This is a genomic window from Siccirubricoccus deserti (assembly GCF_014283215.1).
GTDB classification, from domain to species: domain Bacteria; phylum Pseudomonadota; class Alphaproteobacteria; order Acetobacterales; family Acetobacteraceae; genus Siccirubricoccus; species Siccirubricoccus deserti.
Genome location: NZ_JACOMF010000006.1, coordinates 107,666 through 207,504, shown reverse-complemented (window position 1 = coordinate 207,504; position 99,839 = coordinate 107,666). Strand labels below are relative to the sequence as shown.

The window sequence follows — 99,839 nt, the reverse complement described above, 5'->3', positions numbered from 1 at the left end:
CGAGTAGTGGCTGCCATAGGCAGGCAGTGCCGTCCGCCCCACCGCAAGCGCCTCACCGGCCACCCGCAGCGCCGACTTCGAAAGCGTCCGCATCGACCACCTCCGGACCGCTCATCCCAAGATAGCCGCCCAAAGTACCCAGCCAAGCCAGGGTTTCAACAGAGCAACCTGAACGCAAAACCAATCCGCTGCAGGGCCGCGCCACCGCCTCAGAATTCGGCCCGGATACCCGCCCGCCGGATGACCTCGGCCCATTTCTTCTGCTCGGCCGCAAGGAACGCATCCCCCTCCGCCGGGCTGGTCAGGGCCGGGACGAAGCCGAGTTCGGCCAGCCGCGGCGCCAACACCGGGTCACGGGCCGCCGCCACCAGGGCGCCGTGCAGCCGCTGGACCGGCAGGTCAGGGGTCGCCTTCGGCCCCGAGAGCGTCACCCAGGTGTAGACATCATAGGCCGCGAGCCGCGGATCGCTCTCGGCCATGGTCGGCAGATCTGGGAATTCCGGGACGCGCCGCTGCACCAGCGCCGCCAGCGGCCGGACGGTGCCGGCGCGGATATGGCTCAGCACTCCCGGCAGGTCGCCGAACACCATCTGCACATTGCCGGCCAGCAGATCGGCCATCGCCGGGCCGGTGCCGCGATAAGCAATGTGGGTCAGCTCGGTGCCCGTCATCAGCGTGTAGAGCGCGCCGCCCATGTGCAGCGGCGTGCCATTGCCCGCGGAGCCGTAGTTCAGCTTGCTGCCATTCGCCGCCGCCCAGGCGTGGAAGCCGGCGATATCGCGCGGCGGCGCATCGGCGCGCACCACCAGGATGTAGGGCACCGTCGCCAGCAGGCTGACCACGCGCAGGCTCGCCGCGGTGTCGAAGGGCACCGGGTCCATGGCCAATGGCGCCATCATGATGCTGATGCTGCCCATCAGCACGGTATGGCCGTCCGGCCGCGCCTGGATCACGCTGCGGGTGCCGATGGTCGAGCCGGCGCCGCTACGGTTCTCGACGACCACCGGCTGACCAAGCAGCTCGGTCATCTTCGGGGCGAGGATGCGCGCGGCGACGTCGGGGCTGCCGCCTGGGGCGAAGGGGACCACCATGGTCACCGGACGTTCCGGCCAGGCCTGGGCGCGGGCGGCCAGCGGGGTGAACAGCGCGGGGGCGGCGAGCAAGGCGCGGCGGTGCAGCACGGGTACTTCCTCATTGCCAGGACGTTGTGCCGAGGATGGCATGGCCAGGCGTCGCGCCAAAGCCGCCGGCCGGTGCAATGATCGCCGCCTGCGCATGATGCTGATGGACGAGCCTTCCGTCGGCATGGCGCCCAATGTTGTCGGCGGCATGGTCGCCGCCATCGTGCCCCGCGCGCGGAAAGCCTCACCATCCCGCTGGTCGGGCAGAAGCTCGGCGTCGCCACGGTGGTGGCCGACTCCGCACATGTGCTGCAAGGTGGCTGCGTCGTCCGTCGTGGCCCCGCCGCGGGTCCGCTGGACGATAATGAGGTGCTGCGTCGCGGCCTGATCTGAGGAATTGCATGATGGATGGAATCGAGCTGCGCCGCGACGCCTCCGGTGTCGTCACCGTAAGCCTGACGCGGCCGGAGAAGCGCAATGCGGTGTCGCTGGCGATGTGGCGGGCGCTCGGGCCGCTGTACCGGGCGCTCGGTGCCGACCCTGCGGTGCGGGCGGTGATCCTGACCGGCGCCGGCCACCATTTCTGCGCCGGCGCCGACATCTCGGAATTCGCCGCGGTGCGCAGCACCCTGGCCGACATCGCGGCCTATGAGGAGGCCGCCGACGGCGCCACCGCGGCGATCCGTGACTGCCCGAAGCCGACCATCGCCGCGGTCAGCGGCTATGGCGTCGGCGGCGGCTGCGGCCTCGCCCTGGCCTGCGACCTCAGGGTCGGCGACGCGACCACGCGCATGGGCATCCCGGCGGCAAGGCGCGGCGTGGTCTATGGCGCGCTCGACACCGGGCTGCTGCTGCGCGCCGTTGGGCTTTCGGCGGCGAAGCTCATCCTCTACTCGGCCCGGCTGCTGCCGGCCGCGGATTGCCTCCGCCTCGGCCTGCTGAACGAGGTGGCACCGGCCGCGGCGCTGCCGGCGGCGGAAGCGCTGGCGGCCGAGATCGCCGCCAATGCGCCGCTCTCCGTCGCCGGCGCCAAGCGCGTACTGGAGGTGATGGCGGCCGGCGATGAAGCGGCGCGCGCCGCCGAGATCCACGCCATCGTGGAGCGCGCGGCAACCAGCGACGACTACCGCGAGGCCAGCCGCTCCTTCGTCGAGAAGCGCGCGCCCGTCTTCCGGGGACACTGATCGATGTACCGGCTCGGTAGGATAGACGCGGGCCTCGGTAGGATGGACGCGGGCGAGGCTGCCGATCTGCGGATTGTCCTGATCGCCGGCGTCGACGGACTCATCGGCCATGTGGTCGCACGCCAGCTCGCCGCCGCCGGCCGCAGCGTGCTGGCGCTGGACCAGGTGCCGGTACAGCATCCGCCCTGCCCTGTCGTTCGGCAGCCGTATGGTCCTGTCATGCGGCGTTCCAGCCGAAGCCTGTCGTTCGCAGGGCGGAGGCACACTCCGGGGCGTTCACGCCCTTCCGCGATCCGCTCCGGCCTGGTCGATCGGCCGCGGGCTTCAGGCCTTCGGCTGTTCCAACCTCAAGCGATCACGCCCTAACCTGCCTCCAGCACCGCCGCGCAAGCCTCAGGCAAACGCGGCGCCGGGCCGGGCGGGCGCGGTGCCGGGCGGCGCGCCTCGGGGCTCAGCCACCAGGCAAGCGAGGCATCGCAGCCATCGCCCGGCGGGGGCGGCGGCAGGCCGCGGCAATCCGGCTGGTCGGGCGGGCAGCGCAGCCGGATGTGCATGTGGCTGTCATGGCCGCGCCAGGGGCGCACCCAGCGCAGCCAGGGGGCGCCAGCGTGGGTACGGCAGAGCTCGCGCTTGATGGCATGGTTGACCAGCACCCGGTCGATACCGGGGCTTTCGGCCGCCAGCCGGATCAACGCCGCATGCTGCGGCCGCCAGCGCGCCCGGTCGACGCCGCTTTCATCCGGCAGCACCAGCGAAGGCACGCTGATATCCTCGCGCGCCGCGGCCGGCACCCCCGGCTTGGGCGACAGTTCCAGCCAGATGTCGGCATCGAGCCCGGTCTGGTGGCTGGCATGGCCCCAGGGCAGCGGCCCACCACGTGGCTGCGCCATGTCGCCGATCCAGAGTACCGGGAAACCCTGCCGCTGCGCCCTGGCTGTGAAGTCGCGCAGAAAGGTGACGAGGGCGGGGTGCCCCCAATGGCGGTTGCGGGAGACCCGCACCGCCTGCCAGCCCGGCCCCTCCGACGGCAGCGCGACCGCGCCGGCAAGGCAGCCGAGCGAGGTGCCGCCGATGATATGCGGCGGCCCGGCGGCCGGGCCGCGCACGGCGGCCCAGTCGCTGGCCTCGCCACGCTGCGCCGCCGCCGGCGCGAGGCCGGCGGCGAGCAGCAGGATGAGGAGCGCGAGGCGCCTCAGAACCGTCGCTCGAAGACGGTGATGGTATCGCCCGGCTGGACCAGCGATTCACGCTGCGCGCGATATTCCACCGGCCGTCCATCCGGTCCGATGCGGGTGATGGACACGTAATCGCGAATGGCGCGATAGTTGAAGCCGCCGGCAACGGCGACCGCGGTGAGGGCCGTCATCCCCGGTTGATAGGGGAATTGCCCGCCGCGTTCCACCATCCCGAGCACGAAGATCGGCCGGTAGGTGACCACCTGCACCGCAACGGAGGGATCGCGGAACAGGTTCTTGTTCCGCATCTCGGTAGCGATGTTCTGCTCCACCTCTCCGGTGGTCAGGCCGGCGGCGCGCACGGTACCGACCAGCGGCAGGGCGATGGTCCCGGCGTCCGAAACCCGGAAATCGCCGGTCAGTCGCGGATCGTTGAACACCGTGACCCGCACCTGGTCCTCCGGGCCAAGGCGGTAGGCCGCGAGCGACGCGTCGGGCAGCGGCGGCAGCCCCGCCCCGGGCGAGGCGCAGGCGGCCAGGGTGCTCATCGTCAGCAGGCAGAACAGGCGACGTCCGGTCATCATCTTGCTTTCCCATTTAGGTGTGTGCGACAGCACCGCCGCACGCGGCACGATAGGCGACACGATCTTCCTGCCAGAGCGCAGGCCGCGCGCACATTCCCGTTTCCTTGCGCGAGTGGTTCATCACGCCGATGTTTGCGTGGTGTCGCGATGTTCGCCGTGGCGTTGATTGACCCGCTTCTTCGCGTGCGCGTATTGCCCATCCCGAGTCAGCGCCGTCGCGAAGGGAAGACTGCACCCGCATGCTCGACAGACCGGTTGAGTCACGTCCACCTTCCGACAAACGTCCCAATCTGCGAACGCCGACACCGGTTGCCGCGCCGATTGAACCGGAGGGCATGACGGTTGCTGCGCTGATCGCCGCGTTGCGGCGACGTCGCTGGGTTCTGATCCTCTGCGCGCTGCTCTTCCCGATCGCGGCCTATGTCGCGGCGAAGCAGTTGACGCCGCGCTACACCGCCTCGACCACGGTGATGTTCGAGCCGACGGATTACGCCGCCCGCGAGCTGCAGAGCATCCTGCGCGACGAGACGACGACCGATGCGGTGCTCGCCAGCCAGGTCGAGGTGATCCGCAGTCTTTCCGTCGCCCGCCGCATCGTGCGGGAATTCAACCTGACGGAGAGCGAGGAATTCAGCTGGTGGGTGAACGAGGCGAAGCGCGTCGAAACGCTGCGCTACCGCTGGCAGGACGCGCTGGCCCGCCGTCTCGGCGCAATCTCGCCGAACCTGGCCGAGCTAGTGGCGCCGGAGCCGCCGGAGCCGATGCCGCCGGAGGAGGAAGCCAACATCTCCGCCGCCGAGGCGGTGCGCAACCGGCTGCTGGTTCAGGTGGTGCGCAACTCGCGCGTGCTGAACATACAATTCACCTCCGAGGATCCGAAGCTTGCCACCGAGGTCGCCAACATGGCGGCGGAGCTCTACATCGCCGATCAGCTGGAGATGAAGTTCAACGCGGTGCGCCGCGCCAATGACTGGCTCGACAGCCGCGTTGCCCAGCTGCGCCGGGAGCTGCAGCTCACCGAGAGCCGGATCGCGGAACTGCGCACCAGTTCGGGCCTGACCCGGGGCGTCAGCGCCGGGCTGGCGACGGAGCAGGTCAGCCGCATCAACACCGACCTGATCGAAAGCCGCAACCTGCTGGCGACCGCGGAAGCGCGGCTGAATGCCGCGCGGGCCGGCGGCGGCGCCGACCTCACCGCGCTCGGCGCGGCCAATCTCACCAGCGGGCGCGCTGCCCGCGACGAGGCGCGGCGCGATCTGGAACGGTTGCAGGCCACCCTCGGCAGCAACCACCCGGATGTCCGCGCCGCGCGGTCCCGGCTGGCGGAGACCGAACGCGCCGTCGGCGGCGAGACCAGCCGCGTGGTCCAGGCGCTGGATGCCGAGGCGCGCGCCGCCCGGGCCCGGGTCCGCAGCCTGGAGGAGGCGCTGCGAAGCCAGGAAGCCCGGGTCAACCAGTCGCAATCCGCCGAGATCCAGGTGGCGGCGCTGGAGCGCGACGCGGAAGCCTCCCGCAGCCTGCTGCGTGCGGTGCTGGAACGCTCGCAGCAGACCGTGTCGCAGACCGCGATCGAGAAGCCGGATGCGCGGGTGCTGAGCCCTGCCACCGTCCCGGGGGAGCCGAGTTTTCCGAAGGTGTCCCTGTTCGTCGTCGCCGCCGCCATCCTTGGCGTGCTGTTCGGTCTGCTGGTGATCTGGTTCCTCGAACAGGCGGACAGCACCATCCGCTCGGGCGAGGAGGTGCGGGCGGCGCTCGGCCTGCCCTGCCTGGCGCTGGTGCCGATGCTGCGACGCGGGCTGCTCGGCCGCCACCGGGTCGAGGATTACGTGGTGCGCAAGCCGCTCAGCCCCTTCTCGGAGAGCATGCGCACGCTCCGCGCCGCGCTCTGGCTGGGGACGGAGCCGCCGCGCGTCGTGGTCATCACCGCGGCCCGGCCCGGCGAGGGCAAGACCACCACCTCCGTCGCCCTGGCGCGCAGCGCCGCAATGAACGGGGAACGGGTGCTGCTGATCGATTGCGACGTGCGGCAGCCCTCGCTGGGCCGGGTGTTCCGCTGCGAGGGCGCGCCCGGCGTCACCGACCTGCTGCTGGGCCAGGCGTTGCTGGAGCGCATCATCCGCCGCGACCACCTTTCCTCGCTCGACTACATCCCGGCGGGGGCGGCGGAGATCCATTCGCTCGGCCTGTTCATGTCGGAAGCGATGGCCGGGCTGCTCGACCGGGTCCGCCGCGACTACGACCTGATCGTGCTGGACGCCCCGCCGGCGCTGGCCATGGCGGATGCCCGCGTGGTGGCGCGGCTGGCCGATGCAACCTTGCTTTGCATCCGCTGGCGCGATACCCCCCGCTCGGTCGTGCGCAACTCCCTCGGCCTGCTCGAGGAAGCGCATGCCCGGGTGGTGGGTGCGGCGCTGACCCAGGTCGATGCCAAGGTGCACGGCCGTTCCGGCTACGCCGATGCCGAGGTCTACCACCCGCGCTACGGAGGCTATTTCAGGGAGTAGCGGGGCGATGGGCTGCTATCTGGTCACCGGCGGCGCCGGTTATGTCGGCAGCCACCTGGTGCGGGCGCTGGCCGACCGCGGCGACACCGTTGTGGTGGTGGACGACCTCCGCCAGGGCCACCGCGGCGCGGTGCCGGAAGGGGTCGAGCTGATCCGCAGCGACCTCGCCGACCGCAAGCGGCTGGGCGAGGTCTTCGCCAGCTGGCGCTTCGATGCGGTGTTCCATTTCGCCGCCCTGTCGCTGGTCGGCGAGAGCATGCGCGACCCGTTGCGCTACTGCATGGAGAACCTCTCGAACAGCCTCGGCCTTGCCGATGCCGCGGTGAAGGCCGGCTGCCTGCGCTTCGTGCTCTCCTCCACCGCGGCGCTGTTCGGCGACCCCGAGCAGGTGCCGATCCCTGAGGATGCCAGGCTCGCGCCGACCAACGCCTATGGCGAGAGCAAGCTGATGGTCGAGAAGGGGCTGCTCTGGGCGGATCGGGTGCATGGGCTGCGCTCCGCCTGCCTGCGCTACTTCAATGCCGCCGGCGCCGACCCGGAAGGGCGAATCGGCGAGGACCACGAGCCGGAGACGCATCTGGTGCCGCTGGCGATCGGCGCGGCGCTCGGCCTGCGGCCGCCGCTGACCGTCTTCGGCACCGACTACCCGACGCCGGATGGCACCTGCATCCGCGACTATGTCCATGTGACCGACCTCGCCGACGCGCATCTGCGGGTGCTGGACCGGCTGGAGCAGGGCAGCGTCCGCTACAACCTCGGCAATGGCACCGGCTATTCGGTGCGGCAGGTGATCGAGGCGGTGGAGCGCATCGGCGGCCGGCCGGTGCCGCACAGCCTCGGGCCGCGCCGCGCTGGCGACCCGGCGGTGCTGGTGGCCTCCTCCGAACGGCTGCAGCGCGAGACGGGGTGGTTGCCGCGCTTCGGCGCGCTGGACGACATCGTCCGAACCGCCTGGGCCTGGCACGCCGCGCATCCGCGGGGTTACGGCGACCGCTGAGCCGCCGCCATCGGCCGCCCCTACGCCGTCAGCCGATCGAGCCGCGGCAACCGGGAGAAGACCAGGCGCTTCAGCAGGATCGGCACGCCGATCCCGAGCGCCAGCGCCACCGCCACATGCAGCGGAAAATGCGCCGCATCCCAGCTTGCGCCGAAGCGCAGCAGCAGCGCCTTGCCGCCGCCGATCGCCAGGGTGTTGAACAGGTAGATCGCCATCGCGTAATGGCCGAGCACCAACGGCCACTGGAGGCGCGCGACCAGCGGCCGGCGCACCAGCCCGTGCAGTGCCGGAATGGCCAGCAGGCCGCAGAGCAGCAGCGCTTGGTGCGGCCTTAGATGCCAGGGCGCATCAACCCATATGGTCATGGACGCCAGCAGCCCGGCGCCGAAAAGCGACCACCATAGCGGCAGCCAGCGGTCGAACAGCGGCAGCAGCCGGTCCTGCCGCTCCGCCACCCAGATGCCGGCGGCGAAGAACAGGAAGAAGCCGGCGACCCGGTCCAGGTACATCACCGGCGGAATCTCGACCAGTTGCAGCGCGAAGCCCAGCAGCACCAACCCGGTGCTGCCCACCCCGCAACGCCGCAGCACCACCGCCAGCACGGTACTGACGAACAGCACCAGCAGGTACCAGACGGTCAGCGCAGGGCTGTGCTCGGTGTGCCAGAACAGCGTAGCCAGCCCGCCGCCGAACCCGCCCTGCGGCACATTGTCCACATGGGCGAAGCGCATCGCCACCAGCTTCGCCACCAGGATCAGCAGCCCGAGCGCGAAGAACGGCAGCAGCAGCCGCTCTGCCCGCCGCGCCAGCAGTCGCGGCCAGCCGGCGATGGGGGTGGCGAGCGCCCCGCTCAGCACCGCCACCGTTCCGCTGAGATAGAGGAAGAAGGGCATGTGGAAGCGGTAGATGGCGTAGCGCAACGGCTCATACCAGCCGACATCGGCGGGCGGCGCCTGCGCCACCACATGGCCCAGCACCACCAGCAGGATGGTGATGCCCTTGGCGCGGTCGAGGTCGAGGCGCCGCGTCCTGGCCGGCTTGGCCACGGGCGCCTGCTGTTCGGCCACGCGGCGTGACGCCTCAGCCGCTGCGAGCAAAAGCCGGATGGCCCGCGTTGCTGCCGCGCCGCCCGCCCTGGCGCCGGCGCTGTTCCGCCAGCGCCCGGCCATCCTCCCGGGCGCGGGCCAGGGCGGCGGCGAAGAAGCTGAATTGCACCACTGCCGTGCTGGCGATCAGCGTGTTGTCGAAGGCGCTGTGCAGCAGCGCCGCCAGCAGCGCCGCGCGCAGAACCAGCTTCTCGGCCGGCGGCGCGTTGCGCGACCCGCCCCAGATCCAGGCGATGATCGAGAGGAAGATGGCGGCGCAGCCGATGATGCCGGCATCGACCGAAAGCCGCAGATACTCGTTGTGCGCCGCGGTGCTGCGCAGCAGCTTGATGGTCGGGTCCTCCGGGTTGACGATCAGCTTGCCGGCGCCGAGGCCGAAGCCGAACAACGGACGCGCCTCGATGGCCTCGATGAAATAAGGCCAGATGATGTCGCGGCCGGAGAAATTATCGGCGGCGCCGATGAAGCGGTCGAGCGCGAAGACCAGCACCGGCCCCAGCACCACCAGCCCCGGCACCATGCCGCCCATCACCAGATCCACCTTGCGCCGCAGCGGGAAGACCTTCCGCCCGGAGAGCAGGAACACCAGCAGCAGGAAAAGGGTCACGGAGATGAAGGGTGCCCGCGCCTGGGTCGCCAGCAGGATGGCGAGGTCGAGCCCGCCGATCACCAGCCAGGTGAGCCGGAAGCCCCGCAGGTATTCCAAGGTCGCGGCAAAGATGGCGGTGACGCAGAAGCCGGCCAGGAAGGGCGGCGTATGCATTCCCTGCAGCCGGCCGATGGCGTCGAACATCGGATAGAGCCCAAGCACATGCACCACGCCACCGACCAGCAGGCTGATGATCGGCACGAAGGTCACGCCGCGCACCACCATGGACCAGACCCGCCGCGGTGCCATGGCGAAGCCGAGCACGAAGGGCGCGGTGGAGCCGATCAGGCTGCGTATCATCTCCCCGGTGGTCACCACCCGGCCGATCGGCAGCACCACGATGCTGATCGCGGCGATGGCGGCGAAGGTCAGGAAGGGCCAATTGATCGAGCGTTCCGGGCCGTAGCGCAGCAGCAGCGCGCCGGCCAGCGCGAAGGGCACCACCTTCACCAGCGCCCCCGCCGCGGCACCGCCGCCGAGGGAGGCGAGCATGCCGGCATCCACCTGCAGATCGATCCCGAGGCCGAAGGTCAGCACCAGCGCAACGACCATTGCCGCCGGGAATTGGTAGAAGGCCATCACCGCCAGTGCGAGCACCGGCAGCGGCAGCAGCAGCAGGAGTGTCATGGGGAAGAACACCGCCCCGAGCAGCAGCGACGCTGCCAGCCCGAGCGCAATGATCCCCTGGATGTGTGGTGCCGGCAGGGCAAGCATGCGCAAGGTTGTCCCATGCCGCCGCCGGTCCGGCCAATCAGCGTTTTGTCAGGAGAGTGCATGCAGCAGCGCGTTCGCGCAGCGAAACACGCGGGCGCAGCGCCGCGTCAGGCGGGCCTCACGCGGTTACGCTTCTTCTTCATCAGCTGGGTAATCCTCTATCATCTCAACCTGCCGTTGCAGGTCGATGCGATCTGGCCGCAACTGCATTGGCCGGAAGCGCTGCTGCGGCACGGCTACCTTGGTGTGGATGGCTTCTTCCTGCTGTCGGGCTTCGCCCTCTGGCTCGGCTACGGCACGCGGCCACCCTGGAGCTCGGCGACGGTCCGCGACTTCCTGCTGCGCCGTGTGGCGAAGATCTGGCCGCTGCATGCGCTGGCGTTGCTGGCGCTGGCGCTGCTGGTCGGGCTGAGCGTGCTCGCCGGCCTGCCGATCCGCGATCCGGAACGGTTCGGGCTCGACGAGTTCGTGCTGCAACTGCTGCTGGTCAATGCGTGGGAGACCTCCCAGCGCTTCGCCTGGAACTACCCCTCCTGGGCGCTATCGGTGGAATGGGCCGGCTACCTTGCCTTTCCGCTGCTGCTCCGGGGCGTTGTGGGCGTGCCGCGCTGGGCCTCCCCGCTGGTGGCGCTGGCGGCATTCGGTGGGCTCTGGCGCTTCGCCTCGGCGGTGCCGGAGGTGGGGCTGAACTGGACCCTGCATCTCGGCCTGGTGCGATTCGGGCTGGAGTTCACCCTGGGGCTGGCGCTCGGCCGCATGGCGACCGAAGGGATGCTGCCGCGGGCGCTGCCACTGCTGGCGGTGGCGGCGCTGCCGGTCGGCGTGCTGTGGTGGGACGACGCGCTCTCGGTGCTGGGGCTGACCGGGCTGATCGTCGCGGTGTGGCAGGCCGGAACCGCGGGCAGCCGGGCGGCGCAGCCGGCACCGGCGCGACCGGACCTGCTGCTGCGGCTCGGCGAGGCCTCCTTCGGCGTCTATCTCTGCTGGGTCTTCGTCGAGGCGGTGCTGGTGCTGGTGCTGCGGCTGGTGGAGCCGGGGCCGACGGGGCGGGTCGGGCTGATGCTGGCTGGCTTCGTGGCGAGCCTTGTCGCCGGCTGGCTCGCCTGGCGCTGGGTGGAGGTGCCGGCGCATCGCTGGATCATCCGCCGGGCCGCGGCGCCGCCGCGAAGGCAGGAGGCGGGCGCGACGGCCAGCTCGTAGCCGGCGGCGTCAGCCGGCGCGGGCTTCGGAACCAGGCCGTTCGAGCATCATCCGGCCGGCCGCGGTCAGGGTAACCCTGGCCGCCGCCATGCCGCCCGCCCCGCCCGGGATGATGCGCACCAGCTCCTCGGCCAGCGCATCCTCCCAGATCGACAGCCGTGGGCAGGAGGTGCGCCAGCCCTCCATCGCCTCGGCATAGGGCCGTGGGGCCTCGCCGATCCAGGCGAGGAATTGGCGCAGCAGCATCCGGTCCGGGGCAAGGGCGGCATCGGCCATGGCGGGATCCTCCGCGGCGAGGCTGTACCCGTCCGGCCCATCAGGTCCAATCCGAAGCGCGGATCGTGGCGATAGGGCAGACAGGCAGCGGGGCCAGCTACCCCAACAGCAGCGGCACCAGCGAGGCCACCAGCAACAGCGCCATCACCCGGTTGAACCAGACCAGCGCCGCCGGCTTCAGCATTCGCGCCACGCCGCGCCCGAGCACCGCCCAGCCGAGCAGGGACAGGAAGGCCACCGGGGCGAAGATCGCCGCCAGCACCAGTGCATCCAGCAGCACGCCGGCGCTGGTTCCGGTGTATGTGGCGACGGCGCCGGTGGCGATGATCCAGGCCTTGGGATTCACCCATTGGAACAGCGCGGCCTGCCATAGCCGCATCGGTCGCGCCGCCGTTGGCCGCTCGGCCATATCGGGCGGCGCGGTGGCCAGCGCCCAGGCCAGCCACAGCATCCAGGCCGCACCGCCCCAGCGCAGCCCGGCCTGAAAGCCCGGGCTGCGGTGCAGCGCCTCCGCCGCCCCCAGCGCCACCAGCACCAGCATGAGCGGAAAGCCGAGCGACACGCCGAGCATGTGCGGCACGCTCCGCCGCAGGCCGAAATTTGCCGCGGAGGCGGCGACCATGGCGTTGTTCGGCCCCGGCGTCGCCGACATGGACACGGCGAAGCCGGCAGCCGCGGCGAGCCAGCCGAGCTCCTGCATCACGCGCCGCCCGGCCGGTGCCGCGGATGGCCGAAGCTCTCCACGGCACCGCCCTGGCTACGCCGCCTCGGCCGGCACCACACTGGTCCAGCCATGCGGATCGTTGCTGCGACCATACTGGATGCCGGTGATGGTGTCGTAGAGCTTCTGGGTCAGCTCGCCGGTCTCGCCGCCGTTGATGACCACGTTCTCCCCCTTGTAGCCGAGGGTGCCGACCGGGGAGACCACGGCGGCGGTGCCGGTGCCCCACATCTCGCGCAACGTGCCGTCCCGCCCGGCCTGCATCACCTCCTCGATGCTGATCGGGCGTTCGCTGACCCGCAGGCCCCAGTCGCGCATGAGTTGCAGGGCGCTGTTGCGGGTGACGCCGTCGAGGATGGTGCCGGCAAGCGGCGGGGTGATCACCTCGTCGCCGATGCGGATCATGATGTTCATGGTCCCCACCTCATCAAGGAATTTGCGCTGCACGCCATCGAGATAGAGCACCTGGGTGTAGCCGGCCGCCTCGGCGTCCCGCTGGCCGGCCAGGCTCGCGGCGTAATTCGCCGCCGTCTTGGCCTCGCCGAGGCCCCCCTTCACCGCGCGGACATGGGTGTCGGAGGCCAGGATCTTCACCGGCTTCACGCCTTCCTTGTAGTAGCTGCCGACCGGCGAGAGGATCAGGAAGTACAGGTAGCTGTGCGCCGGATGCACGCCGAGCATCACATCCGTGGCGATGACGGTCGGGCGCAGGTAGAGGGAGGTTCCCGGCTTGTGCGGCACCCATTCCTGGTCCACCGCCACCAGCGCCTCGAAGCTTTGGCGGATGACGTCCACCGGCAGTTCCGGCATGCACATGATCTTCGCCGAGGTGTTGAAGCGCTCGGCATGGCGCTGGGCGCGGAACAGGCGGATCTGGCCGTCGCTGCCGCGGAATGCCTTCAGCCCGTCGAAGATCGCCTGGCCGTAGTGCAGCACGGTGGTGGCGGGGTCCATGCTGATGGGGCCGTAGGGGACGATGCGCGGCGAGTGCCACCCTTTGCCCTCGTCGTAATTCATCAGGAACATGTGGTCGGTCAGCGCCTTGCCGAAGGACAGCGCGTCATCCGCGGGCTTCGGCTTGGGCGTGGTGGTGCGGGTGATCGGGAAAAGGCCCATGCTCTGCGTTCCTTCTCGTGGTCTTCGGCTGATGTTGCTTGGCTACCGTGAATACGGCCCCACCGGGAACGGGGAGAAGCCGGTTTGCCCGGCCCAGGCCGGCAGGCTTCCGATCCCGGCCGGGGTCCGGCGAATCGCCTCGTGCCAGAGCTGGAACATCCTCGGGGCATCCCCACCTTTGAAAGGAACCAGCGTCATGACATGCTTCTCCGCAATTTCCTTGCTCGTAGCTGGGGTAAGCTAGAATGCTTTGGAAAAATGTGTCAATATGGCTGTCCAAATCGGGCCTGAAGAGGCAGCATGCCAGCCATGCCGGAACAGACTGACCCGAAGCCGGACACCGAGCCGGCCGCCACCACCAGCGCACCCGTCGGAGCCGGACGCAACCTGCTGTTCCTGCGGGAGGAGGAGTTGCGCCTCGCCCAGGACCTGCTGTTCTTCGGCTACCGTGACTTCACCGCCGGGGCCGACCAGCTGCTCGCCGAGCTCGGCATGGGTCGCGCCCATCACCGGGTGCTGCATTTCGTCGGCCGCCGGCCGGGGATCACGGTTGGCGAGCTACTCGGCATTCTCGGCATCACCAAGCAGTCGCTCGGCCGGGTGCTGACGCCGCTGGTCGAGGAGGCCTATGTGCAGCAATCGGCCGGCCGCAACGACCGCCGCCAGCGGCTGCTCTCGCTGACGCCGAAGGGTGAGGCATTGGAACGTCGGCTGTTTGAGCGACAGCGCGAATGGGTGATGCGCGCCTACCGCGAAGCCGGGCCGGTGGCGGTGGACGGCTTCCGCCGGGTGATGCGCGGGCTGATGGGACCGGCAGCGCGGCAGCAGCTCGAACGGCTCGAACAGAAGGACGCGCGGCCTTCCACCGGGCGGCCGCGCGACACACATCTGGCGCCAATCGGCTAGGGCAGAGGCGTCACGCGGGCCGCTTCCTGTCGGTGTGCAACCGCCCTGGACCGGCCGGCTACGGCAGAATCGGCGCCACCCGCGCGCATCTGCCCTATAGTCGTCCACTCGGTGAATGAAGGAGAGATCGGGGCCATGCCCGGCGAGACACTTGTGGACACGGCGCATCTGCTGGTCGTCGACGACGACGCCCGGCTGCGCTCGCTGTTGCAGCGTTTCCTGGCGGAGCAGGGTTTCCGCGTGACCGTCGCCGCCGACGCCGCGGCGGCGCGCGCCGCCCTGACCTCCGTCGCCTTCGACCTCGTGGTGCTCGATGTGATGATGCCCGGCGAAAGCGGACTGGAATTGGTCGAGTCGCTGCGCCGCGAGGGCAATGACGTGCCAGTGCTGATGCTCACCGCTCGTGGCGGCCCGGATGACCGCGTCGCCGGCTTCGAACTGGGCGCCGATGACTACCTCGGCAAGCCCTTCGACCCGCGCGAGCTGGCGCTGCGCATCCGCACGATTCTTCGCCGGGTGACGCCGCCGCCGCCGCAGCTGCTGCCGGCCGCGCCGGTGCAGCTCGGCATGCGCTGGTTCGACGCCGAGCGCAGCGAGCTGCGCGGGCCGGACGGCACGGTGCGGCTGACCGGCGGCGAGGCCTCGCTGCTGGCGGCGCTGGCCCGCCGCGCCGGCGAGGTGTTGAGCCGCGAGGACATCGCCACCGCGCTTGGCACGCCGGAAGCCGGCGAACGCGCGGTGGACGTCCAGGTGACCCGGCTGCGCCGCAAGATCGAGCCCGACCCGCGCGAGCCGCGCTTCCTGCACACCATCCGCCACCGCGGCTATGTCCTGCGGCCCGGGCCTTGAGCTTGCGGACACCAACCCGGCCGGTCCCCGACGCGCCGGCGCGGCTGGGCGGCCGGCTGCCGCTGTTCCGCGATCTGCTGCCGCGCGGGCTGCTCGGCCGCTCTGTACTCATCATCCTGGTTCCGATCCTGCTGCTGCAGGCGGTGGCGCTGCAGCTGTTCTATGGCGGCCACCTCGACGTGATCTCCCGCCGCCTGGCCGGCGGCGTCGCCGGCGATGTGGCGATGCTGGTGGAGTTGCTGCAGCGGGAGACGATCGAGGACCGCAGCTGGATCTTCCGCGAGGCCTCCTGGCGGCTTGACCTCGCCCTAGCCTTCGAGGCGGGCGCCCGGCTGAATGCGGTGGAACGCCGCGCCAGCATGCCGCTGCTGCCGCTGGAGGAGGACCTCAACCGCGCGCTCGAGGAACGCCTGCGGCTGCCCTTCGACACCGACTGGCAATCCGACCCGCGCAGCGTGATCATCCGGGTGCAGACCCCGGATGGCGTGCTGCATGTGGAAGCCCCGCGCAAGCGGTTGTTCACCGCCACCCTCTACCTCTTCGTCATCTGGCTGGTCGGCTCGGCGCTGCTGCTCTCGGCGGTTGCGGTGGTGTTCATGAAGAATCAGGTGCGGGCGATCCGCCGGCTGGCCGGCGCGGCGGAGGCTTTCGGGCTCGGCCGCGACATCGGCACCATCAAGCCGGAGGGCGCGGCGGAGGTGCGGCAGGCGGCTCAGGCCTTCAACCGCATGCAGGACCGCATCCGCCGCTTCGTCGGCCAGCGCACCGACATGCTCGCCGGCATCAGCCACGACCTGCGCACCCCCCTCACCCGGATGCGGCTGGCGCTGGCGATGCTGCCCCGCAGCGCCGACACCGAGGAGGATCTCTCGGCGCTGACCGCCGATGTCGAGGAGATGGAGCGGATGATCGCCGCCTATCTCGCCTTCGCCCGGGGCGAGGGCACCGAGCAGGCGGCGCCGGCCGATCTGGTGGAGCTGGTGCAGGAGGTCGCGGCCAAGGCCCGCCGCTCCGGCGCCACGGTCGAGGTGGTGGCGCCCTCCGGCCTCATGCTGCCGCTGCGCGCCGATGCGCTGCGCCGCTGCCTCGGCAACCTGCTCGACAATGCGCGGCGGCATGGGCGGCTGATCATGGTGGCGGTGGATACGGTCTCGCGCGGCGAACCGGGCGACGAGGCGGCGCCGGCCTGGGCACAGATCACGGTGGATGACGACGGGCCGGGGATTCCGGCGGCGGGGCGCGAGGCCGCCTTCCGCCCCTTCGCCAGCGGCGCCCCCGGCGGCACCGGCCTGGGGCTGGCGATCGCCCGCGACATCGTCCGCGCGCATGGCGGCGAGATCGCGCTGGAGCAAAGCCCGCTGGGCGGCCTCCGGGCGCGGCTGCGGCTACCGGTGTAGCCCGTCGTCTTCAGAGCAGCTTCACGCCTTCAGGCTGCCAGCCTGCCGGCGATCCGCTCTGGCAACCAGAGGCTGGGCGGCGCGGACGGCACCAAGCTTCGGCTGCTCACGGGCACGTCGGTTTCGCCGTCCCGGTCGCCTCTGCATAGTTGGCTGGCGAAACATCGCGCCGGCAGCGCCGGCGCATCGCCTGGGGAGTGAAAGCATGCGGATAGTGATGGCGGTCGGCTTCGCGCTTCTGGTGGGCCTGCCGCTGGCCGGCTGCATCAGCAGCAGCAACCCCTCGCCGCCGCCGCAGACCATCGTGGTGCCGCCGGGGACCGTCCTTACCCCGGCGCGCTGACGGCTGCGCCGCCGCGCCCTGTTGGCCGGCGCGCTCGGCGGCTGCGCGGCGCGGCTCGCTGGCCCCGGCCGCCCGGCGGAGGGCGGACCGCGACTGCACCTGGTGCGGCGCGGCTGGCACACCGACCTCGGGCTGCCGGCCGGGGTGCTGGACCGGCGGCTGGCCGGGCTGTTTCCGGGCGCGGCCTGGATGGTCCTTGGCTTCGGTGACCGCGACTATGTGCTGGCGGAGAGCCCTGGCCTCGGCACCTCCCTGGCGGCGCTCTGGCCCAGCCCGGGGGCGATCCTCGTCACCGGGCTGCGGGTGGCCCCCGATGCGGCTTTCGGCGCGGCGGCCTCGATCCCGCTGCGGCTGCCACCGGGCGGGATGGAAGGGGTAGCCGGCTTCATTACCGCCTCCCTCGCCGCGGCGGAGCCGCTGCGGGCGGGGCCCTATCCCGGCAGCCTGTTCCTGCCCGCGTCCCGCGAGTACAGCGCCTTCTACACCTGCAACACCTGGACGGCGGAGGGACTGGCCGCGGCGGGGCTGCCGGTGGTGCCGGCCGGCATCCTGTTCGCGGCGCAGATCAACGCCCTGGGCGAGGCGCTGCGGGCGGCCGGATATGGCTGATCAGAACAACGCGGCGAAGGGCAGCACCGCCACGGTATCACCGGGCGCCACCGTCAGCACCGCCTCATCCAGCTCGGCGAAGGCGTCGCTTTCGGTGAGCGAGCTCAGCAGCCCGGCGCCGTCGCGTTCGAATTTCCGGGCGACCGGCAGGGGCAGCCCGGCCTCCAGCCGCACCCGCACGTATTCCCGCCGCCCGGCCTTCTTGCGGTAGCCGAACCCGGCCCGGGCGGCGAAGCGCGGCAGCGGCTCCGGCACCGCCCCGCCGAGCCGCAGCACCAGCGGCCGCGCCAGATGCAGGAAGGTGACCACGGCGGCCACCGGATTGCCCGGCAGCCCGACCACCGGCGTGCCATCGACCACCCCCATGGCCGCCGGCCGCCCCGGCTTCACCGCCAGCCGCCAGAACACCAGCCGGCCGCCCTGCTCGATCGCGGTGCGGACATGGTCCTCCTCCCCGGTCGAGACGCCGCCCGAGGTGAGCAGCAGATCGTGCGAAGCCGCCGCCGCCCGCAGCGCCGCGGCGGTCGCCACGGGGTCATCGGGCAGGATGCCGAGGTCGATCGCCTCCACCGGCAGCCCTGCCAGCAGCGCCAGCAGGGTGAAGCGGTTGCTGTCATGGGTCTGGGCCGGGCCGAGCGGCGTGCCTGGCGATGCCAGCTCATCCCCGGTGGAGAAGACGCCGACCCGCACCAGCGGCGCCACCGGCAGGGCGCTGACGCCGAGTGCCGCCGCCAGCCCGATCTCCGGCGCCCGCAGCCGCCGTCCGGCGGGCAGCGCGGCGGCGCCCTGCGGCACGTCCTCGCCGGCCGGCCGGGCATTGGCACCAGGCTTCAGCCCAGGCGGCACCAGTATCGCCTCGGCCTCCAGCCGCGCATCTTCCTGCATCACCACCGTATCGGCGCCGGGCGGCATGGGCGCGCCGGTAAAGATCCGCACCGCCGCGCCAGGACCGAGCGCCGCCGCCGCCTGCCCCGCCGCCACCCGCCCCTCCAGCCGCAGCGCCGTCGCGCCGGTGGCGCCGAGGTCGGCATGGCGGAAGGCATAGCCATCGACCGCGGAGTTGAAGAACGGCGGCAGCGGCAGCGGTGCGATCAGCGGCCGCGCCAGCACCCGGCCCAGCGCCTGGCGCAGCGGCACCGCTTCCTCCCCGACCAGTGGCGGCACGCGGTCGGCGATCAGGGCGGCGGCGGCTTCCACGCTCAGCAAGGGGCCGCCGAAGGCGAAGCAATCGTCGGAAAGCTGGGCCATGGGCCGATCCTACCAGGAACCCGCGTCCACGGCGTAGCGCAAGGCGAGGTCGGCGATCGCCTCGGCGTCGTCCAGCGCCGCCCAGGGCAGGGCGGCGGGCGGGGCTGTATCGCTGGCGATGGCGAGGATGGCCGGGTCCTCCGGGTGCAGCCAGGGCTTGGCGTTGGCGGCGCGATGAACCTCGATCTTCGGATGACGGTCGCGCTTGAAGCCCTCGACAATCACCAGATCCACCGGGGAGAGATGGCTGAGCAGCTCCGGCAGCGCCGGCTCCGGCATGCCGCGCAGCTCGGTCAGGAGGGCCCAGCGCTGGTCGGAGCCGACCAGCACCTGCCGCGCCCCGGCCTGGCGGTGGATCCAGCTGTCCTTGCCCGGGGTGTCGATGTCAAAGCGGTGATGGGCGTGCTTGATGGTGGAGACGCCCACCCCCCGCGCGACCAGACAGGGGATCAGCTTCGCCAGCAAGGTGGTCTTGCCGGCCCCGCTCCAGCCGGCGAGGCCAATCAGCTTCATGGCGCCAGGCCCATAGGTGGAGCGGTCGGAGTCACGCGGCTCGTCCGGACGCTGCGGCGTTCAGACCGCTCCGCGATCCGATCCAGTTTGCGCCAACCGCCTTCGCGCCCGGGGCGATCACCGCCGCGCCTGCCTTCGCCAGCTCCTGGTCCACCCACAGCGCGTGATGTTCCTTCGCCTAGTTGGCATCGACCTGGCCGGCGCCCATGCGCCTTCCATGCCGGCCTTCCCGATGTAGATGTGCGCCAGCATGGCGGCAACCGTCGGTACCGCCAGCAGCCCGTGCACGACAGGAGAAAGCGGCTGTCCGGCATTACCGGTGACGGCAAGGGGAAGACCAGTACATATCCCGCCGCCCGGCACGGTGATCCGGAAGATCGGCTCGCACCCGGTGTTACAGCGCCCCGCCGGCGGGTGGCTGCTGCGCCTGAAGCCACCGCCGGCCTTCAACCGGGCGATGTCGAACTGGTCCGGGATGGGCTGGCGTAGCAGGAGTAGCCGCAACCGATGCCCCGATCCTTGTCATGCGGCACCCCTGCATCGGCGGTGGTGTAGAAGCAGCTCACCAGGCAGGCCGCGGCGCAGGGCGCATCGGTGCCATGCATGCCGGCGATGGAGATGCTGCGCTCGCCCGGCCTGCCGTCGATGATGGTGACGAGGCAACGCCGGTTGGTGCCCCAGGGCATCTCATGCTTAATTTATGATTTATGCGGGCAGCTCGCTGGCGGCCTGTTCGATCTCGATCGCGATGCGCCCCAGGGCGCCGACCGCGCGGTAGAAGCGGGCCGCCGCGGCGACCTCCAGATCGGCGAAGCAGCGGCCGGCCCAAGGGCGCAGATGCCGGGCGAAGAACTCCGCCGCCGCATCCGGCGCCGCGCCGCCGAAGCGGTCCTCGATCAGCCCGGCATAGGCCTCGCAGACGAAAGCGATGTGGTCCTCGGGCTCCGGCACGCCGGCGGCGCGGGCGATGCCGAGGGCGCCCAGTGTGGCGCGCAGCTCGGCCAGCGGCCGCTCATGCAGGAAGCCGGTCAGGTAGTAGGAGGCATAGGGCAGCAGCTCGCCGCGGCCGACGCCAATGAACAGGTCGAAGAACTCGCGCTCCGCCGTCTCCGGCCGTGCCGCCGCGGCGGCTTCCGCCAGCCGGGCGAAGGCGGTGCCCAGCGGCGTCGCATCGCCGTCGAGCCGGGCAAGGCCGGCGAGCAGCGCCGCATCCGGGGCAGCGGACAGCAACCGGCCGAGCAGCGCGAAAAGCTGCGCCCGCTCCCTGTCCACCGCATCCGGTCCCGCCGCTTCCACTCTAGCCACACCCTCTCGCAAAATCGTCGCCTGCATGAAGCGGTGTCCTGAACCAGGCTGCAAGGTGCCGGAACCGACCGAGCCTCCACAAGGATCGGTTCCAGTCGCCGATCAAGCCACGGATGGGGTCAGCTGGGGCGCGCACTGCCATGCGAACGCCGTGGCGAGGGTACCGGCGCGGCAGGCATCTCCGGCACCGGTGGCAGCGGCGGGGCCGGCGGGGCGGCCTGCGCCAGCAACGGCGAGGGTTCGGCCACCGGCGGCGGCGCGTCGGGGACGGCCTCGGCATCCGCCGCCTCTGGCTGCTCGCCGAGCCCGATGGCCTGGGCAAGCAGCCGCTTCACATCGCCGCCCAGCTCCAGGGCAAAGCCCGGCATGCCATCCGGCGCATTGAAATCCCAGGCGTAATCGGCCGGGCCGACATAGTCGCGAATGTCCGGGTCGAGGCTCCACATCCGCCGCAGCGCCGCCTGCCGCAGCGCCGCCGGCACCTCCGCCCGCAGGAAGGCGGTGAAGTCGCTCTCCAAGGTCAGGCTCTCAACCGCGGGCAGGCTGGCCGGGTCGAATTCCGGCACCGCGGGTGGTTCGGGCACGGCTTCCACCGACGCCGGCACGGGCAACGGCTCAGGCGCGGACGGCTCTGCCGCGGCGCGCTTGCGGCGGGACCAGCGGGCGAGAAAGCCTTCCTGCCCGCTCATTCCGCCTCCTTGCCCTGCCGCCCACCCGGCCGCTTGCCCAACGCATCGGGATCGGCCCGGTCGCGGCGGCGCTTGTGGAAGGCGCGCTCGACATGGTGCTCGGCGACGAAGGCTTCCATCACTGCCCGCAAGCCGGGCGGCAGCGGCAGGCTTTCCAGCAAATCGGCGCCGCTCTCGGCGTAGACATGCGCCTCTCCGGTATCGACCGTTACCGCGTGCAGGGCCATGCCCGGCTGCTGCGGAACCGGGCGCAGCACCACCCAGATGCGCGGCGCGGCAGCGGCCAGGTTATCGCGGTAATTCGGCGTGTCGGTGGGGTAGAGTGCCACCTCGGCGGTGCCGGCGAAGAACAGGCTGCGCCCGGCCTCCTCGCGCAGCAGGGTCCAGGGCGGCAGCTCAGGCGCCACCTCCAGCACTTCCACCGCGTACCAGGCCCATTCGGCCCAGCGGGTCATCCCGGGCCGGCGCTCGGCCAGCACCGCAACCGGGATGTGGAGCGTCCCCGGTACCTCCAGCCGGCCGGCGCCCTGACGTGGCGGTTCGGTCATGTGGCCTGCTCCACGGTCTTCAACGGCAGGCCGGTGGCCAGGTTCTGCGGCTTCATGCGCACCCGCTGCGCCGCATCCATCGCCAGCGCCAGGTAGACCGGTCTTCCGGCGGCGCGCGGCAGCACGCGGGAGGCGTCAGCGAATTCCAGCACCCCAAGCCAGAGGATACGCGCCAGCCGCGCCTGCTGCACCCGCTCGCCCTGCCACAGCGCGTTGGCGATGGCAGTTGCCTCGACGTCCAGCCCGACATGCCAGCGCCAGTTCCGGTCCTCGATGACCGGCACCGGGCGGATCGTCACCGGCTCACCGATCACGTGCAGGATGAAGCATTCCAGCGCCCGCGCCAGCCCGTGCTGGCCCGGCCGGCCCTCGGCGATATCCAGGGCGAGGTCATGCGCATCGGACCGCGCCGGATACGCCGGCGCATTCGCCTCCGACAGCACCTCCAGCTCCACCTCCCGCGGCGTCGCGTCGGCCTCGGTCAGCAGCCGGCCGATGGTGCCGAGGTCGCCGCCGGCGGCGCGGGCATCCAGATGCTCCTCATCGGCCAGCAGGGTGGCGCCCTGGTGGATGGCGGCGCGTTGCGGGCGGAAAAACAGCTCGGCGGCGCGCAGGGTGAAGGCGTCGCCGCAGCCTTCCAGCGCGGCGCGGGTGATGAGGTGCGTCAGCATCTGCAGGAACAGCGGCGGGATACCCGCTACGTTCCCGCGAAACAGCGCCAGCCAGGCGGCTTCCAGGGTCGGCCGCGCCTGCACGAGGTCGCGGAAGCCGAGGAAGAGCTGCCAATTCTCCCGCGCATCGGCATCCGCCAGCGCGGCGACCTCGGCCGCCGGCACCGGGCGCAGCGGCGCCGCCAGCAGGCCGGTGTGCAGCGCCAGCTCGGCGTCGCAGGCCTCGGCCGGCGGCACCAGCTCGGGCCGGGCGAGGAAGGCGCGCCACAGATCCGGCGTCGCCACCAGCCGCCCGGCCGCGTCGCGGTCGCAAAGATGGTGGCCGGAGGCGAGCCAGAAATCACCTGGAGAGATCACGGCGGCAGCCTCCGCAGATCGGGGTGCTCGGGCGCCTCGCCCTCCACCTCCACCACCGCGAAGACCGGCAGGGCGCCGAAGTCGCGGTGCGGTGCGGCGCGGCGGTGCAGAGTGCGGAATTGCTCGCGAACGGCGCCCGCCTCCAGGCTGCGGGACAGCGCCAGCACCGTCCCCGGCGGATGGTCGCAGAGCGAGGCGGCGAAGCCGATCTCCTCCTCCGCCGCGGCCAGGGCAGCGGCCTCGTCCGGCGCGCCATGCGCGGCGCGGATATGCGCGGCAAGCGCCGCCACCGCCTGCGCACGCTGCGCCGGCGAAGCCTCCACCACCTCCACCAGGGTGGCAAAGCCGAAGCTACCAAGGCCGAGGAAGCCGCTGCGGAAGGCCTGGCGGCGCTTGCCCGGCATCGTCAACGGGTCCTCGTCCCAGAAGCTGAAGCCGCCCGGCACCGCCCATTCGCCGGGCTCCGCCGCCCGCTCGAACACCACCAGATCCGAGGGGTCGAGCCGCAGGGTGCGGGGCAGCCGGGTCATGCCGGCAGCGCCTGGCGCTCGCGCAGGCCGTCGCGCTCCAGCACCAGATCGCCGGTGCCAGGGTCGATCCCCCGCCGCTGGCCCGGCACCGCATCCGCCAGCCGCGCGAGGCAATGCTCCGCCAGCCGCTTCGGGCCACGCGCCTGCCAATCATCCAGCCCGGCCATAAGGTGGCGGGCCCAGGCGGCGGTCAGCGCCGCGGAGTCGAGGTCGGAGAAGCCTTCCTCGAACAGGCTGGTGCGGCCGGGGTCGCGGCCCGGCTCATGCCCTTCGGGGAAGGCGAGGCGGGCTTCCATCGCCACGACCAGCCAATCCGGCACCGCATCTTCCGGTGTGCCCGGTGGTGCGGCCAGCCGCACCCGGCCGCATTCCCCGGCATTGACCAGCAGCACTCCGGGCCAGCGAAGCTGCACCGCCACCTCTGGCGGGCCGAGGGCGGCCACCGCATCGGCCAGGGCATTGGCCGCGGCGTGGAAGGCGAGGCGGGCGGAGGCCAGCGGCATCTCCGGCTCCAGCACCACCGCCGCCTCGGCCCTGGCATAGGCGCGGACCCAGGCCAGCGTCCCGGCGCCGCGCTCCGGCGCCAGCGCCAGCGCCCGGGCCAGCGCATCGCCGCCTTCCCGCAGCGCGACGGGGGCGAAGACGCTCGGCAGGTCCGGCAGGCCGGTCGTGCTGATGGCGGGCTCTCCCTCGCAAGGACAGGAAGGACGGCATATATGCGCCCCTCGGCACCTGGACCAGAGTGGATCGCCGGATGGCTGGTGGCCTGAAGGCATGAATCTGCTGGAAAAACAACAGGCTGGAGCGATGACGGTCCCATCTGGACCACGATCCGCTTCGGGCGCCGCCGGGACCGCGGCATGAACGAGCGCATTGCCTTCGTCTGCAGTTGTGAGGACAGCATGCCGCTGGACGGCAAGGCGCTGGGGAGCGGCTGCGCCGCTCGCGGCACCGAACTGCGCACCGCCGAGCAGCTCTGCCGCAGCCAGCTCGACCGCTTCCTGGCGGCGCTGGAGACCGGGCGGCCCATCACCGTGGCCTGCACCCAGGAGGCCCCGCTCTTCGCGCAGGAGGCGGAGGCCGCCGGCGCCACCACCCCTCTCGCCTTTGTCAACGTCCGGGAGCATGCCGGCTGGTCGGCCGAAGCGGCCGCGGCCGGGCCAAAGATGGCGGCACTGCTGGCCGCCGCCGCGGTGCCGCTGCCGCAGATCCCGCTGGTGTCGCTGAAGAGCGAGGGCATTACCCTGGTGCTCGGCCGCGACGCGGTGGCGATCGCCGCCGCCGAGCGCCTGTCGGACCGGCTGGACCTGACCGTGCTGCTGACCGGGGCGGAGCCGGTGACGCCGCCGCGCAGCGCCGAATTCCCCATCCTGCGTGGCCGGGCCCGCACCGCCACCGGCTGGCTCGGCAGTTTCGAGGTGGTGGTGGATGGCTATGCCGCCCCCTCGCCTTCCTCCCGCGCCGCCTTCGTCTGGGGGGCGGCGAAGGATGCGGCGCGTAGCCGCTGCGATATCATCCTCGACCTGACGGGTGGGGCGCCGCTATTTCCTGCGGGGGCGCTGCGCCAGGGCTACCTGCGCGCCGACCCCGGCGATGCGGCGGCGGTGGAGCGGCTGATCGGCGAGGCCGGCGGGTTGGTCGGCGAGTTCGACAAGCCGCGTTTCGTGCAGTTCGACGCCGGGCTCTGCGCCCATTCGCGTAACCGCCGCACCGGCTGCACCCGATGCCTCGACCTCTGCCCGACCGGAGCGATCACGCCGGGCAAGGACAGCGTACAGATCTCGGCCGAGATCTGCGCCGGCTGCGGCGCCTGCGCCGCGGTCTGCCCGACCGGCGCCGCCACCTACGCCCTGCCACCGCCGACGACCACCCTGGCCCGGCTGCGCGCCCTGCTGCTGGGCTTCGCCGAGGCCGGCGGGCATGACCCGGTGCTGCTGCTGCACGATGCGGCGCATGGCGAGCCGCTGCTGGATGCGCTGGCGCGGCATGGCGAGGGGCTGCCGGCCCGCGTCCTGCCGCTGCGGCTGAATAAGGTGTCGCAGCTCGACCTGGCGATCCTGGCCGCCGCATTCGCCTGGGGCGCCGCGGCGGTGCGGGTGCTGCTGCCGGCGAAGCGCGGGCATGGGGTGGAGGGGCTGTTCCGCAACCTCGACTACGCCGGGGTGGCGCTGGACGGCCTCGGGCTGGCGACGGCCCTGCCGCGCGCCGCGGCGATCGAGACCGACGACCCCTTCACCTTGGCCGAGGCGCTGGCCCCGGCGATGCCCCTGCGCGCTCCGCGCCCGGCGGCGCAATTCCTCGCCCTCGGCAGCCTGCGGGAGATCCTGCGCCAGTCGCTGGGCGCACTGCATGGCGCCGCCGGGCCGGAGCTCGTGCCGATGCCGGAGAAGGCGCCCTTCGGCCTGGCGCGGGTGGCGGAAGGCTGCACCCTCTGCCTCGCCTGCACCATGGTCTGCCCGACCGGGGCGCTGGGCGCGAACCCGGAAACCCCGCAGCTCCGCTTCCTGGAAGACGCCTGCGTGCAATGCGGCCTCTGCGCCACGACCTGCCCGGAGCAGGTGATCACCCTGGAGCCGCGGCTGAATTTCGCCGCGACGGCGGCGCAGCCGCAGGTGGTGAAGGAGGAGGCGCCGGCGCACTGCACCCGCTGCGCCAAGCCCTTCGGGACGCGCAGCAGCATCGCCCGGGTGAAGACGAAGCTCACCGCATCGGGCCACTGGATGTTCGCCGAACCGGCGCGGCTGGCGGTGCTGGAAATGTGCGAGGATTGCCGCGCCGTGGCGGCAACCGAGGGCGGCGTCGACCCCTATGCGGGGCCGGCGCGGCCGGCAACGCGGACCTCGGAGGATTGGTTGCGGGAGCGAGGCGAGGAGGCATGACCCGGCGGCAGGCCCTCGCCGCCTACCGGCCGATCCGCGCCGGCATCCAGGACGTGCTGCGCCTCGCGGTCAAGGCCTGCACCAAGGCGGACCTCACCCGGGCGCTGCGGCAGCTCCTGCCCGGCGCCGATGCGTTTCCGGATGACGACCAGGCCCTTGAGATGCTGATGGACGTTGCGCTGTTCGAGCCGAACCAGCGCGGCCGGCGCGCCTATGACGGCTTCCTCGCCAAGGGCGCGGCGGCGCTCGATGCGCCCGACCGGGCGCTGGCGGAGGCCATGGCCGGCGCGCGCTTCTCGCTGTTCCGCGTCGCCGGGCGGCACCCCGCCGCCGGCATCTGGGCGGAGGATCTGCTGGCGGGGGATGCGCGCCTCTGGCTGATGGACAAGGGGCTTGAGGCTTCGGCGCCCGAGGACGCGGTATTCGGCATGCGCCTCTTCGATGCTGGTCCCTTCCATGCCGGATTCGGCATCATCGTGCCGGTGGACGAGTTCACCTTGTCCACCGCCCGCGCGGCGGCCGAGCGGGGAAACCCCCTACCCTTCCGCCAGTCGCTCGCGGCGACGCTCTACGGGGATGTGCTGCGCGAGACGCTGCCGCCCGACGAGGAGTTGCTCGACATGCTGGAGGACCTGCTCAGCCGCGCCGAGGCGGCCGGGGCGCGGCCTTCTACGCCCCCCGCGCCTCCGCGAAGCGCACCGCCTGGCCCTGCGGCGCGCCGATCACCTCGTCCTCCCGCATTGCCACGCCGCCGCGGATGACGGTCGCCACCGGCCAGCCGGTGCAGCGATGGCCGGCGAAGGGCGTCCAGCCGCAGGGGGAGACGATCCAGCTCTCCTCGATGGTGCGGGTCTTCTTCATGTCCACCAGGGTAAAATCGGCGTCGTAGCCGGCCGCCAGCCGCCCCTTGCCGACCACGCCATAGACCCGCGCCGGGCCGGCGCACATCAGGTCCACCAGCCGGCTCAATGAGAGCCGCCCGGCGTTCACATGGTCCAGCATCAGCGGCACGATGGTCTGCACGCCGGTGAGGCCGGCGGCGCAATCCGGCCAGGGCCGTTCCTTCGCCGCGCGGCTGTGCGGCGCGTGGTCGCTGCCGATGACATCCACCGTGCCATCCGCGACCGCAGCCCAGGCCGCTTCCATGTGCCTTGCATCGCGGATCGGCGGGTTCATCACCGCATAGCCGCCCAGCCGGTCATAGGCCTCATCGGTCTGGGTAAGGTGGTTCAGCAGCACCTCCACCGTGCAGACGTCACGGAAATCCTTCAGGTAGTCGAGCTCCTCGGCGGTCGAGACATGCAGGATATGCGCGGGGCGCCCGGTCTTGCGCGCCAGCGCCATCAGCCGCCGCGTGCCGAGGAAGGCACATTCCACGTCGCGCCAGATCATGTGGTTGCGATGCGGCATGCCGCTGGTGAACTCCGGCTTGCGCGCCTGCAGCCGGTACTCATCCTCGGAATGGTAGCAGATGCGCCGCCGGCCGCTGCGCATCACCGCCTCCAGGCTCGCGTCGTCGGCCACCAGCAGGTCGCCGGTGGAGCTGCCGGCGAAGACCTTCACCGCGCAGACGTTCGGCTGCAGTTCCAGAGACGCCAACTCCTCGATGTTCTTCATCGAGGCGCCGACGTAGAGCCCGACATCGCAGAAGGCGCGGCCGCCGAGATAGTCGCGCTTCCAGTCCAGCCGCTCCCGGTCGGTGATGGAGGGGGCGGTGTTCGGCATGTCGAACACCGCGGCGAGGCCGCCCAGCACCGCGGCGCGGGTGCCGTCCGACAGGTTCTCCACCGCCGGATCGCCGGGGTCGCGCAGATGCACATGCGCGTCGATCAGCCCGGGCAGCACGTGCAGCCCGCGGCAATCGACCTCATTCGCCGCCGCCGCGCTGCGCAGGTCGCCGATGGCGGCGATCCTGCCCTCCCGCACGCCGACATCGGTGATTTCCTGCCCCCAGGGCAGGACGCAGGTGCCGCCCCGCAGCACCAGATCGAAACTCGCCATGGCCGTCCCTTTCGCTCGTCGTGGGGGCCTATGTCGCACCGGAGGCGGGCGGCAGAAAGCCCTGCCCCGGCCCTGACCTCACCAGGGGCCGAGGATAGGACGGCGGAGCGGCCATTGCCCCTTGTCTTTCACAACCGCCTTTAGGGCAGCTTCAACGGCCCACCCCATTATATCGATTTCGAACCGTCATCAGTCTGTGATTGAGGAAGATTTATGCAACCATTACCGCGCGGCCAGCGGTGCAATACCGTCCAGACAGGAACCCATCCATGCGCTTTTTCCTTGCCGCCACCGCGGGACTGATGACCCTCGGTGCCGGCGCGATGGCACAGACTGCCGCGCCCCAGGCGACGTCCCCTGCTTCTCCATCTGCCGGGCAGCCAGCCGCCGCCGCCCAGCCGGTCTTCTCGATGCGCAGCGGCAGGCCGACCCTTTCGCTCGCCGATGGCAATTTCACCGTGCAGCCCGTTGTTCGCATGGATCTGGATTTCGGCGGCTACTTCGGGCAGCACGCCTATCCTGGCGGCAATCCGCCGGAGTTCATGGACAGCAGCCGCCGCGGCGTGCCGGATGACGGCATCAATGTCCGCCGTGGCCGGCTCGGCGTGCAGGGCACCTATCTGAAGGACTTCACCTACAACTTCACCTGGGAGTTCGCGCCCGGGCCCGGCAGCCAGTTCGACATCTCGAAGAACAGCAAGATCTTCGAGCTGCAGACCGCCTGGAACGGGCTTGGCTGGGGCACCGTCCGGGTCGGCGCCTTCACTCTGATGCACACCATCGAGTACTCCGGCAGCTCCTTCGAAACCATGTTCCTGGAGCGGCCGACCATCATCAACCTGGCGGCCAGCCTCGCCTCCGGCGACACCCGCCTGGCCGCCGGCCTGGAAGCGCGCGGCAATCGCTGGTTCGCCGCCGGCTATGTCACCGGCGGCGTGCTGTCCACGCAGCATGACGACAGGCAGCGCGGCCTGGTCGGCCGGGCCGCCGGCATGGCCTTCAACAACCCGGACTTCAAGCTGCTGGTCGGCGCCAATGTCGCGACGCAGTTCCATCCTGGCGCCGGCTCGACCGAGAGCGTCCGTCTGCGCGACTATCCGGAGCTGCGGCTGGAGCCGACCCGGCTCCTCGACACCCGCGCCATCTCCGCCGGCTCGGCGACCGCGATCGGCCCTGAAGTCTCCGGCATGCTGGGCCCGGTGCATTTCGCGGCCGAGTATCAGCACATCGAGGTCGACGCCAATCGCGGCGCGCCGGACCGGGTTTTCGAGGGCTGGTACATCGCCGCTTCGGTGCCGCTGATCGGCGCGCCCCGGCAGTACAACAAGACGCGTGGGGTTTTCGCCCGGCCGCGCTTCAAGGACCTGGATCCGGCCTCCGGGAATTGGGGCTGGGCGGAGCTGGCCGGTCGCTACAGCACCGCCACCCTGAATGACGGCACGGTGCGGGGCGGCCGGCAGGGTATCGCCACCATCGGCGTGAACTACTATCCGACCAGCAGGCTGCGCGCCTCGCTCCAGTACAGCAACGGGACCGTGCGGCTGGATGGCAATGACCGCGCCTTCCAGGCGGTCGCGGCCCGACTGGCCTTCAACTGGTAGCCAGCGGCGCCATCCAGGTACCCCGTCCGGGCGGATCCGCCCGGACGGGGTGATCGCCACGCCGGCCGGTCATCCGCCCCGATCTTGCGGCGGGCCAGCGTTCAAGCACGAGTTCCAACCCCGGTAGAGCGCCGGCACGGCAAAACCGGCCGGAAAGACCTGCGGCACCCACCGCCCCGGAAGCGGCCGGGCCGGACATTCCCCGGCTTCTTCGCCTGCAGGACGGGATCAGCGCGCAGCGAGGGTCTCGAACACGTTGCCGCCGGCCCGCCGGCCCTCGATGTGCCGCCGGTGCCAGAGCGCGTAGAACAGCAGGTGCCAAGCGGCGAAGCCGCGGTATTTCTCGCTGCCGGCATGGCGGAACAGCGCGGCGACACGGTCCGGCTTGGCGATCTCCGCCACCCCTGGCTGTGCCGCGACCAGCGGGCCGAGCTTCTCGCCCACGCCCTCGATCCAAGCGCCGACCGGGACGGTGAAGCCCTGCTTCGGCCGGAACGGCTCGGCCGCCGGCAGGTGCCGGGCCAACCATTGCCGCAGCAGCCATTTGCCGGTGTGGCCCTGCACCTTCAGCGCATCCGGCAGGCGGAAGGCGGCGGCCGCCACGCCGGTGTCGAGCAGCGGGGTGCGGCCCTCGATGCCATGCGCCATCAGGCAGCGGTCGAGCTTCACCAGCAGGTCGTTCGGCAGCCAATCCGCCATGTCCAGCGCCTGCGCCGCCTGCAGGCGGGTGCGGCCGGGGGAGGCGGCGGCGGCCTCGGCGGCGCCGACACCGTCGCGCCAGCCGGTCGGCGGCGTCCGCAGCACGTCCAGCCGGTCGAAGCTGCCGCGCGAACGCGGCGCCTTGCCGCCCAGCCACCAGGGCCGCATCGCCGAGCGGTAGCGGCCATAGCCGCCGAAGATCTCATCGCCGCCCTCGCCGGAGAGCACGACCTTCACCTCCTGCCGCGCCCGCCGCGCCAGGAACCAGGTGGGAATGATGGCGTAATCCGCCGCCGGATCGTCCATGGTGGCGACGATCTCCGGCAGGTGGCGCCAGACCATCGCCTCATCGACCGCGACGGTGACATGCTTCGCGCCGACCGAGGCGGCAAGCTGCGCCGCACGTTCCCTCTCATCCACCGCACCCGGCACATCGAAGCCGGCGGTGAAGGCGAGCACGGGGCGCTCATTGAGCCGCGCCATCATCGCCAGCACCGTGGCGCTGTCGATGCCGCCCGAGAGGAACATGCCATAGGGCACGTCGCTGCGCTGGTGCAGGGCAACGCTGTCCTCCAGCGCCGCGTCGAGCCGGGCCAGCGCCGCCTCGGCGGTGATGGACTCCGGCCCGCCCTCCGGCAGGGCGGCGCGGCGGTGGCGCGCGGTGATGGCGCCATCAGCGACCACCACCGTCTCCCCCGGCAGTACCCGGACGATGCCCTGGAAGATGGTCTCGGCGCCGGTGGTGAATTGCAGCTGCAGCAGCTCCGCCAGCGCCTCCGGCCGCACCTTCGGGGCGACCAGCCCGGCGGCGACCAGCGCCTGCGGCTCCGAGGCGAAGGCGACGCCGCCGGGGATCTCCGCCAGGTACAGCGGCTTGATGCCGAAGGGGTCGCGCGCCAGCACCAGCTGCCGCGCCGCCCGGTCGTGCAGGGCGATGGCGTACATGCCGCGCAGGCTCTCGGCGAAGCCGATGCCGTCGCGGCGGAACAGATGCAGCGGCGGCTCGCAATCGCTGTTGGTCGCGCAGTGCAGCTGGTTGTGCGTGCGCAGCTCGCGGTAATTATAGACCTCGCCATTGGCCACCAGTGCCGCGGCGCCGGCGAACAGCGGCTGGTCGCCGGTGACGAGGTCGATGATGGCGAGGCGGGTATGCGCCAGCGCGACATTGCCGGCGACATGATGCCCGGCGCCATCCGGCCCGCGATGCGCCAGCGCCCGGGTCAGCGCATCCAGCACCGCGCCCTGCGGAGTCTGGCCGCCCTGCAGCGCCAGCCCGGCCAGGCCGCACATCAGCCGTCGTCCCGTGGCGGCGCAACCGCGGCGAGGAAGGCCCGCCAGCGGGCCAGCACCATCGGCGCGGCGTGGCAGCGCTCGAACTCCGCCCGCCCGGCGGCGGCGATGGCGGCGGCCCGGGCCGGATCGGCCAGCAGCGCGGCGATGGCGGCGGCGAGCGGGCCGGGTTCCTCCTTCGGCACCAGCAGGCCGGTCTCGCCGTCGCGGACCAGCGCCGCCGGTCCCTGCACCGCGGCGGCCACCACCGGCCGCGCCGCCGACCAGGCCTCCAGCACCACATTGCCCAGCGGCTCGTGGCGGGAAGGGCAGATGAAGAGGTCGCAGCCGGCCAGCAGCGCGCCGACATCCTGCCGCCAGCCGAGGAAGCCGACCCGGCTGGCGATGCCGAGGTCCTGGGCGAGACGTTCCAGCGCCGCCCGTTCCGGCCCTTCCCCGCCGATCGAGAGATGCGTCCCCGGCAGCAGCGCCAGCGCCCGCAGCAGGATGTCGAAGCCCTTGTTGGGGTGCAGCCGGCCGAGGGCCAGCAGCTTCGGCACCCCGGGCGGCGCCGGCAGCGGCGCGGGGATGGCGCCGGCCAGATCGGCGGCGAAATTCGGCAGGTGATGCGCCCGCGCCGCCGGCCAGCCCTGGCCGATGATCCAGCTCCGCAGATCCTCGGTGTTGCCGACCACATGGTCGCAATGCCGGTAGTATTTCAGGTCGTAATAGCCGCCCATGCGGCCGACCAGGGTCCAGGGCGCGCCGCGCCACTTCACCGCGCCAGCGAAGCGGCTGGCGCGATTGGCCCAGGCGACCACCACATCCGGCCGGAACCCGGCAAGCGCGGCGCGCAGCGCCGGCCCGCTTCGCAGGTCGAAGTAGCCGCCGAGCGGCAGTTCCACCGGCGCCAGCCCGCCGGCGCGCAGCCGGGCGGCGCGCGCCGGCTCGGCGCGGATGACGGCGAGCACCGCCTCGCCCGCCGCATGCTGCGCCGTGGTCAGCCGTTCGTAGAAGGCTTCGGCGCCACCCACCCGGGCGCCGGCCATGACATGGGCGATCCGGAGCGGCGCGGTCGGCGCGGCCTGGGCATCGTCGAGCAGGGCGTCGGTGGCGCTCACCGGGGTGGTTCGGGGCTGGGCATGGCGGCAGAGGTGGCGGCACCGGCGGCCGGATGCAACGCCGGCGGCCGGTGCCGCTCCGGCTCCAACCGCGCCTTGAGATAGGCCAGCAGCGGGAAGGCGGCGGTGCAGAAGGCCAGCAGCACCCCCCAGGCGCCCTCCCGGTAGCCCTTGCGGGAGACGTAGGATTTCCAGCCGCGGGTCAGCACCCGGCGGAGGTTGGCGCGCAGCGTGCCGATCTGCCCGCTTGCCAGCAGATCGGCCGCCTTGGCCGAGGAGTAGCGGTCCAGCCGCCGCAGCATGTCGGAGATGTCACGGTCGACGTAATGCGCCAGCGCGCCACGGCTGAGGCGCGGCCCCTCGCTGCCCTGCCAGTCGAGCCCCGGATGCACCCGTTGTTCCCGCCAGCGCTTGGCGCCGCGGCGGAACAGCCGGGGCACGGCGGAGGTGCCGAAGCTGCCGGCCCAGCCGTGCCGCACCAGCCGTTCGCCGATGTAATTATCGACCCGCACCGTGTGCCAGCCATGCGGGGAGGCGGCGATCACCTCCCGCACCTCGGCGGCGAGCGCCGGCTCCACCACCTCATCGGCATCGACTTCCAGAATCCAGTCGCCGGTGCAGGCGGCGATCCCGGCGTTGCGGCGGGCGCCTTCCAGTTCCCAGCCGCCTTCCAGCACCCGGGCGCCGGCGGCGCGGGCGATGGCGGCGCTGGCATCCGTGGTGCGGTCGAGCACCACCACCACCTCATCGGCGAAGGCGACGGCGGCCAGGCAGGCCGGCAGCCGCGCCTCCTCGTTCCGGGCGACGATTAGGGCGGAGAGCTTCGGCATCAGGCCGCCACCGGCGCGGTCAGCAGCCGCTCCGCCGCATCCAGCGCCGCCGCCAGGGTCAGGCCGGGCATCGAATCCACCGCCGGTGAGCCGGGCGCCACGGCGATGGCGGTGCGGCGGCCGGCCGGGGCGTATTCCTCGGGGCGAGAGGGGCCGAACAGCCCCAGGGTCGGCGTGCCGGTCGCGGCTGAGAGATGCATCAGCCCGCTGTCATTGCCGATGAAGATGGCGCAGCGCGCCAGCACCGCCGCCGCCTCCGGCAGGGAAAGGGTGCCGACGAGATCCACTGCGCGGTCGCCGAGTGCCGCCAGCACCGGCGCCGCCATCGCCCGCTCCTGCGCCCCCGGCCCGCCGAGGATCGCCGCCCGGGCGCCGGGCAGCGGGCCGAAGGGCGCGCTCAGCGCCTCGAACAGCGCGATGAAACGCTCCGGCGGCCAGACCTTGCGGTCCCAATTGGCGGTAGGGCCGAGGCCGATCCAGGGCCCCTCCCCCGGCAGCAGCATCGCGGCCCGGGTACGCTCCGCCGGGCCGAACCAGGCGACCGGCAGCGGCGGCGGGTCGAGGCCGAGCAGCGCGCCGAGCTGGGCCAGCCGGTGCCCCGGGTTGCGCCCGCCGCGCATCACCACGCGGCGCTTCGCCCGGACCATCCAGGCGAAGCCGGAGCCGCGGAGATCGACCACCAGATCCCAGCGGCTGCCCGCCACCTGCCGCCACAGCCCCAACCAGTGCAGCCGGAATCGCTGCTTTTCCAGCACGATGGTCCAGGCACGGTTCGGCATGCGGGCGAAGACGCCCTCCGCCACCGGGCCGCAGGCCACCACCACCTTCGCTTGCGGATAGGCGCGGATCAGGTGGTCCAGCAGCCCGGTCGAGAGTACGGCGTCGCCGATTCGGGTCGAGGTGATGAAGAGAATGCGCACGGGCCGCGGCTGTAGCATGTCCGCGCCGCGCGAACGACCCGTTGCAGCCGGGCGCCGGTATGCCCAACTCCTTGCCATGCCGATAGCGCTTTTGCCCGCACGGGGCGTCGTGGAGGTCGCCGGTGAGGACCGCGTCGCCTTCCTCCAGGGGCTGGTGTCCAATGACGTGGCCGCGGCGGCGCCGGGCCGGGCGGTCTTCGCCGCGCTGCTGACGCCGCAGGGCAAGTGGCTGGCGGATTTCTTCATCCTCGCCGAGGGCGACCGCCTGCTGCTGGACTGCGAGGCGGCGCAGGTGCCGATGCTGATGCCACGGCTGTCGCGCTTCCGGTTGCGCTCCAAGGTGGCACTGCGGGACGCCTCGGCGGAATTCGTGGTCCATGCCGGCTGGGGCGGCGCGCCGTTGCCCACGGATGCCATCACTGCGCCCGACCCGCGGCTGCCGGAGGCCGGCTGGCGCACCCTGGCAACCGCCCCGCTGCCGGGCACCGAGGCGACGCCGGAGGATTGGGACCGCCACCGCCTCATGCTGGGCCTGCCGGAGGGCAGCCACGACCTGGTGCCGGAGCAGAGCGTGCTGCTGGAAGCGGGGTACGATGAACTTCAGGGCGTGAGCTGGTCCAAGGGCTGCTACATGGGCCAGGAGCTGACGGCACGGACCAAGTACCGCGGCTTGCTCAAGCGGCGGCTGGTGCCGGTCGGCGTAGACGGCCCCATGCCCGAAGCCGGGACGCCAATCCTCTCGAATGGCGCCGAGCTTGGCCAGATGCGCTCCGGGCGAGATGGGCTCGGCATCGCGCTGCTGCGGCTGGAGGCGCTGGACGGCAGGCCACTCGGCTGCGGGGCGGCGCAGCTCACCCCCCGCATTCCGGGCTGGATGGTGCTGCCGGCGCGTGAGCCGGCCTGACCGGACGGTCCGCCGCCCCTATCCGTTCACCACCGTCCCGCCATTCGGGTGCAGCACCTGGCCGTTGATGTAGCTGCTATCGCTCTCGGCCGCGAGGAAGATGTAGCTCGGCGCGCATTCATCCGGCTGGCCGACACGTCCCATCTCCGAGGATTGCCCGTGCTTCGCGGTGCGTTCCGCGTCGAAGCTCGCCGGAATCAGCGGGGTCCAGATCGGCCCCGGCGCCACCGCATTCACCCGGATCTTCCGCTGCTCGTACAGCGCCTGCGACAGGCTGCGGGTGAAGGCGAGGATGGCACCCTTGGTGCTGGCGTAGTCGATCAGCCCCGGGCTGCCCTTGTAGGCGGTGATCGAGGTGGTGTTGATGATCGCCCCACCCTCCGGCATGTGCTGCAGCGCCGCCCTGGTGATCCAGAACATGCCGAGGATGTTGGTGCGGAAGGTGCGCTCCACCTGGGCCTCCGGGATCTCGGCGAAATCCTCGCAGACGTGCTGCTCGGCGGCATTGTTGACCAGCAGGTCGATGCGGCCGCCGAGGAAGCGCGCCGCCTCCTCCACCGCCTGGCGGCAGAAATCGACATCGCCGATATCGCCGGGGATCAGCCGGCAGCGACGGCCGGTGGCTTCCACCAGCCGGCGGGTTTCCTCGGCATCCTCGGTTTCGTCCTTGTAGAGCACCACCACATCGGCACCTTCCTTGGCGAAGCCGATGGCGACGGCGCGGCCGATGCCGCTGTCGCCGCCGGTGATGATGGCGGTCTTGCCGTCGAGCTTGCCGCTGGCACGCCAATTCTCCATGCGGTCCCGCGGCTGCGGGGTCATCTCGGTCTCAAGCCCGGGATGGCGGTCCTGATGCTGCTTCGGCTGGGGGGTGGGCTTTTCGTCCGGCATGGCTTGGCTCCCTCGGTTCCGCGGCAACGGGGAGCGGGCGGCGAAGGTTTCAGCCCGGTCACGCGGCCGTGCAGAACACACCGTGTCCGGGCGTGCAGGATGGGCGCGACCGGAGCGACAGGACCATGCTTGACCAGACAGGAACGCCACGGCGTGGGCCGGAGGCGGCGCGCCGCGCCGCATGGCAGCACATGCGCACGCAATACGATGGCGTGGTGCTGCTGCTGCAGGGTGGCGGTGCGCTCGGCTCCTACCAGGGTGGCGTCTACGAGGTGCTGGCGGAGACGCCCTTCCTGCCCGATTGGGTCGCCGGCATCTCGATCGGCGCGGTCAATGCCGCGCTGATTGCCGGCAATCCGCCGGAGCGGCGGGTGGAACGGCTGCGCGAATTCTGGCGCCGGGTCACCAATTCGGTGCATTGGTCCTGGCTGCCGGATGGCGACGCGCTGCGCAGCGCCGCCAACCTATTCGCCGCCTGGTCGGCGCTGCTCACCGGCCAGCCTGGCTTCTTCCGGCCACGCGGCGTCGTGCCGTATTTCCAGCCGGCCGGCCATGCCTGCGCGGTGAGCTGGTACGACACCGAACCGCTGCACCGGACCCTGCTGGAGCTGGTCGATTTCGACCTGCTGAACGACGGGCCGACACGGCTTTCGGTGGGCGCGGTCAACGTCGCCACCGGCAATACAGTGTATTTCGACACGCGCGAGCGGCGGCTCGGCCCCGAGCACATCATGGCCAGCGGCGCCCTGCCCCCGGGCTTCCCGCCAGTGGAAATCGACGGCGAATACTACTGGGATGGCAGCCTGGTCTCCAACACGCCGCTGCAATACGTGCTGGACGCCGGTCCGGCGCCGACCAGCCTGGTATTCCAGGTGGATCTGTTCAGCAGCCGTGGCAAGGCACCACGCACCCTGCCGGAGGCCGATGAGCGGGCAAAGGACATCCGCTTCTCCAGCCGCACCCGGCTGGTGACCGATGTCTACCGCCGCATGCACGACATGCGCTGCGCCATCGAGACGCTGCTGGCGAAGCTGCCCGAGGCGATGCAGGCCGATCCGGAGGTGCAGCGCATCGCCGCCCAGATCCCGCCCTCGCGGCTGAACCTGCTACAGCTGGTGTACCGGCAGTCGGAGTACGACCGCGACTACAAGGATTACGAATTCTCCCGCAACACCATGCTCGACCATTGGCAGGCCGGGCGGAACGACCTGGTGCGGACGCTGCGGCACCTGGACTGGCTGGAGCCACCGGATGAGCGCACCGCGCTGGTCAGCCATGACGTGCATTTCGACGCGCCAGGGTAGGCCAGCCGCCGGCGAGCCGCACCGCGCGACACGCCAGCGGCATGAGCCTCAGGCGGTCTGGTCGCTGCCGCCCGCGCTGAGCGCCGCCTGCGCCGCTGCCAGCCGCGCCACCGGCACCCGGTAGGGCGAGCAGGAGACGTAATCCAGCCCCGCCTCCTCGCAGAACTGGATCGAGGCCGGGTCGCCGCCATGCTCGCCGCAGATGCCGAGCTTGAGGTTGGGCTTCACCGAACGCCCTTTCTCGACCGCGATCCGCACCAGCGCGCCGACGCCATCGACATCGATGGAGACGAAGGGGTCCTTCGGCATGATGCCCTTCTCGACGTAGAGCGGCAGGAATTTGCCGGCATCGTCGCGCGACAGGCCGAAGGTGGTCTGGGTCAGGTCATTGGTGCCGAAGCTGAAGAAATCACCGACCTCGGCGATCCGGTCCGCGGTCAGCGCGGCGCGCGGCAACTCGATCATCGTGCCGACGTCGTATTCGACATGGTAGCCGGATTCCGCGAAGACCTCCTGCGCCACCTTGTCGATCTGGGCGCGGGTGATCTCCAGCTCGCGCCGGGTGGCGACCAGCGGGATCATGATCTCCGGCACCGGCGCCTTGCCGGCTTCCTTGGCGGTCAGCACCGCCGCCTCGAAGATGGCGCGGGCCTGCATCTCGTAGATCTCGGGGTAGGAGATGCCGAGGCGGCAGCCACGGTGGCCGAGCATCGGGTTCGCCTCGGCGAGGTCGGCGGCGCGGCGCTGCATGGTCGTCACATCGGTGCCGAGGCTTTCCGCCAGCTCGGCGATCTCGGCTTCGCTGTGCGGCAGGAATTCATGCAGCGGCGGGTCGAGCAGGCGGATCGTCACCGGCAGGCCCGCCATGATCCGGAACAGATCGGCAAAATCCTGGCGCTGGAAGGGCAGCAGCTTGGCCAACGCCTCGCGCCGTCCGCGCTCGGTCTCGCTCATGATCATCTGCCGCACCGCGCCGATACGCGCCGGGTCGAAGAACATATGCTCGGTGCGGCAGAGGCCGATGCCCTCGGCGCCGAATTTGCGGGCGGTATCGGCATCCAGCGGGGTCTCGGCATTGGCCCGCACCTTCAGCCGCCGCACCGCATCGGCCCAGCCCATCAGGGTGGAGAAATCGCCGGAGAGCTGGGGCTCCACCATCGGCACGCTGCCGATGAAGATCTCGCCCGTGGCGCCATCCAGGGTGATAGTCTCGCCGCCGCGCACCTGCTGGCCGCCAGCCATCAGGATCTGGCCGTGGTAGTCCACCGTCACGCCGCCAGCGCCGGCGACGCAGGGCCTTCCCATGCCGCGGGCGACCACCGCGGCGTGGCTGGTCATGCCGCCACGCGTGGTGAGAATGCCCTTGGCGGCGTGCATGCCGTGGATGTCCTCGGGGCTGGTCTCGATGCGGACGAGGATGACGCTCTCGCCCTTCGCCGCCCGCGCCTCGGCCTCGTCTGCCGAGAACACCACCGTGCCGCAGGCCGCGCCCGGGCTGGCCGGCAGGCCCTTCGACAGCAGCTTCCGCGGAGCCTTGGGGTCGAGGGTCGGGTGCAGCAGCTGGTCGAGTGCCGCGGGGTTGACCCGCTTCACCGCCTCCGTCTGGCTGATCAGCCCCTCCTGCGCCATGTCGACGGCGATCTTCAGGCTGGCGGCGGCGGTGCGCTTCCCGTTCCTGGTCTGCAGCATGTACAGCTTGTTCTGCTGCACGGTGAACTCGATGTCCTGCATGTCCGTGTAGTGCTTTTCAAGCTTCGCACGGACCTCGACCAGCTCGCGGTAGGCGTTCGGCATGGCGATTTCCATGCTGCGCTCGCCCGGCTTGGCCTTGAGCTGGGCCATCGGCTGCGGGGTGCGGATGCCGGCGACGACATCCTCCCCCTGCGCATTGATCAGGTATTCGCCGTAGAAGATGTTCTCCCCGGTGCTGGGGTCGCGGGTGAAGCAGACGCCCGTCGCGCAATCCTCGCCCATGTTGCCGAACACCATGGCCTGGACGTTCACCGCGGTGCCCCAGTCGGCGGGAATGTCATGCAGCCGGCGGTAGGTATTGGCGCGGGCGTTCATCCAGCTGCCGAAGACCGCGCCGATCGCCGCCCAGAGCTGGGCGTTGGGGTCCTGCGGGAAGGGCTTGCCGGTGACCTCGGCCACCATCTCCTTGTAGCCATCGACCACGCGGTGCCAGTCCTGCGCGGTCAGCTCGGTATCCTCGGTGATGCCGCGGTCGAGCTTCACATGCTCGATGATCTCCTCGAAGCGGTGGTGGTCGACGCCGAGGACCACGCTGCCGAACATCTGGATGAAGCGGCGGTAGCTGTCCCAGGCGAAGCGCGCATCGCCGGAGGCGGCGGCCAGCCCATCCACCGTCTGGTCGTTCAGGCCAAGGTTCAGCACGGTGTCCATCATGCCGGGCATGGAGACGCGGGCGCCGGAGCGGACCGAGACCAGCAGCGGCTTGCGATGGTCGCCGAAGCGGTTGCCCACCGCCTTCTCGACACGCGCGAGGGCGGTGGCGACCTGCGCCTCCAGCTCCTCCGGGTAGCGCTTGCCGTGGTCGTAGTAGTAGGTGCAGACCTCGGTGGTGATGGTGAAGCCGGGCGGCACGGGCAGGCCGATGCTGGCCATCTCGGCCAGGTTGGCACCCTTGCCGCCGAGCAGGTTGCGCATCTCCGCCTTGCCCTCGTTATGGCCGGCGCCGAAGCTGTACACCCACTGGGTCATAGGCGGTGTTCCTCTTGCTTTGGGCATGGCGGGCATCGGTCGGGGCGGAGCCGGCCCGATTGTGCCATGCCGTGCGTCATTCAACCTTCGATTTTCGAGAAATCCGCGACCGTATCCATGGCGGCGCAGAGCCGCCCGAGCAAACGCAGCCGGTTGGCGCGGAGTTCCGCCTTCGGATCATTCACCGTGACGGTGTCGAAGAAGGCATCGACCGGGAGGCGCAGCGCGGCGAGATGGCGCATCGCGCCAGCGAAATCCTCGGCGGCAAGCGCCGCGGCGACGGCCGTGGTGGCGGACTCCACGGCGCCGGCGAGCGCGCGTTCCGCATCGGCTTCCAGCAGATCGCGGTCGACCGGCCCATCATGCGGGCCGTCCTTGCGGTTCTCGATGCGGAGGATGTTGGCGGCGCGCTTGTAAGCGGTGAGCAGGTTGGCGCCATCCGGCGTGGCGAGCAGCGATTCCAGCGCCGCGGCGCGGGCGAGCAGGCGGACGAGATCATCGTCCGGCGTCGCGCCGAAGACCGCGGCGACGAGGTCGTGGCGGGCGCCCTCGGCGCGGAGCTGGACGCGGAGGCGTTCGGCGAGGAACTCCATGATGTCGTTCACGTCGGGCAGCGCGGGCAGCAGGCCCTGTTGCACCAGCGGCCGCAGCAGCGGCTGGGTGGCCAGCAGCACCTCGCGCAGCGGTACGCGCAGGCCATTCTCGCGGATGATGCGAATGACGCCGAGCGCCGCCCGCCGCAGGGCGAAGGGATCGCCCGAGCCGGTCGGCTTCTGGCCCGCGGCGAAGAAGCCGGCAAGCTGGTCCAGCTTGTCGGCCAGCGCCACCGCCATGGCAACCGGCTCGTCCGGCACCGCATCGCCCGGGCCGAGCGGGCGGTAATGCGCGCCTATCGCTTCGGCGATGCGCGCATCCTCGCCATCCTGCCGCGCGTAGTAGCGCCCCATCACCCCCTGCAATTCAGGGAACTCGCCGACCATCCCACTGGCCAGATCGGCCTTGGCCAGCCGGCCGGCGCGGGCGGCAAGCGCCAGATTGGCACCGACCAGCGGCGCGATCCGCACCGCCAGGGATTCCAGACGCTCCGTTCGCTGGCGCTGGGTGCCGAGCGATTCGAAGAACACCACGCCATCGAGCTTCGGCAGGAAATCCTCCAACCGCTGCTTCCGGTCCTGGTCCCAGAAGAACCGCGCATCCGAAAGCCGCGCCCGCAGCACCTTCTCGTTGCCGGCGACGATCGCCGCGCCGCCATCCTGCGGTACGATGTTGGACACCAGGGCGAAGCGCGGCGCCGCGCTGCCATCCGGCCGGCGTAGTGCGAAATAGCGCTGGTTCACCCGCATGGTGGTGCGCATCACCTCGGGCGGCAGGTCCATGAAGCCCGCGTCGATGGAGCCGAGCAGCGGCACCGGCCATTCCACCAGCCCCGCCACTTCGGCCAGCAGCCCGCGGTCCGGCACCACCTCCAGCCCTTCGGCCGCGGCCAGGGCGGCGATGCCCGCCTCGATGACCCGCTCGCGCTCCGCGGCATCGGCGATGACGAAGCGCTCCCGCAGCCCGGCTTCGTAACCGGCGAGGCTGCGCACCGCGAAGGGCTCGGTACCGGCCAGGATGCGGTGGCCTTCGGTGAGGTCCGCAGCGGCCAGGCCATGCACCGCATCCTCGCCCTCCGCCAGGGCGAAGGGCACCGGCACGCCGTCGAACAGGCAGAGGATGCGCTGCAACGGCCGCACCCAGGCGAAGCCGCTGGTGCCCCAGCGCATGGATTTCGGCCAGGGGAAGCTGCGCAGCAGGCCGGGCAGCACGCGGGCCAGCAGCGCCGGCGCCTCGATCACCGCGCCGGGCTTCGACAGCACCCAGAATTGGCCTTCCTGGGTCAGCGCGTCGCGGGTCGCGCCATGCTTGCGGAGGAAACCCTCCAGCGCCGCATCCGGCGCGCCGATGCGCGGCCCGCGCTCCTCCTTGCCCGGCGTCTCGGCCCGCGCCGCCATCTCGCCCACCGCGGCGATGCGGCGGGGGCCGTACAGCGGCCGCGGCGCGGCAGCCATCAGTGGCACCAGCGCCTTGTGCAGCAGGCCGCAGAAATCCTCGGCGGCACGGGCCTGCATGCGCGCCGGGATTTCCTCGGAGAACAGCTCGATCAGGAGTTCAGGCATGGGGTGGCAGCGCCGCCTTTACATCGGTCTGGGCGAACTCATCGCCCTTGAACAGCAGGGGCTCGCCGCGCTCCTCGGCGAGAGCATGGGCGAAGCAGTCGCCGAAATTCAGCCCGGCGGGGTGGCACCCCTTGCCGAAGCGGCGCCAGGCGATGCGGGCGCGCCGCGCGAGATCCGGCGTCACCGACACCAGTGCGATGGCGGCCTGTTCCGGAGCCCGGTCGAGCTTCCGGGCGCCGGCAGAGCCTTCGCCCCCCTCGGCGACGATGGCCGTCTCCAGGAAGGTCGCGGCCGTGATGCAAGCCACGGGCGCCTCGGCCAGTGCCTCGGCGAAATGCCGTGCATCGGGTTCCGCGCGCAGGATGGCATTGAAGCCGGAGGTATCGACGATCACCGCGGCAGCCCCGTCTCGGGGTCATAGGGCATGCCGCCGAGTTCAGCGTTGGCCAAGACCTCGCCGCCAACGCCCCGGAAATCCGCGGCGGCAGCGAGGACCGCCGCGGATTTCCGGCGCTTCTCCGCGTCGCGGCCGCCCCGCTCTCGCGCCAGCTTCTCCTGCACCGCGCGCCGGACGGCATCGGTGGTGGAGGCGCCCAGAAGCCCCGCCAGCGTGCGGGCGTCGGCGATCAGCGCCTCGTCCTTCAGGTTCAACGGACCCATGCCGCCCTCATGGTAGAATATCGCATGGTCATTCCACCCTAGCCGCCCCCGGCGATCCAAGCCTCGCAGCATCCCTTCGCCAGGGCCCGCACCCGCCCGATATAGGCGGCGCGCTCGGTCACGCTGATGGCGCCGCGGGCGTCCAGCAGGTTGAAGCGGTGGCTGGCCTTGATGCACTGGTCGTAGGCCGGCAGGGCGAGGCCATGCTTCAGCAGCGCCTCGCACTCCTCCTCGGCGTCGCGGAAGTGGCGGAACAGCTTCTCGGTGTCGGCATATTCGAAATTGTGAGCGCTGTATTCCCGCTCGGCGCGATGGAATACCTCACCATAGCTCACGCCCTGGCCGTTGAAATCGAGATCGTATACATTGTCGACCCCCTGGATATACATGGCCAGGCGCTCCAGCCCGTAGGTCAGCTCGCAGGAGGGCACTTCGCAGGGGATGCCGCCGACCTGCTGGAAATAGGTGAACTGCGTCACCTCCATGCCGTCGCACCAGACCTCCCAACCCAGGCCCCAGGCGCCGAGGGTCGGGCTTTCCCAATCGTCCTCGACGAAGCGCACGTCATGCACCAGCGGGTCCAGGCCGATCGCCCGGTAGCTGCCGATCAGCGCCGATTGCGGGTCGGCCGGCGAGGGCTTCATGATGACCTGGTACTGGTAGTAGTGCTGCAGCCGGTTCGGATTCTCGCCATACCGGCCATCGGCCGGGCGGCGGGAGGGCTGGACATAGGCCGCCTTCCAGGGCTTCGCCCCCAGCGCGCGCAGGGTCGTCGCCGGATGGAAGGTGCCGGCGCCCACCTCCATGTCATAGGGCTGCAGGATCAGGCAGCCCTGGCTGGCCCAGTAGGCGTGCAGCCGCAGGATCAGTTCCTGGAAGCTGGGGGGCTTGGCCAAGGGCAGGGTGGTGGCGCTGGTCGACATGCGGCGCCTTTTGCCATGGCGGCGCCGCGGAACATAGTGGCGGCCATTTTGATGGAGTCGCCGATGACCGAAACCACCCCGCTGATCCACGCCTATTACGACGCCTTCGGCCGCGGCGACCGGGCGGCAATGCTCGCCCTGCTGGCCGAGGATGTGGCGCATGACGTGAACCAGGGCAGCCGCGCGATCGGCAAGCCGGCCTTCGCCGAATTCCTGGACCATATGGACCGCTGCTACCGCGAGAGCATCCATGAACTGGCGGTAATGGTGGATGCCACCGGCACGAGGGCCGCGGCGGAATTCGTGGTGGAGGGGGAATACCTGGCGACCGATGCCGGCCTGCCGGAGGCGCGCGGCCAGCGCTACCGGCTGCCGGCGGGCGCCTTCTTCACCATCGCCGGCGGAAGGATCACCCGGGTGACAACCTATTACAATCTGCAGGACTGGCTACGACAGGTGGGAGGATAGCTGCAGGCCGCGCCGACAGCCCGAATCTACCCCACAATCAAAGCAATAGAGCGCTTCGCGCCGCAGGGTCAGACGACAACTCCTTGAACAGGAGGCTGGACGATTGCCTAGATCCTGGTGGACGGAGTTCGCCGAAAAGCCGGTATGAGGGGGCTTTGCCCCCTCATACTCCCCCACCAAGGGCCGAAGGGCCCTTGGATCCCTTGAGTTGAGACCCGTGATTTCCAAAAGTCCTTGGCCTTTGGCGGGAAAGGCCATAGGGCAACGCGCCCTCTCGGCTCTACCGGCGCCAGCTACAACCCCAGTCGCGCCCAGGCCGCCCGCTCCTCCGCCACCGCCAGCACGGCCTCGGCGGAGAACCCCGGCAGCAGGCGGCGCAGCAGCGGCGGGCGCGGGCCGCCGATCGGAACGAGCCGCACCTTCTCCCCGAAGCGCCGCCTGGCCTCCCCCGCCGCATCGCCCAGCCGGTCGGCGAGGCCCAGCTCCACCGCCCGCCGCCCGGGCCAGAAGCGCCCGGTGAAGGCCTCTCCTGGCGGGAGCTTCAGCTTCGGCCCGCGGCGCTCCGTGACCCAGTTGCGGAATTCGGCGTGCAGCTCCTCCAGCAGCCCCTCCAGCCGCGCCGCATCCTCGGGCCGTTCCGGGCGGAAGGGGTCCCAGAAGCTCTTCTCCGTCCCCGCAGTGCGCAGGCGGCGCTCGACGCCGAGCTTCTCCAGCGCGCCCTGGAAGCCGAAGCCGGCCGCGATCACCCCGATGGAGCCGAGGATGGAAGCCGGGTCGGTCACGATTTCATCCGCCGCGCAGGCGATCCAATAGCCGCCGGAGGCCGCCGCATCCTCGACGCAGGCGATGACCGGCAGCTTCTTCTCGGTGGCCAAGCGACGGATGTGGCCGGCGATCAGGCTGGACTGCACCGGCGATCCGCCCGGTGAGTTGATGACCAGGAACACTGCCACCGCCCGCTTCAGCCCGAAGGCGCGGTCCAGTTGGGGCGCCACGCTGGCCAGGTTGAGCCCGCCGCCGATGCCTGGCCGGGGGGTGATGGTGCCTTGCAGCCGCACCAGCGCGACGCGCGGGCGGCGATCGAGGAAGGGAAGGTTCATGGCTGCAACAGATGCCCGCGCCGGCGCCGGCATCAAGCCTGCAACCGCGAGTTTCGGCGCCACGGCTTGCCCTTCCGCCTCGGCTTCGCCAGCCTGCGCCGGCGATCACCAACCAGGGAAACGGACATGCAGGATTTCAAGGGCAAGCGTGTGGTGGTCTGCGGCGGCAGCCGCGGCATCGGAAGGTCGGTGGCGCTGGGCTTCGCCGCGGCCGGGGCAGCGGTTTCGGTCTGCGCCCGCAGCGCCGGGCCGTTGGACGCGACCAAGGCCGAGATCGCCGGGCATGGCGTGACGGCGCATGCCGCGCAATGCGACCTCGGCGACCGCGCCGCGGTCACCGCCTATGTGGCGGCGGCGGGCCAGGCGCTCGGCGGCATTGACGTACTGGTGAACAACGCCTCCGGCTTCGGCTCCCAGGACACCGAGGAGCATTGGGCGCAGGGGCTTTCGGTGGATGTAATGGCGACGGTCCGCGCCACCCATGCGGCGCTGCCCTTCCTCGAGGCGTCGAACGGCAGCATCGTCAACGTCTCCTCCATCTCCGGCTACCGGCCGAGCATCCGCACCCCGGCCTATGCCGCGGTGAAGGCGCTGCTGATCAACTACACCCAGTCGCAGGCGGCGATGTATGCGCCGAAGGGCATCCGCGCCAATGCGGTGGCGCCGGGCAGCATCGAATTCCCCGGCGGGTCGTGGGAGGCGCGGAAGACCAGCGACCCGAAGCTCTACAACGCCATCCTCGGCAGCATCCCCTTCGGCCGGCTCGGCACGCCGGAGGAGGTGGCGGAGGTGGTGCTGTTCCTGGCGAGCCCGGCGGCGCGCTGGGTCACCGGGCAGACCATCATCGTCGATGGCGGGCAGATGCTGTAGTCGCGGCGGGGATCGCGCCGGCCTGCCACGCTGGCCGCTTCGGCCGGCGCGGCAGGGTGGCCGGCCCGGTCACCCGAACAGGAATTCGCGGTAGCCCTGCGCCGCCACCGCCCCGGCCTTGCGGCGGTACTGCACGGCGCCGCCGTAGTAGCCGAGGATGCGGAGGACATCCCGGCCCTCGACATTGCGGTTGACGCCGGTCTGCCAGGAATTCACCTGGCTGAACAACAGGCCCGACGCCGCCTTCTCCACATGCCGGCCCCAATCCTCCACCGCCTCGGGCCGGGCTTCCACCCGCGTCAGCCCGTGGTCCCGCATGTGCCGGATCAGCCCGGTCAGCCAATCGACGATTTCCTCGATGTTGCGGGGGATGTTGCCGCGCGCGGTATGCGGGCCGAGGACCATCAGCATGTTGGGAAAGCCCTCCGCCAGCATGCCGAGGAAGGTGCGTGGCGTCCCGGTCCAGTCATCCTTCAGCCGCCGGCCGCCGGGGCCGCGGATGTCGATGCGGTCGTAGGGACCGGTGACACCGTCGAAGCCGGTGGCGTAGATCAGCACGTCGAAGGCGAAATCCTCGGCGCTGGTGCGGATGCCCTCCGGGGTTATCCGCTCGATCGGGGTTTCCAGTATGTCCACCAGCCGCACGTTGTCCTGGTTGTAGACCTCGAAATAGCCGCTCTCCAGCGGCAGGCGACGGGTGCCGAAGCCGTGGTTCCGGGGGATCAGCTTCTCCGCGACCTTCGGATCCCTGACGCGCTGGCGTATCTTCTTCGCCATGAACTCGCTGGCCAGGGCATTCGCCTCCGGGTCCACCAGCACGTCCTGGAAATTGCCCACCCAGATGCCGAAGCCGGGCTCGGCATAGAGCTTCTCCCAGAACTCCTCCCGCTCCTCCGCCGAGACCTCCAGCGCCTTGCGCGGGTCGGTGTTGTGGATGAAGCAGGTGCTGGTCTGGCGGCACCGCTCGAAGATCTCGTCGTAGCTGGCCTTGATCGCCTTCTGCTCCTCCTCGGTGATCTTCCGGTTGTGCAGCGGCGCCGCCCAGTTCGGCGTGCGCTGGAAGACGGTGAGGTGCCCGACCTCCTTGGCGATGGTCTGGATGGTCTGGATGGCGGTGGCCCCGGTGCCGATGATGCCGACGCGCTTGCCTTTGAGATCGAGCCCCTCCCGCGGCCAGCGAGCGGTGTGGCAGGCCGTGCCCTGGAAGCTGTCCCGGCCCGGGATGTTCGGCAGGGTATAGGCCGAGAGCGGGCCCAGCGCGGTGACCAGCAGATGGGCGCTGTCCTGCTCGCCATTGTCGAGGGTGATGGTCCAGCGGCTGGTCGCAGTGTCGAAATGCGCGGCGGTGACGCGGTGGCCGAAGCGCATGTCCCGCCGCAGGTCGAATTTGTCGGCGACGTAATTCAGATAGCGGAGCGTGTCGGGCTGGGCGGAGAAATGCTCCGGCCATTCCCATTCCTGCAACAGCTCCTTCGAGAAGGAATAGCCGTAGGACCAGCTTTCCGAATCGAAGCGGGCGCCGGGGTAGCGGTTCCAGTACCAGGTGCCGCCGACGTCGGTTCCGGCCTCATAGACCCGCACGCGCAGGCCGAGTTCCCGCAACCGGTAGAGCTGGTACATGCCGGCAATGCCCGCGCCGATGATGATGGCGTCCAGGTCACCGTGTCCACCGGCATTCGGCTCTACCATCCCAGTTGCAGGCATCCGCTTCACCCCCTTCGAGATCATCGCTTGGCCGGGCCCCTGCGCGGGGCCTGGCCCGGCCACCATCGCCGCCTTTCCCGCACATCGCAAACGCGTCGGCCATCGGGGATGCACCATGTCGTTTCGGTCTTGCGCCAACAACCGGCCGAGGACCGCAGCCAAGTCATGTCCTGGGCGGTACGGCCGTGTTGCAGGATGTCTTCGTGACCAAGGAGATATGGCGCGGCAGACCCTCGGTGCCGCCGCCAACTCCGCCTGGGGCATGTCGGAGAATGGTACCGTCACCACCACCCAGCCGGATAATGCCGAGGCGAAGACCACCTCCGCCGATGGCTGCTCCCCGCCGGGGGTGGAACTGCGCATCATCGACCCGGCAAGCCGGGTGTTGCCCGACGGCGCGCAGGGCCGGCTTCAGGTCCGCGGCTGCTCCAACTTCCCCGGCTACCTGGCGCGGCCGGGGCTCGATTCGACCGGCCCGGAAGGCTGGTCGGCACCGGTGGCCTCGCCTGCATGGTTGACAAGGGTTACATCCGCCCCGCCGGCTGTTCGAAGGACATCATCCGCGGCGGGAGAACATTCCGGCCGTCGAGGCCAAGAGCCTGTTCACGGCAGAATCGGATGCGCGGGTCGAGCCCGCGCATGATGGGAAAAGATGCGATCGGCCGCCCTTTCCCGCCCACCTAAAGCTGCACGCCCCGCGTCAACGCCCCATCGATCACCAGATTGGTGCCGGTGGTGAAGGAGGACGCCGGGCTGGCGAGGAACACCACGCCGCGCGCGACCTCCTCCGGCGCCGCCATGCGGCCGGTGGGGTTCAGCGCCATCGCCTCGGCGAAGAGCGACTGGTTGTTCTGCTCGATCCACTGCCAGATGCCGCCCTCGAAATAGGTATTTCCCGGCGAGACGGTGTTGGCGCGGATGCCCTTGCCGGCAAGCCGGAAGGCCAGCCCCTGGGCGTAGTGCACCAGCGCCGCCTTGAAGGCGCCGTAGGCCGGGCCGGTGAAGTCGATCTCACGGCCCGAGACCGAGGAGATGAGGGTGATCGACGCCGCCTTCGACGCCTCCAGGAAGGGCATCGCCGCGTTCACGGTGCGGACGCTGTGCATCAGATCGGTCTCGAAGCCGCGGCGCCAGGCGTCCTCGTCATCCTGCACCGCCAGCGCCGAGACATTGGCGACGACCATGTCGATGCCACCAAGCGCCGCGGCGCTGGCCGCGACCCAGGCTTCCAGCGCGCCCCTGTCGGCGACATCCACCGCCTGGCCGAAGGCGGTGATGCCCCTGGCCTGCAGCGCCACGACTGTTTCGGTGACCTCCGCCGCATTGCGGGCGCAGAGCGCGACATGCGCGCCCTCATCGGCGAAGAGCTCGGCGCAGCGCCGGCCGATGCCCTTGCTGCCGCCGGTGACGATGGCCCGGAGGCCCTTCAGACCGAGGTCCATTGGCGTCTCCTCCCCTATGCCAGCCAGGTCTTCAGCATGGAGGCGCCGAGGGTGTATTTCGGGTCCACCATATTGCCGACGCGCATCTTCCCTGCCTGGGTGCAGAGGAAATAGGCCTCGCTCTCCTCGAAGCCATAGTCGTCGACCATCCAGCGGATCAGGTCGCGATAGGCCATGCGGGCGGCATCCTCCATCGGCCGGGCGCTGCCGACGGACATGATGAACGCCTCCGTCTCCAGTCGCACGCCAGGGATGTGCCACCCCTTGATGAGGTCGACCTGGATGGTCGCAACGGCCGGGATTTCCACCGCCACGCCACAGAGCTCGCCATCGCCCTGCCTGCCGTGACAATCGCCCAGGTAGAGGTAGGCGTCCTTGTGGTGCACCGGGAAATACACCACCGCGCCGGGCGCCACATCCGGCAGGTCCATGTTGCCGCCCCAGTAGTCCGGCTGCAGCGAGGACACCGCCTCGATCTCCGGGCTGACGCCGAGGGTGCCGATGAAGGGCTCGTAGGGCAGGGTCACACGATCGCTGAAGACCACGCCCTCCGGCGTCACCACCATCTTCTTAACCCGCTCCGGCAGCGGCTTGTTCAGCATCGCGGTCGCCGGCGTCGCCACCAGCCCGCCGAATTCCGGGATCAGCGCGGTGGTGCCGGCCGGCTGCGGGCCGCGCGGCAGGATCGAGAGGATATGCACCGCCAGCACATCGCCCTTCTCCGCGCCCTCGACCGCGATCGGGCCGTTCTGCGGGTTGAGGAAGGGCATCTTCAGCAGCGCCGAGGGGCTGTCCTGCTCGGTCCTGATCTTGCCCTCGAAGGCGTCATGTGTCTCGGCGGCAATGACATCGCCGGGCTGCACGCGCAGCACCGGCGTCGCATAGGGGCCATAGACGTAGTGGTAGGGTCCCTGGCGCGCCTCGGTCAGCGCATGGGTGGCACCGCGCCGGCCGCGGGCGACGCCCTTGCGGCCCATGTAGGAGGTCTCGATCCAGCTCATTGGCGCCTCTCCGCTGCTGTGGCCTCCGCCAGGCATAGCAAGTCCCGCGCCGGCTAATCCTCGATCCAGGCCACCGCGCGGATCGGGCTGCCGGAGCCGCCCTTGATCTTCAGCGGAAAGCCGATGAATCGGAACCGCCCCTTCCCCACCAGCTTATCGAGGTTCACCAGCCCCTCGATATGGGTGAAGCCCATGTCGCGGCAGACATGGTGCACCTCGAAATTGCTGCGGCCGGGCCGGCCTGGGCTGACCGCCTCGACGCCGAACATCGTAATGCCCTTCTGCCCCAGCCAACTGGCGCTTTCCTTGGTCAGCCCGGGGAAGTCGGTCAGGTAGCCCTCGGTGCCCCAGGTGCGGCGGTAGTGGTCCATGTGCAGCAGCACGGTATCGCGCCGCCGGATCTCGATACCCGCGGCCTTCTCCGCCGCCTCCAGATCGGCGATGGAGATGTCGCTCTTCAGCGGCTTGTGCGAGAGGTCGAGGCAGACCGCCTCGGTGAAGAAATTCTCGAGCGGCATCTCGTCGATGCCCTTGGCCCCCGGCCGCTCGTCGAAATGCACCGGCGCATCCACATGGGTGCCGGAATGATCGCCCATGTTCAGCGACATCACCGCGGAGGAGAAGACATAGCCATCCACCTCGCGCTTCTCCGAATGGGTGCTGAAGGGTGCCAGGATGACCATCGGGTGGTTCGGCAGGCGCGGCATCTTGTGAATGATGTCGCGCGACAGGTCGATCAGCGGCATGGCGGTCTCCTGTTTGGACTCGTCGGCGAGTATGGAAGCACCACGGGCCCTGGCAAGCCGCCGCGGCAGGGTGGCATCCTCGTTGCATTGCCTTCGGCACCCACCGAAGGGACCCTCCCCATGAACACCCGGTCTTGCCGGCGTCTCGCCTGCCTGCGGCCTGGGCAGCCCTGGCACGGCGCGCGACCGTGCTGGAAGCGGTGCTGCAGGATGTCCGCGGCCTGTGGCATCCGCTGGCGCAAGGCGCATGGGCTGGGGCATTACAACTGAGTTGAGCAGGCGGCAGCGGCAGCGTAACCCTCGTGGAACTCCCAGGGTTCGCACGCGTCCTGCCCGCGCCCGAGGGTCACTGACGATGAAGCTGTTCCGCTGCCAGGCCTGCGACCAGGTGCTGTACTTCGAGAATACCCGCTGCGAGCGTTGCGGCCACGTGCTCGGCTTCATGCCCGAGGCGTCCGAGCTTTCGGCGCTGGAGCCGGCGGCGGATGAGCAATGGCGCCCGCTGGCGGCGCCGGAGCAGACGCGGCGCTTCTGCGACAATGCGCGCTACGAGGCCTGCAACTGGCTGGTCCCCGAAGGTTCCAACGACGCGCTCTGCGCCGCCTGCCGGCACAACCGCATGATTCCCGACCTGACCATCCCGGACAACCTGCCGCCCTGGCGCCGCATCCAGGATGCCAAGCGCCAGCTGGTCTACGCCTTCCAGCAGCTCAAGCTGCCGCTCGCCAACCGTATCGAGGATCCGGCGCATGGCCTGGCCTTCGACGTGCTGGCCGACCCGCCGGACGACACCTCGCCCAAGGTGATGACCGGGCATGAGGAGGGCATCATCACCATCGCCCTGGCCGAAGCGGACGACACCGAGCGCGAGCGCCGCCGCACCGCCCTGGGCGAGCCGTACCGCACGCCGCTCGGGCATCTCCGCCATGAGTCGGGGCATCATTTCTGGGACCTGCTGGTCCGCGACGGTGGCAGGCTCGCTGAATGCCGGGCGTTGTTCGGTGACGACACCCAGGGCTACGCCGCCGCGCTGCAGGCGCATTACATGAATGGCGCGCCGGCGGATTGGCAGAATGCGCATGTCAGCGCCTATGCCACCGCCCACCCCTGGGAGGATTTCGCGGAGACCTGGGCGCATTACCTCCACATCGTCGATACGCTGGAGATGGCGAGCGCCTTCCGCCTCAGCGTGCAGCCGCGCGTCGCCAGGACCGATGGCCTTGACGCGCGCATCGACATCGATCCCTACCGCGCCCGCGGTGCCGGGGAGCTGGTGAAGGCCTGGCTGCCGCTGACCTATGCGGTGAACAGCCTCAACCGCTGCATGGGCACGCCCGACCTCTACCCCTTCGTGCTGTCACCACCGGCGATCGCCAAGCTCGACTTCATCCACCGGCTGGTGCACCGGATCAGCTGAAGCCGAGCTTGTCGGCGATGCCGCCTTCCTTGGCCAGGGCGCCGAGCTTCTTCCAGGTGGCGTCCTCGATCTCGATGCCCTCGGCGGCGCGCTGCTTCTCCGCCATGTGCTCGACCTCGCCGGGATAGAGCACGCCCTTGCTGCCCTTCGCGGGCGGCGTGTCCTTCAGGTAGTGGGCGAAATCGGCCACTTCCTTGCGGAAGGTCAGCAGCGGGCGGAAGGCCTCCACCTTGATGGCGATCAGGAAGCAGCCGTCATTGTGGCGGCCGCTCGGCTCCACGCCGAAGCCGAGGCCGGTGAGGATGCCGCAGAAGATCTCGCCCATCGCCGCCAGGGCGGTGCCCTTGTAGCCCTCGCCGGGACCGCCCAGCGGCAGCAGCGCGCCGCCCTTGATCTTCGCCGGATCGGTGGTCAGCTCGCCATCCTTGTCCACCACCCAGCCGAGCGGGATTTCCTGCCCGCGGGCCTCAGCCAGCTTCACCTTGCCCATCGCCACCGCCGAGGTGGCGAAATCCATGCACATCGGCCCTTCGAGGTCGGAGGGCACGGCGATGGCCCAGGGGTTGGTGCCGAGCCGCGCCTCACGCCCGCCATAGGGCGCGACCCCCTTGGGGGAGCGGCCGCTATCGGCCCAGGCCATGCCGATCATGCCGGCCTTCGCCGCCATCAGCGGATAGCTCGCCAGCCGCCCGACATGGCCCTGGCGGAAAACAGTGCAGGCGGCGATGTTGCTCTTCTCCGCCTTCTCAATGGTCAGCGCCATCGCCTTTTCGTTGGTGACGTAGCCAAAGCCCCAATTGCCGTCGACCACGGTGGTGGTCGGGCTTTCCTGCACGATGGTGAAGGGCGCGCCGGGAACGATGTGGCCGACCCGCACCCGCTCGATGTAATTCGGCAGCATGATGACGCCGTGGCTGTCATGCCCGGCCAGGTTGGCGTTGACGACGTGGCGGGCGACGGTGGCGGCCTCGCTATCCGGCACGCCATTGGCGATCAGCAGGGCGCGGCCGATCTCCCGCAGCTTCTCCGCCTGGATCTTCGGCATGGTGTCTCTCCCCTATGCGTTGCGTCGTGCCGCGACCGCGGCGCGGTAATCGAGAATGCGTTGCCTGAGGCCCGGCCGCGCCGCCGAACGGACCAGCGCGGCGAGGTCGGCATCGTCCTCCGCCTGCCGCGTCCGGGCATGTAGCGCCGCCACCGTTGGCGGGTCGAGCCGCGCCGCGGCGGCCGCGATGCGCGCCTGCTCGGCCGCGATCGCCGCCGGCGGCAGCACCGCGGTGGCGAGGCCAGCCGCCAGCGCCGCCTCGGCGGTGACCTCCTGCCCCGCGAGCAGGATCGCCCGTGCCCGGTCCCGCCCGACCAGCGCCGCCAGCCGCGCGGTGCCGAGCACCAAGCCGAAGGCCGGGCCGGGGAAGGCGAAGCTGGCGCCCTCCACGGCGATGCGATGGTCGCAGGCGGCGAAGAGATCGGCACCGGCGCCGAAGGTACGGCCGGTGGCGATGGCCAGGGTCGTCACCGGCGCGGCATGGATGCGCTGGAGCAATTGCTCGATGCGCACGACGCGCAGCAGCAGGTCGCCATCCGACAGCGCCTCGAGGTCGGTCAGGTCGAAGCCGGTGCAGAAATGCCGGCCTTCGCCGCGCAGCACGATCAGCCGGGCGCCATCGGCCAGCGCGGCGTCGAAACCCTCCTCCAGCGCCTGCACCAGCTCCGGCCCGAGCGCATTGCCGCGCGCCGGACGATTCAGGCCGAGGGTCGCGACGTCACCTTCCCGGCTGAGGATCACGGCGGTCACAGCGGGATGTCGACGTCCAGCAGCGGTGCGTGCTGCTGCGCGCCATAGACGTCGGTGTCGCCGATCTCGCCGGCCGGCACCAGCCGTGGCAGCGTCGCCTTGAAGGCGCGGCCGGCACGGTAGGGGGTGAACAGCACATCCGCCTCGGCCACGTTGTAGAGCCGAGCGAACAGCGCCGGGCAGAGCACGCCGCTCGCCGCCACCCGGTCGAACATCGCCTCGTCGTCGAACACCACGTCGATGGTGAGGTCGAAGGGGCCGGCGTTCTTGCTCTTGCAGACCTTGGCGATGTCGCGGATCAGCGCCATCACACCACCTCATGCTCGATCGGGAACATCTCGTAGGGATCGTCGGGCATGACGACATGCGACATGCTGAAGCGATACACCTCCCCCGCCGCCAGGTCGCTCGGCGAGAAGGGGAAGGCCATGTTGCCCTCCTTGCACAGCCTGCCGGGGAAGTCGCTGTGCAGCATGCTGGTGCGGGCGAGCGCGATGACCGCGCCGGCGATGTCGGCGTCGCGGCCGATGACATCGACCAGGAAGCCGATCTCGTGGCCACGCACCTCACGCACCGGCTCCCGCCCCGCCATCACGCCATTGGCGCCGTAGCTGTGGATGGTCAGCCGGTAATCCTCCGGCGCGATGTCGAGGTCGCGCGCCTTCCCCGCCACCAGCCCCCGCACCAGGTCGAGGAAATGGTCGAGCTGGCCGATCAGCACCGGGTCGCGGGTGCCGCAGATGGTGATGGCACGATGACCCAGCATCTCCGCCGCCTCCAGCTTCACCGTATAGGTCTCGGCTGGAGTCCAGCGCATGCCGGTGACGAGCGTCGCCTTGGGCGAGACCGCCTCGAAGCGGCAGTCGCTGGTGTCGAGCACCCCACCCGGTTCGACATGGCGGACCGGGGAGGCATTCTCGTGCAGCGAATGATTGGCGACCGACATCGGGGTGCAGGCGCGGTCGCCCATCGGCTCGCAGATCACCCCATCCTCGCGCACGATCACATGCAGGCAATCCGGGCCCTTCGGCAGCGCGGGCGCGGCGCCGCATTCCAGCATCTTGCCGGCGTACCACGCCGGCCCCGGAGGAAGCTGCGCCCGCATGGCATTTGCGGCGAAGGGCGCCGGGTCGCTGCTGCGGCCACCGATCACCACCTGCGCGCCCTGGTCCAGCGCCCGCATGTAGGGCTCCGGCCCGCACATGCCGACGATGCGGGTGGCGCGCTGCACCGTCGCCTCGTCCAGCGGGGCCATGCGGCCGAGCGGCGCGGTGCGGCCTTCACGGATGCGGGAGGCAATCTTCGCCTTGTCCTGCTCGGCATGGATCAGGGCGAGGTTGAAATGCAGCCCTTCCTCCCGCGCGATGTCGCGGACCATCTGCGCCACCAGCTGCAGATGCGGCGCGCCGCCGGCGCCGCCGGCGGTGCCGACCACCATCGGCACCTTGCTGCGGATGGCGGCCCGCAGCATCAGCCGCAGGTCGCGCCTCATCGCCCGCAGCGAGACAAAGGGCTTGCCGCTGCCGAGGTAGTAGGGGCCGGGGTCGCTGCTGCCGCCGTCGCAGCCGATCATGTCGATGCCACGCGCCACCGCCGCATCCAGCGACGCCTCCGGATAGCCGTAGCCCAGGATGCCGCTGACCGACACCATGCGGAATTCGCGCATCAACCTGCCCTCCCCTGCCCCCATCCTGCGTCCGGCGGCGCCGGCTGGTAAGCCCCCAATATCTAGCTTCCTAGCTATTCGCTGGCATCCTACTGTAGCCGGATGCGGGACGGTTCCTCCCTCGCCCATACCCAATGGCGCATCGGCATCACGATAGCGCAGATCTCGCGGCGCTGGCGGGCGCGGCTGGACGCGCGCATCGCCGAATACGGGCTGACCGAGGCACGCTGGCTGGCGCTGCTGACGCTGTCGCGCGGCGGCAATGGGCTGACCCAGAAGCAGCTCGCGGCCCTGCTGTCGATCGAGGGGCCGACGCTGGTCCGCACGCTGGATTGGCTGGAGGCGGAGGCGCTGGTCGAACGGCGCGAATCAGCACTCGACCGCCGCGCCAAGACCCTGCACCTGACCGACAAGGCCGGCCCGCTGATCCACCGGATCGAAGGCGCGGCGACCCAGGTGCGGGCGGAGATCATGGCGGCCATTCCGGAAGCCGAGCTCGCCGCCTGCCTCGCCGTGCTGGAGCGCATCCTCGTCGGGTTGGCGCCGCCGCCGGACCCGGGCCCCAAGGAGGATCCCGATGGACATCGGCCAGCCTAGCGCTGCCCGCAAGCTGTTCGCGCCCGATCGCGGCCTGGCGCGGCGGCTGCGGCTGCTGGGGCTGGTGGCGGCATTGCTGGCGACCTCCGCCGGTGCCGCCTGGTTCATCCACCGCTTCGTCACCCTGGTCTTCGTCGATGACGCCCGGGTGGCCGCCGACATGATCACCGTCTCCTCCCGCGTCCCGGGCTGGGTCGCCGAGGTGCGGGTCATCGCCGGTGACATCGCCAGCCGGGGCAGCCTGCTGGTGCGCATCGATAGCCGCGAATCGGAAATCATGCTGCGTGAGCTGGAAGCCCGGCTGGCCAGCGTCGACGCAAGGCGGGCCGAGCTGGAGGCGCGGCTGGCGATGGTCGACCTGCAGACCAGCAGCGCCGAGGCCGGCAGCCGCGCGAAGCTGGAGGTGGCCCGCGCCGCCCTGCCCGCCGCCGAGGCCGAGCGGGTCTTCGCCGAGGCCGAGTACGGCCGCGCCATGCAGCTCATGGCTAGCGGCAGCGGCACGCGGCAGCGCCACGACCAGACCCGCAGCCTGCTGGATGCGGCGCGACAGAAGGTGCTGGGCGCCACCGCCGAGATCCTCAATGCCGAGGCACAGATCGCCGCCGCGACGGCAGCGCGGGAGGAGCTGAGGGTGCTGCGCCGCCAGATCGAATCGCTGGAGCCGCAGGCGCGCGAGCTGGCGGCGCAGCGCGACCGCGCCGCGCTCGACCTGCGCGACCGCAGCATCCTGATGCCCTTCGACGGCAGCATCGACCGGGTGTTCATCGACCCCGGCGAGTATGTCGCCGCCGGCCAGCGGGTGCTGATGCTGCACGACCCGACGCGGGTGCGGGTGGAGGCGAATGTGAAGGAGACCGAGATCCGCTGGTTCCGTCCCGGCACGGCGGTGCGGGTCACGGTGGATGCGCTGCCCGGCCGGCGCTTCGACGGGGTGGTGGAACGCGTCGCCAGCGCCGCCACCAGCGAATTCGCCCTGCTGCCGAGCCCCAACCCTTCGGGCAATTTCACCAAGATCACCCAGCGCCTGCCGGTGCGGATCGCGTTGCGTCCGGCGCCGGAGCCTGGCCTGCTGCGGCCCGGGATGATGGTGCAGGTCGAGGCCAGCGCCATTGAGTGAGCGGACGCTGGAGACGCTCGGCAAGCGCTTCGGCCCATCCTACCGCTGGCTGGTCACCATCACCGCCATCATCGGCACGCTCTCGACCATCCTTGCCTCCACCATCGTCAATGTCGCGCTGCCGGATGTGATGGGCGCCTTCGGCATCGGCCAGGACCATGCGCAGCTTCTCTCCACCGGCTTCCTCGCCGCCGTCACCGGCACCATGCTGCTGAACGCCTGGTTCACCGAAAGCTTCGGCTACCGCGCCACCTATGCCGGGGCGGTGGTGATCTTCCTGACCGGCTCCGTCGTTTCCGGCTTCGCGCCGAATGAGGGCCTGCTGATCCTCGGGCGCATCCTGCAGGGTGCGTCGGCCGGGATGATGCAGCCGCTCGGCACCCAGATCATCTTCCAGGTCTTCCCGCCGGAGAAGCGCGGCTCCGCCATGGGCATCGCCGCGGTCGGCATCGTCCTGGCGCCAGCACTGGGGCCGACGCTCGGCGGCGTCATGGTGGATAATTACGGCTGGCGGAGCGTGTTCTTCCTCTCCGTCCCGCCGGCGCTGATCGGTGTCGCCCTGGCCATGGTGTTCATGCCGGACCGTGCCGAGGATGGGCCGCGGCGGCGGTTCGACGCGCCCGGCTTCGCGCTGCTGCTGGTCGCGCTGCTGGCGCTGTTCACCGGCCTGTCCAGCGGCCAGCGCGAGGGCTGGGGGTCGAACCGCGTGCTGGTCGAGCTCGGCCTCGCCGGCCTGGCCGCCGCACTGTTCCTGGGCTGGGAGATGCGCACGCCGGCGCCGCTGATGAACCCGCGAGTCTTCGCCAACCGCGGCTTCGCCGCCGCCTTCGCGGTGGCGCTGGTCTACGGCGCCAGCATCTTCGGCACTACCTATCTCATCCCCCTCTTCGTTCAGACCATCCAGGGCTACACCGCGACGCGGGCAGGGCTGGTGCTGATGCCGGCGGGGCTGATCATGGTGGTGGTCTTCCCCATCGCCGGAAGGCTGGCCGACCGGATTCCGGTCTGGCAGCCGGTGGTGGCCGGCCTGTTGCTGTTCGCGCTGTCCTGCTGGCTGCTGCGCGGCGTCGATACCGATACGCCCTTCTGGACCATGGCGCTGTGGATCATGGTCGGGCGCATCGGGCTCGGGCTTACCATGCCCTCGATGAATGCCGGGGCGCTGCGGGCGCTGCCGCCGCGCTTCCTCGGCCAGGGCGCGGGCGGGATCAATTTCGCCCGACAGTTCGGCGGTGCGCTGGGGGTGAACCTGCTCTCCGTGGTGCTGGAGCAGCATACCGAGTTGCATGCGCAATCGCTGACGCCGACCCAGAATCCCGGCAACTCCGGCACCCAGGAATTCCTCCGCCTGACCCAGGGACTGTTGGCCCAGGATGGCGTGCCGGAGACCGAGCGGCTGGCCGGAGCCTATAACTTCCTCTCACGTACCCTGCAGGCGCAGTCCAGCATGCTGGCCTTCCGCGACAGCTTCCTTTGGGTGTCCATCGCCTGCGCCCTGGCGGTGCTGCCGGCGTTGGCGACGCGGCGGCGCGCCAAGCCGGCGTGACCCGTCCTATACATCTCGAACACGTGGTCGCGGCGCTGCTCGAAATGCCTCCGCGTGGCCCGGGAATAAGCGCAGGCAGCATGGCCAGGTCCTGCCCACCGCAGCGCAGGCTGCCAGAGCGTGGCCGCAGCAGGCCGGAGATCATCCGCAGCAGAGTGGTCTTGCCGGCGCCGTTCAGGCCGACGACACCCACCGCCTCGCTAGGCTCGACGCGCCGGTCGGCCTCGAACAGCACCTCACATCGATCGGCGGCGGCGGCCTGCCGCCAGCGAGTTCAGCGCATGATTTCCAGCTCCACCGGGAAGACCGCGGCCAGATCGTCGCATTCGGCGATGTGATAGAGCGAGAATCGGTAGGCCGGCCCGGCCGGCAGCTCCGGCGGGGTGAAGGGAAAGGCGATGTTCCCGCCGGTGGACAGCCGGCCAGGGAAGCCGAAGTGCAACAGATTCTGCTTGGCGACGCCGACCACCGCCTTGGCCAGCTCGGCGGTCGGGGCGATGCATTCCAGCAGGAAGAACACCTCCGCCGGCTCGGGCAGCGGCGCCATGCCAGGGAACAGGCCGGAGGCGCCGGCGCCATAGACCCGGGCCCGCAGCTCGTAGTCCTGGCCGGGCAGGATATCGGCGACGATGCCGCGCACACCGGCGAGGATCGCCTTCCGATTCTCGATCACCTTCGGGTCGCAGCTGGCTGAGAGCATCACCGCCCGCTCGCCGCACCAGCTCGCGCCCTCGATCTTCACGCTGGGCTGCACCGCCGGCGTCCAGCGCGCGCCGCCAACCCGCACCCGGCGCTCGTCCAGCGCCGCGAAACGCGTCTCGGCGAGGTTCAGCACCCCTTCCGGCTCCGCCACCTGCAACGGGTCAGCCTGCTCGTAGAGGCTGTGCGCCGCCACCGAGACCGGGGTCGCGGCGCGCGCCGGGTTCATGCTCTCCAGCTCGAATTCATCGCCGTACAGCGTGCCGAGTATGGCGTCGCGGCCACCCGGCACACAGCAGAGCGAGGTGCATTCGATGATCTTCGCCATATGCGTCGCCGCCGCCGGCGGATAGCCCAGCAGCAGCGGCACCGCGGCGAAGACCGCCGTGTCGCAGGCCCGGCCGGCGAGGATGATGTCCGGCTCCAGCGCCAGCGCCCGCAGGAAAGCCTCGGTGCCCATCTGGCCGACGATCTGCGCGGCGCCGTCGATCTCGGCCGCGGTGGCCGCGCCGATGCCGCCGATCGGCCGCATCCGGCCTGCCGCCGCCATCGCCTTCAGCCAGGCGCGGTCCATATCGGCGTGGATGACGGCGACGCGCAGCGCCAGGCCGTCCTCCCGCAGGATGCCATGCAGCATCTCCCGCACCGCCGCCAGGTGCGGCGCCGCCCCGGCGGTGCCGGCGCTGCCGATCAGCAGCGGCACCTTCGCCTGCCGCGCCGCCTGCACCACCAGCCGCAGGTCGCGCCGGGTGACCGCCGGCGAGGTCGCCATCTGCCCGGCACCGAGATAATACGGGCCGGGGTCGATCGAGCCCATGTCGCAGCCGATCACATGCGGCTGCCGCGCCACCCCCGCGCGCAGCGCCGGCTCCGGAATGCCGTTGCCGAGCTGGCCGGAGGCCGCCAGCACCCGCAGCGGCTGGCCGGGGCGCGGGCCGTCCTCGCGCAGCCGGGCGATGACGCTCACAGCACCACCCTCAGCAGCGGCCGATGCTGCTGCGCGCCGTAGACATCGGCATCGCCGGGCGAGCCCGCCACCACCGGCCGGTCCAGCACCACCTTGATGGCATTCGCCGCGGCGAAGGGAATCACCTGCACCGTCGCCGGCGCCACGCCATAGAGACCGGCGATCGCCGCCGCCCCCAGCGCCGGAGATTGCGCGGCCAGGGCAAAGCCCTCGGCATCGGCGAAGATGATGTCGAGCGTCAGGTGCAGCGGTCCTGCGTTCTTGCTGCGGATCACTTGCGCAAGATCGACCAGCCTTCTGGCTTCCATGGCCTTCACTCCCTTTGCGCGGGACTGTCCGGCTGCGGTCCGGGCCGGTCAAGCCGCGGTTGCTGCCAGCCACGGCCGGGGCTTTACTTCCGCCATTGGGGAGGCAAGGCGGATGGAGATGGCGCTGGATGGGCTGGTCGTCCTCGACCTGACCAATTTTCTCTCGGGCCCCTATTGCGCCATGCTGCTCGGCGACATGGGCGCCGACGTCATCAAGGTGGAGCGTCCGGATGGTGGCGACGACGCCCGCCGGATGCCGCCCTTCGTCGAGGGACGCGGCGCGCCCTTCGCGGTATGGAACCGCAACAAGCGCAGCATCGCGCTCGACCTGAAGGCCAAGGACGACCTCGCCGTGGTGCGCCGCCTCGCGCTGCGCGCCGATGTCCTGCTGGAGAATTTCCGCCCCGGCACGCTGGATCGCCTCGGTCTGGGATGGGAGGCGTTGCAGGCGGAGAACCCGCGGCTGATCTACGCCTCGATCTCCGGCTTCGGCCAGACCGGGCCCTGGGCGACGCATGGCGGGCTCGACATGATGGCGCAGGGCATGTCCGGGCTGATGGCCGGCAACGGCCCGCCGGATGGCGAGCCCTATCGCCTGCCCATCGCCATCACCGATGTGACCGCCGGCATGTACACCGCCATCGCCGTGCTCGGCGCGCTGCAGGCGCGGCACCGCACCGGGCGCGGCCAGCGCATCGACCAGTCGCTGCTGGAAGCCGGGCTGTCGCTCGGCGTCTATGAGGCGGCCCATGTGCTGGCGCTGGGCACGAAGCCGGAGCGGCTGGGCCAGCTGCATCGCGGCTCGGCGCCCTACCGGGTGTTCCGCACCCGGGACGGCTGGATCACCCTCGGCGCCTCCAAGGAGAAATTCTGGCGCGCCCTCTGCGGCATTATCGGCCAGCCGGCGCTGGCGGATGATCCGCGCTTCGCCAGCAATGCGCAGCGGGTGAAGAACAATGCCGTGCTGATCCCGCTGCTGCAGGAGTATTTGGCGACGCAGGACAGCGCCCATTGGCTGGCGCAATTCGAGGCCGTCGGCATCCCCGCCGAGCCGGTGCTGAGCTATGACGAGGCGCTGCGCCACCCGCAGGCGGAGGCGCGCGGCGTCATCACCGAATACGACGATCCGGCGCTCGGGCCGCAGCGGGCGCTGGCGTCGCCGGTGCACCTCAGCGACACGCCCGCGCGCATCCGCCGCCGCGCCCCCGACCTCGACGAGCATGGCGCCGAGATCCGCGCCTGGCTGGACCAGGGCTGATGCCGGTGGATATCGCCACCGCCGCCGCGCTGCTGTGGCGGCACTGGCAGGCGGGCAGCCGCATCGACAGCCTGCCCGCGGCGCTGCGCCCGGCGACTCGGGCCGAAGGCTATGCCATCCAGGCGCAGTTCGAGGCCCGCAGCGCGCAGCCCCTCTACGGCTGGAAGATCGCCGCCACCAGCGCCGCCGGCCAGGCGCATATCGGCCTCACCGGCCCGGTGGCCGGACGCATCCTGGCGGAGATGGTGGTGGCGGAGACGGGCAGCGTGCCCCTCGCCGGCAATGCGATGCGGCTGGCGGAGCCGGAATTCGCCTTCCGCCTGGGCCGAGACCTGCCGGCCCGCATCCAGCCCTACGGCATGGAGGAGGTGATGGCGGCCGTCGCCACGCTCCATCCGGCGGTCGAGGTGCCGGACAGCCGCTTCACCGATGTCGCTTCCGCCGGCGAGGCGCAGATCGCCGCCGACAACGCCTGCGCCCGTCACTTCGTCCTCGGCCCGCCGGCGCCGGATGGCTGGCGCGACCTCGATCTTGCCGCGCATCCGGTGCAGGTGCGGGTCGGCGAGCGCTACACCCGGGCCGGGCTCGGCGCCAATGTGCTGGGCGACCCGCGGCTGGCGCTGACCTGGCTGGCCAATGCCCAGGCGGCGGATGGGGTGGCGCTGCGGGAAGGGCAGGTCATCACCACCGGCACCTGCACCACCCCGCTGGAAATCGAGGCCGACGATCTTGTCGTCGCCGATTTCGGGGTGCTCGGCAGGGTGTCCGCCCGCTTCGGCCGCTGACTCCACAGGAAGCATCGCAATGAATGCCCGGTACCCAGGCGCCGACAGCTTCGACTATGTCATCATCGGCTCCGGCGCCGCTGGCTCGGTGCTCGCCAATCGGCTGACCGAGGACGGCACCACCACCGTCTGCGTGCTGGAAGCCGGTCCGCCCGACCGCAACCCCTTCATCCATATCCCCGCCGGCTTCATCAAGACCCTCGCCGACCCGGGCGTGACCTGGCAGTTCAAGACCGAGCCGCTGGAGATGACCGGTGGCCGGCGCATCAGCACGGTGCAGGGGCGGACGCTTGGCGGCTCCTCCTCGGTCAACGGCATGATCTACAACCGCGGCCAGCCGGCCGACCTCGACAATTGGGCGCAGCGCGGCAACCGCGGCTGGGGCTATGCTGATTGCCTGCCCTATTTCCGGCGCAGCGAACGCCGCATCGGCTTGGGCGACGAGGCGCGGCGCGGGCGGGACGGCGGCATTCCCGTCACCGACAATGACTGGATCCACCCGCTGTCTGAAGCTTTCATCGCCGGCTGCGTCGGTCTCGGCATCCCGCGCAACCCGGACTACAACAGTGGCGATCAGGCCGGTGTCGGCTATTTCCAGCGCGCCATACTGAATGGCCGCCGCGTCTCCGCCGCGCGTGGCTTCCTGCATCCGGCGATGTCACGCCGCAACCTGAATGTCCGCACCAATGCCCGCGCCAGCGCCATCCTCTTCGAGGGCAGGCGCGCCATCGGCGTACGCTACCAGGCGGCGCGCGGCGCGGCGCCACGGACGGTGCTGGCCCGGCGGGAAGTGATCGTCTCCGCCGGCACGGTGAATACGGCGCGACTGCTGCAGGTCTCCGGCATCGGTCCGGCCGAGCTGGTGGAACGGCTCGGCGTGCCGCTGGTGCATGCGCTGCCCGGCGTCGGCAGCAATTTCCGCGACCACTATGCCTCCCGCTTCGTCATGCGGGCGAAGCCCGGCGTCACCACATTGAACGAGCTGTCGCGCGGCCTTCGCCTCGGCCGCGAGATCGCCCGCTGGGGGCTGAAGCGGCCGAGCATCCTGGCCACCTCGCCTTCCCATGTGCATGTCTTCTGGAAAAGCTTCGAGGGGATGGACGCGCCCGACCTGCAATGCGTCTTCACCCCGGGCAGCTATGCCGAGGGCAAGGTCTATGTGCTGGACAACTACCCCGGCGTGACCGCCGGCGCCTGGCAGCACCGGCCGGAGAGCACCGGCTGGGTCCGCGCCCGCAGTGCGGATGTGTTCGAGGACCCGGAGATCAACCCCAACTACCTCTCGGCACCGATGGATCGGCAGGTGCATCTCGGCGGCATGCGGCTGCTGCGGCGGATGCTCAACACGCCTGAGCTGGCCCCCTATCTGGAGGCCGAGACGCTGCCTGGCCGCGAGGTGCAGCGCGATGACGAGTTGCTGGATTTCGCGAAGCGGAACGGCAGCACCACCTACCACCTGATCGGCACCGCCCGCATGGGCCCGGCCACCGACCCGGGTGCCGTGGTCGATGACCGCCTGCTGGTGCATGGCATGCAGGGGCTGCGGGTGGTGGATGCCTCGATCATGCCGAACATGCCCTCCGCCAATACCTACGCGACGACCTTGATGATCGCCGAGAAGGCGGCGGATTTCATCCGCGGCCGGATGCCTGCCGCCGACGCGGCCTGACCCGGCGCCGCCGTTACAGATCGAGCCTGGTGCCGAGTTCCGACAGCAGGAAGCCGGCCAGCCGCGCATCCGCCCCAGGCGCGCCGAACAGCAGCGCGCCCACCGGCATGCCGCTATCCGCAGCCAGCCCGGCCCGCACCGTCGCCACCGGTCCGCCGAGCGCCGTGGTCGGGATGACGAAGGAGGGGTCGCCGGTGGTGCCGGCATCCGGCGCCACGTCCGGCGCGGCCGGCAGCAGCAGCAGCTCATCCGGATCGAAGCCGGCCCAGAAGCTGGCGCGCTGGCCAGCCAGGCTGGCCAGCGCAGCATGGTACTCGGCGTCCGGGATCGCCAGGCCGGTGGCGATATCGGTGACAATGCGCGGGGCGATGCCGTCCATCGGCAGCCGTGCATGGGTACGGCCGAGTTCGGCCAGCATCACCGTGCGGTGTGTCGCCAGCAGCACCTCCAGCGGCACCGGCGCCTTGGCGCGGCGCAGCGCGAGGCCGGCATCGGTCAGGGTGCCGGCCAGCGCGGCAACCCGCGCCGCGGTTGCGTGTGCGGTCTTCGCCGCCACCATCGCATCCTCCAGCACCACGATGCGCGGCACCGCCGGCGCGGGCGCGCGCAGCCGCAGATGGTCCGCCGTATAGCCGGCGGCGAGCAGTGCCGCATCCTGCGCCGTGGCGCCGAAGGCCCCGACCGTGTCGAAGGAAGGCGAGAGCGGCACCACGCCGGTCCCGCCGATGGCCAAGGTGGAGGGCTTGAAGGCGGCAACACCGGTATAGGCCGCCGGCCGGTTCACGCTGCCCGCGGTCTGCGTCCCGAGCGCCAGCGGCACGCTGCCGCAGGCGATGGCGGCGCCCGATCCGGCCGAGGAGCCACCCGGTGTCCGCGCCAGATTCCAGGGGTTGCGGGTCGGTGGCCGGGATTCGAAATAGGCGTATTCGGTGGTGTGGACCTTGCCGAGGATGATCGCCCCCGCGGCGCGCAGATGCGCCACCACCGTGGCATCGGCGGTGGCCGGCGCGATGTCGGCGCGGCTCGGGCTGTTCGCCCGGGTCGGCAGGCCGGCGACGTCGATCACATCCTTCACCGCGACCGGAATGCCATGCAGCGGTCCGCGCAGCCGCCCCTCGGCGCGCTCTGCATCCAGGACGCGCGCGGCGTCCAGCGCCGCCTCCGCCTGCACCTGGACCCAGGCCCGCACCTGGCCATCGACCTCGGCAATGCGGGCGAGGCAGCGCTGCACCAGCGATTCCGCGCTCAGCGTGCCGGCCGCCATGGCGGCGGCCAGATCGCGCACCCGGCCAGGGTCGCGCACCAACTCGGTCATGCCTGTTCCTCCCTGCGCAGCACCGGAGCGCGCGGTGCCCTTCTGCTGGGCAAATGCCGCGCCGGATGCAACCCGATGCTATCGCCGCGACGCCCAGGCGTATCGGCGGAAATGTGGCAGCCCATGCTCGCACCTCCGGGGCATGGAGTTTGCAATCCCCGTGCCGCAACACCCGCCGGAAGGACGCCTGCATGTCGGATATCTACGCTGAACGTGGCTATGGCAGCCGTCCGCTCGGCTTCGGCGCGAAGATCGGCGTCGTGGTGGTCGATTTCCAGCGCGGCTTCATCGACCCCGAATTCCCCATGGGCGGCGCGCCCATGGTGGATGCGGCCGTGCGCAACACCGTGCCGGTCATTGCCGCGGCGAAGCGGGCCGGGCTGCCGGTGATCGCCTGCGTCAACGGCTACGACACGCCCCGTGCCGCGCCGCATTGGAAGGCCGCCCCGGCGCTCGACCTGCTGAAAGGCACACCTCAGGTCGAACTGGACCCACGCATCGCCGCTGCCGGGCCGGATGTGGTGCTGATGAAATCGGCACCCTCGATCTTCTTCGCCACGCCAGCGGCGGCGATCCTGACGAAGGAGCGGGTGGATACGGTGATCGTCACCGGCTGCATCACCTCCGGCTGCGTCCGCGCCAGCGTGATCGACGCGTTTTCACTGGGCTTCCGGGTGATGATCCCGCAGGATTGCGTCGGCGACCACGACCAGGCGGCGCATGACCAGAACCTGAAGGACGTCGAGCGCCGCTATGCCGATGTGATCAGCGGCGCCGAGGCCATTGCCGCCATCGAGCAATGGCGGCGCAGCAACGACCGGAGGGAATGATGCCGAAAGAGATCCTCTGCGCCTTCAGCATCCATTGCGACGCCGTTGCCGGTTGGCTCGGCAGCTATATGGGCGAGGACAGCCCGGGCGACATCAGCCGCGGCGTCTTCGCCGCCGAGGTCGGGATGCCGCGTATCCTGACGCTGTTCGAGCGCTTCGGGCTGAAGCAGTCCTGGTTCATCCCTGGCCACACCATCGAGAGCTTCCCCGCGGCGACCGACATGGTGGCGAAGGCCGGCCACGAGATCGGACTGCATGGCTACAGCCATGAGAACCCGCTGGCGCTGTCCCGCCAGCAGGAAGAAGCGATCTTCGACAAATGCATTGGGCTGATCGAGAAGCACTGGGGCCGCAGGCCGGTGGGCTATGTCGCCCCCTGGTGGGAGGTGAGCGCCACCAGCATCGAGATCCTGATCGAGCGCGGCATCGCCTATGACCACAGCCTGATGCACCATGACTGCATCCCCTATTACGTCCGTACCGGCGATGGCTGGACGCCGATCGACTACGCGAAGCCCGCCGAAAGCTGGATGAAGCCCTTCACCAAGGGGCGGGAGACCGACCTCGTCGAGGTGCCGGCGAGCTGGTACCTCGACGACCTGCCGCCGATGATGTTCATCAAGAAATTTCCCAACAGCCACGGCTATGTCTCGCCGCATCAGCTGGAGCAGATCTGGCGCGACCATTTCGACTTCATCTACCGCGAATATGATTACGCGGTGGTGCCGATGACCGTCCACCCGGATGTCTCCGGCCGGCCGCAGGTGCTGATGATGCTGGAACGGCTGATCGGCCATATGCTGAAGCACCCCGGCGTGCGCTTCGTGACGCTGGAGGAGCTGGTGGCGGATTTCCGCAAGCGGCAGCCGCGCGGGGCTAGGTGATACTGAAGGCCGCTGACCTTGTGACCGATCAACCGTCCCTGAACCGCGGTGCGGTTTGACTTCGCGGTCGTACTCCGCCGCGGCGGATTGCAGCCATTCGAAGGCATGCGCCGCCAGTATTGCTGCGGCAGCCAGCTCGAAGGCATCGGTGGCGGTCTGGGGCGGCAGCGCATTGAGGCCACGTGGCCTGGCCAGCCGGGCCGCTCAGGAACAGTCAGCACGGGCGGCTGCGCCAGCACCCGGCCGATGAAGTCGCCGTGCGGCTTCAGCTTTCCGCCCAAGCCCGCAATCCACTACCTTGCCTTGGCCATTCAACGCCGGCTTGGCGACGCGACCTTTCTCGATCCGCAGCACGCCGAGAACCTCAACCTCATGGGGGGGGGTAATGCCGTGAGGCTTGCCGGCCACCCTATCGTCCCAGGTGTGGGCCAGGTCAGGCCGCCGAGGCTTGCCGCGCCTCGGCCGGCCGCTCCGCCATCCAGGCAGCGCCTTCCGGAAGGCCAACGATCTCGCTACGGCGGCGTGGCAGGCATGTGGGATGCTCGGCCTGCAGCCAGGCAATCATCTTCTCCCGCACCTCGCAGCGCAGGTCGAAGGCGCGTCCCGCATTGCCGGCGCTGACCAGCATACGGATCTCCATCGTATCCGGCTTGAAATCGGTAACCTGCATATTGACCACCTGACGGTCCCAGAGCCGAGAGGCTCTTGCGATCGCCTCCAGCTGCTCCCGCATGCGGCCCACCGGCGCGGTATAGTCCACATAGAGGAACACGGTACCGATCAGCGACGAACCTTCCCGTGTCCAATTCTGGAAGGGGTGCTCGATGAAATAGGACAGAGGCAGCACCATGCGCCGCCAGTCCCACAGCCGCACCACCACATAGGTGGAGTTGATCTCCTCCACATTGCCCCATTCGCCTTCGACGATCACCGCATCCTCTATCCGGATGGGCTGCGTCACCGCGAGCTGGATGCCCGCGATCAAATTCTTCAGTACGGGCTGCAGCGCAAGGCCGACCACCAGACCGGCGGCGCCGGCGGAGGCGAGGAGGCTGACGCCGTATTGCCGCACGCCTGGGAAGGTCATCAACGCCACGGCCGCGGTGATGACGAGGATCAACGAGGAGGCGACGCGCTGCAGGATGCGCGATTGCGTCGCGTGCTTGCGAGCGAGGAGGTTATCCTCCGCATCAAGCTTGAAGCGCCGGAGATAGACCGTGGTCCAGATCCGCAGCGCCGTTATCGCCACCCATCCGAGGAGGCTGATGAGGCAGAGCAGCAGCAGGTGCCGCAGCACCGAGGTCTGTCGCAAGGTGAGCGGAGCGATCGAAACCGCAGCATTGGCGCAGAGGAAGATGAAGCCGAGCTTCGTCGGCCCCTTCGTGCGCGCGACTAACGAGCGCCAGAACAGATCCCGACCGCTCACCAGATGCGTTATGAACCGGTACACGACGCGATGGATGCCGAGCGCGACCAGGACCGCCGCTCCCAGCACGAGGAGACTGACCAGCCAGGAAGGCGCCCAGACCAAGGAAGCGATGACCTGCCGGGCAGCAGTATCGACGTCGTCCAGCAATGGCTTCTCCCTTATGTGCCGCCGCGAGCTGGCCTGTTCGGACGCTGGGCGGCTGGATAAGGCTTGATCGTGCCGTCATGGCGGGACCAATCCGGAAGGCGTCGCCTTTCCGTGTCATGCGCCGGGTGATTTGCCCGGGCACTGCCTCCTGAACAGGCTTACCCGCCTGGAAAGGCTCAACGCCGCGAGAGTTTCCGGTTTTCCGCGCGCATCGCGCGAAATTCCCGCTTGCTGTTACCGAAGTGGTGTGGCGACTGGCCAGAGTCGCGGTCACCGGCAGCGCCCGACCGCCCGCGCAACATCCCGGATCTGGCAAGCGGCTGGCCCGCCGCCCACCTGCCCTGGCGGGGTGGCCAGCCGGTGGAAGAGCCGGGACTACACCCGGCCGATCCTGCCGCGGGATGATCCGCACCGTGGCCGAGCGGTATCCCGCGCCGACCCGTTTCCGCCTCATCTGAAACCCTATAGGCTTGCCACGCCGCAGCAACAGGAGCCCGCGCATGAACGTCATCGCCCGCAGCGACACCGAAGCCGCGTTGGTGCAGGCGGCGCATCGCGTGCTGCCGGCCGGGGGCTTCGGCAATTTCGCCTCGGACATCATCCTGCGCGAGGGCCGCGGCGGCCGCGTCTGGGACGTCAGCGGGAATGAGTTCGTCGATTACCTGCTCGGCTCCGGGCCGATGTTCATCGGCCATTCCCACCCCGAGGTGGTCGAGGCGGTGCTGGCGCAGATCCCGAAGGGCACCACCTTCTTCGCCAACAACGAGCATGGCATCCGCCTCGCCGAGGCGATCGTCGAGGCCTTTCCCTGCGCCGAGCAGGTGCGCTTCGTCAGCAGCGGCTCCGAGGCCGATATGTACGCGCTGCGCGTCGCCCGCGCCTTTCGCAAGCGCGACCGCATCCTGAAATTCGAGGGCGGCTACCACGGCATGTCCGATTGGGGGCTGATGAGCCTGGCCCCGAAGCAGCTGGCGAATTTCCCTGTTGCCGTGCCGGACAGCGCCGGCATCCCGCGCTCGGTGCAGGAGGAGGTGCTGGTCGCCCCCTTCAACGACCTGGAGACCGCGAAGGCGCTGATCGCCGCGCATCACGACGAGCTGGGCGCGGTGATCGTCGAGCCCTTCCAGCGGCTGATCCCGCCCGCCCCCGGTTTCCTGCAGGGGCTGCGCGACATCACCGCGCAATACGGCATTCCGCTGATTTTCGACGAGGTGGTGACCGGATTCCGCTTCTGCTATGGCGGTGCGCAATCCTACTACGGCGTGACGCCGGACCTCTGCACCCTCGGCAAGATCATCGGCGGCGGCTTCGCCCTGGCGGCGATCGCCGGGCGCGCCGACATCATGGCGCATTTCGACCGTGGCCTGGTCGGCGACGACGGATTCCTGATGCAGGTCGGCACGCTTTCGGGCAACCCGGTGGCCGCCGTCGCCGGCCTCGCCACGATGGCGGTGCTGAAGCGCCCCGGCGCCTATGACAGCGTCTTCGCCACCGGCCGTCATCTGATGGCGGAGATCGATGGCATGCTGAAGAAGGCCGGGCTGCCGGCGCAGGTGCTGGGTGAACCGACCCTGTTCGACGTGGTGTTCAGCGCCGAGCCGGTGCGCGACTACCGCGGCACCCTGCGCGGCGACGCCGCGGTGCAGAAGCACGTCAACACCCAGCTCCGCGCCGCCGGCATCCTGAAGGGCGACAGCAAATACTATCTCAGCACGGCGCATGACACGCGCGATGTGGAGCAGACGCTCTCCGCCTTTGCTGGCGCCATGGCGACGCTGCCGGGGCGCTGAAGCGGAATTCTCACACAGTCTGTTTCCAGCCTGCGTGAAACGGCTCTAGGCAGTCGCGGCGGGGCGCGAATACCCCGGAGCGGGAGTCCGCTCCACGAACGAAGGCTACGGCGGATCGGGTTCAGACATGAACGCCATCCGCTGTAGGGCACGCTTCCGTTCGACCGAGCTCACGAAGCTACCTTCGCTTTGTGCCTTACGAGGAACCCGCTCCATTCTGGCGCCATCACCTGGATGGAGGCTGCTCTCGGACCTCTGATCGGCCTGAGCATGCTTTCGTGCCCGGCGCCCACGTCCCGAACCGCGCCAGCCTCGACGTGCTTTCGCACAAGACGCCGGGCGCTGCCTGCGCCAGCAGCAGAAGCAGCAGCAACTGCGAGCGGCAGCGCGGCATTGAGCGGAGCATCCTGCCCCAGGGCGAGGTAACCGGACGTCCACCGGAACGGCTCGCCTGGTCACCGATCGGCCCCATCAGCCCTGCCGTGCGGTAGGATCGCGCCGCGTCTCACCCGCAGCAGGCGGGCCTTTCATGGCGCCCGACCGGCTTCGCCACGCTGATTCGCGCAGCCCCCGCTTTCCTGATTTCCCGTCGGGCTCCGGCGGCCTCAAGGTCGCATTGGACTGCGACACCCACCAACAAGGCGATCCATCGCCATGCCGCAACATCCGCCTTCCTCGTCCGGAAAACCGCCCCTCGGCATCGCGCAACCCAGCCGGCGTGACGCGCTAACGCTAGCCGGTGCCGCCATAGCCACCGCCCTGGTCCGCCCGGCCCGGGCGCAGCCCGCCGGCGGCGGAGCACCGGCACCGACGCGCGGCTTCGTCCCGGTGCCCGACTGGTTCTCCGCCGAGAACCAGGGCGCCGGCATCGCCGTGCTCGACCCGCCGGGGGGCGGCGCACCGCACCTCGTCGTCTTCATGGTGGATGCCGGACCACAGCAGAATCGCGGCCTGTTCCGTATCGGCCGGAGCCTCGACGCCGAGGGCAGGGTCACCGGCGGCTGGACACAATGGATCGACGTGCCCGACTGGTTCTCCTGGGAGAACCAGGGCGCCGGCATTGCCATCGCGGATCTCGGCGGCGGCGGGCGGGACCTCATCGTCTTCATGGTTGACAACGGGCCGCAGCAGAATCGCGGCCTGTTCCGCATCGGCCGAGGCCTCGACGCCAACGGCAACATCGCCGGCGGCTGGACGCCCTGGATCGATGTGCCGGACTGGTTTTCCTGGGAGAACCAGGGTGCCGGCATCGCGGTGACACCGCCCGACGCGCAGGGGCGGCGCGACCTCATCGTCTTCATGATCGACAACGGGCCTGAGCTCAATCGTGGCCTCTACCGCCTGGGCCACGGGCTCGACGCCAATGGCACCATCGCCGGCGGCTGGACGCCCTGGATGGATGTGCCGGATTGGCTCTCCTGGGAGAACCAGGGCGGCGACATCGCGGTCATGCCCGGTACCGGCGGCGGCGCGCCGGGCCTTGTCGTCTTCCAGATCGATAATGCGCCGGCCACTGCCAACGGCGGGCAGAACCAGGCCTTCTTCCGCCTTGGCACCGGCCTCGGCGCGAATGGCGCGGTCGCCGCCTGGTCGCAGAGCTGGCTCGGCGTGCCGCACTGGTTCTCCTGGGAGAACCAGCATGGCGGCATCGCCACCCTGCGCCTCGGTGGGCGCGACCGGCTGCTGGTGCTGATGGTCGACAATCCCGGCGGGCAGAATGCCGGGCTCTATCAGATGGTCGACCTCGAACCCGACCCGGCGGTGCATGGCCAGTGGGAGGTGCTGCCCTTTCTCTCCGGCGTGCTCGGCGTGCATGCGGCGCTGCTGCCGGGCGGCGAGGTGCTGTTCTTCGCCGGCTCCGGCAGCAGCCAGAACCGTTTCGACTCGCCTGATTTCGGCGATGTGGCGAAGGGCTCGGCGGTCAGCGTGGTGTGGAACCCGCCGGGCAACAGCTTCTTCCACCCGCCGACGCTCCGCACCGCGGACCAGAAGGTCTACGACCTGTTCTGCGGCGGCGACGCCTTCCTGCCCGATGGCAGGATGGTCTCGGCGGGCGGCACCATCGACTATCCCTTCAAGGGCAGGAAGGAGGCCGCGGCCTTCGACCCCGCGACGCGCAGCTGGGCCTTCCTCGCACCGATGGCGCATGAGCGCTGGTATCCCACCGTCATCGCCCTGGGGGATGGCCGGCTGCTCGCCGCCTCCGGCCTTGAGCCGGTGCAGAAGAAGGTGCTGGAGATCTACTCGGCGGCCAACAATGCCTGGCAGCAGGTGAACCTCGCCGGGAATTTCGCGGGACTGCCGCTCTACGCCCACCTCTTCCAGCTCGCCGACGGGCGGGTGTTCTTCACCGGCGGGCGGATGGACGACCCGCTGATGCCGCCGCCGAGCATTCTCAACATCGCGCAGAACCCGGTGCCGGCGCAGATGGTGGGCGGCCTCCGCGACCTCGCGCTGCGCAACCAGTCGAACAGCGTCCTGCTGGCGCCGGCGCAGGAGCAGCGCATCCTGGTCTGCGGCGGCGGCCCCTTCGACCGGGAAGACCCGACCTACGCCACCGACAAGGCGGATATCGTGGACCTGCGGGGGGCGAACCCCGCCTATGCCGCCGCGGCGCCCATGGCCCTGCCGCGCATGCACCACAACACCGTGCTGCTGCCGGACCGCACGGTCTTCGCCAGCGGCGGCGCGCTGCAGCAGGAAGCGCTGGAGCGTGCTCGGCTGCAGGCGGAACTCTACGACCCCGCCAGCGACAGCTGGCGCGTCATGGCGACGGCGGCGGTGCCGCGCCTCTACCACTCGACCGCGGTGCTGCTGCCGGATGGCCGCGTCGTCACCGCCGGCGGCAATCCGAATGGCGGGCATTCCGTCACATGGATGCCGCCCGACCCGGAAGAGGAGATGCGGCTCGAGGTCTACAGCCCGCCCTACCTGTTCCGCGGCCCGCGGCCGGTGATCGGCAGCGCGCCCGAGCGCTGCGCGCATGGCGAGACCATCGCAATCGCCTCGCCGCAGGCCGCGAACATCCGCTTTGTGTCGCTGATGCGGAACTGCGTCACCACCCATGCCTTCGATGGCGGGCAACGGCTGGTGGATTTACCCATCCAGGGCCGCGATGGCGGCACGCTGCGCGCGACGGTGCCCGGCAACGCCAATGTGGCTCCGGCCGGCTGGTACATGCTGTTCCTGGTGGACCAGCAGGGCGTGCCCTCGGTCGCGCGGTGGACCCAGGTGGGGTAGCGCCGTTCGCCACTGCGCCGCAGCCTCAGCGCCGGATCGTCTCCCCCTCGACCGGCATCGGCGGCGGTGCCGGATAGGCCCGCGGGAAGGTCACCGCCTCCGGTGGCCCGGGCGGCCGCGGCGGGCCGACCCGGCCGCAGCCGGCCAGCATGAGCACGGCGAGCATCACTGTCGTCAGGCGCATCATCCAAGCTTCTCCCGCCATGCCGCCGCCGCCTGCGCCACATTCTCCGGCGCGGTGCCGCCGAAGGAGGTGCGGGAGGCGACCGAGGCCCGCACCGTCAGCACGCCGAACACCGCCTCGGTGATGCGCGGCTCCTCCGATTGCAACTCCGCCAGGGTCAGCCCGGCGAGGTCGCAGCCCTTGGCCTCGGCCCGGGCGACCAGGCGGCCGGTGACGTGGTGGGCGTCGCGGAACGGCATCTTCAGGCTGCGCACCAGCCAATCCGCCAAATCGGTGGCGGTGGAGAAGCCGGCGCCCGCCGCCTGTTCCAGCCGCGCCACATCGGGCTGCATGTCGCGCACCATGCCGGCAATGGCAGCGAGGTTCAGGGTCAGGTTCTCGGCGGCGTCGAAGACGCCTTCCTTGTCTTCCTGCATGTCCTTGAAATAGGTCAGCGCCAGACCCTTCTGCACCGTCAGCAGCCCGATCAGCGCGCCGAAGATGCGGCCGGTCTTGCCGCGCACCAGCTCCGCCGCATCCGGGTTGCGCTTCTGCGGCATGATGCTGCTGCCGGTGGTGAAGGCATCGGACAGCCGGACAAAGCCGAAATAGGGGTTGGTCCAGATCACGATCTCCTCCGCGAAGCGGGAGAGATGCGTGGCGCACATGGCGCAGGCGAACAGGAACTCGGCCGCGAAGTCGCGCGAGGCGACGCTGTCGAGGCTGTTGCGGGTCGGCCCGTCGAAGCCGAGCGCGGCGGCGGTCATGTGCCGGTCGATCGGGAAGCCGGTGCCGGCCAGCGCCGCGGCGCCGAGCGGGCTTTCGTTCATCCGCGCCCGGCAATCGGCAAGGCGCGAGAGGTCGCGCGACAGCATCTCGACATAGGCCAGCAGATGATGGCCGAGGGTCACCGGCTGGGCCGGCTGCAGATGGGTGAAGCCCGGCATCACCGTGCCGGCATGTTCCGCCGCCCGCGCCACCAGCGCCCGCATCACGTCCTTCACCTGGCCGGAGAGGCCGTCGATCGCATCCCGCACCCAAAGCCGGACATCCAGCGCCACCTGGTCGTTGCGGCTGCGGCCGGTGTGCAGCCGTTTGCCCGCCTCGCCGATCGCCTCGGTGAGCCGGGCCTCGATGTTCATGTGGATGTCTTCGAGGCCCTCGTCCCAGGGGAATTCCCCGGCCTCGATTCGCGTAGCGATCGCCCCCAGCCCGTCCCGGATCGCCGTCTCGTCATCGGCCGAGATGATCCCCACATGGCGCAGCATGGCAGCATGGGCGAGGCTGCCGGCGATGTCCTGGCGCCACATCTTGCGGTCGAAGCCGATCGAGGCATTGATCGCCTGCATGATGGCCGAGGGACCGGCGGCGAAGCGGCCGCCCCATTGGGCGTTGCTGCCGAGGGAAATGCCGTTGGAGGGGCCAGAGGTGGGTTGGGACACGATGCCGGTACTTTCGTCTCTGCGGGCGCCGCGTCGGGCCATGGCCCTGGCGGCGGCCGGGACCGTAGCGGCGGCGCTGGCCGGGCGCAAAGCCCGCGCCGATGGCCTCGGCAAGCTGGCGGAAAGCCCGCCGCGGCCGCTGCCCGAATTCGGCTTCACCGATGCCGAGGGCAAGCCGCATGGCGTCGGTGACTTCGCCGGCCAGGGGCTGGTGCTCAACCTCTGGGCCACCTGGTGCCCGCCCTGCGTCGCCGAGATGCCGGCGCTCGACCGCGCCCAGGCGGCGCTGGCGGCGGAGGGGATCACGGTGCTGGCGCTGTCCTCCGACCGCGGCGGCCGGGCCCAGGTGGAGCCCTTCTACCGGGACCGCGGCATCCGGCATCTCGGCCTCTGGCTCGACCCGCGCGGCGCCGCCGGCCGGGCGCTTGGCGTGCGCGGGCTGCCGACGACCCTGATCATCGACCGCCAGGGGCGAGAGCGGGCGCGGCTGGAGGGCGCCGCGGAATGGGACCAGCCGGCGATGCTGGCGGCGATCCGCCGGCTGGTGGCGGTGGAGGAGCCGCAGCAGCGTACCTGACGGCCCGGACAGGGTTGGAGTGCTGCCGGACCTTGCCGCATCCTGGCCGCGGGCGCCCATGCCGAGGCGCAGGTCGGGAGGGACCATCCGGCCTTCCCTCCGTAAGGCTGCGCAGCGGTCCTGACGGGCGTTCCTATTCCGCCCGCACGCCGGTCTCCTTCACCACCGCGCTCCAGATCCGGAGATCCTGGGCGGCGAATTCGGCGAAGGCTTCCGGCGTGCCGCCCATCGGCTGATGCGAGAAGCCGGTCATCCGCTCCCGTACGAAATCGGTGCGCAGCCAGCGGTTGGCCTCGGCATTCAGCCGATCGATGATCGGCCGCGGCGTGCCGGCGGGAGCGGAGATGCCGAACCAGATCTCCTCGTCGAAGCCAGGAATGCCTTCCTCGGCCAGGGTCGGGATCTCCGGCACATCGGCCGCCCGGCTGCTGCCAGTCAGCGACAGGCCGCGCAGCTTCCCTTCCTTCCGCAAGGGGGCGGAGGCGCCGACATTGTCCATGATGTAGTCGCATTCGCCCTGCGACACCGCCAGCAGCGCCGGCGAACTGCCGCGGTAGTGGATCGGCTCGGCCGGGAAGCCGCCGCGCAGCTTGATCCGCTCGCCCATCAACTGGCCGCCGCTGCCGAGGCCGACACTCGCCATGTTGACGCCGCTGCGCTTGGCCTTGGCCCAGGCGAAGAACTCACGGGTGTTCCGCGCCGGAATCTGCGGGTTGATGAGCAGGAACATGCCATATTTGTAGACCAGCATCACCGGCGCGAAGCTGCGCAGCGAGTCGAAGCCCGGGTTGCGCATCACCTGCGGCGAGATGGTCTGGGCGGTGTTGGAGTTGAAGGTCAGGGTATAGCCATCCGGCGCCGAATTGGCGACATGCGCGAGGCCGATGGTGCCGGAGGCGCCAGCCCGGTTCTCCACCACGAAGGTGCCACCGAGGGTGCGGCTCCAATGCTCCGCCAGGTGCCGGGAATACAGATCCTGCGGGGTGCCGGGGGTGGAGGGCATGATGATGCGCACCGGCCGGGTGCCTGGATACTCGGATTGCGCCCGCCCAATGGCCGGCATGGCCAGCAGTCCGGTGACTGCCAGCAATCCTCTGCGCTGCATGGACATTTCCTCGTCACACCGGCGCCGTTGTCGCGCCCTGCAACGAAGTCTAGAGCAGCCGCCCCGGCGAGGAAATCCCGCTCAGCCCCGCGGCATGGCCTCGGGCGGGGTGCGGCCGGGGACCGGGCCCATCAGGCCGAGGTCGATGGCGGTGCGGTAGACCAGCGCGGCGAAGCCCGGGATGCCCGGCAGGGTCTCCAGCTTCATCCGGGCGGCCGGTTCCTCGAGCAGCTTCCGGATCGCCGCGGCATCGCCGGGGGCGACCTTGCTCGGAATCACCGGCCCGCGCTGCGGCGGGGTGCCGAGCAGCAGCCGTTCCAGCATCCGGCTGTCCACCGCGACGACGATGCCGCAGGTCAGCGCCAGATCCGGCTCCGGCCAGGCCAGGCGCGCGCCGAAGACCATGCCGGGGGCGGTGCGCTCCCCCAGATAGCTGTCCCAGATCGTCATCGGCGCCTGATCGGCGAGGCGCTCCACCGCGGCCCCGCCCTCGGCGCCGCGGCCAAGCAGACGGTAGATGTCGAAGCGCGTCGCCTGCAGGGCTGCCAGCATCCGCGCCTCGTCGCTCCCGGGCGGCGGCGGCTCGGCCTTGGCCTGGCGGTCGATGCCGCGGCCGTGGTCGCCGAGCGGGTCGAGCATGCCGAGGTCGAAGGCCGCGACGAGCTGCTCCTCCATGCCCGGCACCACCCGCTTGCCGTCCCAGATGGTAAGGGCGCGGGCCTGCTGGGCGATGCTTGCCAGCGGCACGCGATTCCAGGCGGCGGTGAGGATGCGGCGGCGCGCATCGGCGTAGCGGCGGTAGCGTGCCGCCGGAGTCAGGGTTTCGGACATCAGCTCAGTTCGGGACGGTGACGCCGAGGCTGCGGGCGCAGCGGATGATGGATTCCCAGGTGTCCGGCTGCAGCGGCACGCCGTTCTTCAGCCGCTCGGCCCGCAGCCGCGCCTCCGGCTCGCCGGGCGCCAGCACCTCGCCGCCCGGGGTGTCCGGCTGGCAGGATTTCACCCAGGCGACGTAATCCTCGGCGGTTTGCCGGAACGCCGCCTCGGTGCCGAAATGCCTGGGCGAGATGAAGATGGAGAGCATGCCATTGGCGATGCGGCCGCGCGCATCGACCGGGCCGGAGCAGCCGCCGCCGGTGAAGGCGCCGGCCAGAAGCTCGCACATGAAGGCGAGACCGGAGCCCTTGTGCTCGCCGAAGGCGCGGATGGCGCCGAGGCCGTTGGAGGGGCTGCGCGGGCCGACCTGCTCATACTCGCCATAGAGGGTGTGCGGATCGCCGGACAATGTGCCATCTGGTTCGATCAGCGCATCCGCCGGCAGCGCCTTGCCGCCATTGGAGGCGACCAGCACCTTGCCCTCGGCGACGCGGGAGGTGGCGAAGTCCAGCACCACCGGTGGGTCGGTCGGCACGCCGACGCTGAAGGGCGCGGTGGAGAAGCGCCGCTCCGTGCCGCCGAAGGGTGCCACAAGCACGGAGCCGGCGACATTGACGAAATGGATGGAGATCAGCCCGGCGGCGATCGCCTGCTCGGAATAGGCACCGACCCGGCCGATGTGCCCGGCGTTGCGCAGCGCGATGATGGCGGTGCCGTGCTGCTGCGCGCGCTCGATGCCGAGGGCGGTCGCCTGCGGCGCCACGGTCTGGCCAAACCCCCATTTGGCGTCGAGCACGGCGAAGGCGCCGCCGTCGGTGACGATCTCCGCCTGCTGGCCGGCGACAACATAGCCGGCCTTCTGCCACTCGACATAGCGCGGTACCCGGACCACGCCATGGCTGTCATGCCCGGCGAGGTTGGCGCCGAGCAAGTGGTGGGAGATCCGCCCCGCTTCCGCCGCATCGCAGCCGGAGGCGCGGAAGATGTTGGCAACGAGGGCTTCGAGCGTGTCGGCGCCGATCAGCACCGGGGCATTGGTGTCCATGACGTTCCTTGTAGAGCAATCCCCGCCCGGCTGAAATCAGGCGGGCGAGGCGCAGCCTACAACACCCGGTCGGTCTTCGGATCGATCAGGTGCATCTGGTTCATGTCGGCGGCCAGCGGCAGCCCGCGGCCCGGCTCGGCCGGCGTCGCCGGGTCGATGCGGGCGCAGATCTCGGCGCCCTCCATCCAGAAGTGCAGCAGCGTCTCCATGCCCATCGGCTCCACCACCTCGGGCACCGCCTCGAACACCGCCATGTTCTCGCGGTGGTCGTTCGGCCGCACCTCGGTCAGGTGCTCCGGCCGGAGGCCGAAGAGCAATTCGCGGCCGATGTGCGGGGTGTAGCGTCTGGTGCGGTCGGCCGGCACCGGCAGCACGATGCCTCCCGGCAGTTCGAGGTTCAGCGCCGCGCCACCCTGCTCCAGCCGCACCGGGATGAAGTTCATCGCCGGGCTGCCGATGAAGCCGGCGACGAATTTGGTGGCGGGGTGGTGGTACAGCTCCTGCGGTGGGCCGACCTGCTCGATCACCCCGTGGTTCATCACCACGACCCGGTCGGCCAGGGTCATTGCCTCGATCTGGTCGTGGGTGACGTAGACGGTGGTGGTCTTCACCGTCTGGTGGACCTTCTTGATCTCGGTCCTCATCTGCACCCGGAGCTTGGCGTCGAGGTTCGACAGCGGCTCGTCGAACAGGAACACCTTGGGATCGCGGACGATGGCACGGCCCATCGCCACCCGCTGCCGCTGGCCGCCCGACAGCGCCTTCGGCTTGCGGTCGAGCAGCATGCCGATGTCAAGGATGCGGGCGGCGTTCTCGACCCGGCGACGGATCTCCCCCTTGTCGAATTTCCGCAGCATCAGCCCGAAGGCCATGTTGTCGTAGACCGTCATATGCGGATAGAGCGCGTAATTCTGGAACACCATGGCGATGTCCCGGTCGCGCGGCGGAATGTCGTTGACGAGCGCGCCGCCGATCGCGATGTCGCCGGAGGTGATCTCCTCCAGCCCCGCGATCATCCGGAGCGTGGTCGACTTGCCGCAGCCAGAGGGACCGACGAGGACGACGAACTCATGGTCGGCGATGTCGAGGTCGATCCCCTTCACCGCCTGCACGCCGCCTTCATATTCCTTGACGATCTTCCGCAGAGTTACCTGTGCCATCGCTCAACCCTTCGTCGCGCCGGCGGTCAGGCCAGCGATGTAATAATCCATGAGGAAGGCGTAGACGATCACCGGCGGCAGTGCCGCGAGCAGCGCGCCGGCCATGATCTGCCCCCAGGCGAAGGTGTCGCCGCGCACCAGCTGGCTGACGACGCCGATGGTCAGCGGCATCTGGTCCGGCGTGGTGACGAAGGCGGTCGGGTAGACGAAAGCCGCCCAGGAGACAGTGAAGGCGAAGATGGTCGCGGCGATGATGCCGGGCAGCGCCACCGGGATGAAGATCTTGGTCAGCATCTGCATCCAATTGGCGCCGTCGATCAGCGCCGCCTCGTCCAGCTCCTTCGGGATGGAGGCGAAGTAGCCGATCATGATCCAGGTGCAGAAGGGCACCGTCAGAGTCGGGTAGACCAGCACCAGCCCCCAGATCGAGTTCAGCAGCCCCAGCCCGCCGACGATCTGGTATAAGGGGATGAACAGCAGCGTGTCCGGCACCAGGTAGGTGAGAAAGACGCCGGTCGCCAGCACCTGGCTGCCGAAGAAGCGCATCCGCGCCAGGGCGAAGGCCGCCAGCACCGAGATCACCATGGTCAACACCACGACGATGACGGTGACGATGACGCTGTTGATGAAGAAGCCCTGGAACAGCTTGTCGGTCATCAGCTCCCAGTAATTCATCAGCGTCGGGTTGCGCACGATCCAGGGGTTGCCCTTCTGGTCGGCGATCTCGGCGCTGGTCTTCAGGCTGGTGATCAGCATGTAGAAGGGTGGCGCCAGCATGATGATGGCGCTGAAGACCAGCGAGATATAGGCGGTGACCAGGGCCCAGCGGCGCTCCCTGTGGAGCGAGCCGACCTTGCGGGCGATGCCGCCGCCGACGGTTGCGGTGGTGGCCGACATCACATCTGCTCCTTGTTGCGCCGGGTCACGCCGCGGAGGACGAAGAAGGCGCAGATCGCCAGGATGGGGAACATGAACAGCGACACCGCGGCGCCGCGCGGGATGTTCCCCGACAGGATGCCGACCTGGAAAGCGTAGCTGGCGAAGACATGCGTCAGGTCGCGCGGCCCGCCGTTGGTCAGCACCCGGACGATATCGTAATTGGCGAAGGTGACGATCAGGCTGAACAGCACGGTGATGGAGATGATGTTCGCCATCATCGGCAGGGTCACGTAGCGCAGCCGCTGCAGCCCGGTGGCGCCGTCGATCGCTGCCGCCTCATACAGCTGGTCGGGCACCGATTTCAGCGCCGCCAGGTACATGATCATGAAGAATGGGGCACCGTACCAGACGTTGACGATGATGATGGAGGCGCGGGCCCACCAGGGCTCGCCCAGCCAGGGAATCTGCGGCCCGCCGACCACCGAGAACAGCCAGTTGATCGAGCCGTAGGAAGGATCGAACATCCACCACCAGCCGAGCGTCGACAGCGCCGGCGGGATCACCCAGGGGATCAGCAGCATGCCGCGCCACTTGCGCTGCCCCTTGGCGGGGATGTCGTGCAGCATGTGCGCCAGCCAGAAGCCGATCAGCGCCTTCAGCACCACCGCGGTGATGGCGAAGATGCAGGATTGCCAGGCGACGTTCCAGAAGGTGTCGCTGTCGAACAGGATCTCGAAATTGCCGAAGCCGATGTTCTCGGTCATCCGGCGATTGAGTGTCGACAGATACATGCCGTAGCCGGCGGGGTAGGCGACCAGCCCTGCGACCACAAGGATCAGCGGCAGGGTCATCATGAAGGCGATCGTCGAGCGACGCCGTGCGAAGCGTTCCAGCGTCGTTGCCCGGCCATGCCCGGCAGTACGCGGTGCGCCGGCGGCGAGAGTGCCATCCGCGGCCATCGGAATCTCCTGTGGAGCGATGCAGCATGCTGCGGACGGCTGATGCCGCCCGCGCCTCGGGTCCGGCCGGTGCGGCCGCCCGGGGGTTCAGCCCCTTCTGGGAGTCCCCCTGGGCAGCCGCATGGAATCAGCCGCCGCGGCGGATGGTGTTCAGCTCCCGCTCGACCCAGGCCATCGCCTGGTCCGCGCTTTCGCCGCCCTGGACGATGCGGGCGATGAGCTTGGTGTTCAGGCCCTGGTTGTAGGCCTGCACCGCCAGCGCCGCCGGGGCCGGCGCCATTGCCACCGAGGTGCGCGCATTGTGGTGCGGCTTCAGCGGGTAATTGTAGACCGAGCCGACCGGCGGCCCTTCGGTCTCCCACACCTTGAAGTCGGCCATGCTCGGGAAGGGCGGGATGTCGTAGCCATTGGAGGTATTGGTCTGCCGCTCGGCCTGCTCGCGCTGCGACAGGAACTCCAGGAAGGCCTTCGCCGCCGGCTTGGCCCGGCTGAAGTTCCAGATGCCCCAGAAATATGGCAGGTAGGGCTGGAAGCGGCCCTCCGGCCCGGCCGGCATCGGCACGGTCCAGCAATTCTCCGCCACCTGCGGCGCATCGCGCTTCGCCACCGCCCAGGCCGAGGGCGGGTTGAAGATCAGCGCCGAGCGGCCGGAGATCAGCGCGCGGTTGTTGCCGCCGTCGTCCCAGGCCCAGACGTCGTTCGGCAGGGTCTTCGAGATCCGCACCAGCATGTCGACCGCGGTCCGCAGCTTCGGGTTGTTGCGGACCGTCGGATTGCCCTTCTCATCCATCAGATGGGCGCCGTAGCTGGTCATCAGCGCGCCGACCCAATCCACCGCATCGGTGAAGGAGCCCATCGGCAGGCCGAAGGGGAAGCCGGCGGCGTTGCACTTCTCCGCAGCGACCGCGAAGGTCTCCCAGTTCCAGGTGCTGGCGGTCGGGCCGGGCTTCGGCTCGGCCGGCCACATCTCGCGGATGTCGATGCCGGCGTGCTGCTTGAACAGGTCGAAGCGCACGCAGGGCGGCTTCATCTGGGTGCCGGAGACGGCGGGGACGGCGCGCCACACCCCGTCCTGCTTGCCAAGGTACTCGCCCGCCGGGTTCACCGGGCCGTACTTCTGGATCAGCCGACCCATGATGTCGTCCACCGGCTCCAGCATCCGGGCGTGGTTGGACGGCTCCCAGGTCGGGAAGGACATCAGGTCGTAGCCGGTGCGGGACTGCGCCTGGGCATTGATCGTCAGCAGGATCTGGTTGCCGTTGGAGGTGACGAAGTCCAGCTGGACGTCGACCCGGTTCTTGTCGCCCCATTCCTTGGCGAGCTCGCGGAGGATGCCGTTGCCGGCCGGGACCCAGTGGTCCCAGAAGCCGCAGCGGAGCGTCCCGCCAGTGCCCTGCGCATGCACCATCGGCGCGGCGACCGCCCCGGCCGCGAGCACCCCTGCCCCTGCGCGCAGCACCTGCCGGCGGCTCACGCCGTCGCGGGTGAATTCCTTGTCTGCCATCCTTGGTCTCCCTTGCGGCGGAATTCCCACCGTCGTTAGCCAGGCCTGTTCCGACCCCAGACGGTAACCTACGGCGTTCCGGACGGGTGTGACAACGGGTGGTCGCGTCGTGTGATGATGCGTGACCGGCAGGAACATCCGGGGGCCACGCGCCGTTGGGCCGCTGTCTGGCGGAAAGGCCCAAGGCATGCAGGAAGAGCGGGCCGAGACCGTCATCCCCCTGATCGAGGAAAGACTGACGATCGAACGGGCGAGGCGCCCGACCGGCCGCGTCCGCGTCGCCGTCACCACCACTGCGGAGCAGCGGCTGGTGGAGGAGACGCTGCGCCGCCGCGAGGTCGAGATCACCCGCGTGCCGATAGGCCGGACCGTGGCCGAGCCGCCGCCGGTGCGGGAGGAGGCGGGCAGCCTGGTTATCCCGGTGGTGGAGGAGGTGCTGGTGGTCGAACGCCGGCTGGTGCTGCGCGAGGAGCTCCGGCTGCGGCTGCCAGTGACCGAGCGGCGCGAGACCGCGACCGTCACGCTCCGCCGCCAGGACGTCCGCATCGACCACCTTCCCCCCGCGGCACAACAACAGGAGAGGCAATACATGCGCACGATTACCGGGCTTTTTGATTCCCGCGCCGAGGCGGAACGCACGGTGGAAACACTGGTGCAGCAGCATGGCATCGATCGCAACCGTGTCACCGTCACCGCCGCCGGCAGCGAGAATGTGACCGCTGGCACCACCGAGCGCCGCAGCGAGGAGCATCACGGCTTCCTCGCCTCGCTGCGCGACTTGTTCATGCCGGACGAGGACCGTGCCACCTATGCCGAAGGGCTGCGGCGCGGCGGCATCATGGTCGCCGTCCAGGCGTCCGACGACCAGGTCGAGGCGGTGATGGACGCCTTCGAACGACATGGCGCGGTCGACCTCGACGCGCGCGAGGCGGAATGGCGTGCCGGCGGCTGGACCGGCGAGGCGGTCACCACTGCGCCCTACTCGGCCTATGCCGGAGACGCGGTGATCGGCCCTAGTTCCGACGGCACGCGCACTGGCTTGGCCGCCGAGCCCGTGGGTGATGCGATGACGCCTGCGCAACCGGCACGCCCGGCGGCCCAGGGCGGCCGCACCGCCGCCACCGGCGAGGAGGAGGCGATCCCGCTGGTCGAGGAACGCCTGCGGGTCGGCAAGCGAGAGACCGGCCACGGCCGGGTCCGGGTCCGCACCTATGTCGTCGAAACCCCGGTGCAGGAGCAGGTGACGCTGCACGAGGAACGGGTGGAAGTTGAGCGCCGCCCGGTGGACCGGCCGCTGTCCGATGCCGACCGTGCCGATTTCACCGACCGCGTCATCGAGGCGACGGAAACCTCGGAGGAGGCCGTCGTCAGCAAGGAGGCCCGGGTACGGGAGGAGGTGGTGGTGCGGAAGCAGGCCGGCGAGCGGGTCGAGACCGTCTCCGACACCGTCCGCCATACCGAGGTGGAGGTGGACGACGACCGCAAGCGCGCCACCCCCGGCACCGGAATGCCGCCCGCCCGCAACCCGGATCGCTAGAGCGGAATCGCCCCGGGTGAAAGCACCCGGGGCATCAGCGGCCAGCGCTTGCCGCCGGCCGCGGCAGCGTGGACCATGGCCTGATGGACACCCATTCCGTCGAGGCCATCGTCATTGGCGCGGGCATGGCCGGCGCCACCGCCGCCGCGCATCTCTCGGCCAGCCGCCGCGTGGCGCTGCTGGAAGCCGAGGAGGTCGCCGGCTTCCATGCCACCGGCCGTTCCGCTGCCATCTGGATCCGCAACTATGGCAGCCCGGACGCGCGCATCCTCACCGCCGCCTCCCGTGCCTTCTTCGACACCCCGCCACCAGGCTTCGCCGCGGCACCGCTGACCCGGCGGCGCGACGTGGTGCATCTCGCGCCGCCCGGCCAGGTGGCGCATCTGGAAGCGATGATCGCCGAGGGCAGTGATATCCGGCCGCTGCCGCTGTCGGCCTTGCACGCCATGGTGCCGCCGCTGCGCCCCGGCTACGCGGTGCTGGCGGCCATCGAGACCGATTGCTTCGACCTCGACGTCGCCGCCATCCACCAGGGTTTCCTGCGCCAGTTGCGCGAGCGCGGCGGCACCTTGGCGCTGCGCCACCGCGCCGGGCGGATCTGGAAAACGGCCGGGCTGTGGCATGCCGAGGTCGCCTCCGGCGCCGTCTTCGCCGCGCCGGTGCTGGTCGATGCCGCCGGGGCGTGGGGGGACGAGGTGGCGGCACTTGCCGGGGTCGGCATCATCGGGCTGCAGCCAAAGCGCCGCACCGCCTGCATCATCGACCCCGGTGCGCATGACTGCACGGAATGGCCGCTGCTCGGCGATGTCGACCACAACTGGTACGTCCGGCCGGAAGCACGACGCAAGCTGATGATCTCGCCGGCGGACGAGACCGACAGCCTCCCGCTCGACGCTCAACCGGAGGAGATGGACGTCGCCATCGCCATCGACCGCATGCAGCAGGCGCTGGACATCCCGGTCGCCCGGATCGAGCACAAATGGGCCGGGCTGCGCAGCTTCACGCCCGACCGCGGCCTCGCCGTCGGCGAGGCCCGCGAGGCGGGCTTCTTCTGGATGGTCGGCCAGGGCGGCTACGGCATCCAGACCGCGCCGGCGGCGGGCCGGCTGCTGGCCGCGCTGGTCAACGGCATGGCGCCCGACGCCGATCTGGCGGCGGCGGTGCCGTTGTGCGACCCGAGGCGCTTCGGAGGGCAAGCCACATGAGCGAGACCGTCAGCTTCGCCGATGTCGAGGCTGCGGCCGGGCGGCTGCGCGGCCGGGTCCTGCGCACGCCGCTGCTGCGCCACCCGCTGCTGGACCGGCTCACCAGCGGCACCGTGCTGGTGAAGCCGGAGCCTTTGCAGAAAACCGGCAGCTTCAAGTTGCGTGGCGCCACCAATGCGGCGCTGCTGATGGATGCGGCGGCCCGGCAGGGCGGCGTGGTCACCCATTCCTCGGGAAACCATGGCCAGGCGACCGCCTGCGCGGCGCATCAGCTCGGCATGCGCGCCATCATCGCCATGCCGGCCGATGCGCCGGCGATCAAGGTCGAGAGCACGCGACGCTGGGGCGCCGAGATCATCACCTTCGACCGCGCCACCACCGACCGCGACCGGCTGGCGGAAGCCCTGGCCGCCGAGCATGGCGCAACCTTGATCCCGCCTTTCGACCACCCGCATGTCATCGCCGGCCAGGGCACGCTGGCGATCGAGCTGGTCGAGGATGCCAAGGCGCTGGGGCTGGCCCTGGATGCACTGGCGGTCTGCACCGGCGGCGGCGGGCTGACCGCCGGCTGCGCCCTGGCGATGGAGGCGCTGGCACCGGCCGCCGAGGTCTGGGCGGTGGAGCCGGAGGGCTGGGACGACACCCGCCGCAGCCTCGCCGCCGGCCGGCGCATCGCCAATAACGGCAGCGGCGACGGGCTGTGCGATTCGCTGCTGTCGATGCAGCCGGGCGCCATCACCTTCGCGCTCAACCAGCCGCGCCTGGCCGGCGGTGTCGCAGTGACCCCGGCCGAGGTGTTCCGCGCCATGCGCTTCGCCTTCGAGCATCTGAAGATCGTCGTCGAGCCGGGCGGTGCGGTGGCGCTGGCCGCGGTGCTGGCCGGCAAGCTGGCGACGCGGGGGCGCGTTCTCGGCGTCGTCGTCAGCGGCGGCAATGTGGATCCGGCGGTCTTCGCGCGGGCGCTGGCCGCCCGGTGATGCGCCTCGGCCTGCGCCATCGGCCAGGGCTGGTGGGGTAGGACAAGCTCCGCTCAGCCCGCACCAAATGGGCAGTCTCATCGGCCCTGCCCCGCTTGCGGCCGCTCAGCGCGGCGCCATCCGGCCGCGCTCGGCGCTGGCCCAGCCATGGGCGTGGACCAGCCCGTCGTCGAAGAGCTCCGTCTCCTCCGGGTGCTGCGCCATGGCGGCGGCGACCTCGGCGCGGCGAGAGGCATGGCCGGTCGTATGGGCCGGCTGCTGGGTGGCCCAGCCGTGGGAATGCACCAGGCCGTCGTCGTAATTGTCATGGGACATGGGAAGCGCTCCTCCTGCCTGTGGGGAAAGCGGGCGCCGCGCGGGGCGGCGCCCACTTGGACTCAATGCGCCGGCACGGCTGCGTCGTGGAACTGCGCAGCCTCGGTGCTGCTGGCCAGCGCCGTGGTGCTGGACTGGCCGCCGCCGGCCGCGGTGGCGACGGCGTCGAAGTAGCCGACGCCCACTTCGCGCTGGTGGCGGACGGCGGTGAAGCCCTCGGCCTCGGCGGCGAATTCGGCCTGCTGCAGTTCGCTGTAGGCGCCCATGCCGCGCTCGGCATAACCGCGCGCCAGCTTGAACATGGAAAGGTTCAGGCTGTGGAAGCCGGCCAGCGTCACGAACTGGAACTTATAGCCCATGGCGCCCAGTTCGCGCTGGAATTTGCTGGCCGCCTCGACGCCCATCTTCCGCTGCCAGTTGAAGCTGGGGGAGCAATTATAGGCCAGCATCTTGCCGGGGAATTCGCGGTGGATCGCCTCGGCGAAGTCGCGCGCATCCTGCAGGTCGGGGTCGGAGGTCTCCCACCACAGCAGATCGGCATAGGGCGCATAGGCCAGGCTGCGGGCGATGGCGTATTGCTTGCCGACACCCGGCTTGATGCGGAAGAAGCCTTCGGGCGTCCGGTCGGTGCCGATGAATGGCCGGTCCCGCTCATCCACGTCGCTGGTGAGAAGCTGGGCGCTCTCGGCATCCGTCCGGCACAGCAGCACGGTCGGCACGCCCTCGACATCGGCGGCGAGGCGGGCGGCGTTCAGGGTGCGGATGTGCTGGGCGATCGGCACCAGCACCTTGCCGCCGAGGTGGCCGCACTTCTTCTCCGAGGCGAGCTGGTCCTCGAAATGCACGCCCGCCGCGCCGGCATCGATCATCGCCCGCATCAGCTCATAGGCGTTGAGCGCGCCGCCGAAGCCGGCCTCGGCGTCGGCGACAATCGGCGCCATGTAGTGCGTCGCATCGCCCTTGCCTTCCTGCACCGCGATCTGGTCGGCCCGGCGCAGCGCATTGTTGATCCGCCGCACCACATTGGGGACGCTGTCCACCGGGTAGAGCGACTGGTCCGGGTACATGGTGCCGGCGGTATTGGCATCCGCCGCCACCTGCCAGCCGGAGAGGTAGATCGCCTGCAGCCCCGCCTTCACCTGCTGCAGCGCCTGCATGCCGGTGAGCGCGCCGAGGGTCGGCACCTGCGGCTGGGTCTTCAGCAACTGCCACAGCCGCCGCGCGCCGCGGTCCGCCAGCGTGTGCTGGATGCGGAAGCTGCCGGCCAGCCGCGCCACATCGGCCGGGGTGTAGTCGCGGCGGATGCCGTCGAACCGGCCGGGATCGGGGCGGTCGCCGCCATGGCTGCCGTCTGGGGCCTGGGCGGGGCTGGGCATGGGTCGCATCGGGTTTCTCCAAGCACGCCGGCCTGTGCGCCGGTGAGTGCGTGAATAATTGACATTTCCAGGCCGGAGTTCGACGCCTATCTGGCGCTGCGGGCGGCAAACACGTGGCGGTTTTCACGGATTTGCTGTGAATTATGTAAAGGATGTAAACCATGGCACGGGCGTTGATCGGCCGAACCGTCCGGCGGCTGCGGCAGGAACAAGGGCTGGCGCAGCAGGCGCTGGCCACCCGGCTCGGCATCTCCGCCAGCTACCTCAACCTCATCGAGCACGACCAGCGCGCCGTTACCGCCAGCCTGCTGATCAAGCTGACCGAGGCCCTGCAGGTCGATCTCGCCGCTCTCTCGGGCCAACGCGAGAAGGCGCTGGAAACCGGACTGCGGGAGGTACTGTCAGACCCGCTGCTCGGCCTCGACCAGGTGCCGGAGGCGGAGGTGGCGGCGCTGGCCGGCAGCGCGCCCAATGCCGGGCGGGCGATGCTGGCGCTGTACCGCGCCTGGCGCGTAGCGCGGGAGGACAGCGGCGGCATCGCCCTGCCGACCGGCCGCCGCATCCTGCTGCCGACCGAGGAGGCACGGGACTTCTTCCATGACCACGCCAACCACTTCCCCGCGCTGGAAGCCGCTGCCGAGGCCATTGCCGCCGAGATGCACATCGCCGCGCCCTCCGAGATGAACCATGCGGTGGCACAGCGGCTGCGGGAGCGGCACGGGCTGCTGGTGACCGTCGGCCCGCTGGAGGGCACGCTGCGGCGCTACGACCCGGCCGGCCGGCGGCTCGACCTGTCGGAGGCCCTGCCGCGCGAGAGCCGCGGCTTCCACCTCGCCTTCCAGCTCATGCTGCTGGAAACCGGGGAGGCGGTGCAGGCGGCGCTGGGCGGCTTCACCCCAAGCAGCCCGGAGGCCGCGGCGCTGATCCGCATCGGGCTGCTGAACTACGCCGCCGGGGCGCTGCTGATGCCCTACGCCCCCTTCCTCGCCGCGGCGCGGGCGCTGCGGCATGACCTGGAGGCGCTGGCGGCGCGCTTCGGCGTCAGCTTCGAACAGGCCTGCCACCGGCTGACCACCTTGCAGCGGGAGGGCGCCCGCGGCGTGCCCTTCTTCTTCCTCAGGGTCGATCCGGCGGGGAATGTCGACAAGCGTTTCTCGGCGGCGGGCTTCCCCTTCGCCCGCTTCGGCGGCTCCTGCCCGAAATGGATCCTCCACCATGCCTTCGCCACGCCGGGCACGGTGCGGGTTCAGCTGGCGCAGCTGCCGGATGGCGGCAGCTTCCTCACCCTCGCCCGCACGGTACAAGCGCCGGCGGCACGCTGGGGGGAGCCGCCGGCGGTGCATGTGGTGGCGATGGGCTGCGACCTCTCCCGCGCGCCGGAACTGGTCTATGCCGATGGGCTGGATCTGGAGCGGGCGATGGTCGGCATCGGCCTGTCCTGCCGGCTGTGTGACCGGGCAGATTGCCGCAGCCGCGCCTTTCCGCCGCTGGAGCACCGGCTGGCGCTGGACCCGCTGGTGACCAGCGCCGCACCCTACCGGTTCGAGGCGCCGCGACGGTGAAGGCGGATCACGCCGCCGGCGGGTTGATCGGAGTGATCTTGGTGCCGTTCAACGCCAGCGCCGCCATCAGCCCCTGCTGGCCGAAGGTGATGGCATAGACCGGCTCCCGCAGGGTGGTCGAGGTGGCGTTTGCCTGTACCCCCTGGTCGAGCACCACCACCGAAGGCCCGGTGCCGATCTCCCAGCCATCGGCGCGCTGCAGCGCGGCCAGCGCCGAATCCTGCAGGAAGAACATCGCCAGCCCGGCCGACTGCGCCCCGGCGAGCAGGCCAAGCGAGAGGCCGGCGATGGAGTAGTAGCCCTGGGCGACGCCGCCGCGCAGCAGCGCGCCTTCCCCATACTGGCCGCCGACGATGAAGCCGCCGCTGATGATGCTGGGGAAGATCAGCATCGCCCGGGCTTCCCCCACCAGCGGCGCGGCGGTCGGCATGCCGCGCAGCCGCACCAGCGCCGCCTCGACCTCGGCGTCGATCTCACGGCGGGTTGCCGCCTGGCCGGCTTGCGGCAGGGCAAGGGTGCCGATCGCGCCGCCGGCCAGCAGCAGGCGGGCGAAGCGGCGACGGTTGGTGGTGATCATGGCGCCCCCCGAAATGGTGCGGTGGCGGATGAACGTGTCCCCGCAGCCCCGGTTCCGCACCCTGGCGCGGCTTCATGCCGCGGCAATGCCGACCGGCTTCGGCGCCGCGCCCGTTGGGGGCGCGGCGCCTCCACCAGCCTCAGCCCTTCACATCCATCGCCTGGCGCAGCCCGTCGGCCAGCAGGTTGAAGCAGATGGAGGTGATGAAGATGCAGGCGCCGGGCAGCACCGCCACCCAGGGCTGCACATAGATCGCGGTGCGCAGCGTGTTCAGCATCAGCCCCCATTCCGGCTCCGGCGGCTTGGTGCCGAGGCCGAGGAAGCTGAGGCCCGAGGCGATGATCATGCAGACCGAGATCAGGCTGGTCGCATAGACGAAGATCGGCCCCAGCACATTGCCCAGCACATGCACCCGGACGATGGTGAAGCCGGAGGCGCCGGAGGAGCGCGCCGCATCGACGAAGTCGAGGTTGCGCACCCCCTGCGTCACGCTCTCCGCCACCCGGATAATCTGCGGGATGAACACCAGGGTCAGCGCCAGTATGGCGTTGAAGATGCCGGCGCCCAGCGCGCCCGAGATCGCCACCGCCAGCAGCACCGACGGGAAGGCGTAGAACACGTCGGTGGTCCGCATGATGGCCATGTTGACCTTGCCGCCGACATAGCCGGCCAGCACGCCGAGGCTGGTGCCGATGACGAAGGCGAAGACCACCGGCATGATGCCCATGAACCAGGACAGCCGGCCGCCGTAGAGCAGCCGCGTCACCATGTCGCGGCCGAGTTCATCGGTGCCGAGCGGATAGCTCGGCGTGCCGATGCCGCGCAGCCGCCGGATCATGCTGCCCTGGTAGGGGTCGTGCGGCGCGATCAGCGGGGCGAAGACGATCGCCAGCAGCATCAGCAGCAGGATGCTGGCGCAGACGATGGTCACCGGGTCGCGGCGCAGGCGCTTCCAGACGCCGGCCCAGTAGCCGTCCGACCTCGCCTGCGCCTGGCGCGCCTGGACGGCCAGCTCGGCTTCCGCCGCCGTCGGGGTGATTGCGGTGCTCATGACGATGCCCTTCTCATGCGCGCTTGATCCGTGGGTCGAGGGTGGTCTGCACCAGATCGACGATCAGGTTCAGCGCCACGAAGAACATCGCCAGCACCAGGATGGTGCCCTGCAGCACCGGCAGGTCGCGCTGGAAGATGGCGCTGTTCAGCAGCAGCCCGGTGCCGGGCCAGGAGAACACCGTCTCCACCAGGATCGAGCCGCCCATCAGGTAGCCGAGCTGGAGCCCCATCACCGCCAGCGCGTTCGGCGCGGCGTTCTTCACCACATGCAGGAAGACACCCATGCGGGTCAGCCCCTTGCCGCGTAGCGCGACAACGAACTCCTGGTTCATGATCTCGGCGACGATGCCGCGCACGGTGCGCGTCACGATGCCCATGGGAATAACCGAAAGCGTCAGCATCGGCAGCACCAGGTGCTGGATGTGCTCCCAATCCCATGACCAGTCGGAGGAGCCGCCGGGCCCGGCGCCCATCGCCGGCAGCCAGTTCAGCTGCACGGAGAAGATCACCACCATCACCATGCCGAGCCAGTAATGCGGCACCGACACGCCGGCGACCGCGACACCCACCGCCGTACGGTCGAGCACCGAGCCGCGGAAAGTCCCGGCCAGCCCACCCAGCACGCAACCGAGGACGAAGCCGAGCGAGGAGGCGGCGAAGGCCAGCATCAGCGTATTGCCGATCGCGGTCTGCAGATCCGACCAGACCGGCCTTCCGGTGGCCAGCGAGCGGCCGAGGTCGCCCTGCACCACCTTCAGCAGCCAGAGCCCGAACTGCACCGGCAGCGGCTTGTCGAGCCCGTAATCCTTCCGCACCTGCTCCACCACATCGGCGGGAGCATCGGGCGGGACGATGGCGTTGATCGGGTCGCCGGGGGCGATCTGCACCAGCATGAAGCAGACGAACCCGACCGCCAGGGCGATCGGCACCGCATAGAACAGGCGACGGAGCAGGTAGAGGATCATGCGGTTATCCCCGGTTGCGCGAGAGGCCAGGCATCGTCGCCCGGCCCGCCGCGGTTACTGGACGTAGGGCAGGCGAAGGTCGACGAACCAGCTTTGCGGCTGGACATAGCCACGGATCCGCGGGGACATCGCCCGCGGCGAAACGTCATGCGCGATCCAGATGAACAGCGCCTCATCCACGCCGGCGGCGTGCAGCCTGGCCAGCGCCGCATCGCGCGCCGCCGGGTCGAAGGTATTGCGCGCCTCGCGGATCATGGCGTCGAAGCGCGGGTCGTTGAAATGGCCCCAGTTGTTGGAGACCGGCGGCGCCATCCGGCTGTCCCAGAAGCGCACCATGGCGAAGAACGGATCCATGGCGGCGAAGGAGACGTTGGTGGCATGGGCACCGCGGGCGCTGGCCGCCTGGCAGCCTTGGCGCCAGTTGGTGAACAGTGTGTTCCAGTCGACCACGTCGAACTCGACGTTGACCCCGATTGTCTTCAGGTCCTGCTGCAGGAACTCGTTCATCGTCAGCGGCTGCATCTGGCCGGAGCCGCTGGCGCTGATCTGCACCTTCAGGTTCAGCGGCCGCTGCGGCGTGTAGCCGGCCTCGGCCAGCAGGCGCTGCGCCTCCGCCTTGTCGGTGCGGATCTGGAAGCTCGGGTTGCCCCACCAGGGATGGCCCGGCGCCACCGTGCCGACTGGCGCCACCATGAAGCCGCCGAGCAGCTGCTTCAGCCCGTCATGGTCGATGGCGAGGTTCAGCGCCCGCCGCACCCGCACATCGGCCAGCGGGTTGCCCGCGGTGAAGCAGGGTTGCCACGGCCAGACATGCGGCTGCAGGTTCTGGGTGATGACCATGCTGCGGCTGCGGAGCTGCGGCACCGCATCCGGGGAGGGTGCCTCGATCCAGTCCACCTGGCCCGACAGCAGCGCCGCGGTGCGGGCATTCGCCTCCGGGATCGGCAGCAGGACGATGCGCTCGGCCTTCGCCTTGGTGCCCCAATAGGCATCGTTTCGCACCATCTCCACCCGTTCCCGCGCAACGAAGCGGGTCAGGCGGAAGGGGCCGGTGCCAGAGGGGTTGGCGGCGAAGGCGTTCCACGCCGTCTCGGCATTGGCGGCGCCGGCGCGCAGCTTCTCCCAATGCGCGGGGCTCGCCATGAAGAGGTTGGTCAGGTTGATCGGCAGCAGGCTGTCCGGCTCGCTGGTGAACAGCGCAACGGTCAGGTCATCGATCTTCTCCGCCCGGCGCAGTGCCGGCATGCGGCTGGCGGTCAGGCCGACCTGGCGCGGGTCGTAATGCGGCGCCTCGCGGTCCAGCACCTTCCGGACGTTCCAGACCACCGCATCGGCGTTGAACGGGGTGCCGTCGTGGAAGGTGACGCCGGGGCGGAGGCGGAACACCCAGCGGGTCTTGTCGGCCTCGTCCACCGCCCATTCGGTCGCCAGGCCGGGGATGACGACGGAGGGCTTGTCGGCCGCCGAGAGATCCCAGGCGGTGAGCGCGTCGTACAGCGGGATGCCGGTGAAGCGGTTGCCCTCGAAGCCCTGGTCGGGCTGGCCGTGGGTCAGCGGGATATCGGCCGCGGTCATGCCGATGCGGATGGTGCCCTGCGCCTGTGCCGTGGAAGGTCCGGCGAGAGCGGGCATCGTGGCAAGGCAGGCAGCAAGCAGTAAGCGCCTGAGGGTCATGGCGAAGCGGCTCCCGGAAGGCACGGCTGTTGTCCTCGCGCGGCCGCCGCCGGTGCGAGGGGCAGCGGCGTTGTGCCGCTGTTGGCGGAGGGATTCGCAAAGCCCATGCCAGACACCGGACGCCCGCCTGGCCAGGGCGGCGCGGCCAAATCGGGCCCGATCTGCCCAAGCCGACGGCAATCTGCACGCCTTGGGGCGCTCCGCATCCTTTGCCGGCTTAGCCCCGCCTTAAGGCATCCGGCCGCAGACTGCGCCGACAGGAGCCAATGGGGTTATGGCGGGCAAGGGCAAGCGCGACGCGGCGCCGGTGATCGTCATCAAGCGCTATGAGGAAGGCGGGCATGGGCACCATGGCGGCGCCTGGAAGGTCGCCTACGCCGATTTCGTCACCGCGATGATGGCCTTCTTCCTGCTGATGTGGCTGCTCAACGCCACCTCGGAGGAGCAGCGGCGTGGCCTCGCCGATTACTTCGCCCCGACCAATGTGCTCGGCCGCAACAGCACCGGCTCAGGCCAGCCCTTCGGCGGCCGCACCCCGAACTCCCTGGGCGAGATGACCTCGGACTCCGGCGCGATGCGGGTGGAGCGCGGCCCCGCCCCCATGCGCATCGACATCGAGGAGGAGGAGGGCGAGGCGCCGAACCAGCCGGGCCCGACGGATGCCATCGCCACCGCCGCCTTGCCCGGCCGCCGAGGCGCCGCAGCCGCCCTCGGAAGGCCCGGCCACCAGCCCTGGCCAGCCTGGCGGCACCCGGCCTGAGGGAATGACCGACGCCGAGCTGCGCGCCGAGGTCTCCCGGCGCGAGCGCATCGCCTTCGAGCAGGCGGCCGAGGAGATTCGCGCCGCGGTGCGCGACGACCCGGCCCTGGCCGAGCTGGCGCGGCAGCTTGTCATCCAACAGGTGCCGGAAGGGCTGCGTATCCAGTTGCTGGACACCGAGCGGCAGCCGATGTTCCCATCTGGCGGCTCCACCCCCAATGACCGCGCCCGCGCCCTGCTGCAGCGGGTGGCGCAGATCGCCGCCAGGCTGCCGAATGGCCTCGAGATCGCCGGGCATACCGACGCCACGCCGTTCCGCGGTGGCGGCGAGCGCAGCAACTGGGAGCTCTCGGCCGAGCGGGCCAATGCGGTGCGCCGCATCCTGGTCGAGGGCGGCATCGCCGAGCACCGGCTGCACAGCGTCACCGGCAAGGCCGACCGCGAGCCGCTGCTGCCCGACCAGCCGACCGCCGCCGCCAACCGCCGGGTCGCCATCACCCTGCTCCGATCCGCGGCGGCACCATGACGACGATCGGCGGGCTGGTCTTCCTGCTGGCGATGGTGTTCGGCGGCTATGTCGTCGCCGGCGGCAAATTCGACATCATCCTGCATTCGCTGCCCTACGAGATGATGATGATCGGCGGCGCCGCCGTCGGCTCCTTCGTCATGTCGAACAGCCCGCACGACATCAAGCATGTGCTCGGCGGCTTCGGGAAGGTCATCAAGGGCAGTCGCTTCCACAGGCACGAGTACACCGAGCTGCTCGCTCTGCTCTACTGGTTCGTTCGCCTGGCGCAGTCGAAGGGCGCGATGGCGCTGGAGCCGCATATCGAGAAGCCGGAGGACAGCGCCGCCTTCCAGAAATTCCCGAAGATCGCCAGCGACCGGATCGCCACGGCGATGATCTGCGATTACCTGCGGATGGTCGGCATGAACGCCGACGACCCTCACCAGATCGAGGACATCATGGCGCGGGAGCTGAAGAAGCTCGGCGCCGAGGAGATGCACGCCTCCCACGCCATGCAGGCGATCGCCGATGCGCTGCCGGCGCTCGGCATCGTCGCGGCGGTGCTCGGCGTCATCAAGACCATGGCGTCCATCGACCAGCCGCCGGCGGTGCTCGGCGCGATGATCGGCGGCGCGCTGGTCGGCACCTTCCTCGGCATCCTGCTGGCTTATGGGATGGTGGGGCCGATGGCGGCGCGGCTGAAGGGCGTGGTCGAGGAGGAGGCCCAGTTCTACGAGGTGATCCGCGCGGTGATCGTCGCCCATCTGCATGGCAACGCGCCGCAGGTGGCGGTGGAAGCCGGCCGCAAGACCGCCCCGAGCCACGCCATGCCATCCTTCCAGGAACTGGAGCTGGTGCTGCAGGAGCTGCAGATCGGCTGACGCGGGCCGCGCCGCCTGTCCCGCGTCCGGATCGAGGCGCGCGACGGCGCTGGCGGATCGCTGCCGGTGGTGTAGCCTCCCGCACAAGGCGCGCCAAAGCGCCATACAGGAGGGTTCGGATGTCCGGGCTTTGCGGCATGGTGCTCGCGCTGCTGCTCGCGCCGCTGGTGGCGCGCGCGCAACTATCGGATGAGATGGTGCGCATCGGCGTGCTGACCGACCTCTCCGGCCCCTATTCCGACTGGGCGGGGCCGGGATCGGTCGTCGCCGCACGGATGGCGGTGGAAGACCACGGCGGCCGCGTGCTCGGCCGGCCGGTCGAGGTCGCCGGCGGCGACCACCAGAACAAGCCGGATGTCGGCACCGCGCTCGCCCGCCGCTGGATCGACCTCGACCGCATCGACATGATCATCGACATGCCGAACAGCTCGGTCGCGCTGGCGGTGCACCAGGTGGGGCGGGAGCGGAACCGCATCATCATCAACACCGGCGCCGCCACCTCCGACCTTACCGGGCGGCAATGCTCCCCGGTCGGCTTCCACTGGGTCTCCGACAGCTACGCGCTTTCCACCGGCACCACCCGGGCGGTGATGCGGCAGGGTGGGCGGAGCTGGTACTTCCTGACCGTCGACTACGAGGGTGGCTACGCGCTGGAACGCGCCTCGGAAAGCGTGGTGCGGGCGGACGGCGGCAGGGTGCTGGGGCATGCGCGCCATCCGCTGAACTCGGGCGATTTCTCCTCCTTCCTGCTGCAGGCGCAGGCGTCGCGCGCGCAGGTGGTGGCGTTGGCGAATGCCGGGACGGACACCATCAACGCCATCAAGCAGGCCGCCGAATTCGGCCTGACCCGGCAGGGGCAGCGGCTGATCGGCATGTTCATCAACATCAACGACGTCAAGGCGCTCGGCCTGGCCGCGGCGCAGGGCGTGGTGGCGACCGAGGGCTGGTACTGGGACCGCGATGAGGAAAGCCGCGCCTTCGCCAGCCGCTTCGCCGAACGCCACCGCGGCAACATGCCGAGCCAGTACCAGGCCGGCATCTACAGCGCGGTGCGGCACTATCTGAAGGCGATCGAGGCGGCCGGGACGGATGAGGCGATGGCGGTCGCGGCCCGGATGCGGGCGCTGCCGGTGAACGACATGTTCACCCGCGGCGGAAGGGTGCGGGAGGACGGGCGGCACGTCCACGACATGTACCTGGTCGAGGCGAAGAAGCCGGAGGAGTCCCAGGGGCCGTGGGACCTCTACCGCATCCTCTCGACCATCCCGGCGGACCAGGCCTTCCGGCCGGTAAACGAGGGGAACTGCCCCCTGGTCCGTCCCTGACGCTCCGTCCCGCTCAGTGCGCCGCCAGACTTCCCAGCCTGGCCGGCTTGTCATGGATCGCCAGCCGGCCGACCAGCAAGGTGCTGGCCTCGTTCATGCCGACCAGCGACACCTCGGTACCGGCGCCGCGGAACTTCAGCACCACGCGGTCCAGCGCCGCCACCGCCGTCAGGTCCCAGATGTGGGCACGGGAGACATCGATGACGACACGGCGGGCGGGGGTGCGGAAGTCGAAGGCATCGGCAAAGACCGCGGCAGAGGCGAAGAAGATGTTTCCGGTCACGGTATAGGTGCAGCTGGCGCCGTCGGCCGAGGTTTCCGCCCGGATGTCGAAGAGCCCGGCGACCTTCCGCGCGAAGAAGATGCCGGAGAGCAGTACGCCCGCCAGCACGCCCTGCGCCAGGTCATGCGTTGCCACCGTCACCGCCACCGT

At 70.3% G+C, this 99,839-nt stretch carries 94 protein-coding genes and 1 pseudogene (1 of these 95 cut by a window edge); 37 read left to right on the top strand and 58 right to left on the bottom strand.

The features are described from left to right. Positions 1 to 209: 209 nt before the first annotated feature. Complete coding sequence (locus H7965_RS08120) at positions 210 to 1,181, bottom strand: Bug family tripartite tricarboxylate transporter substrate binding protein (protein ID WP_186770054.1); 972 nt, start codon at positions 1,179 to 1,181, stop codon at positions 210 to 212. 344 nt (positions 1,182 to 1,525) lie between these two features. Here H7965_RS08120 and H7965_RS08115 point away from each other — a divergent pair, with 344 nt between their 5' ends. Beyond that, positions 1,526 to 2,305 carry an enoyl-CoA hydratase-related protein gene (locus H7965_RS08115; RefSeq protein WP_222440513.1) on the top strand — a complete coding sequence of 260 codons (780 nt, stop codon included), beginning with the start codon at positions 1,526 to 1,528 and terminating at the stop codon, positions 2,303 to 2,305. Positions 2,306 to 2,667: 362 nt separating this feature from the next. Here H7965_RS08115 and mepA read toward each other — a convergent pair whose 3' ends face one another. Beyond that, entirely contained in the window at positions 2,668 to 3,411 is a 744-nt protein-coding gene (gene mepA / locus H7965_RS08110) for a penicillin-insensitive murein endopeptidase (RefSeq protein ID WP_229682501.1), read from the bottom strand. Between the two features lie 86 nt (positions 3,412 to 3,497). Further along, complete coding sequence (locus tag H7965_RS08105) at positions 3,498 to 4,061, bottom strand: polysaccharide biosynthesis/export family protein (RefSeq protein ID WP_229682502.1); 564 nt, start codon at positions 4,059 to 4,061, stop codon at positions 3,498 to 3,500. Positions 4,062 to 4,399: 338 nt separating this feature from the next. Between H7965_RS08105 and H7965_RS08100 the strand changes: the two genes are divergently transcribed. Both H7965_RS08100 and galE read left to right on the top strand, forming a co-directional pair. After that, positions 4,400 to 6,568: a GumC family protein gene (locus H7965_RS08100; RefSeq protein ID WP_186770051.1), complete on the top strand. Its 2,169-nt coding sequence runs from the start codon at positions 4,400 to 4,402 to the stop codon at positions 6,566 to 6,568. 7 nt (positions 6,569 to 6,575) lie between these two features. Continuing rightward, positions 6,576 to 7,565, top strand: coding sequence for a UDP-glucose 4-epimerase GalE (gene galE / locus H7965_RS08095; protein ID WP_186770050.1), 990 nt, complete (start codon positions 6,576 to 6,578; stop codon positions 7,563 to 7,565). Between the two features lie 20 nt (positions 7,566 to 7,585). Here the strand turns inward: galE and H7965_RS08090 are convergent, their stop codons facing one another. Further along, positions 7,586 to 8,611 carry an acyltransferase family protein gene (locus H7965_RS08090; protein ID WP_186770049.1) on the bottom strand — a complete coding sequence of 342 codons (1,026 nt, stop codon included), beginning with the start codon at positions 8,609 to 8,611 and terminating at the stop codon, positions 7,586 to 7,588. A 34-nt stretch (positions 8,612 to 8,645) separates the two neighbouring features. Beyond that, complete coding sequence (locus tag H7965_RS08085; protein WP_186770048.1) at positions 8,646 to 10,034, bottom strand: O-antigen ligase family protein; 1,389 nt, start codon at positions 10,032 to 10,034, stop codon at positions 8,646 to 8,648. Between the two features lie 60 nt (positions 10,035 to 10,094). On the opposite strand from H7965_RS08085, the gene H7965_RS08080 reads away from it, so the two are divergent. After that, positions 10,095 to 11,234, top strand: a complete 1,140-nt coding sequence (locus tag H7965_RS08080) for an acyltransferase family protein (RefSeq protein ID WP_186770047.1) — start codon at positions 10,095 to 10,097, stop codon at positions 11,232 to 11,234. Between the two features lie 9 nt (positions 11,235 to 11,243). On the opposite strand, the gene H7965_RS08075 is transcribed toward H7965_RS08080, so the two are convergent. From H7965_RS08075 to H7965_RS08065, 3 genes are all read right to left on the bottom strand, one after another. Continuing rightward, on the bottom strand, positions 11,244 to 11,510 hold the full coding sequence (locus H7965_RS08075) for a hypothetical protein (protein WP_186770070.1): 267 nt from the start codon (positions 11,508 to 11,510) through the stop codon (positions 11,244 to 11,246). A gap of 97 nt (positions 11,511 to 11,607) precedes the next feature. Beyond that, the gene (locus H7965_RS08070; protein WP_186770046.1) at positions 11,608 to 12,210 is read right to left on the bottom strand and encodes a LysE family translocator; all 603 of its coding nucleotides are present in this window, start codon (positions 12,208 to 12,210) and stop codon (positions 11,608 to 11,610) included. Between the two features lie 57 nt (positions 12,211 to 12,267). Further along, positions 12,268 to 13,347 carry a branched-chain amino acid aminotransferase gene (locus H7965_RS08065; RefSeq protein ID WP_186770045.1) on the bottom strand — a complete coding sequence of 360 codons (1,080 nt, stop codon included), beginning with the start codon at positions 13,345 to 13,347 and terminating at the stop codon, positions 12,268 to 12,270. A 309-nt stretch (positions 13,348 to 13,656) separates the two neighbouring features. Between H7965_RS08065 and H7965_RS08060 the strand changes: the two genes are divergently transcribed. The 5 genes from H7965_RS08060 to H7965_RS08040 all read left to right on the top strand — a co-directional run bounded on the left by H7965_RS08060 (position 13,657) and on the right by H7965_RS08040 (position 17,451). Further along, positions 13,657 to 14,253 (top strand): MarR family winged helix-turn-helix transcriptional regulator, encoded by a 597-nt coding sequence (locus H7965_RS08060; protein ID WP_229682503.1) that lies wholly within the window; start codon positions 13,657 to 13,659, stop codon positions 14,251 to 14,253. A 135-nt stretch (positions 14,254 to 14,388) separates the two neighbouring features. Beyond that, entirely contained in the window at positions 14,389 to 15,102 is a 714-nt protein-coding gene (locus H7965_RS08055; RefSeq protein ID WP_186770044.1) for a response regulator, read from the top strand. A 2-nt stretch (positions 15,103 to 15,104) separates the two neighbouring features. Next, on the top strand, positions 15,105 to 16,499 hold the full coding sequence (locus tag H7965_RS08050) for an ATP-binding protein (protein WP_229682504.1): 1,395 nt from the start codon (positions 15,105 to 15,107) through the stop codon (positions 16,497 to 16,499). A 205-nt stretch (positions 16,500 to 16,704) separates the two neighbouring features. Then, on the top strand, positions 16,705 to 16,842 hold the full coding sequence (locus H7965_RS08045) for a hypothetical protein (protein WP_186770043.1): 138 nt from the start codon (positions 16,705 to 16,707) through the stop codon (positions 16,840 to 16,842). Positions 16,843 to 16,863: 21 nt separating this feature from the next. Further along, on the top strand, positions 16,864 to 17,451 hold the full coding sequence (locus tag H7965_RS08040; RefSeq protein ID WP_186770042.1) for a DUF2459 domain-containing protein: 588 nt from the start codon (positions 16,864 to 16,866) through the stop codon (positions 17,449 to 17,451). Here the strand turns inward: H7965_RS08040 and H7965_RS08035 are convergent, their stop codons facing one another. From H7965_RS08035 to H7965_RS07995, 9 genes are all read right to left on the bottom strand, one after another. After that, positions 17,452 to 18,699, bottom strand: a complete 1,248-nt coding sequence (locus H7965_RS08035; protein WP_186770041.1) for a molybdopterin molybdotransferase MoeA — start codon at positions 18,697 to 18,699, stop codon at positions 17,452 to 17,454. Positions 18,700 to 18,708: 9 nt separating this feature from the next. Further along, a complete protein-coding gene (gene mobB / locus H7965_RS08030) occupies positions 18,709 to 19,212 on the bottom strand; it encodes a molybdopterin-guanine dinucleotide biosynthesis protein B (protein ID WP_186770040.1) in 504 nt (167 codons plus the stop codon). A gap of 446 nt (positions 19,213 to 19,658) precedes the next feature. Beyond that, positions 19,659 to 19,898 carry a hypothetical protein gene (locus H7965_RS08025; protein ID WP_222440512.1) on the bottom strand — a complete coding sequence of 80 codons (240 nt, stop codon included), beginning with the start codon at positions 19,896 to 19,898 and terminating at the stop codon, positions 19,659 to 19,661. Between the two features lie 19 nt (positions 19,899 to 19,917). Next, positions 19,918 to 20,544, bottom strand: coding sequence for a TorD/DmsD family molecular chaperone (locus tag H7965_RS08020; RefSeq protein ID WP_186770039.1), 627 nt, complete (start codon positions 20,542 to 20,544; stop codon positions 19,918 to 19,920). Positions 20,545 to 20,636: 92 nt separating this feature from the next. Further along, positions 20,637 to 21,206: a DUF3306 domain-containing protein gene (locus H7965_RS08015; protein ID WP_186770038.1), complete on the bottom strand. Its 570-nt coding sequence runs from the start codon at positions 21,204 to 21,206 to the stop codon at positions 20,637 to 20,639. Next, positions 21,203 to 21,754 carry a DUF3305 domain-containing protein gene (locus H7965_RS08010; RefSeq protein WP_186770037.1) on the bottom strand — a complete coding sequence of 184 codons (552 nt, stop codon included), beginning with the start codon at positions 21,752 to 21,754 and terminating at the stop codon, positions 21,203 to 21,205. Before H7965_RS08010 ends, H7965_RS08015 begins: the two co-directional genes overlap by 4 nt. After that, positions 21,751 to 22,782 carry a DUF6352 family protein gene (locus tag H7965_RS08005; RefSeq protein ID WP_229682505.1) on the bottom strand — a complete coding sequence of 344 codons (1,032 nt, stop codon included), beginning with the start codon at positions 22,780 to 22,782 and terminating at the stop codon, positions 21,751 to 21,753. The genes H7965_RS08010 and H7965_RS08005 overlap by 4 nt, the downstream gene beginning before the upstream one ends. Then, positions 22,779 to 23,312 (bottom strand): DUF6505 family protein, encoded by a 534-nt coding sequence (locus H7965_RS08000; RefSeq protein ID WP_186770036.1) that lies wholly within the window; start codon positions 23,310 to 23,312, stop codon positions 22,779 to 22,781. The genes H7965_RS08005 and H7965_RS08000 overlap by 4 nt, the downstream gene beginning before the upstream one ends. Further along, positions 23,309 to 24,088: a biotin/lipoate--protein ligase family protein gene (locus tag H7965_RS07995; protein ID WP_222440511.1), complete on the bottom strand. Its 780-nt coding sequence runs from the start codon at positions 24,086 to 24,088 to the stop codon at positions 23,309 to 23,311. Before H7965_RS07995 ends, H7965_RS08000 begins: the two co-directional genes overlap by 4 nt. 84 nt (positions 24,089 to 24,172) lie before the next feature. On the opposite strand from H7965_RS07995, the gene H7965_RS07990 reads away from it, so the two are divergent. Further along, the gene (locus H7965_RS07990; protein WP_186770035.1) at positions 24,173 to 26,191 is read left to right on the top strand and encodes a 4Fe-4S dicluster domain-containing protein; all 2,019 of its coding nucleotides are present in this window, start codon (positions 24,173 to 24,175) and stop codon (positions 26,189 to 26,191) included. Continuing rightward, complete coding sequence (locus tag H7965_RS07985; RefSeq protein WP_186770034.1) at positions 26,188 to 26,952, top strand: hypothetical protein; 765 nt, start codon at positions 26,188 to 26,190, stop codon at positions 26,950 to 26,952. Before H7965_RS07990 ends, H7965_RS07985 begins: the two co-directional genes overlap by 4 nt. Here the strand turns inward: H7965_RS07985 and H7965_RS07980 are convergent. Then, positions 26,861 to 28,192 carry a dihydroorotase gene (locus H7965_RS07980; protein ID WP_186770033.1) on the bottom strand — a complete coding sequence of 444 codons (1,332 nt, stop codon included), beginning with the start codon at positions 28,190 to 28,192 and terminating at the stop codon, positions 26,861 to 26,863. The genes H7965_RS07985 and H7965_RS07980 overlap by 92 nt on opposite strands. Before the next feature lie 269 nt (positions 28,193 to 28,461). On the opposite strand from H7965_RS07980, the gene H7965_RS07975 reads away from it, so the two are divergent. After that, positions 28,462 to 29,793 carry an OprO/OprP family phosphate-selective porin gene (locus H7965_RS07975; protein ID WP_186770032.1) on the top strand — a complete coding sequence of 444 codons (1,332 nt, stop codon included), beginning with the start codon at positions 28,462 to 28,464 and terminating at the stop codon, positions 29,791 to 29,793. Positions 29,794 to 30,021: 228 nt separating this feature from the next. Here H7965_RS07975 and asnB read toward each other — a convergent pair whose 3' ends face one another. The 4 genes from asnB to H7965_RS07955 all read right to left on the bottom strand — a co-directional run bounded on the left by asnB (position 30,022) and on the right by H7965_RS07955 (position 34,632). Beyond that, positions 30,022 to 31,782, bottom strand: a complete 1,761-nt coding sequence (gene asnB / locus H7965_RS07970; protein ID WP_186770031.1) for an asparagine synthase (glutamine-hydrolyzing) — start codon at positions 31,780 to 31,782, stop codon at positions 30,022 to 30,024. Then, positions 31,782 to 32,810 carry a glycosyltransferase gene (locus H7965_RS07965; protein WP_186770064.1) on the bottom strand — a complete coding sequence of 343 codons (1,029 nt, stop codon included), beginning with the start codon at positions 32,808 to 32,810 and terminating at the stop codon, positions 31,782 to 31,784. The genes asnB and H7965_RS07965 overlap by 1 nt, the downstream gene beginning before the upstream one ends. Before the next feature lie 68 nt (positions 32,811 to 32,878). Next, positions 32,879 to 33,712, bottom strand: coding sequence for a glycosyltransferase family 2 protein (locus tag H7965_RS07960; protein WP_186770030.1), 834 nt, complete (start codon positions 33,710 to 33,712; stop codon positions 32,879 to 32,881). Continuing rightward, entirely contained in the window at positions 33,712 to 34,632 is a 921-nt protein-coding gene (locus tag H7965_RS07955) for a glycosyltransferase family 9 protein (protein WP_229682506.1), read from the bottom strand. The genes H7965_RS07960 and H7965_RS07955 overlap by 1 nt, the downstream gene beginning before the upstream one ends. Before the next feature lie 76 nt (positions 34,633 to 34,708). On the opposite strand from H7965_RS07955, the gene ygfZ reads away from it, so the two are divergent. Continuing rightward, positions 34,709 to 35,536 carry a CAF17-like 4Fe-4S cluster assembly/insertion protein YgfZ gene (ygfZ, locus tag H7965_RS07950; RefSeq protein ID WP_186770028.1) on the top strand — a complete coding sequence of 276 codons (828 nt, stop codon included), beginning with the start codon at positions 34,709 to 34,711 and terminating at the stop codon, positions 35,534 to 35,536. A gap of 18 nt (positions 35,537 to 35,554) precedes the next feature. Here the strand turns inward: ygfZ and H7965_RS07945 are convergent, their stop codons facing one another. Further along, the gene (locus H7965_RS07945) at positions 35,555 to 36,427 is read right to left on the bottom strand and encodes an SDR family oxidoreductase (RefSeq protein ID WP_186770027.1); all 873 of its coding nucleotides are present in this window, start codon (positions 36,425 to 36,427) and stop codon (positions 35,555 to 35,557) included. 125 nt (positions 36,428 to 36,552) lie between these two features. On the opposite strand from H7965_RS07945, the gene H7965_RS07940 reads away from it, so the two are divergent. Beyond that, the gene (locus H7965_RS07940) at positions 36,553 to 37,731 is read left to right on the top strand and encodes a DUF3734 domain-containing protein (RefSeq protein ID WP_229682507.1); all 1,179 of its coding nucleotides are present in this window, start codon (positions 36,553 to 36,555) and stop codon (positions 37,729 to 37,731) included. 48 nt (positions 37,732 to 37,779) lie between these two features. On the opposite strand, the gene ppdK is transcribed toward H7965_RS07940, so the two are convergent. The 5 genes from ppdK to H7965_RS07915 form a co-directional block, all read right to left on the bottom strand. Continuing rightward, entirely contained in the window at positions 37,780 to 40,452 is a 2,673-nt protein-coding gene (gene ppdK, locus H7965_RS07935; protein ID WP_186770026.1) for a pyruvate, phosphate dikinase, read from the bottom strand. 80 nt (positions 40,453 to 40,532) lie between these two features. Then, positions 40,533 to 42,608: a glycine--tRNA ligase subunit beta gene (gene glyS, locus H7965_RS07930; RefSeq protein WP_186770025.1), complete on the bottom strand. Its 2,076-nt coding sequence runs from the start codon at positions 42,606 to 42,608 to the stop codon at positions 40,533 to 40,535. Beyond that, positions 42,601 to 43,002 (bottom strand): type II toxin-antitoxin system VapC family toxin, encoded by a 402-nt coding sequence (locus H7965_RS07925; RefSeq protein WP_186770024.1) that lies wholly within the window; start codon positions 43,000 to 43,002, stop codon positions 42,601 to 42,603. Before H7965_RS07925 ends, glyS begins: the two co-directional genes overlap by 8 nt. After that, entirely contained in the window at positions 42,999 to 43,268 is a 270-nt protein-coding gene (locus H7965_RS07920; RefSeq protein ID WP_186770023.1) for a type II toxin-antitoxin system VapB family antitoxin, read from the bottom strand. The genes H7965_RS07925 and H7965_RS07920 overlap by 4 nt, the downstream gene beginning before the upstream one ends. Before the next feature lie 38 nt (positions 43,269 to 43,306). After that, complete coding sequence (locus H7965_RS07915) at positions 43,307 to 44,191, bottom strand: glycine--tRNA ligase subunit alpha (RefSeq protein WP_456308130.1); 885 nt, start codon at positions 44,189 to 44,191, stop codon at positions 43,307 to 43,309. A gap of 63 nt (positions 44,192 to 44,254) precedes the next feature. Between H7965_RS07915 and H7965_RS07910 the strand changes: the two genes are divergently transcribed. Next, on the top strand, positions 44,255 to 44,659 hold the full coding sequence (locus H7965_RS07910) for a ketosteroid isomerase-related protein (RefSeq protein WP_186770022.1): 405 nt from the start codon (positions 44,255 to 44,257) through the stop codon (positions 44,657 to 44,659). 293 nt (positions 44,660 to 44,952) lie between these two features. Here the strand turns inward: H7965_RS07910 and H7965_RS07905 are convergent, their stop codons facing one another. Beyond that, the gene (locus H7965_RS07905; RefSeq protein WP_222440510.1) at positions 44,953 to 45,759 is read right to left on the bottom strand and encodes a S49 family peptidase; all 807 of its coding nucleotides are present in this window, start codon (positions 45,757 to 45,759) and stop codon (positions 44,953 to 44,955) included. 126 nt (positions 45,760 to 45,885) lie between these two features. Between H7965_RS07905 and H7965_RS07900 the strand changes: the two genes are divergently transcribed. Beyond that, entirely contained in the window at positions 45,886 to 46,629 is a 744-nt protein-coding gene (locus tag H7965_RS07900) for an SDR family NAD(P)-dependent oxidoreductase (protein ID WP_186770021.1), read from the top strand. Positions 46,630 to 46,698: 69 nt separating this feature from the next. Here H7965_RS07900 and H7965_RS07895 read toward each other — a convergent pair whose 3' ends face one another. Further along, positions 46,699 to 48,318 (bottom strand): flavin-containing monooxygenase, encoded by a 1,620-nt coding sequence (locus H7965_RS07895; RefSeq protein WP_186770020.1) that lies wholly within the window; start codon positions 48,316 to 48,318, stop codon positions 46,699 to 46,701. Between H7965_RS07895 and H7965_RS31925 the strand changes: the two genes are divergently transcribed. Continuing rightward, positions 48,248 to 48,976, top strand: coding sequence for an AMP-binding protein (locus tag H7965_RS31925; RefSeq protein ID WP_390624556.1), 729 nt, complete (start codon positions 48,248 to 48,250; stop codon positions 48,974 to 48,976). The two genes, H7965_RS07895 and H7965_RS31925, sit on opposite strands and share 71 nt — an antisense overlap. Positions 48,977 to 49,013: 37 nt before the next feature. Here the strand turns inward: H7965_RS31925 and H7965_RS07885 are convergent, their stop codons facing one another. Genes H7965_RS07885 through H7965_RS07875 form a run of 3 tightly spaced genes read right to left on the bottom strand, consistent with a single transcriptional unit; the run spans position 49,014 to position 51,522 of the window. Next, positions 49,014 to 49,775: an SDR family NAD(P)-dependent oxidoreductase gene (locus H7965_RS07885; RefSeq protein ID WP_186770018.1), complete on the bottom strand. Its 762-nt coding sequence runs from the start codon at positions 49,773 to 49,775 to the stop codon at positions 49,014 to 49,016. A 14-nt stretch (positions 49,776 to 49,789) separates the two neighbouring features. Continuing rightward, on the bottom strand, positions 49,790 to 50,776 hold the full coding sequence (locus tag H7965_RS07880; RefSeq protein ID WP_186770017.1) for an acetamidase/formamidase family protein: 987 nt from the start codon (positions 50,774 to 50,776) through the stop codon (positions 49,790 to 49,792). Between the two features lie 53 nt (positions 50,777 to 50,829). Further along, complete coding sequence (locus H7965_RS07875; protein ID WP_186770016.1) at positions 50,830 to 51,522, bottom strand: cyclase family protein; 693 nt, start codon at positions 51,520 to 51,522, stop codon at positions 50,830 to 50,832. A 355-nt stretch (positions 51,523 to 51,877) separates the two neighbouring features. On the opposite strand from H7965_RS07875, the gene H7965_RS07870 reads away from it, so the two are divergent. Next, the gene (locus H7965_RS07870; protein ID WP_186770015.1) at positions 51,878 to 52,939 is read left to right on the top strand and encodes a zinc-binding metallopeptidase family protein; all 1,062 of its coding nucleotides are present in this window, start codon (positions 51,878 to 51,880) and stop codon (positions 52,937 to 52,939) included. Here H7965_RS07870 and H7965_RS07865 read toward each other — a convergent pair. From H7965_RS07865 to H7965_RS07850, 4 genes are read right to left on the bottom strand one after another with little or no spacing between them, the layout of a single operon-like run. Continuing rightward, positions 52,932 to 53,984 carry an Ldh family oxidoreductase gene (locus H7965_RS07865; protein ID WP_186770014.1) on the bottom strand — a complete coding sequence of 351 codons (1,053 nt, stop codon included), beginning with the start codon at positions 53,982 to 53,984 and terminating at the stop codon, positions 52,932 to 52,934. The genes H7965_RS07870 and H7965_RS07865 overlap by 8 nt on opposite strands. 12 nt (positions 53,985 to 53,996) lie before the next feature. Next, on the bottom strand, positions 53,997 to 54,725 hold the full coding sequence (locus H7965_RS07860) for an enoyl-CoA hydratase/isomerase family protein (protein ID WP_222440509.1): 729 nt from the start codon (positions 54,723 to 54,725) through the stop codon (positions 53,997 to 53,999). Between the two features lie 5 nt (positions 54,726 to 54,730). After that, on the bottom strand, positions 54,731 to 55,042 hold the full coding sequence (locus H7965_RS07855; protein ID WP_186770012.1) for a DUF4387 domain-containing protein: 312 nt from the start codon (positions 55,040 to 55,042) through the stop codon (positions 54,731 to 54,733). Continuing rightward, on the bottom strand, positions 55,042 to 56,400 hold the full coding sequence (locus tag H7965_RS07850) for an acyclic terpene utilization AtuA family protein (protein ID WP_229682508.1): 1,359 nt from the start codon (positions 56,398 to 56,400) through the stop codon (positions 55,042 to 55,044). Before H7965_RS07850 ends, H7965_RS07855 begins: the two co-directional genes overlap by 1 nt. A 102-nt stretch (positions 56,401 to 56,502) precedes the next feature. Here H7965_RS07850 and H7965_RS07845 point away from each other — a divergent pair, with 102 nt between their 5' ends. The 3 genes from H7965_RS07845 to H7965_RS07835 are packed head-to-tail and all read left to right on the top strand — an operon-like array spanning position 56,503 to position 59,660. Next, the gene (locus H7965_RS07845) at positions 56,503 to 56,997 is read left to right on the top strand and encodes a MarR family transcriptional regulator (protein ID WP_186770011.1); all 495 of its coding nucleotides are present in this window, start codon (positions 56,503 to 56,505) and stop codon (positions 56,995 to 56,997) included. Continuing rightward, complete coding sequence (locus H7965_RS07840) at positions 56,978 to 58,114, top strand: HlyD family secretion protein (protein WP_186770010.1); 1,137 nt, start codon at positions 56,978 to 56,980, stop codon at positions 58,112 to 58,114. Before H7965_RS07845 ends, H7965_RS07840 begins: the two co-directional genes overlap by 20 nt. Then, positions 58,107 to 59,660, top strand: coding sequence for a DHA2 family efflux MFS transporter permease subunit (locus tag H7965_RS07835; protein ID WP_186770009.1), 1,554 nt, complete (start codon positions 58,107 to 58,109; stop codon positions 59,658 to 59,660). The genes H7965_RS07840 and H7965_RS07835 overlap by 8 nt, the downstream gene beginning before the upstream one ends. 91 nt (positions 59,661 to 59,751) lie before the next feature. On the opposite strand, the pseudogene H7965_RS07830 reads toward H7965_RS07835, so the two are convergent. From H7965_RS07830 to H7965_RS07820, 3 genes and pseudogenes are all read right to left on the bottom strand, one after another. Further along, positions 59,752 to 59,895: pseudogene (locus tag H7965_RS07830) on the bottom strand (ATP-binding cassette domain-containing protein); the annotation flags it as partial. Between the two features lie 39 nt (positions 59,896 to 59,934). Further along, positions 59,935 to 61,326 carry an acyclic terpene utilization AtuA family protein gene (locus H7965_RS07825; protein ID WP_186770008.1) on the bottom strand — a complete coding sequence of 464 codons (1,392 nt, stop codon included), beginning with the start codon at positions 61,324 to 61,326 and terminating at the stop codon, positions 59,935 to 59,937. After that, entirely contained in the window at positions 61,323 to 61,634 is a 312-nt protein-coding gene (locus H7965_RS07820) for a DUF4387 domain-containing protein (RefSeq protein WP_186770007.1), read from the bottom strand. Before H7965_RS07820 ends, H7965_RS07825 begins: the two co-directional genes overlap by 4 nt. A gap of 112 nt (positions 61,635 to 61,746) precedes the next feature. Here H7965_RS07820 and H7965_RS07815 point away from each other — a divergent pair, with 112 nt between their 5' ends. From H7965_RS07815 to H7965_RS07805, 3 genes are read left to right on the top strand one after another with little or no spacing between them, the layout of a single operon-like run. Then, positions 61,747 to 62,892, top strand: coding sequence for a CaiB/BaiF CoA transferase family protein (locus tag H7965_RS07815; RefSeq protein WP_186770006.1), 1,146 nt, complete (start codon positions 61,747 to 61,749; stop codon positions 62,890 to 62,892). Then, positions 62,892 to 63,677: a 2-keto-4-pentenoate hydratase gene (locus H7965_RS07810; RefSeq protein ID WP_186770005.1), complete on the top strand. Its 786-nt coding sequence runs from the start codon at positions 62,892 to 62,894 to the stop codon at positions 63,675 to 63,677. Before H7965_RS07815 ends, H7965_RS07810 begins: the two co-directional genes overlap by 1 nt. Positions 63,678 to 63,696: 19 nt before the next feature. Beyond that, positions 63,697 to 65,346: a GMC family oxidoreductase gene (locus H7965_RS07805; protein ID WP_186770004.1), complete on the top strand. Its 1,650-nt coding sequence runs from the start codon at positions 63,697 to 63,699 to the stop codon at positions 65,344 to 65,346. Positions 65,347 to 65,359: 13 nt separating this feature from the next. Here H7965_RS07805 and H7965_RS07800 read toward each other — a convergent pair whose 3' ends face one another. Next, entirely contained in the window at positions 65,360 to 66,661 is a 1,302-nt protein-coding gene (locus H7965_RS07800) for an amidase (RefSeq protein WP_186770003.1), read from the bottom strand. A 191-nt stretch (positions 66,662 to 66,852) separates the two neighbouring features. Here H7965_RS07800 and H7965_RS07795 point away from each other — a divergent pair, with 191 nt between their 5' ends. Further along, complete coding sequence (locus H7965_RS07795; RefSeq protein WP_186770002.1) at positions 66,853 to 67,491, top strand: isochorismatase family protein; 639 nt, start codon at positions 66,853 to 66,855, stop codon at positions 67,489 to 67,491. Further along, entirely contained in the window at positions 67,491 to 68,375 is an 885-nt protein-coding gene (locus H7965_RS07790; protein ID WP_186770001.1) for a polysaccharide deacetylase family protein, read from the top strand. Before H7965_RS07795 ends, H7965_RS07790 begins: the two co-directional genes overlap by 1 nt. Before the next feature lie 433 nt (positions 68,376 to 68,808). Here the strand turns inward: H7965_RS07790 and H7965_RS07785 are convergent, their stop codons facing one another. Next, complete coding sequence (locus tag H7965_RS07785) at positions 68,809 to 69,951, bottom strand: mechanosensitive ion channel family protein (RefSeq protein ID WP_186770000.1); 1,143 nt, start codon at positions 69,949 to 69,951, stop codon at positions 68,809 to 68,811. Positions 69,952 to 70,451: 500 nt separating this feature from the next. On the opposite strand from H7965_RS07785, the gene H7965_RS07780 reads away from it, so the two are divergent. Together H7965_RS07780 and H7965_RS31680 are read left to right on the top strand one after the other, a co-directional pair. Then, entirely contained in the window at positions 70,452 to 71,741 is a 1,290-nt protein-coding gene (locus H7965_RS07780) for an aspartate aminotransferase family protein (protein ID WP_186769999.1), read from the top strand. Positions 71,742 to 72,569: 828 nt separating this feature from the next. Beyond that, complete coding sequence (locus H7965_RS31680; protein WP_186769998.1) at positions 72,570 to 74,981, top strand: glyoxal oxidase; 2,412 nt, start codon at positions 72,570 to 72,572, stop codon at positions 74,979 to 74,981. Positions 74,982 to 75,006: 25 nt separating this feature from the next. On the opposite strand, the gene H7965_RS07770 is transcribed toward H7965_RS31680, so the two are convergent. Both H7965_RS07770 and argH read right to left on the bottom strand, forming a co-directional pair. Next, positions 75,007 to 75,168, bottom strand: a complete 162-nt coding sequence (locus H7965_RS07770) for a hypothetical protein (protein WP_222440508.1) — start codon at positions 75,166 to 75,168, stop codon at positions 75,007 to 75,009. Next, the gene (argH, locus tag H7965_RS07765) at positions 75,165 to 76,628 is read right to left on the bottom strand and encodes an argininosuccinate lyase (protein ID WP_186769996.1); all 1,464 of its coding nucleotides are present in this window, start codon (positions 76,626 to 76,628) and stop codon (positions 75,165 to 75,167) included. Before argH ends, H7965_RS07770 begins: the two co-directional genes overlap by 4 nt. On the opposite strand from argH, the gene H7965_RS07760 reads away from it, so the two are divergent. Further along, the gene (locus H7965_RS07760) at positions 76,588 to 77,163 is read left to right on the top strand and encodes a TlpA family protein disulfide reductase (RefSeq protein WP_186769995.1); all 576 of its coding nucleotides are present in this window, start codon (positions 76,588 to 76,590) and stop codon (positions 77,161 to 77,163) included. The genes argH and H7965_RS07760 overlap by 41 nt on opposite strands. Positions 77,164 to 77,296: 133 nt before the next feature. Here the strand turns inward: H7965_RS07760 and H7965_RS07755 are convergent, their stop codons facing one another. The 7 genes from H7965_RS07755 to H7965_RS07725 form a co-directional block, all read right to left on the bottom strand. Continuing rightward, the gene (locus tag H7965_RS07755) at positions 77,297 to 78,268 is read right to left on the bottom strand and encodes a Bug family tripartite tricarboxylate transporter substrate binding protein (RefSeq protein WP_186769994.1); all 972 of its coding nucleotides are present in this window, start codon (positions 78,266 to 78,268) and stop codon (positions 77,297 to 77,299) included. 81 nt (positions 78,269 to 78,349) lie between these two features. Next, positions 78,350 to 79,099, bottom strand: coding sequence for a hypothetical protein (locus tag H7965_RS07750; protein WP_186769993.1), 750 nt, complete (start codon positions 79,097 to 79,099; stop codon positions 78,350 to 78,352). 4 nt (positions 79,100 to 79,103) lie between these two features. Next, positions 79,104 to 80,189: a malate/lactate/ureidoglycolate dehydrogenase gene (locus tag H7965_RS07745; RefSeq protein WP_186769992.1), complete on the bottom strand. Its 1,086-nt coding sequence runs from the start codon at positions 80,187 to 80,189 to the stop codon at positions 79,104 to 79,106. A 56-nt stretch (positions 80,190 to 80,245) separates the two neighbouring features. Then, positions 80,246 to 81,349 (bottom strand): ABC transporter ATP-binding protein, encoded by a 1,104-nt coding sequence (locus tag H7965_RS07740; protein ID WP_186769991.1) that lies wholly within the window; start codon positions 81,347 to 81,349, stop codon positions 80,246 to 80,248. A 3-nt stretch (positions 81,350 to 81,352) separates the two neighbouring features. Continuing rightward, on the bottom strand, positions 81,353 to 82,246 hold the full coding sequence (locus tag H7965_RS07735) for a carbohydrate ABC transporter permease (RefSeq protein ID WP_186769990.1): 894 nt from the start codon (positions 82,244 to 82,246) through the stop codon (positions 81,353 to 81,355). Further along, positions 82,246 to 83,187, bottom strand: a complete 942-nt coding sequence (locus tag H7965_RS07730) for a carbohydrate ABC transporter permease (protein ID WP_186769989.1) — start codon at positions 83,185 to 83,187, stop codon at positions 82,246 to 82,248. The genes H7965_RS07735 and H7965_RS07730 overlap by 1 nt, the downstream gene beginning before the upstream one ends. 127 nt (positions 83,188 to 83,314) lie before the next feature. Further along, complete coding sequence (locus H7965_RS07725; RefSeq protein WP_186769988.1) at positions 83,315 to 84,691, bottom strand: ABC transporter substrate-binding protein; 1,377 nt, start codon at positions 84,689 to 84,691, stop codon at positions 83,315 to 83,317. A 187-nt stretch (positions 84,692 to 84,878) separates the two neighbouring features. On the opposite strand from H7965_RS07725, the gene H7965_RS07720 reads away from it, so the two are divergent. The 3 genes from H7965_RS07720 to H7965_RS07710 all read left to right on the top strand — a co-directional run bounded on the left by H7965_RS07720 (position 84,879) and on the right by H7965_RS07710 (position 88,410). Then, positions 84,879 to 86,228: a DUF2382 domain-containing protein gene (locus tag H7965_RS07720; protein ID WP_186769987.1), complete on the top strand. Its 1,350-nt coding sequence runs from the start codon at positions 84,879 to 84,881 to the stop codon at positions 86,226 to 86,228. An 83-nt stretch (positions 86,229 to 86,311) separates the two neighbouring features. Beyond that, positions 86,312 to 87,433 (top strand): NAD(P)/FAD-dependent oxidoreductase, encoded by a 1,122-nt coding sequence (locus H7965_RS07715; protein WP_186769986.1) that lies wholly within the window; start codon positions 86,312 to 86,314, stop codon positions 87,431 to 87,433. After that, positions 87,430 to 88,410: a threonine ammonia-lyase gene (locus tag H7965_RS07710; RefSeq protein WP_186769985.1), complete on the top strand. Its 981-nt coding sequence runs from the start codon at positions 87,430 to 87,432 to the stop codon at positions 88,408 to 88,410. The genes H7965_RS07715 and H7965_RS07710 overlap by 4 nt, the downstream gene beginning before the upstream one ends. Before the next feature lie 105 nt (positions 88,411 to 88,515). On the opposite strand, the gene H7965_RS07705 is transcribed toward H7965_RS07710, so the two are convergent. Beyond that, on the bottom strand, positions 88,516 to 88,725 hold the full coding sequence (locus H7965_RS07705) for a hypothetical protein (protein WP_186769984.1): 210 nt from the start codon (positions 88,723 to 88,725) through the stop codon (positions 88,516 to 88,518). Between the two features lie 62 nt (positions 88,726 to 88,787). After that, positions 88,788 to 90,110: an isocitrate lyase gene (gene aceA / locus H7965_RS07700; RefSeq protein WP_186769983.1), complete on the bottom strand. Its 1,323-nt coding sequence runs from the start codon at positions 90,108 to 90,110 to the stop codon at positions 88,788 to 88,790. Positions 90,111 to 90,262: 152 nt separating this feature from the next. On the opposite strand from aceA, the gene H7965_RS07695 reads away from it, so the two are divergent. Further along, positions 90,263 to 91,663 carry a helix-turn-helix domain-containing protein gene (locus H7965_RS07695; protein WP_186769982.1) on the top strand — a complete coding sequence of 467 codons (1,401 nt, stop codon included), beginning with the start codon at positions 90,263 to 90,265 and terminating at the stop codon, positions 91,661 to 91,663. A gap of 7 nt (positions 91,664 to 91,670) precedes the next feature. Here H7965_RS07695 and H7965_RS07690 read toward each other — a convergent pair whose 3' ends face one another. From H7965_RS07690 to H7965_RS07675, 4 genes are all read right to left on the bottom strand, one after another. Further along, positions 91,671 to 92,240 carry a lipid-binding SYLF domain-containing protein gene (locus tag H7965_RS07690; RefSeq protein ID WP_186769981.1) on the bottom strand — a complete coding sequence of 190 codons (570 nt, stop codon included), beginning with the start codon at positions 92,238 to 92,240 and terminating at the stop codon, positions 91,671 to 91,673. Positions 92,241 to 92,379: 139 nt separating this feature from the next. Further along, positions 92,380 to 93,291: an ABC transporter permease gene (locus H7965_RS07685; RefSeq protein ID WP_186769980.1), complete on the bottom strand. Its 912-nt coding sequence runs from the start codon at positions 93,289 to 93,291 to the stop codon at positions 92,380 to 92,382. Positions 93,292 to 93,304: 13 nt separating this feature from the next. Beyond that, entirely contained in the window at positions 93,305 to 94,258 is a 954-nt protein-coding gene (locus H7965_RS07680; RefSeq protein ID WP_186769979.1) for an ABC transporter permease, read from the bottom strand. A 54-nt stretch (positions 94,259 to 94,312) separates the two neighbouring features. Then, positions 94,313 to 95,932 (bottom strand): ABC transporter substrate-binding protein, encoded by a 1,620-nt coding sequence (locus tag H7965_RS07675; protein WP_186769978.1) that lies wholly within the window; start codon positions 95,930 to 95,932, stop codon positions 94,313 to 94,315. Positions 95,933 to 96,206: 274 nt separating this feature from the next. On the opposite strand from H7965_RS07675, the gene H7965_RS07670 reads away from it, so the two are divergent. The 4 genes from H7965_RS07670 (at position 96,207) to H7965_RS07655 (ending at position 99,406) form a co-directional block, all read left to right on the top strand. Continuing rightward, positions 96,207 to 96,692 (top strand): flagellar motor protein MotB, encoded by a 486-nt coding sequence (locus tag H7965_RS07670; protein ID WP_186769977.1) that lies wholly within the window; start codon positions 96,207 to 96,209, stop codon positions 96,690 to 96,692. Positions 96,693 to 96,696: 4 nt separating this feature from the next. Then, entirely contained in the window at positions 96,697 to 97,218 is a 522-nt protein-coding gene (locus H7965_RS07665; RefSeq protein ID WP_186769976.1) for an OmpA/MotB family protein, read from the top strand. Beyond that, positions 97,215 to 98,081, top strand: a complete 867-nt coding sequence (motA, locus tag H7965_RS07660) for a flagellar motor stator protein MotA (protein WP_186769975.1) — start codon at positions 97,215 to 97,217, stop codon at positions 98,079 to 98,081. The genes H7965_RS07665 and motA overlap by 4 nt, the downstream gene beginning before the upstream one ends. A gap of 119 nt (positions 98,082 to 98,200) precedes the next feature. Next, positions 98,201 to 99,406, top strand: a complete 1,206-nt coding sequence (locus tag H7965_RS07655; protein ID WP_186769974.1) for an ABC transporter substrate-binding protein — start codon at positions 98,201 to 98,203, stop codon at positions 99,404 to 99,406. Positions 99,407 to 99,419: 13 nt separating this feature from the next. On the opposite strand, the gene H7965_RS07650 is transcribed toward H7965_RS07655, so the two are convergent. Next, positions 99,420 to 99,839, bottom strand: partial view of a SulP family inorganic anion transporter gene (locus H7965_RS07650; protein ID WP_186769973.1) — the end only. 1,062 nt of this gene lie beyond the right edge of the window; the window shows 420 of its 1,482 coding nt (coding positions 1,063-1,482); the start codon falls outside the window, past its right edge — the gene reads right to left on this strand; the stop codon is at positions 99,420 to 99,422.

Coding starts and splice junctions, on each gene's coding strand:
- H7965_RS08115 (WP_222440513.1), top strand. CDS start 1,526: ATGGATGGAATCGAGCTGCGCCGCGACGCCTCCGGTGTCGTCACCGTA.
- H7965_RS08105 (WP_229682502.1), bottom strand. CDS start 4,061: ATGACCGGACGTCGCCTGTTCTGCCTGCTGACGATGAGCACCCTGGCC.
- H7965_RS08100 (WP_186770051.1), top strand. CDS start 4,400: ATGACGGTTGCTGCGCTGATCGCCGCGTTGCGGCGACGTCGCTGGGTT.
- galE (WP_186770050.1), top strand. CDS start 6,576: ATGGGCTGCTATCTGGTCACCGGCGGCGCCGGTTATGTCGGCAGCCAC.
- H7965_RS08085 (WP_186770048.1), bottom strand. CDS start 10,034: ATGCTTGCCCTGCCGGCACCACACATCCAGGGGATCATTGCGCTCGGG.
- H7965_RS08080 (WP_186770047.1), top strand. CDS start 10,095: ATGCAGCAGCGCGTTCGCGCAGCGAAACACGCGGGCGCAGCGCCGCGT.
- H7965_RS08075 (WP_186770070.1), bottom strand. CDS start 11,510: ATGGCCGATGCCGCCCTTGCCCCGGACCGGATGCTGCTGCGCCAATTC.
- H7965_RS08070 (WP_186770046.1), bottom strand. CDS start 12,210: ATGCAGGAGCTCGGCTGGCTCGCCGCGGCTGCCGGCTTCGCCGTGTCC.
- H7965_RS08065 (WP_186770045.1), bottom strand. CDS start 13,347: ATGGGCCTTTTCCCGATCACCCGCACCACCACGCCCAAGCCGAAGCCC.
- H7965_RS08060 (WP_229682503.1), top strand. CDS start 13,657: ATGCCGGAACAGACTGACCCGAAGCCGGACACCGAGCCGGCCGCCACC.
- H7965_RS08055 (WP_186770044.1), top strand. CDS start 14,389: ATGCCCGGCGAGACACTTGTGGACACGGCGCATCTGCTGGTCGTCGAC.
- H7965_RS08045 (WP_186770043.1), top strand. CDS start 16,705: ATGCGGATAGTGATGGCGGTCGGCTTCGCGCTTCTGGTGGGCCTGCCG.
- H7965_RS08035 (WP_186770041.1), bottom strand. CDS start 18,699: ATGGCCCAGCTTTCCGACGATTGCTTCGCCTTCGGCGGCCCCTTGCTG.
- mobB (WP_186770040.1), bottom strand. CDS start 19,212: ATGAAGCTGATTGGCCTCGCCGGCTGGAGCGGGGCCGGCAAGACCACC.
- H7965_RS08025 (WP_222440512.1), bottom strand. CDS start 19,898: ATGCCCTGGGGCACCAACCGGCGTTGCCTCGTCACCATCATCGACGGC.
- H7965_RS08020 (WP_186770039.1), bottom strand. CDS start 20,544: ATGCAGGCGACGATTTTGCGAGAGGGTGTGGCTAGAGTGGAAGCGGCG.
- H7965_RS08015 (WP_186770038.1), bottom strand. CDS start 21,206: ATGAGCGGGCAGGAAGGCTTTCTCGCCCGCTGGTCCCGCCGCAAGCGC.
- H7965_RS08010 (WP_186770037.1), bottom strand. CDS start 21,754: ATGACCGAACCGCCACGTCAGGGCGCCGGCCGGCTGGAGGTACCGGGG.
- H7965_RS08000 (WP_186770036.1), bottom strand. CDS start 23,312: ATGACCCGGCTGCCCCGCACCCTGCGGCTCGACCCCTCGGATCTGGTG.
- H7965_RS07995 (WP_222440511.1), bottom strand. CDS start 24,088: ATGCCTTCAGGCCACCAGCCATCCGGCGATCCACTCTGGTCCAGGTGC.
- H7965_RS07990 (WP_186770035.1), top strand. CDS start 24,173: ATGAACGAGCGCATTGCCTTCGTCTGCAGTTGTGAGGACAGCATGCCG.
- H7965_RS07985 (WP_186770034.1), top strand. CDS start 26,188: ATGACCCGGCGGCAGGCCCTCGCCGCCTACCGGCCGATCCGCGCCGGC.
- H7965_RS07980 (WP_186770033.1), bottom strand. CDS start 28,192: ATGGCGAGTTTCGATCTGGTGCTGCGGGGCGGCACCTGCGTCCTGCCC.
- H7965_RS07975 (WP_186770032.1), top strand. CDS start 28,462: ATGCGCTTTTTCCTTGCCGCCACCGCGGGACTGATGACCCTCGGTGCC.
- asnB (WP_186770031.1), bottom strand. CDS start 31,782: ATGTGCGGCCTGGCCGGGCTGGCGCTGCAGGGCGGCCAGACTCCGCAG.
- H7965_RS07965 (WP_186770064.1), bottom strand. CDS start 32,810: ATGGCCGGCGCCCGGGTGGGTGGCGCCGAAGCCTTCTACGAACGGCTG.
- H7965_RS07960 (WP_186770030.1), bottom strand. CDS start 33,712: ATGCCGAAGCTCTCCGCCCTAATCGTCGCCCGGAACGAGGAGGCGCGG.
- ygfZ (WP_186770028.1), top strand. CDS start 34,709: ATGCCGATAGCGCTTTTGCCCGCACGGGGCGTCGTGGAGGTCGCCGGT.
- H7965_RS07945 (WP_186770027.1), bottom strand. CDS start 36,427: ATGCCGGACGAAAAGCCCACCCCCCAGCCGAAGCAGCATCAGGACCGC.
- H7965_RS07940 (WP_229682507.1), top strand. CDS start 36,553: ATGCTTGACCAGACAGGAACGCCACGGCGTGGGCCGGAGGCGGCGCGC.
- ppdK (WP_186770026.1), bottom strand. CDS start 40,452: ATGACCCAGTGGGTGTACAGCTTCGGCGCCGGCCATAACGAGGGCAAG.
- glyS (WP_186770025.1), bottom strand. CDS start 42,608: ATGCCTGAACTCCTGATCGAGCTGTTCTCCGAGGAAATCCCGGCGCGC.
- H7965_RS07920 (WP_186770023.1), bottom strand. CDS start 43,268: ATGGGTCCGTTGAACCTGAAGGACGAGGCGCTGATCGCCGACGCCCGC.
- H7965_RS07915 (WP_456308130.1), bottom strand. CDS start 44,191: ATGTCGACCAGCGCCACCACCCTGCCCTTGGCCAAGCCCCCCAGCTTC.
- H7965_RS07910 (WP_186770022.1), top strand. CDS start 44,255: ATGACCGAAACCACCCCGCTGATCCACGCCTATTACGACGCCTTCGGC.
- H7965_RS07905 (WP_222440510.1), bottom strand. CDS start 45,759: ATGAACCTTCCCTTCCTCGATCGCCGCCCGCGCGTCGCGCTGGTGCGG.
- H7965_RS07900 (WP_186770021.1), top strand. CDS start 45,886: ATGCAGGATTTCAAGGGCAAGCGTGTGGTGGTCTGCGGCGGCAGCCGC.
- H7965_RS31925 (WP_390624556.1), top strand. CDS start 48,248: ATGCCGGCAATGCCCGCGCCGATGATGATGGCGTCCAGGTCACCGTGT.
- H7965_RS07895 (WP_186770020.1), bottom strand. CDS start 48,318: ATGGTAGAGCCGAATGCCGGTGGACACGGTGACCTGGACGCCATCATC.
- H7965_RS07885 (WP_186770018.1), bottom strand. CDS start 49,775: ATGGACCTCGGTCTGAAGGGCCTCCGGGCCATCGTCACCGGCGGCAGC.
- H7965_RS07880 (WP_186770017.1), bottom strand. CDS start 50,776: ATGAGCTGGATCGAGACCTCCTACATGGGCCGCAAGGGCGTCGCCCGC.
- H7965_RS07875 (WP_186770016.1), bottom strand. CDS start 51,522: ATGCCGCTGATCGACCTGTCGCGCGACATCATTCACAAGATGCCGCGC.
- H7965_RS07870 (WP_186770015.1), top strand. CDS start 51,878: ATGAAGCTGTTCCGCTGCCAGGCCTGCGACCAGGTGCTGTACTTCGAG.
- H7965_RS07865 (WP_186770014.1), bottom strand. CDS start 53,984: ATGCCGAAGATCCAGGCGGAGAAGCTGCGGGAGATCGGCCGCGCCCTG.
- H7965_RS07855 (WP_186770012.1), bottom strand. CDS start 55,042: ATGGCGCTGATCCGCGACATCGCCAAGGTCTGCAAGAGCAAGAACGCC.
- H7965_RS07850 (WP_229682508.1), bottom strand. CDS start 56,400: ATGCGCGAATTCCGCATGGTGTCGGTCAGCGGCATCCTGGGCTACGGC.
- H7965_RS07845 (WP_186770011.1), top strand. CDS start 56,503: ATGCGGGACGGTTCCTCCCTCGCCCATACCCAATGGCGCATCGGCATC.
- H7965_RS07840 (WP_186770010.1), top strand. CDS start 56,978: ATGGACATCGGCCAGCCTAGCGCTGCCCGCAAGCTGTTCGCGCCCGAT.
- H7965_RS07820 (WP_186770007.1), bottom strand. CDS start 61,634: ATGGAAGCCAGAAGGCTGGTCGATCTTGCGCAAGTGATCCGCAGCAAG.
- H7965_RS07815 (WP_186770006.1), top strand. CDS start 61,747: ATGGAGATGGCGCTGGATGGGCTGGTCGTCCTCGACCTGACCAATTTT.
- H7965_RS07810 (WP_186770005.1), top strand. CDS start 62,892: ATGCCGGTGGATATCGCCACCGCCGCCGCGCTGCTGTGGCGGCACTGG.
- H7965_RS07805 (WP_186770004.1), top strand. CDS start 63,697: ATGAATGCCCGGTACCCAGGCGCCGACAGCTTCGACTATGTCATCATC.
- H7965_RS07800 (WP_186770003.1), bottom strand. CDS start 66,661: ATGACCGAGTTGGTGCGCGACCCTGGCCGGGTGCGCGATCTGGCCGCC.
- H7965_RS07795 (WP_186770002.1), top strand. CDS start 66,853: ATGTCGGATATCTACGCTGAACGTGGCTATGGCAGCCGTCCGCTCGGC.
- H7965_RS07790 (WP_186770001.1), top strand. CDS start 67,491: ATGCCGAAAGAGATCCTCTGCGCCTTCAGCATCCATTGCGACGCCGTT.
- H7965_RS07780 (WP_186769999.1), top strand. CDS start 70,452: ATGAACGTCATCGCCCGCAGCGACACCGAAGCCGCGTTGGTGCAGGCG.
- H7965_RS07770 (WP_222440508.1), bottom strand. CDS start 75,168: ATGATGCGCCTGACGACAGTGATGCTCGCCGTGCTCATGCTGGCCGGC.
- H7965_RS07760 (WP_186769995.1), top strand. CDS start 76,588: ATGCCGGTACTTTCGTCTCTGCGGGCGCCGCGTCGGGCCATGGCCCTG.
- argH (WP_186769996.1), bottom strand. CDS start 76,628: ATGGCCCGACGCGGCGCCCGCAGAGACGAAAGTACCGGCATCGTGTCC.
- H7965_RS07755 (WP_186769994.1), bottom strand. CDS start 78,268: ATGCAGCGCAGAGGATTGCTGGCAGTCACCGGACTGCTGGCCATGCCG.
- H7965_RS07750 (WP_186769993.1), bottom strand. CDS start 79,099: ATGTCCGAAACCCTGACTCCGGCGGCACGCTACCGCCGCTACGCCGAT.
- H7965_RS07745 (WP_186769992.1), bottom strand. CDS start 80,189: ATGGACACCAATGCCCCGGTGCTGATCGGCGCCGACACGCTCGAAGCC.
- H7965_RS07740 (WP_186769991.1), bottom strand. CDS start 81,349: ATGGCACAGGTAACTCTGCGGAAGATCGTCAAGGAATATGAAGGCGGC.
- H7965_RS07735 (WP_186769990.1), bottom strand. CDS start 82,246: ATGTCGGCCACCACCGCAACCGTCGGCGGCGGCATCGCCCGCAAGGTC.
- H7965_RS07730 (WP_186769989.1), bottom strand. CDS start 83,187: ATGGCCGCGGATGGCACTCTCGCCGCCGGCGCACCGCGTACTGCCGGG.
- H7965_RS07725 (WP_186769988.1), bottom strand. CDS start 84,691: ATGGCAGACAAGGAATTCACCCGCGACGGCGTGAGCCGCCGGCAGGTG.
- H7965_RS07720 (WP_186769987.1), top strand. CDS start 84,879: ATGCAGGAAGAGCGGGCCGAGACCGTCATCCCCCTGATCGAGGAAAGA.
- H7965_RS07715 (WP_186769986.1), top strand. CDS start 86,312: ATGGACACCCATTCCGTCGAGGCCATCGTCATTGGCGCGGGCATGGCC.
- H7965_RS07710 (WP_186769985.1), top strand. CDS start 87,430: ATGAGCGAGACCGTCAGCTTCGCCGATGTCGAGGCTGCGGCCGGGCGG.
- H7965_RS07705 (WP_186769984.1), bottom strand. CDS start 88,725: ATGTCCCATGACAATTACGACGACGGCCTGGTGCATTCCCACGGCTGG.
- aceA (WP_186769983.1), bottom strand. CDS start 90,110: ATGCGACCCATGCCCAGCCCCGCCCAGGCCCCAGACGGCAGCCATGGC.
- H7965_RS07695 (WP_186769982.1), top strand. CDS start 90,263: ATGGCACGGGCGTTGATCGGCCGAACCGTCCGGCGGCTGCGGCAGGAA.
- H7965_RS07690 (WP_186769981.1), bottom strand. CDS start 92,240: ATGATCACCACCAACCGTCGCCGCTTCGCCCGCCTGCTGCTGGCCGGC.
- H7965_RS07685 (WP_186769980.1), bottom strand. CDS start 93,291: ATGAGCACCGCAATCACCCCGACGGCGGCGGAAGCCGAGCTGGCCGTC.
- H7965_RS07680 (WP_186769979.1), bottom strand. CDS start 94,258: ATGATCCTCTACCTGCTCCGTCGCCTGTTCTATGCGGTGCCGATCGCC.
- H7965_RS07675 (WP_186769978.1), bottom strand. CDS start 95,932: ATGACCCTCAGGCGCTTACTGCTTGCTGCCTGCCTTGCCACGATGCCC.
- H7965_RS07670 (WP_186769977.1), top strand. CDS start 96,207: ATGGCGGGCAAGGGCAAGCGCGACGCGGCGCCGGTGATCGTCATCAAG.
- H7965_RS07665 (WP_186769976.1), top strand. CDS start 96,697: ATGACCGACGCCGAGCTGCGCGCCGAGGTCTCCCGGCGCGAGCGCATC.
- motA (WP_186769975.1), top strand. CDS start 97,215: ATGACGACGATCGGCGGGCTGGTCTTCCTGCTGGCGATGGTGTTCGGC.
- H7965_RS07655 (WP_186769974.1), top strand. CDS start 98,201: ATGTCCGGGCTTTGCGGCATGGTGCTCGCGCTGCTGCTCGCGCCGCTG.